118 protein-coding genes, 1 tRNA gene and 2 pseudogenes (2 of these 121 cut by a window edge) are annotated in these 111481 nt (G+C 53.7%); 59 read left to right on the top strand and 62 right to left on the bottom strand.

Translation table 11 applies throughout. The annotated features are described in order from the left end of the window. The 4 genes from actS to ACMYSN_RS19180 all read left to right on the top strand — a co-directional run. Nucleotides 1–169: the end of an amidase activator ActS gene (actS, locus tag ACMYSN_RS19165; protein ID WP_462495807.1), read on the top strand. Its footprint begins 554 nt before the window's first position; the window shows 169 of its 723 coding nt (coding positions 555–723); the start codon falls outside the window, past its left edge; its stop codon occupies nt 167–169. 80 nt (nt 170–249) lie between these two features. Then, nucleotides 250–323, top strand: a tRNA-Gly gene (locus ACMYSN_RS19170). A 508-nt stretch (nt 324–831) separates the two neighbouring features. Continuing rightward, on the top strand, nt 832–1158 hold the full coding sequence (locus tag ACMYSN_RS19175; protein WP_462495808.1) for a hypothetical protein: 327 nt from the start codon (nt 832–834) through the stop codon (nt 1156–1158). A 13-nt stretch (nt 1159–1171) separates the two neighbouring features. Then, nucleotides 1172–1432, top strand: coding sequence for a hypothetical protein (locus ACMYSN_RS19180; protein ID WP_462495809.1), 261 nt, complete (start codon nt 1172–1174; stop codon nt 1430–1432). 255 nt (nt 1433–1687) lie between these two features. Here ACMYSN_RS19180 and ACMYSN_RS19185 read toward each other — a convergent pair whose 3' ends face one another. Beyond that, nucleotides 1688–2476 (bottom strand): hypothetical protein, encoded by a 789-nt coding sequence (locus tag ACMYSN_RS19185; protein ID WP_462495810.1) that lies wholly within the window; start codon nt 2474–2476, stop codon nt 1688–1690. A 163-nt stretch (nt 2477–2639) separates the two neighbouring features. Between ACMYSN_RS19185 and ACMYSN_RS19190 the strand changes: the two genes are divergently transcribed. Both ACMYSN_RS19190 and ACMYSN_RS19195 read left to right on the top strand, forming a co-directional pair. After that, a complete protein-coding gene (locus tag ACMYSN_RS19190) occupies nt 2640–2867 on the top strand; it encodes a hypothetical protein (protein WP_462495811.1) in 228 nt (75 codons plus the stop codon). Continuing rightward, nucleotides 2864–3322 (top strand): hypothetical protein, encoded by a 459-nt coding sequence (locus ACMYSN_RS19195; protein ID WP_313851282.1) that lies wholly within the window; start codon nt 2864–2866, stop codon nt 3320–3322. The genes ACMYSN_RS19190 and ACMYSN_RS19195 overlap by 4 nt, the downstream gene beginning before the upstream one ends. A gap of 58 nt (nt 3323–3380) precedes the next feature. On the opposite strand, the gene ACMYSN_RS19200 is transcribed toward ACMYSN_RS19195, so the two are convergent. Continuing rightward, nucleotides 3381–3572 carry a hypothetical protein gene (locus tag ACMYSN_RS19200; RefSeq protein ID WP_313851283.1) on the bottom strand — a complete coding sequence of 64 codons (192 nt, stop codon included), beginning with the start codon at nt 3570–3572 and terminating at the stop codon, nt 3381–3383. 10 nt (nt 3573–3582) lie between these two features. Beyond that, nucleotides 3583–4143 carry a site-specific integrase gene (locus tag ACMYSN_RS19205; RefSeq protein ID WP_462495812.1) on the bottom strand — a complete coding sequence of 187 codons (561 nt, stop codon included), beginning with the start codon at nt 4141–4143 and terminating at the stop codon, nt 3583–3585. A gap of 2127 nt (nt 4144–6270) precedes the next feature. Here ACMYSN_RS19205 and ACMYSN_RS19210 point away from each other — a divergent pair. The 11 genes from ACMYSN_RS19210 (at nt 6271) to ACMYSN_RS19260 (ending at nt 12731) form a co-directional block, all read left to right on the top strand. Then, nucleotides 6271–6435, top strand: coding sequence for a hypothetical protein (locus ACMYSN_RS19210; protein WP_193568708.1), 165 nt, complete (start codon nt 6271–6273; stop codon nt 6433–6435). Continuing rightward, entirely contained in the window at nt 6395–7042 is a 648-nt protein-coding gene (locus tag ACMYSN_RS19215) for a helix-turn-helix domain-containing protein (RefSeq protein WP_462495813.1), read from the top strand. The genes ACMYSN_RS19210 and ACMYSN_RS19215 overlap by 41 nt, the downstream gene beginning before the upstream one ends. Nucleotides 7043–7165: 123 nt before the next feature. Beyond that, nucleotides 7166–7339, top strand: coding sequence for a hypothetical protein (locus tag ACMYSN_RS19220; protein WP_462495814.1), 174 nt, complete (start codon nt 7166–7168; stop codon nt 7337–7339). 11 nt (nt 7340–7350) lie between these two features. Further along, complete coding sequence (locus ACMYSN_RS19225) at nt 7351–7749, top strand: hypothetical protein (protein WP_162381666.1); 399 nt, start codon at nt 7351–7353, stop codon at nt 7747–7749. After that, the gene (locus tag ACMYSN_RS19230; protein ID WP_462495815.1) at nt 7746–7952 is read left to right on the top strand and encodes a hypothetical protein; all 207 of its coding nucleotides are present in this window, start codon (nt 7746–7748) and stop codon (nt 7950–7952) included. Before ACMYSN_RS19225 ends, ACMYSN_RS19230 begins: the two co-directional genes overlap by 4 nt. Further along, nucleotides 7945–8247, top strand: a complete 303-nt coding sequence (locus tag ACMYSN_RS19235; RefSeq protein WP_462495816.1) for a hypothetical protein — start codon at nt 7945–7947, stop codon at nt 8245–8247. Before ACMYSN_RS19230 ends, ACMYSN_RS19235 begins: the two co-directional genes overlap by 8 nt. Before the next feature lie 659 nt (nt 8248–8906). Further along, the gene (locus tag ACMYSN_RS19240; RefSeq protein WP_462495817.1) at nt 8907–9125 is read left to right on the top strand and encodes a hypothetical protein; all 219 of its coding nucleotides are present in this window, start codon (nt 8907–8909) and stop codon (nt 9123–9125) included. After that, entirely contained in the window at nt 9122–9490 is a 369-nt protein-coding gene (locus tag ACMYSN_RS19245; protein WP_462495818.1) for a hypothetical protein, read from the top strand. Before ACMYSN_RS19240 ends, ACMYSN_RS19245 begins: the two co-directional genes overlap by 4 nt. A 21-nt stretch (nt 9491–9511) precedes the next feature. Next, entirely contained in the window at nt 9512–10543 is a 1032-nt protein-coding gene (locus tag ACMYSN_RS19250) for a major capsid protein (protein WP_462495819.1), read from the top strand. A gap of 132 nt (nt 10544–10675) precedes the next feature. Next, nucleotides 10676–10876 (top strand): hypothetical protein, encoded by a 201-nt coding sequence (locus ACMYSN_RS19255; protein ID WP_313851289.1) that lies wholly within the window; start codon nt 10676–10678, stop codon nt 10874–10876. Then, nucleotides 10869–12731 (top strand): hypothetical protein, encoded by a 1863-nt coding sequence (locus ACMYSN_RS19260; protein WP_462495820.1) that lies wholly within the window; start codon nt 10869–10871, stop codon nt 12729–12731. The genes ACMYSN_RS19255 and ACMYSN_RS19260 overlap by 8 nt, the downstream gene beginning before the upstream one ends. 28 nt (nt 12732–12759) lie before the next feature. Here ACMYSN_RS19260 and ACMYSN_RS19265 read toward each other — a convergent pair whose 3' ends face one another. Together ACMYSN_RS19265 and ACMYSN_RS19270 are read right to left on the bottom strand one after the other, a co-directional pair. Next, on the bottom strand, nt 12760–13011 hold the full coding sequence (locus ACMYSN_RS19265) for a hypothetical protein (protein WP_071603011.1): 252 nt from the start codon (nt 13009–13011) through the stop codon (nt 12760–12762). A 193-nt stretch (nt 13012–13204) separates the two neighbouring features. Then, entirely contained in the window at nt 13205–14437 is a 1233-nt protein-coding gene (locus ACMYSN_RS19270; RefSeq protein ID WP_462495821.1) for a tyrosine-type recombinase/integrase, read from the bottom strand. Nucleotides 14438–14662: 225 nt separating this feature from the next. On the opposite strand from ACMYSN_RS19270, the gene ACMYSN_RS19275 reads away from it, so the two are divergent. From ACMYSN_RS19275 to ACMYSN_RS19285, 3 genes are all read left to right on the top strand, one after another. Next, the gene (locus ACMYSN_RS19275) at nt 14663–16222 is read left to right on the top strand and encodes a tyrosine-type recombinase/integrase (RefSeq protein ID WP_462495822.1); all 1560 of its coding nucleotides are present in this window, start codon (nt 14663–14665) and stop codon (nt 16220–16222) included. A 13-nt stretch (nt 16223–16235) separates the two neighbouring features. Next, nucleotides 16236–16442 carry a hypothetical protein gene (locus tag ACMYSN_RS19280; protein ID WP_462495823.1) on the top strand — a complete coding sequence of 69 codons (207 nt, stop codon included), beginning with the start codon at nt 16236–16238 and terminating at the stop codon, nt 16440–16442. 646 nt (nt 16443–17088) lie between these two features. Continuing rightward, the gene (locus tag ACMYSN_RS19285) at nt 17089–17379 is read left to right on the top strand and encodes a helix-turn-helix domain-containing protein (protein WP_462495824.1); all 291 of its coding nucleotides are present in this window, start codon (nt 17089–17091) and stop codon (nt 17377–17379) included. 21 nt (nt 17380–17400) lie between these two features. Here the strand turns inward: ACMYSN_RS19285 and ACMYSN_RS19290 are convergent, their stop codons facing one another. After that, entirely contained in the window at nt 17401–18600 is a 1200-nt protein-coding gene (locus ACMYSN_RS19290; protein ID WP_462495825.1) for a DUF4236 domain-containing protein, read from the bottom strand. A gap of 526 nt (nt 18601–19126) precedes the next feature. On the opposite strand from ACMYSN_RS19290, the gene ACMYSN_RS19295 reads away from it, so the two are divergent. Next, complete coding sequence (locus ACMYSN_RS19295) at nt 19127–19693, top strand: recombinase family protein (RefSeq protein ID WP_462495826.1); 567 nt, start codon at nt 19127–19129, stop codon at nt 19691–19693. A 639-nt stretch (nt 19694–20332) separates the two neighbouring features. On the opposite strand, the gene ACMYSN_RS19300 is transcribed toward ACMYSN_RS19295, so the two are convergent. The 8 genes and pseudogenes from ACMYSN_RS19300 to ACMYSN_RS19335 all read right to left on the bottom strand — a co-directional run bounded on the left by ACMYSN_RS19300 (nt 20333) and on the right by ACMYSN_RS19335 (nt 23398). Then, nucleotides 20333–20758: a hypothetical protein gene (locus ACMYSN_RS19300; RefSeq protein WP_462495827.1), complete on the bottom strand. Its 426-nt coding sequence runs from the start codon at nt 20756–20758 to the stop codon at nt 20333–20335. Next, a complete protein-coding gene (locus tag ACMYSN_RS19305; RefSeq protein ID WP_462495828.1) occupies nt 20736–21149 on the bottom strand; it encodes a polymorphic toxin type 44 domain-containing protein in 414 nt (137 codons plus the stop codon). Before ACMYSN_RS19305 ends, ACMYSN_RS19300 begins: the two co-directional genes overlap by 23 nt. After that, a pseudogene (locus ACMYSN_RS19310) lies at nt 21146–21253 on the bottom strand (type VI secretion system tube protein Hcp); the annotation flags it as partial. The pseudogene ACMYSN_RS19310 and the gene ACMYSN_RS19305, both read right to left, overlap by 4 nt. Before the next feature lie 383 nt (nt 21254–21636). After that, nucleotides 21637–22032: a hypothetical protein gene (locus ACMYSN_RS19315; protein ID WP_462495829.1), complete on the bottom strand. Its 396-nt coding sequence runs from the start codon at nt 22030–22032 to the stop codon at nt 21637–21639. Continuing rightward, nucleotides 22010–22237 (bottom strand): polymorphic toxin type 44 domain-containing protein, encoded by a 228-nt coding sequence (locus tag ACMYSN_RS19320; protein ID WP_462495830.1) that lies wholly within the window; start codon nt 22235–22237, stop codon nt 22010–22012. Before ACMYSN_RS19320 ends, ACMYSN_RS19315 begins: the two co-directional genes overlap by 23 nt. A gap of 10 nt (nt 22238–22247) precedes the next feature. Beyond that, nucleotides 22248–22391, bottom strand: a pseudogene (locus ACMYSN_RS19325) (type VI secretion system tube protein Hcp); the annotation flags it as partial. Nucleotides 22392–22560: 169 nt separating this feature from the next. Then, nucleotides 22561–22833, bottom strand: coding sequence for a hypothetical protein (locus ACMYSN_RS19330; RefSeq protein WP_462495831.1), 273 nt, complete (start codon nt 22831–22833; stop codon nt 22561–22563). A gap of 28 nt (nt 22834–22861) precedes the next feature. Next, nucleotides 22862–23398, bottom strand: coding sequence for an HNH endonuclease (locus ACMYSN_RS19335; RefSeq protein ID WP_462495832.1), 537 nt, complete (start codon nt 23396–23398; stop codon nt 22862–22864). Nucleotides 23399–23620: 222 nt separating this feature from the next. Here ACMYSN_RS19335 and ACMYSN_RS19340 point away from each other — a divergent pair, with 222 nt between their 5' ends. The 3 genes from ACMYSN_RS19340 to ACMYSN_RS19350 all read left to right on the top strand — a co-directional run bounded on the left by ACMYSN_RS19340 (nt 23621) and on the right by ACMYSN_RS19350 (nt 26474). Continuing rightward, the gene (locus tag ACMYSN_RS19340; protein WP_462495833.1) at nt 23621–23929 is read left to right on the top strand and encodes a hypothetical protein; all 309 of its coding nucleotides are present in this window, start codon (nt 23621–23623) and stop codon (nt 23927–23929) included. Nucleotides 23930–24046: 117 nt separating this feature from the next. Next, nucleotides 24047–24436 carry a VOC family protein gene (locus ACMYSN_RS19345; protein WP_462495834.1) on the top strand — a complete coding sequence of 130 codons (390 nt, stop codon included), beginning with the start codon at nt 24047–24049 and terminating at the stop codon, nt 24434–24436. 484 nt (nt 24437–24920) lie between these two features. Further along, the gene (locus tag ACMYSN_RS19350) at nt 24921–26474 is read left to right on the top strand and encodes a peptide MFS transporter (protein ID WP_462495835.1); all 1554 of its coding nucleotides are present in this window, start codon (nt 24921–24923) and stop codon (nt 26472–26474) included. Nucleotides 26475–26532: 58 nt separating this feature from the next. On the opposite strand, the gene ACMYSN_RS19355 is transcribed toward ACMYSN_RS19350, so the two are convergent. Beyond that, complete coding sequence (locus tag ACMYSN_RS19355; protein WP_462495836.1) at nt 26533–27312, bottom strand: acetoin reductase; 780 nt, start codon at nt 27310–27312, stop codon at nt 26533–26535. A gap of 195 nt (nt 27313–27507) precedes the next feature. Between ACMYSN_RS19355 and ACMYSN_RS19360 the strand changes: the two genes are divergently transcribed. The 3 genes from ACMYSN_RS19360 (at nt 27508) to ACMYSN_RS19370 (ending at nt 31209) form a co-directional block, all read left to right on the top strand. After that, nucleotides 27508–30243, top strand: coding sequence for a MalT transcriptional regulator family protein (locus ACMYSN_RS19360; RefSeq protein ID WP_462495837.1), 2736 nt, complete (start codon nt 27508–27510; stop codon nt 30241–30243). 451 nt (nt 30244–30694) lie between these two features. Then, nucleotides 30695–30925: a (4Fe-4S)-binding protein gene (gene yjdI / locus ACMYSN_RS19365; protein WP_462495838.1), complete on the top strand. Its 231-nt coding sequence runs from the start codon at nt 30695–30697 to the stop codon at nt 30923–30925. A gap of 11 nt (nt 30926–30936) precedes the next feature. After that, nucleotides 30937–31209 carry a GNAT family N-acetyltransferase gene (locus ACMYSN_RS19370; protein WP_004867312.1) on the top strand — a complete coding sequence of 91 codons (273 nt, stop codon included), beginning with the start codon at nt 30937–30939 and terminating at the stop codon, nt 31207–31209. 63 nt (nt 31210–31272) lie between these two features. On the opposite strand, the gene ACMYSN_RS19375 is transcribed toward ACMYSN_RS19370, so the two are convergent. Beyond that, the gene (locus ACMYSN_RS19375; protein WP_462495839.1) at nt 31273–32511 is read right to left on the bottom strand and encodes an MFS transporter; all 1239 of its coding nucleotides are present in this window, start codon (nt 32509–32511) and stop codon (nt 31273–31275) included. Between the two features lie 181 nt (nt 32512–32692). On the opposite strand from ACMYSN_RS19375, the gene alaE reads away from it, so the two are divergent. Continuing rightward, nucleotides 32693–33154: an L-alanine exporter AlaE gene (gene alaE, locus ACMYSN_RS19380; RefSeq protein ID WP_462495840.1), complete on the top strand. Its 462-nt coding sequence runs from the start codon at nt 32693–32695 to the stop codon at nt 33152–33154. Nucleotides 33155–33259: 105 nt separating this feature from the next. Here alaE and ACMYSN_RS19385 read toward each other — a convergent pair whose 3' ends face one another. From ACMYSN_RS19385 to ACMYSN_RS19490, 22 genes are all read right to left on the bottom strand, one after another. Continuing rightward, nucleotides 33260–34708 (bottom strand): EAL domain-containing protein, encoded by a 1449-nt coding sequence (locus ACMYSN_RS19385; protein ID WP_462498290.1) that lies wholly within the window; start codon nt 34706–34708, stop codon nt 33260–33262. Nucleotides 34709–34736: 28 nt separating this feature from the next. Beyond that, complete coding sequence (locus ACMYSN_RS19390) at nt 34737–35642, bottom strand: fimbrial protein (protein WP_462495841.1); 906 nt, start codon at nt 35640–35642, stop codon at nt 34737–34739. A 17-nt stretch (nt 35643–35659) separates the two neighbouring features. Continuing rightward, nucleotides 35660–36163, bottom strand: coding sequence for a fimbrial protein (gene fimG / locus ACMYSN_RS19395; protein ID WP_462495842.1), 504 nt, complete (start codon nt 36161–36163; stop codon nt 35660–35662). A 12-nt stretch (nt 36164–36175) separates the two neighbouring features. Further along, on the bottom strand, nt 36176–36706 hold the full coding sequence (gene fimF / locus ACMYSN_RS19400) for a type 1 fimbrial adaptor subunit FimF (RefSeq protein WP_462498291.1): 531 nt from the start codon (nt 36704–36706) through the stop codon (nt 36176–36178). A gap of 9 nt (nt 36707–36715) precedes the next feature. Then, on the bottom strand, nt 36716–39352 hold the full coding sequence (locus tag ACMYSN_RS19405) for a fimbrial biogenesis usher protein (protein WP_462495843.1): 2637 nt from the start codon (nt 39350–39352) through the stop codon (nt 36716–36718). A 74-nt stretch (nt 39353–39426) separates the two neighbouring features. Beyond that, a complete protein-coding gene (locus ACMYSN_RS19410) occupies nt 39427–40131 on the bottom strand; it encodes a fimbria/pilus periplasmic chaperone (protein ID WP_462495844.1) in 705 nt (234 codons plus the stop codon). 55 nt (nt 40132–40186) lie between these two features. Further along, complete coding sequence (gene fimI / locus ACMYSN_RS19415) at nt 40187–40726, bottom strand: type 1 fimbrial minor subunit FimI (protein WP_123756603.1); 540 nt, start codon at nt 40724–40726, stop codon at nt 40187–40189. Nucleotides 40727–40798: 72 nt separating this feature from the next. Continuing rightward, nucleotides 40799–41347 (bottom strand): fimbrial protein, encoded by a 549-nt coding sequence (gene fimA / locus ACMYSN_RS19420; protein ID WP_462495845.1) that lies wholly within the window; start codon nt 41345–41347, stop codon nt 40799–40801. Nucleotides 41348–41841: 494 nt separating this feature from the next. After that, nucleotides 41842–42438, bottom strand: coding sequence for a site-specific integrase (gene fimE, locus ACMYSN_RS19425; protein ID WP_462495846.1), 597 nt, complete (start codon nt 42436–42438; stop codon nt 41842–41844). A 482-nt stretch (nt 42439–42920) separates the two neighbouring features. After that, a complete protein-coding gene (locus ACMYSN_RS19430; RefSeq protein ID WP_462498292.1) occupies nt 42921–43526 on the bottom strand; it encodes a site-specific integrase in 606 nt (201 codons plus the stop codon). A 989-nt stretch (nt 43527–44515) separates the two neighbouring features. Then, the gene (locus ACMYSN_RS19435; RefSeq protein ID WP_123756607.1) at nt 44516–44761 is read right to left on the bottom strand and encodes a hypothetical protein; all 246 of its coding nucleotides are present in this window, start codon (nt 44759–44761) and stop codon (nt 44516–44518) included. 192 nt (nt 44762–44953) lie between these two features. After that, nucleotides 44954–46225, bottom strand: coding sequence for an MFS transporter (locus ACMYSN_RS19440; protein WP_462498293.1), 1272 nt, complete (start codon nt 46223–46225; stop codon nt 44954–44956). Between the two features lie 187 nt (nt 46226–46412). Next, the gene (locus tag ACMYSN_RS19445) at nt 46413–46907 is read right to left on the bottom strand and encodes a flavin reductase (protein ID WP_135717221.1); all 495 of its coding nucleotides are present in this window, start codon (nt 46905–46907) and stop codon (nt 46413–46415) included. 11 nt (nt 46908–46918) lie between these two features. Further along, nucleotides 46919–47887, bottom strand: coding sequence for a PDR/VanB family oxidoreductase (locus ACMYSN_RS19450; RefSeq protein WP_462495847.1), 969 nt, complete (start codon nt 47885–47887; stop codon nt 46919–46921). A gap of 24 nt (nt 47888–47911) precedes the next feature. After that, nucleotides 47912–48652 carry an SDR family NAD(P)-dependent oxidoreductase gene (locus ACMYSN_RS19455; protein ID WP_462495848.1) on the bottom strand — a complete coding sequence of 247 codons (741 nt, stop codon included), beginning with the start codon at nt 48650–48652 and terminating at the stop codon, nt 47912–47914. A 7-nt stretch (nt 48653–48659) separates the two neighbouring features. Continuing rightward, a complete protein-coding gene (locus ACMYSN_RS19460) occupies nt 48660–49139 on the bottom strand; it encodes an aromatic-ring-hydroxylating dioxygenase subunit beta (protein ID WP_462495849.1) in 480 nt (159 codons plus the stop codon). Beyond that, a complete protein-coding gene (locus tag ACMYSN_RS19465) occupies nt 49136–50443 on the bottom strand; it encodes an aromatic ring-hydroxylating oxygenase subunit alpha (RefSeq protein WP_462495850.1) in 1308 nt (435 codons plus the stop codon). Before ACMYSN_RS19465 ends, ACMYSN_RS19460 begins: the two co-directional genes overlap by 4 nt. A 53-nt stretch (nt 50444–50496) precedes the next feature. Next, nucleotides 50497–51024 carry a nuclear transport factor 2 family protein gene (locus ACMYSN_RS19470; protein ID WP_462495851.1) on the bottom strand — a complete coding sequence of 176 codons (528 nt, stop codon included), beginning with the start codon at nt 51022–51024 and terminating at the stop codon, nt 50497–50499. Between the two features lie 3 nt (nt 51025–51027). Continuing rightward, nucleotides 51028–51372, bottom strand: coding sequence for an IacB protein (locus ACMYSN_RS19475; protein ID WP_123756615.1), 345 nt, complete (start codon nt 51370–51372; stop codon nt 51028–51030). A gap of 19 nt (nt 51373–51391) precedes the next feature. Beyond that, complete coding sequence (locus ACMYSN_RS19480; protein WP_462495852.1) at nt 51392–52558, bottom strand: acyl-CoA dehydrogenase family protein; 1167 nt, start codon at nt 52556–52558, stop codon at nt 51392–51394. A 65-nt stretch (nt 52559–52623) separates the two neighbouring features. Continuing rightward, nucleotides 52624–53766, bottom strand: a complete 1143-nt coding sequence (locus ACMYSN_RS19485; protein ID WP_462495853.1) for an amidase — start codon at nt 53764–53766, stop codon at nt 52624–52626. Nucleotides 53767–54124: 358 nt separating this feature from the next. Beyond that, a complete protein-coding gene (locus ACMYSN_RS19490; protein WP_123756941.1) occupies nt 54125–54595 on the bottom strand; it encodes a MarR family winged helix-turn-helix transcriptional regulator in 471 nt (156 codons plus the stop codon). Between the two features lie 110 nt (nt 54596–54705). Between ACMYSN_RS19490 and ACMYSN_RS19495 the strand changes: the two genes are divergently transcribed. Then, nucleotides 54706–55665, top strand: a complete 960-nt coding sequence (locus ACMYSN_RS19495) for a nickel/cobalt transporter (RefSeq protein ID WP_123756618.1) — start codon at nt 54706–54708, stop codon at nt 55663–55665. On the opposite strand, the gene ACMYSN_RS19500 is transcribed toward ACMYSN_RS19495, so the two are convergent. After that, nucleotides 55662–56168, bottom strand: a complete 507-nt coding sequence (locus ACMYSN_RS19500; protein WP_462495854.1) for a MarR family winged helix-turn-helix transcriptional regulator — start codon at nt 56166–56168, stop codon at nt 55662–55664. The genes ACMYSN_RS19495 and ACMYSN_RS19500 overlap by 4 nt on opposite strands. Nucleotides 56169–56249: 81 nt before the next feature. On the opposite strand from ACMYSN_RS19500, the gene ACMYSN_RS19505 reads away from it, so the two are divergent. Further along, nucleotides 56250–57122, top strand: a complete 873-nt coding sequence (locus ACMYSN_RS19505) for an EamA/DMT transporter family protein (RefSeq protein WP_462495855.1) — start codon at nt 56250–56252, stop codon at nt 57120–57122. 95 nt (nt 57123–57217) lie between these two features. Here the strand turns inward: ACMYSN_RS19505 and ACMYSN_RS19510 are convergent, their stop codons facing one another. Then, nucleotides 57218–57430: a YdgH/BhsA/McbA-like domain containing protein gene (locus ACMYSN_RS19510; RefSeq protein WP_015585822.1), complete on the bottom strand. Its 213-nt coding sequence runs from the start codon at nt 57428–57430 to the stop codon at nt 57218–57220. A gap of 365 nt (nt 57431–57795) precedes the next feature. Between ACMYSN_RS19510 and ACMYSN_RS19515 the strand changes: the two genes are divergently transcribed. The 8 genes from ACMYSN_RS19515 to ACMYSN_RS19550 all read left to right on the top strand — a co-directional run bounded on the left by ACMYSN_RS19515 (nt 57796) and on the right by ACMYSN_RS19550 (nt 65204). Then, nucleotides 57796–58122, top strand: a complete 327-nt coding sequence (locus tag ACMYSN_RS19515) for an antibiotic biosynthesis monooxygenase family protein (protein ID WP_462495856.1) — start codon at nt 57796–57798, stop codon at nt 58120–58122. Beyond that, nucleotides 58115–58501 carry an amino acid-binding protein gene (locus tag ACMYSN_RS19520; protein ID WP_462495857.1) on the top strand — a complete coding sequence of 129 codons (387 nt, stop codon included), beginning with the start codon at nt 58115–58117 and terminating at the stop codon, nt 58499–58501. Before ACMYSN_RS19515 ends, ACMYSN_RS19520 begins: the two co-directional genes overlap by 8 nt. A 9-nt stretch (nt 58502–58510) precedes the next feature. After that, a complete protein-coding gene (locus ACMYSN_RS19525; protein ID WP_462495858.1) occupies nt 58511–59209 on the top strand; it encodes an ArsR/SmtB family transcription factor in 699 nt (232 codons plus the stop codon). A gap of 442 nt (nt 59210–59651) precedes the next feature. Beyond that, nucleotides 59652–60260 carry a fimbrial protein gene (locus ACMYSN_RS19530; RefSeq protein ID WP_462495859.1) on the top strand — a complete coding sequence of 203 codons (609 nt, stop codon included), beginning with the start codon at nt 59652–59654 and terminating at the stop codon, nt 60258–60260. Between the two features lie 96 nt (nt 60261–60356). Further along, nucleotides 60357–61058, top strand: coding sequence for a fimbrial biogenesis chaperone (locus ACMYSN_RS19535; RefSeq protein WP_123756625.1), 702 nt, complete (start codon nt 60357–60359; stop codon nt 61056–61058). Between the two features lie 11 nt (nt 61059–61069). Next, nucleotides 61070–63556, top strand: a complete 2487-nt coding sequence (locus tag ACMYSN_RS19540; protein WP_462495860.1) for a fimbria/pilus outer membrane usher protein — start codon at nt 61070–61072, stop codon at nt 63554–63556. After that, nucleotides 63547–64539: a fimbrial protein gene (locus tag ACMYSN_RS19545; protein ID WP_462495861.1), complete on the top strand. Its 993-nt coding sequence runs from the start codon at nt 63547–63549 to the stop codon at nt 64537–64539. The genes ACMYSN_RS19540 and ACMYSN_RS19545 overlap by 10 nt, the downstream gene beginning before the upstream one ends. A 77-nt stretch (nt 64540–64616) precedes the next feature. Then, a complete protein-coding gene (locus ACMYSN_RS19550; RefSeq protein ID WP_462498294.1) occupies nt 64617–65204 on the top strand; it encodes a fimbrial protein in 588 nt (195 codons plus the stop codon). A gap of 47 nt (nt 65205–65251) precedes the next feature. On the opposite strand, the gene mrkJ is transcribed toward ACMYSN_RS19550, so the two are convergent. From mrkJ to ACMYSN_RS19580, 6 genes are all read right to left on the bottom strand, one after another. Beyond that, nucleotides 65252–65968 carry an EAL domain-containing protein gene (gene mrkJ / locus ACMYSN_RS19555; RefSeq protein ID WP_462495862.1) on the bottom strand — a complete coding sequence of 239 codons (717 nt, stop codon included), beginning with the start codon at nt 65966–65968 and terminating at the stop codon, nt 65252–65254. A 160-nt stretch (nt 65969–66128) separates the two neighbouring features. Continuing rightward, nucleotides 66129–66518: a helix-turn-helix domain-containing protein gene (locus ACMYSN_RS19560; RefSeq protein ID WP_462495863.1), complete on the bottom strand. Its 390-nt coding sequence runs from the start codon at nt 66516–66518 to the stop codon at nt 66129–66131. 190 nt (nt 66519–66708) lie between these two features. Continuing rightward, on the bottom strand, nt 66709–67413 hold the full coding sequence (locus ACMYSN_RS19565; protein WP_462495864.1) for a flagellar brake protein: 705 nt from the start codon (nt 67411–67413) through the stop codon (nt 66709–66711). A gap of 521 nt (nt 67414–67934) precedes the next feature. Then, nucleotides 67935–68801: an aldo/keto reductase family oxidoreductase gene (locus ACMYSN_RS19570; RefSeq protein ID WP_462495865.1), complete on the bottom strand. Its 867-nt coding sequence runs from the start codon at nt 68799–68801 to the stop codon at nt 67935–67937. Between the two features lie 150 nt (nt 68802–68951). Further along, nucleotides 68952–70181: an amino acid permease gene (locus tag ACMYSN_RS19575; RefSeq protein ID WP_462495866.1), complete on the bottom strand. Its 1230-nt coding sequence runs from the start codon at nt 70179–70181 to the stop codon at nt 68952–68954. A gap of 134 nt (nt 70182–70315) precedes the next feature. Beyond that, on the bottom strand, nt 70316–70777 hold the full coding sequence (locus ACMYSN_RS19580) for a PACE efflux transporter (protein WP_462495867.1): 462 nt from the start codon (nt 70775–70777) through the stop codon (nt 70316–70318). A gap of 137 nt (nt 70778–70914) precedes the next feature. On the opposite strand from ACMYSN_RS19580, the gene ACMYSN_RS19585 reads away from it, so the two are divergent. The 3 genes from ACMYSN_RS19585 (at nt 70915) to ACMYSN_RS19595 (ending at nt 74019) form a co-directional block, all read left to right on the top strand. Next, entirely contained in the window at nt 70915–71784 is an 870-nt protein-coding gene (locus tag ACMYSN_RS19585) for a LysR family transcriptional regulator (RefSeq protein ID WP_462495868.1), read from the top strand. Nucleotides 71785–71901: 117 nt separating this feature from the next. Next, complete coding sequence (locus tag ACMYSN_RS19590; RefSeq protein ID WP_123756636.1) at nt 71902–73080, top strand: acetyl-CoA C-acetyltransferase; 1179 nt, start codon at nt 71902–71904, stop codon at nt 73078–73080. Between the two features lie 243 nt (nt 73081–73323). Continuing rightward, nucleotides 73324–74019, top strand: a complete 696-nt coding sequence (locus ACMYSN_RS19595) for an oligogalacturonate-specific porin KdgM family protein (RefSeq protein ID WP_434583222.1) — start codon at nt 73324–73326, stop codon at nt 74017–74019. 220 nt (nt 74020–74239) lie between these two features. Here ACMYSN_RS19595 and ACMYSN_RS19600 read toward each other — a convergent pair whose 3' ends face one another. Then, nucleotides 74240–75415, bottom strand: coding sequence for an oligogalacturonate lyase family protein (locus tag ACMYSN_RS19600; protein ID WP_154144004.1), 1176 nt, complete (start codon nt 75413–75415; stop codon nt 74240–74242). Nucleotides 75416–75968: 553 nt separating this feature from the next. Here ACMYSN_RS19600 and kduD point away from each other — a divergent pair. Both kduD and araE read left to right on the top strand, forming a co-directional pair. Next, complete coding sequence (gene kduD, locus ACMYSN_RS19605; protein WP_123756640.1) at nt 75969–76730, top strand: 2-dehydro-3-deoxy-D-gluconate 5-dehydrogenase KduD; 762 nt, start codon at nt 75969–75971, stop codon at nt 76728–76730. A 309-nt stretch (nt 76731–77039) separates the two neighbouring features. Beyond that, complete coding sequence (gene araE / locus ACMYSN_RS19610) at nt 77040–78458, top strand: sugar porter family MFS transporter (RefSeq protein WP_462495869.1); 1419 nt, start codon at nt 77040–77042, stop codon at nt 78456–78458. Here the strand turns inward: araE and ACMYSN_RS19615 are convergent, their stop codons facing one another. Beyond that, a complete protein-coding gene (locus ACMYSN_RS19615) occupies nt 78459–79454 on the bottom strand; it encodes a LacI family DNA-binding transcriptional regulator (protein ID WP_462495870.1) in 996 nt (331 codons plus the stop codon). 245 nt (nt 79455–79699) lie between these two features. Between ACMYSN_RS19615 and ACMYSN_RS19620 the strand changes: the two genes are divergently transcribed. Both ACMYSN_RS19620 and ACMYSN_RS19625 read left to right on the top strand, forming a co-directional pair. Beyond that, nucleotides 79700–80941, top strand: a complete 1242-nt coding sequence (locus tag ACMYSN_RS19620) for an MFS transporter (RefSeq protein WP_462495871.1) — start codon at nt 79700–79702, stop codon at nt 80939–80941. A gap of 18 nt (nt 80942–80959) precedes the next feature. Beyond that, a complete protein-coding gene (locus tag ACMYSN_RS19625) occupies nt 80960–82393 on the top strand; it encodes a glycoside hydrolase family 32 protein (protein ID WP_462495872.1) in 1434 nt (477 codons plus the stop codon). Between the two features lie 55 nt (nt 82394–82448). Here the strand turns inward: ACMYSN_RS19625 and ACMYSN_RS19630 are convergent, their stop codons facing one another. From ACMYSN_RS19630 to ACMYSN_RS19655, 6 genes are all read right to left on the bottom strand, one after another. Next, nucleotides 82449–83576, bottom strand: a complete 1128-nt coding sequence (locus tag ACMYSN_RS19630; protein ID WP_462495873.1) for an oligogalacturonate lyase family protein — start codon at nt 83574–83576, stop codon at nt 82449–82451. A gap of 64 nt (nt 83577–83640) precedes the next feature. Further along, nucleotides 83641–84927, bottom strand: a complete 1287-nt coding sequence (locus ACMYSN_RS19635) for an ABC transporter substrate-binding protein (protein WP_462495874.1) — start codon at nt 84925–84927, stop codon at nt 83641–83643. A gap of 16 nt (nt 84928–84943) precedes the next feature. After that, on the bottom strand, nt 84944–86071 hold the full coding sequence (locus ACMYSN_RS19640; protein ID WP_462495875.1) for an ABC transporter ATP-binding protein: 1128 nt from the start codon (nt 86069–86071) through the stop codon (nt 84944–84946). A 12-nt stretch (nt 86072–86083) separates the two neighbouring features. Then, on the bottom strand, nt 86084–86986 hold the full coding sequence (locus ACMYSN_RS19645; RefSeq protein ID WP_434670279.1) for a carbohydrate ABC transporter permease: 903 nt from the start codon (nt 86984–86986) through the stop codon (nt 86084–86086). Further along, the gene (locus ACMYSN_RS19650; protein WP_123756649.1) at nt 86979–87869 is read right to left on the bottom strand and encodes a carbohydrate ABC transporter permease; all 891 of its coding nucleotides are present in this window, start codon (nt 87867–87869) and stop codon (nt 86979–86981) included. Before ACMYSN_RS19650 ends, ACMYSN_RS19645 begins: the two co-directional genes overlap by 8 nt. A 498-nt stretch (nt 87870–88367) precedes the next feature. Further along, nucleotides 88368–88694: a cupin domain-containing protein gene (locus ACMYSN_RS19655; protein WP_154144001.1), complete on the bottom strand. Its 327-nt coding sequence runs from the start codon at nt 88692–88694 to the stop codon at nt 88368–88370. Between the two features lie 139 nt (nt 88695–88833). Here ACMYSN_RS19655 and ACMYSN_RS19660 point away from each other — a divergent pair, with 139 nt between their 5' ends. Further along, a complete protein-coding gene (locus ACMYSN_RS19660; RefSeq protein ID WP_462498295.1) occupies nt 88834–89526 on the top strand; it encodes an aspartate/glutamate racemase family protein in 693 nt (230 codons plus the stop codon). Here the strand turns inward: ACMYSN_RS19660 and ACMYSN_RS19665 are convergent. After that, nucleotides 89513–90439, bottom strand: coding sequence for a LysR family transcriptional regulator (locus tag ACMYSN_RS19665; RefSeq protein ID WP_462495876.1), 927 nt, complete (start codon nt 90437–90439; stop codon nt 89513–89515). The genes ACMYSN_RS19660 and ACMYSN_RS19665 overlap by 14 nt on opposite strands. Nucleotides 90440–90574: 135 nt before the next feature. Here ACMYSN_RS19665 and lysA point away from each other — a divergent pair, with 135 nt between their 5' ends. Further along, nucleotides 90575–91837, top strand: coding sequence for a type III PLP-dependent enzyme domain-containing protein (gene lysA, locus ACMYSN_RS19670; protein ID WP_462495877.1), 1263 nt, complete (start codon nt 90575–90577; stop codon nt 91835–91837). Here lysA and ACMYSN_RS19675 read toward each other — a convergent pair. After that, complete coding sequence (locus ACMYSN_RS19675; RefSeq protein ID WP_174509813.1) at nt 91834–92832, bottom strand: LacI family DNA-binding transcriptional regulator; 999 nt, start codon at nt 92830–92832, stop codon at nt 91834–91836. The genes lysA and ACMYSN_RS19675 overlap by 4 nt on opposite strands. Before the next feature lie 313 nt (nt 92833–93145). Here ACMYSN_RS19675 and ACMYSN_RS19680 point away from each other — a divergent pair, with 313 nt between their 5' ends. The 4 genes from ACMYSN_RS19680 (at nt 93146) to ACMYSN_RS19695 (ending at nt 97235) form a co-directional block, all read left to right on the top strand. Next, on the top strand, nt 93146–94483 hold the full coding sequence (locus tag ACMYSN_RS19680; RefSeq protein ID WP_154144000.1) for a PTS sugar transporter subunit IIC: 1338 nt from the start codon (nt 93146–93148) through the stop codon (nt 94481–94483). A gap of 7 nt (nt 94484–94490) precedes the next feature. Further along, a complete protein-coding gene (locus ACMYSN_RS19685) occupies nt 94491–95918 on the top strand; it encodes a glycoside hydrolase family 1 protein (protein ID WP_462495878.1) in 1428 nt (475 codons plus the stop codon). Between the two features lie 67 nt (nt 95919–95985). Beyond that, complete coding sequence (locus ACMYSN_RS19690; protein ID WP_123756657.1) at nt 95986–96759, top strand: GntR family transcriptional regulator; 774 nt, start codon at nt 95986–95988, stop codon at nt 96757–96759. Continuing rightward, nucleotides 96756–97235, top strand: a complete 480-nt coding sequence (locus ACMYSN_RS19695; RefSeq protein WP_462495879.1) for a GNAT family N-acetyltransferase — start codon at nt 96756–96758, stop codon at nt 97233–97235. Before ACMYSN_RS19690 ends, ACMYSN_RS19695 begins: the two co-directional genes overlap by 4 nt. On the opposite strand, the gene galR is transcribed toward ACMYSN_RS19695, so the two are convergent. Then, entirely contained in the window at nt 97196–98212 is a 1017-nt protein-coding gene (gene galR / locus ACMYSN_RS19700) for an HTH-type transcriptional regulator GalR (RefSeq protein WP_174509725.1), read from the bottom strand. The genes ACMYSN_RS19695 and galR overlap by 40 nt on opposite strands. A 632-nt stretch (nt 98213–98844) precedes the next feature. On the opposite strand from galR, the gene aas reads away from it, so the two are divergent. Further along, complete coding sequence (aas, locus tag ACMYSN_RS19705) at nt 98845–101004, top strand: bifunctional acyl-ACP--phospholipid O-acyltransferase/long-chain-fatty-acid--ACP ligase (RefSeq protein ID WP_462495880.1); 2160 nt, start codon at nt 98845–98847, stop codon at nt 101002–101004. Next, nucleotides 100997–102190: an MFS transporter gene (lplT, locus tag ACMYSN_RS19710; RefSeq protein ID WP_462495881.1), complete on the top strand. Its 1194-nt coding sequence runs from the start codon at nt 100997–100999 to the stop codon at nt 102188–102190. Before aas ends, lplT begins: the two co-directional genes overlap by 8 nt. A gap of 95 nt (nt 102191–102285) precedes the next feature. Here the strand turns inward: lplT and ACMYSN_RS19715 are convergent, their stop codons facing one another. The 5 genes from ACMYSN_RS19715 to ACMYSN_RS19735 form a co-directional block, all read right to left on the bottom strand. Continuing rightward, complete coding sequence (locus tag ACMYSN_RS19715) at nt 102286–103326, bottom strand: NADP(H)-dependent aldo-keto reductase (RefSeq protein ID WP_462495882.1); 1041 nt, start codon at nt 103324–103326, stop codon at nt 102286–102288. A gap of 235 nt (nt 103327–103561) precedes the next feature. Beyond that, complete coding sequence (locus ACMYSN_RS19720; RefSeq protein WP_004867116.1) at nt 103562–103780, bottom strand: YgdI/YgdR family lipoprotein; 219 nt, start codon at nt 103778–103780, stop codon at nt 103562–103564. A 188-nt stretch (nt 103781–103968) separates the two neighbouring features. Then, nucleotides 103969–104682: a TerC family protein gene (locus ACMYSN_RS19725; protein WP_462495883.1), complete on the bottom strand. Its 714-nt coding sequence runs from the start codon at nt 104680–104682 to the stop codon at nt 103969–103971. A gap of 63 nt (nt 104683–104745) precedes the next feature. Continuing rightward, nucleotides 104746–105441 carry a DNA mismatch repair protein MutH gene (mutH, locus tag ACMYSN_RS19730; protein ID WP_462495884.1) on the bottom strand — a complete coding sequence of 232 codons (696 nt, stop codon included), beginning with the start codon at nt 105439–105441 and terminating at the stop codon, nt 104746–104748. A gap of 91 nt (nt 105442–105532) precedes the next feature. Then, nucleotides 105533–105670 (bottom strand): hypothetical protein, encoded by a 138-nt coding sequence (locus ACMYSN_RS19735; protein WP_462498296.1) that lies wholly within the window; start codon nt 105668–105670, stop codon nt 105533–105535. A 453-nt stretch (nt 105671–106123) separates the two neighbouring features. Here ACMYSN_RS19735 and rppH point away from each other — a divergent pair, with 453 nt between their 5' ends. From rppH to ACMYSN_RS19765, 6 genes are all read left to right on the top strand, one after another. After that, on the top strand, nt 106124–106654 hold the full coding sequence (gene rppH / locus ACMYSN_RS19740; RefSeq protein ID WP_123756667.1) for an RNA pyrophosphohydrolase: 531 nt from the start codon (nt 106124–106126) through the stop codon (nt 106652–106654). Nucleotides 106655–106666: 12 nt separating this feature from the next. After that, nucleotides 106667–108913, top strand: a complete 2247-nt coding sequence (gene ptsP / locus ACMYSN_RS19745; RefSeq protein ID WP_462495885.1) for a phosphoenolpyruvate--protein phosphotransferase — start codon at nt 106667–106669, stop codon at nt 108911–108913. 229 nt (nt 108914–109142) lie between these two features. Beyond that, nucleotides 109143–110018 (top strand): prolipoprotein diacylglyceryl transferase, encoded by an 876-nt coding sequence (gene lgt, locus ACMYSN_RS19750; protein ID WP_123756669.1) that lies wholly within the window; start codon nt 109143–109145, stop codon nt 110016–110018. 6 nt (nt 110019–110024) lie between these two features. After that, complete coding sequence (thyA, locus tag ACMYSN_RS19755; protein WP_462495886.1) at nt 110025–110819, top strand: thymidylate synthase; 795 nt, start codon at nt 110025–110027, stop codon at nt 110817–110819. A gap of 185 nt (nt 110820–111004) precedes the next feature. After that, nucleotides 111005–111472, top strand: coding sequence for a prepilin peptidase-dependent protein (locus tag ACMYSN_RS19760; RefSeq protein WP_462495887.1), 468 nt, complete (start codon nt 111005–111007; stop codon nt 111470–111472). Beyond that, nucleotides 111463–111481 carry the 5' portion of a prepilin peptidase-dependent protein gene (locus tag ACMYSN_RS19765; RefSeq protein WP_462495888.1) on the top strand. It continues 545 nt past the right edge of the window, so 19 of the gene's 564 nt are visible here — the first part of the coding sequence; its start codon is at nt 111463–111465; the stop codon falls past the right edge of the window. Before ACMYSN_RS19760 ends, ACMYSN_RS19765 begins: the two co-directional genes overlap by 10 nt.

Genomic DNA, 111481 nt, shown 5'->3' on the forward strand with positions numbered 1-111481 from the left:
TAAGCTGATGGTCAATAACGGTCAGAGCGTGAAGATAGGACAGCAGATTGCCACCATGGGCAGCACCGATGCGGATTCCGTGCGCCTGCATTTCCAGATTCGCTATCGGGCGACGGCCATCGATCCGCTGCGCTATTTGCCGCCGCAGGGCAGCAAGCCTAAGTGCTAACCGGTTATTTTATCAGCAGTTAGTGTGGTTAAGTCTTGTAAGACGGTGCGTAAGGTCTATAATGGCCTACGCACCTCAAAGCGGGCGTAGTTCAATGGTAGAACGAGAGCTTCCCAAGCTCTATACGAGGGTTCGATTCCCTTCGCCCGCTCCAGATTTCTCCCCTTGTGGAGAAGCCTTAAAAGCCTTCTCTATCAGCAACTTAAATAGTTACCTATTTTAGTCGCCTATGGGTTCTACCATTGTGATCCGCCCTTGGTAACTGTCACGCTAAGTTACATGGTGAGATGACAGTATAACTCAGCGTTGGCGGCAGTTGCATCCTCACACCGCGACAGTAAAACGTGAAGAAAAAGCCCACCCTGGCATCGTTATGTCATCGACAGATTGATCACACGCATTTAAGCCCGATGTGCGGCCTTGTGGCTGCGTAAACAGGTGAATAGTGGTAATGCCCCGGTAGCTAAAGATCCGGCTCTGCCAGCGCTTCGCTCACGCTCCTAACGGTACACGAGCACCCTGATAAGGTGTGATTCTTCTGACAATCTGATGAAGTCGCTACGTTCCGCTTGTCTCCTTACCACTAACGGGGCTTTATGGCTTGTATTGTGCAAAATCTGCGCTACGCTACCTTTGACTACCCACAGCAAAGGATAAAAATTATGACAAAAGAACATTTTAAAGCGGCTGCACAGTATGACGATTGGGAAGGAAGCGTTGCAGCAGATGAGCTTGAGAAGAATAATTTCAGCGACTTCTTAAGAACGAAAGGAGTACTCAAACAAGGTGAAGTCGTCAAAGGCATCTCCCTTTATTCGGGTGTAAATCGCTTTGATGTGGAAGCGTACATCGCTGATGATAAAAACGTACTACGGAAAGAAGACATTCAGATTACCCTTGAAGAATTTTTCAAAACTTTCAAAAGGTTCTCTATCAAAATTTCTCGTAAAGGGGAGTTTGACGATCAAGAAATCGAGTTCAAAGAGTAAGGATAATAACTTCATGAGCATCTACTTCACTGAACATGGCATCGCTATCGAGTACCAAGTAGAAGGACGTTGGTCAGTCAAGGGAGATTATTTGCAGGTCAATCATGGCCCTAACATTCCAGGCGGCTTATACAAAATCAACGATGATAAAGTGAAATTCCCATTCGACTACAAAGAGGTTGAAGGAGTGATCGATACTGAAAAATTCACCTTCACCGTGAATGGTCAAGAGTACCCAATGAAGAGAATAAGAACTAATCCGTGGGATGTATAGCTGTATAGGGGGTATTGCGCCCCCTTGTATCATCCTCTCAAAGCCTGTAGCCACATCAGTCCTTTAACCCGCCTTCTTGCTTCTAGTTGCACAGCGCTTGCTGTAGTGTCGTTCCTGCCAACTTTATCCAGCCCGTGAAAGGGGCTGGCTCTCTCGTGGTGTTCACCGTGCCATAAACGAACGGTACTCGATAAGAGAATGGTTAACTGACAAACACCCCTGATGATGCGCCTACAGCGCTTTTATGGTGTCCCATCACGGCGCTTTATGGTTGCTATTACCTTTTTTATTTTTTCGCTCGATGTTTGCTAAAACTTTTTCTATCCATTTAGGCTCATCTTCGAGATCTGCATAGTGGCAATACTCTGGAACAGCTTTCCAGAATGCAGTTATTGCATCAGCAAATTCAACAAACTGCTCTTCTGAAACGTGTAAATCATCATGATTAGGTACGATCTGCGTCCCTCGAACATCGGTAGGGTGTGGGTAGTACTGAGGATAGTTGGATGATAGTGTTTGATGTGCAGCGCCGTCTCCATGCTTGTATACGTTTACTACCAAGTTACAGGCATTGATCCTTTCTCCGTATTCTGTTCCATTGATTTTGAGGCCAATCCATTCGAGAAAATCAGTAAGCTGATGGAATGTGAAATTCCAGATCATGGGAGTAATCAACTCTCGTTTGCACCAGTGGCTTAGCTCTTTGATAGTATGTTCTCGTAGTTTCTTATCGAACTGGTGATACATACCTGCTGTTAATGCCAACAACACGGTATTTTGCATCTCCAGAAGCGACCATACATAGTTAATTCCCTCATGATAGGCTTGCTCGTAAGCCGCCATTGGGTCATCGTTATCTGGATCAAAATACTCAGCAGTAGCCTCCAAAAACTGTTGTTCTCTCTTCTCTGCTTCTTGTTCTAAATCACCAAACTGAGAGAGAAGTCGTCGCCTTGCCTCAGAAACGTAAAATTCATGAGGTTCAAGAAAGTATGGAAGATCGCCTCTGGCGAGAAAGAAGGTGACAAAATTTTCTGTAGACATACATTTCCTCAATGAAGCGATAGACATTTTGAAGTTATGTTATCTTCGGTGAGGGTTAAAATCCTCCACTGATTCAATGGAATTGTCATTTGGTTTGAAATGCGGTAAAAGGATAAAATTCGTACTGTACGCTTTGCAGAAACAATCTGAAAATGAGGTGGTTATGAGTGAACGTTACGAATTTTTACCCAATTGTTTCCTGAAAGTCTCTATCTCCTCGGGTTACTTTACTGCCATCCTTGATGGTTCGCTTCCTCCTGATGCCCCTGGTTCTGTTCATGCTGATAATGCCACGCAAGTTATAGGGGTACTCGATTCTTATTTCCAATTGACTGACTCACAGCATCAAGGAATTGCTAATTATCTATGCTCTCAAGGGATGGAACTTTGATAGATTGGTTGCTTAATGTTGATAATCTGACCATGCTTGCCGCATGGGCTGGGTTTGCACTTGCTGTATTTCAGTTATTAAAATCTAGAACAGCGCTACGCCTTTTCTTGGGATGTGATCAGTATGAAGATCGAATTTACGTTTCCAATAAAAGCGCCCACGATGTGACGCTAAGTTCAGCGGGTGTTATAACCCCAAGTGGACGCCTTAGCGATTGTTCTAACGAACATTGCGACGAATACATGATCAGCCCGATGTTACCGCGTCGATTGAAAGCCCGTGATGAAATGATTCTGGAAGTACCATTCATCAACAAGGCTTATCATAATAAGGTGCATCATCGTGGAGGGGTGTATGTGACTACATCTGATGGAAAATTGTTCAGTGATGTTAGTTGGCTGCGTCGCCGTTGGTGGTGGTTATTGTCTATGATCCTGCGTGATACCAAACGGTGATTCCTGATACCACTCACCAGATAAAACTGGTGAACGGTTCTTTCTCCTTCTTCAATCGTTACTCCTCCTCAAATGTCCGGGTGTATTTGCATTGCTGCGACGGTTTGATCGTCACTGTCTCTGTATAATTTGCGTTGCTGTATACGCAGATCTTCGCGTTATCTGTCTCCTGTTCATCCGTTAAAATTAATGTGATCCCTGCATGGGCGAGGGATGGCAGTAGCGCCAGCGTCAGCACAAGGTGTTTCATGTGTACCTTCTTATAAGTCCATCTCATTGATCACCCTGCTAACGGCTTGCTTGTCTAAGTCCAGATACCGCCTGGTGTCGGTGATGTTGCTGTGATTAAGTACGGTCATAGCTAACGCGATGTTGTTTGCTGAACGCTTGTAGATGGCATTCCCGCCAGCTTTGCGGAAGCTGTGCGCCGATACAGTGCCATGAATCCCGATAGCTTTAGCGGCTTCTGCGATCTGCTTGCTCACTTCCTCGCGTCGTACAGGCGCTTGCTTCTTCATCGAGCGGTTACGCTGACTCCTGAACACATGTACATCATTTGGAAACTCAGCACGGCGACGTGCGATCATCTGCATCACTGGAGCAGGAAGGGTGAGGGCTTTACGCTTACCTGTCTTCTGTTCTTCTATGTCTATCTCACCGTTGATCACTTCGTCGAAGCGTAACGCGACGGCATCCCCCACACGCAGTACGGCGGCTTGCATCATTAACGTAACGTCAGCTATCAGGCTCTTGTTATGAGCGTTTAGCCACTCTCTGATCGCTTTAGCTTGCTGTTCGTCTAACACTACTGCTCTGTTCAATTTATCCTCCTTTAAGGTCACACATCTAAACTGATTTAATAAACATTATGATCAATTTCAGTAAGTTGCAAGATAGATGATCAAGAATTAATCTGCGATGTGTGTGGTGAATGGCGCGATTGTGTCCAGTGCTGAACGCGAAGATCAGGCGCATCCAGATCGAAATCTGCACAATTTTGAAATATCTTAAATAAAATCAACGATTTGGAGTTTATAGACATGTGTTTGGACGTTGCCAAATCCCCAGAACGGCACGAAGAACAGCGGCAACAGCGGAACATCACACTACCAATGCTTGTGTGTGGTTGTTGGCTATCTCATTGTTTTTGCATTGGTAAATGGGAGGCTGTTAGGCGAGGGCGGCGCTAACCTGCCAGTATGCACGGAGTATGCAGAGTTTATGCACTTAAATTTGATTGCATGATGAAATCATTTTAAAGCTAATCATTTGGGTGCTTTGGCATGGAAAAATCGAATTGTTACATTATAACAAAGAGTCGTTAAGCAGAACGGGCTTACATCAAAGTGATGAACGTTGTGGCAATCAGTGATAAGCCGCACGGGGCAAGGCTTCTACATAAGTGTAGCGATTCTACAATGAAAGTTTATTGTTAAGTTTGGCTACACTTTGCTTGTGTCAACGGTGCTTCTTTACATGCTGATTACCAGCGCTTTTACCTCTATTAATCGCCGCTTTAGCCGGATTAATCTTAGGGTTGTTGTATGGACGGTACGCAGTGAGCAGGACGACGATTTACCGTTGGGTGAAGTGACATTTGGTCACACTCTGCGTGAGAACACACGGGAAAAACCCGACTATCGAAATTAGTAGGATGAAGGATACACGGGAAAAACCCCAGTATCAGGCACTCCAGATCCCAATGAAGACCCCTATCAAGATTGATACCCCTATCAGAACTGATACCCCCCACCCCTATCAACTTTGACAGGACTACCCCTATCAATCTTGATACCCGATAAGAATGACTTAATAACAATAACCTAATAAGAATGATCTTTATTCTTTTGCGCTGGCTGATGCCAGGCTACGCCGCGCAAGAATGATATTCTTCATTATCTCTTTTGCTGGCGGCTCTTCGCCGTCACTCAAGGGGAAATGTCCTGGTACGCCGTTTGATGGCTTCCCGGACACCCCCGTTCCGCTCACGACGCAGCAGCAACGCGTTTACATGTGTAAGGGTGTTTTCCATGACGACAGGCATGGAAGATGTGTTGTGCCAGGCTTTGGCCTTCGTGAAACGAGGCACAAGCATATTACGCCGTGGTGTAAATCACCTTGGCGCTGTGCGCGGAATTACCATCTGATAAGCAGACTAACCTCAACTCTTACCCTCCATTTCATTACGTGTAAGGTTTCAGAAAGTCAGTGGCTAAGGCTCCCTGTTCACCGTGTAAGGTTCCAGTTCACCAAGCCAACATGTCCAATCATCTACACCCGTCCGATCTCACTACCGTTCAATCTTCTGAGTGTAGATTCTTGGTGTTGGTGTGGGATAAGTGCCAGAGGGTGGCCCATGACGCACCGGAACGTACAGGAAGCCCGTAGAGCGATTTAAACAGGGTAGGGAATGCAATGGTAGCCTGAATGTGTCAGAACGCCGTAGAGAGCCTTACAGGAGGTTTTGTGCGTTGTTCATAGGTAAACTGCTCGGGAATGGATCATATCACAAAATTATCTTGACTGATATGGTAAAATTTTGATATAAAGAGCACTAATAGCGAAGTAAAAATATAACACATTGAAAATGATCAAAAATATTTCAATAAATCACCGTTGAGGGGTTGACAAAAGTTTAGAAAAATGTTAAAGTAGTCTTATAGCACAAAACTTTATCTAACCAATCAACGCACTTTGAGCCGTCAGGCTGCAAGGTGTTTTTTTTATACGCCTAACCAAGGAGACTGATATTGAGATACTTCGATGTTGAAGACACACTTCGACAATTAACCGACGGAACCACCACCCGTTACCACATCCGAGCATTACGCAATGCCTGCCGTGCTCGCGGCTACCACGAACGAGAAGCCTTTCTCACAGAAGTATTGAAGCGATGGGATGAAATCCGAGCTTCGACCACTGAATAATCTCACGAAGGAGAAGACACGATGAAAATCAATTTCACAACAGAAACTTACGAGGCGTTGATCAACCGTGCCAACAAAGAAGACAAACCCGCTGCCGCTCTGGTATCGGAACTCATAACAGCGATCCTTAGCAAAGAGGAAAATAATGAAGACAGCAAAACACGTAAAGCCATTCCTGGCGATTGACTATGATTTACTCGGAATCACTTCCGTAGAAGTTAACGGCGAAACTCACGAAGTAAAACTTCACCACAAGATCGTTTATTCCTATCTGCAAAGCCTGTCCGGTACGTTCAAACAAGTAACCCCTTCATTAACTGGTATCGGTGATCGGCTTGGACTCGGTACTGATCAAACTGTACGCCGCCATATTAAAGATCTCGTTTCTTTTGGATGGCTACATGTGAAAGAGCGTTCAGGGTGTACAAGCATCTTCACCGTTCTACCGTTTGCACCAGAAGCGAAGTCAGAAGCCCCGGAAGAAGTGCCAGCGCCAACAATGACCAAAGTCATAGAGGAAGCTGTGATCGTGGCTGAAAGCGTTGCAACAACAACGGAAAGCGATCAGGCGGTCATGGATGTGGACGCGGCTCTTGAGGTTGTTTGTGAGCGACTCTCACACCCTGATAGCCTTAGACAAAACCAAAGATACGACACATTTACAGCTTATGCGCGTCGTGTCCTGCGTAATGACGGCAAGCCCTTATCACGCAGATTCGAGAAGAGGTTAGAAGAACGTTTTGAACAACGTTACCCGCATCTTTATTCAAGATTCGATGACATAGGATTTTAACTAAGAGGAATAATGAGCAATAACATTTACTTACTGAACGAAAACACAAATTTCCGCCTTGGCTGCAATGACGTTTGCAGACGCATTTACAATCACCTTGCCAGCCTCCACCGTGAGAACGGAATGTTCCGTTCCAGCGTCAAAACCCTGGCATCTGCCCTGGGCTACTCGGAAAGCGGAATCCGTTACTGGCTGTTCCTGATGCGGGATGCCAAAGTGCTTACGCTAACGCGCCGTGGTGGCTATTACGACTTCGATGTTAACCATTCGGTTAGCTTCATCACCTCGAACCACTAAGACGAGGTGCAATGTCTAAGAAAGAACGGAACACCCTCACCCGTATAGAACGGGAAAATGTCAACAGGATCGGCAAAGCCTCGCAAGTACGAACAAAACGCCTCTACGTAAAATCCCTTGAGGAAATCCCTGGGGAGCTTATCGAAACAGTGACAGAAGTTCATTCAACACCGCCCTCTGTGGAAGAGTGGGCCGCGTTAAATGATCTCCTCGAATGTTCAAGCGGAGTTTATTACCGCCCCCGCAAGCGCAAAGTTTACACCTACGATGATAGCCAGCTTCACCGCTGGCAATGCCTGGGCTTCGATAGCCTAAACCACTACCTAACATACAACGCAATGAACAACACCGTGGCGGGAGCCAGGGACTTTGATGAATTATTCCACATTGGAGACAGCTATACAGAATGATCACAGAAATAACAGAACAAGAATACTTTCAACAGCGTATGCAATACATGCAGGATTTAGTTATACAAGCTGAATGGGCTGAACAGGCACAGGATGTTAATAAGGTGGAATACCTCCTTGATGTGCTGGCAACGGAAATAGCGCCGTTTCAAGTGGCGCTGAACATCGTCAAAGCAGCAAAGGGACGGCTAACAAATGACTAAGTATGAAATTGATGACGCACTGGACGAATTTCATGAACAGCTACACATGCCACTTCTTGACGCAGTGAACGCCGTATACAAAGCAAGCCCTGAGAAAGCATCTGAGAGCCTCTCTGAGGCCGTTAAAATGCTCTCCCTTGCAGCGGTGGCGCTGGAAGGTATCATCATCACTGTAGAGCGTACAGACAGCCTACGAGAGGATCAGGAACTGGCAGAGGAAGTTACACAGTTGGCGCTGTCTCTGGCTGCGTGTAAGGAAGAACTGAGCGACCTGGTACAAAACCAGATTGCATAAATATGCACTAAAAGCGAATAAATACCTTGACTTTGTAACGGAAATGCTGTAGAATAGGATTTATAGGGTAAGTATTCGAATCACGTTTCTCTCCCTCATATGTCAATACACTCCCGAGAATGCCGTTTCCCATAGGCGGCGCTCTCTCCCCCCTGAGTGTGTTCCCTGAAAGCGGTTGTTTTCCTTTGTTGTGTCGGTTCCAAAGGGGCGCGGGCGCTACTGTTTTTTGTCGGGCAATGGCGGCAATCCCCGCGCTATCCTCTTTCAGAGAGCACATTCCGTGTTCTATGCCTTATAACCATCCTTCATGGATTATAAGCAGTCAGACAAACATCAAAGTTACGTCTGGCATTCTCTTATTATTGTTTCCAGCGATGATAACGAGATTCCACTTTCCCACTTCTTGCCATGACAGAAGGGCTTCTGTTTTGAAGTGGGAGCAATGACGGGCGATCCTACTTTGTGTTTACACCTGTATTCACATTGCGCCCTTCATTTATTTAGAAGTCATTGTTTAACATCATAATTATCAGAAATGACCTTAACCAATGCTTTCTAACAAGAGCATTCCTCCAGGGGGCTACTTCGGTAGCCCCTCTCTTTACCCTGCATGTAACGCTTTCGTTATAAACATGCAGACATAACGCGAAGGAAACGACATGTTTCTACTTAATAACAAATCGCGTGTACTCAAGTATAAAAACGATGTTCTCACCGTCAATTCTCAGATGATTGAATTGGTGGCTCAGTATACAGGTTGTGAAGTGTCCGACGTGATCAAGGCAATGGAAACGTATTTCCCTGACGAATCACCAGAACAGAAGCCAACCATTGATGATTTGATTGCACGTAAAGTAAAGGACTCAACCAAACAATGATTATTGATCTTGATACGCTGTTCCCACAGCGACTGTCACCAACTGATATTGTCAGTTATGCCACAGACACTTTCGCCTCTGTGGAAAGCAAGATTTTTGCCTCTCTTCCTGCTGATGTTGAATGCGGCGATGTGGTGAACTCTTCCGGGGCCTTATACACCTCCGGCGCTGATGCCTTTGTGGTAGTAAGTGAATTTGTCACTGCTGGCTCTAACAAAGCCGTCAACGTCCTACGCTCTCCGGCGCGTGGCTCTCTTGTCTGCATCAAATCGGACAATCTCACCGCTGCTGATGGCGCACACGATGCCGCTGTAGCTGCTCTGGCTGCTCAAGGCTTCCAGATGCGTGAATTCTTCACCAGTTAATCAAGGAAGGAAAATAATAACATGGCTATTTTAGGTCAAAACTACGTGGATCTTTCTCCACTGTTCAATCTGAACCCAACACGTAACTATCTGCTTGCCTCGCTGGGGCTGTTCGACGGCGTGGGCGTTTCTTCTCATAAAGTGGCGGTGAGCCGTCTTGTTGAAGATAACCGTTCTCTTTATAACGAGCCTACTGCAAGGTTCTCAAGTGAGCATAACGTGACAGCACGGCAGAACGGGAAAGAATGGCTGATCGAGCTTCCGTATTTCCTGCGTGAAGACCAGATCACTCCGGCAGACATTCAGGGCAAGCGCAAGCCTGGCACTGACACACAAGAAACCCTCACCGATTTATTCACTGATTACACTCACAAGCACAGTGTAGCGTTTATGCGAACTCGTGAGAGCTATCTTGCACGTTCTCTGTTCTCCGGTACGGTGAACACGCCAAAAACTGATGATGTGCTGATCGACTTTGGCGACCTGTTCGGCGTAGCACCAATGACAGCCACGCTTGATCTCACTGCTACAGACAGTAGCACCCTACGTGCAATTGATGACATGGTGAGTCAGATCACTGAGGCGGCTCAAGGTATGGCGGCACAGGTAGAGAGAATTATCGTTTTCGCTAAGGGTGGATTTTATAGCGATTTACGTTTCAGCCCTGCAATGGAAGCGGCTTTCCGCTACGTGTCTCCGCTGGATGAAAGCAACGTGGTTTATCAACGTCGTGACCTCCTGCCTGGTGTGAGCACTTTCAGTATTCCAGGCTCTAACGTCGATGTGATTAAGGTTACTGATCCGCTGCTACTCGCACAGATGGGTGATGCTGATGCTATCGCTATCCCGCAATTTGCGGCTGGCTCGAATGTATACCAGAACATCTACGGTGCTCCGTCGAGCAACTTTGAACTTCTGGACGCTACCCCAGCAGAAACCTATAGCTGGAGCTATGAAAGCGAACGCGGCGACGTGGTGAACGTGATTTCAGAGAATAGTTCTCTGCCTGTGAATAACGGGTTGGGCTTCTCTGTTCACATCAAAGCGGCTTAACGAGCGATAGACGTTAGCTCTTCACGTCTGGAAATAACAGAAGAGCTTTAATCAGGGGCGTAGGGAACTGGAACACGCAAAGCAAATGCGCCAGCCCTTGCCCCTTTTTTGTTTCCAGAGTGAGGAAAAATTATGCAACTTATTTTAAAAAGCGCCCAGGGAATGCACATCAACATTCAGGGCAATGATGCAGCCGGATTACTCAAGGTGAGCCAGCTTTGCGAACTATTAGAAATTTCGTATACGGGCGTTAGAGCGCGTATTTTCCGTGGTGATACGGTGGAACAGGCTGTTCATCACTTCCTGGATCAGAAAGGCGGTGCTGATGCTTGAGATCAACACGTCTAAAATCGTCAACACAGTTACTTTTACCGTTGATAAAAGCAGTATTGCCGAAGCGAAAAAGGCGGCTACAGACCTTCAAAAACACTTTGAGAAACTCGCCAACCCTAAGATCCGTTTCAAGGCTCAGAAGCAACGCCGACAATCAGCGCGTGAAAAAGTGGCAGATGCTAAAGCGGCTTCTCCTAAGTCTACGAGTGACTTGAAGCAACAACGTCAGGCAGCACAGGCGGGGAAAGCGCAAGCCAGAGAAGCCGCGAAGATAGCTAAACGTAATGAAACGGCAGATCTGAAACGCCGCTCATCCATCCTCCAGATGAAAGGTATAGCTGGTAAATACGGTGTGGATGCCGCCACACAACACCAATTTGCAAAGTTTGCTCACGAGCAGACAGAGCTTTTCCGTAACGGGCAGATCAGCAGCCAGAAGATGAATTATGAACTTCGTGAGCGTATAGCGCTTATGCGTCGTGAGGCTGCATTGCAAAACCGTATCACTGCATCCACTCAGGCACAGGCGGCAGCGCTGAAACATGCCAAACGCACGGACTACCCTGGGGCGGCAAAGGGTATTAAAGAGAAGGGGCTGAATCTGAACGGTGGTGGTGCTGGCTTTATTGGCGCAACGGCGGCATTAGCTGGCGGCGCTGGCATCTTGTCTCGTGTCCGTGATAAGGGGAACGAGAATCTGGATCTGGTGAGAAAATCAGCATTGGTTAAGGCTAATCCAAACGCTGTAAAAGCGCTGGTAGCCTACGGACAGCAACATGGTATCGACAGCGCATCTGTAGACAAGATCACTGATAACTTCAAAGACGTGCGTGAGCGTTTGGGCGAGTCGGTGACAAACTCCACATTCGATCAGAAGTCTGGAAAATGGAAGGGCGGCAACGGTGCTATAGACAACGTTATGAACCAGTTCGGCTGGAACAAAGAGCAGATCGCTAAGTATCAGGATAATCCGTTAGATTTCATTCAAGCTACGGTGAATGAAGGTCAGCGTCGTGGAATGTCTCAGGCATCCATAGGGCATCTTATTGAGGACTACGGCGACGATCTTGCACACTATACCGATGCTTTCCTGAATAATGGCGCAGAGTTTATCAAGACGCTGAAAACCCTTGTGGACAGTGGTCAGACGCTGAACGACGAGCAAATTAAGCAAACCTACGCTTATGGCGATCTGTCTGTAGCAATGTCGTCCTTAATGAACGGTGTTGATAACAGTTTATTCACTGGATTCATGAAAGGCTTTGCTGATGGGGGCGACGATCTCGTGAAGAACACCAAAGTGATCACCGAATCTGCTGAAATGCTCGGAGAGGGGTTAGGCGACTTAGCTAAACAGGTGACGGGCTTTATTGGTGAGATTTCTGGTGTTGTGAGCGATATTAACGCAGGGCTTCGCGCTCGCTTCCCTCAGTGGTTCGCAGATTCCGATAAACCAGCGGCCCAGGCTCTCTACGATGGTGTTGTTAATGGTTCAGCCAATGCTAGTGCTGATTGGATTCAAGAGAAAACGGGCTTCGATACTCGAAGCGTTGGCCCCGCTATTATGGACTGGTTGGGGATCAGTGGTGAGTCTGCCGGAACAGCGGCGAATCAGTACGACCTTTCAGGGCAATCCCTGCGTGATAGTGCTATGTCTCTTGGTGGTGGTGCGCCAGCTTACACGCTGAATCCTACGTTTAATCTGCAAGTGAATCCAGAAGTAGGACTAACCCTGCAAAGTGATGTTAGTCGCTTGTCTGATTACATCGATTTCAACGCTAAAGCATCAGCAGCCAGTTTCGAACAGTCGTTAACGTTAGCAGTAAGCAGCGGTCAAAGCAGTACAGGCGGTTGATAAGAAAAAGGGGCTTACGCCCCTTTTTTCATTTACGCCCTTTGTTCGATTGAGCGAGAACAGAGGCGGCAAGTTCTTTGGTTAATTCACTTGAGCGTGGGTTGTTGAGGGCAGCAGATGCTTTATGTTCCATTGCACCGCTTGTTTGGTTTGAAGAACCCTTTTGAGACAGTGCTGAACCAGCAAGGCTCTTTTGGATTCCAGATGCGTTAGGGTTGTTTAATGTTTGTGCTGCGACAGATGCTACTTTGCTTGAGGTCTGCTTTGAGTTGTTAGCCATTCTCAACACCTATTCAGAAAGTGAATAATTGCACATGTTGTATCTGTTTGATGAATTAACACAACATGTGGTATTTATAATAAGCCTCACCGTTTCGCTGTGCAACGATGAATCAGCATTTAACTGGATAAATTCACAGTTAGCAAAACGTGCGATATTTTATGCTGAAATGACTGCTTATTTAACATCATGATTAGGTGATATCACTGGTTTTATTGATCGCTATTTGTTCATAATTCACCATCTCCACATACCCTGCTAACTCTTCCATGCTCGCCCCCTGAGAGTATGTGCGGAAGGCTTCCGTTTTGGCTTTCTGTTCGGTGTGTCCGGTGATCGCCCCTACACGCTGCTCGGGGCATCCAGCACGGTCAAGACAGGTGATGAACATCCCGCGCAAGCTGTGGAAGCATTGGCGATCTGTAGCTGTAGGCAAAACACGACGGCGTAACCTGGTGAACGCTTGAGAGTAGAAAGGGCCTTTCTTACCGTCAGCACGGTTAATCTTGTTAGCCTGTGGGAACAGGTATTCGCCGTAACTGTGGCTCATGTATTCATCGACTATCGCAGATAACAGGGAGTGAATCGGCACATGCCTGATCCCCGCTTTGGTCTTTGACTTCGAGATGTAGAAACAGCGCACACCTTCCACCGTCTGGATCTCCGACTTCTTGAGGCTTGCCAGTTCATCAAGGCGGCATCCTGAAAACAGCCCCATGATTACAATGTTCCTGATCTCCGGCTCTGCTGCATCAAGTAGCTTTTGCATCTGCTCAGGCTCGAATGGTTGATAGCTCTCGATTGTTCGTCGTGCTTCGAGGTTGTGACCGTGAAACGGGTTGCGATCTGGTATGCCATCATTGCGGCGCTTTGCAAACTCATAGAGTGAGCCTAAGCACGTCAGCCAGTTTTGACGAGATTGATCGGCGGCCCCCTTTTCCTTTTGCGTTTCGAGAAACTCAGTGACCAGGCGACGGCCTATCCTTTCTAATGCAATGTCGGGTTGTTTGGCACTTTCAAGGAATAACTCAACGGCTCGCGCCGATTTGCTCAACGTTGAATAAGAACGTCGGTCTTTATAGCTTTCGGCGTATTCGTCCCGTAATAGGCACAGAGTGGGAATCGAACAGGATCGCGCTACAGGTTGAGGGCGGTTCTTATTCTTCTTCCCCTCGGTATGTAATGCGGCTATTGACTGCTGTAACCACTGATCCGGGTTGCTTGGATTGTACTTCCGCTTTAGCTCTTCCCACTCTAACAACAGGTGGTTTCTGAACCGTCGAGCCTCGTTGAGATCGCGGGTTGAGGTGGTTTTACGCCACATCCGACACGGATATAAGAATCGAAGATACTTAGGCACGAAGATCTGAAACATCCAGATTCCGTCTTTTCGCTTATATAAATACGCCTGGCTCTTGATTGACACGATAATAATCCTCTATTATCACGCAATCAGTTACCTATGCTGATCGCAATATCGTTATCTGTCAGTAGGTTACAGAAGTGGAATGGATTTTTGTTCGATTCCCTTCGCCCGCTCCATGATCATTCTTTCAGTACCTATCTCATTGAATCCCTTGAGGACACGGCATAAAGCCTCCTTACAGTAGCTGACTGTAACCTACTGTGTAACCCAAATTGGGCTACGAGCATGATTCAAAGCAATACTATTCACCTGACAAATGTTTATCTTTATCAGCGCAATGGAATTTACTATTTCAGGTTGAAGAACCGTCATAAAATTACCTCTCTTTCCCTTCGTACCCGAGACAGAAGAACGGCTATGTCACATTCACGGCAAATCAAAGCGGCGCTCAAGGCTGTTCATGCGGATAATCCTGATATGGCCTACGAGGATATGAGGGAGCATCTCAAGGAAATTGCTGAGTGGGAAATCTCTGCGGGACGTTCTGATCTATTCCAGACAGATATGAGGGATACTTATCGGGACCAGTACAACGAGCTTGGACAGCATTTGACTGATGCTGTAGCCAGTGAACAGCTGACTATCGACCAGCACCGCTACATTGCGGAAGCACTGACTGTTCTGAAAGCGTGTATGGAAAGAATCGAAGGTAATAATAAGCCATTGCTGGATTATCTCGATGGTCATGGCAATGTAGCCGCTAATGTGCCTGTATCTGTTGGACTCGATGTAAGCGAGACTGTATGTCTCAGTGATCTCATTGAGCAGTATGAAAGTGAAAATATTCAGAACTGGAAACCAGCAACTTTATCTGAGAATCAGGCATCCCATTCGACCCTTGTAGAAATATTCAAGCACCTTGGAATCGATGATCTCACAAAGGCCACCCGAGCAGATATGATTGCTGTTCGTGATATTCTCCAGCAAATACCAAAGAATCGTAAACAACGTTTCAAGGATGCCCCATTAGTTGAACTATTGGCGCGCGCTGATAAATCGGATTGTATGGATGTAGTGACCATCAATAATAAATATTTGGTCAAAATGTCGGCTGTAATAAAATGGGCAGTCCGTAACGGTCTCATTGAAAGAAATCTTACTGAAGGGTTGGAACTCAAGGCACCTCCTCGCAAGGCTTCTGATGCGCGTAAGGCATTCACAGTGACACAGGTAGACCTGCTTATTAACGCTGCTGCTAAGTACGCTGACAAGCCTTCTGGTAAGCCATATCACTATTATGTGCCAGTCTTGGCAGCTATTACTGGGGCACGACTCAATGAGGTTGCTCAGTTGCAGGTGAGTGATATTAAGACCACTGAATGCGGGACTGTCTATATCCATATCAATGAATCAGGTTTGAAAGGTAAGTCTATCAAGAACCCACACAGCGAGCGCTCTGTACCGCTTGTTGATGGTGCTTATGGATTTGTATTAGCTGACTTCATGAACCTCGTAGAATCCCGTAGGGGCGCTTCTGAAGATGATTCAACAATGATCTTTGATGGGCTGCGTCTTATGAAGAATGGTTATGGTGAGCAGGTTAGTAAGTGGTTTAACAGGACACTACTGCCCAAAGTAATTATTGACCGTGATGGTTTAGCGTTCCACTCGCTCAGACATACCGTTGCCACACAGTTAAAACGAAAAGGTGTCGAGCTTGCTTATGCTCAGGCAATATTAGGCCATAGTTCAGGTTCGATAACATATGACCGATACGCTAAAGAAATCGAAGTAGATATATTAGCAGAGGTATTAGTATCTACGTTGATTCCTGCTATTCATTAAAAGAAGGTGAAAAATGTTCGGATTTAAAAAGCAGGTTATTTATCCAGAATCGTATGACAACAAAGATGTTGAGGCCGTATGTATTGAATTAATGAGGGTTGGAGTGGAATTTAAACACTTACGTAATTTGGGCGAGGGGTTTTATATCCAGCTTTTAAATGCGCGCGCGGCTGATGTAATTGGGCGTTTAAATATTCAATGTAAAGAAAGAGATTGGTAGTTAACAAAAATCAATACTCCTCGCTATATAGGATATAAGTCTGAATTAATGCCAGTGACTATTGGGGGAATGGATTCTCTAATACCCCACACTATTGGGAGAACAACATGCTTTCCCTAATCAGGACATCCGAGTCCGGCCTATAGCTACTAAGGCTTGTGCGTATATCTTTGCCAGTGCCCGAAGGGGTGATCAAAATGGTCGATCTGGTGACAGCGTGGGGTGGTGCTCATGTTAATCAATAGAAAGGTTAGTGCCAGACCAAAAGGCGCTCAGTGATTCCCCTTCTGAGCTTAGTCAGCCAGATATGAGGGATGGCAGCGATGCCCCGGACAGCCATGTCACTATTGAATTGTCGATATACGTTCAGGTATCGGATACGACTATAATTACACAAGTAATTAATTCATAAAGATATTCATTATTAGTCTTATTAGTGTCCCTAATGTCGTCGGTGACTCATGGTTTTGAGCTATTATGATTAACGACTCCCAATCGATGCCCGAAAGCATCACTTAAATCATCTTAATCCAGTCTTTATTAACGTGTCTCATTGTCTGTTGGCGAGGTCATAAATCCGCTGACTGGTTGGTCTTTGCCCTTTCGGAGCAGATGAAAAGACACCTTCATAGAAGGAGAATCAATTATGTCTATTCAAGCAATGACTTTTGTTCAGGTAGCCAAAGCTGTTGGCCTGACTCGAGAGCAACTTTATATCACCCTCCGTGCTAATGGCATCATTGAGTCTGTAGGGTTTGAACGTGTATATCAGCGCCGTGATGGTGCAATCCAAAGCTATATGAGTGAGCGCTATGATGGTGAGTTTATAATCAATAGCGCTTGTGGTAAGCGTGACCAGAAGAATAGAATTGTCCCAGACCAAATGTTAGATAGTCGGGTTGTTTTTGTTCTTAAGGCACTTCCGCAAATGGGTTAATGGAAAATGTAAGAGTTAAACTCATACCAAAGCCTCTGACTCAGTGAGCGAAATCTGATAGCGTTTGACTGCCTCTGCAAAGGCTTGGGCTGCATCGGCATTTGACACCATGTATTCTTCAGTCACCCCAGTTTGAGACTGAAAAGTAATATTCCCATAAATACAAATTGGGATTTGATAGTTGTCTTTAAATCTACGGTCTGGTGAGCCATTCTTATTCGTTTTAGCCCATGTATGTCCTGCTATCTTGGAATCACTTGGAACACCATCTTCCTCATGGAATCCTCGATGTTCTGCACTAATTTGTAATTCCCGTAAGTCAATTAATGCGAATGCCCCATCGGCGCGTGGTATGACAGCAACACCCGGATAAAGCAATATATCGTCACCATTGACGTTTTCAAACCGCAATGCACGCCCTGTAAACTGAATGAGGTCAGTTGAACTGAAATCGAAAGTAACAGGGTGGCGATTAACAGACCGCGTGGCTAACGTCCTTTCGGCAAACTGGTCTGTAGCCTTATCCGCAGTAATATCCCATTTTTTTATGCTCGATCTTAATGCGTCGAATGTACGGACCATTGCGGCATAAGCCCGCTGTGAGGCATCACTGCTTTCGAAGGTGATAGCAATTTTAGTATTGTCCTCCCAAGATACGAGGCGAGAAATTTCTGCTTGGGTTTGGGGAAGTTCAGTTTCAAGTTCTGCAATTCGGCGCTTGTAAAACCAACGGAAGAGACTTGATTTACGTCGAACCAATTCGCTCTTTTGTTTTGATTCTTCAGCGAGTGCTTCGTGTAAATCTGCTTTTACCTCTGCCTTTTGCTCTCGGGCTTTGGCGATCAAATCCCGCAGCGGTAAAAGTGATGTACTTGTCAGAACTTCAACCGAGGCGCTGGAAATTTCATTCATCCCAGCTTGGGGCATATAAATCTTAGCGTTTGATGGAATGTTGCTTGGCACTGTCTCTGGTAAATCAAAATGAGGCTCTGAAGAAGACGGATTTAGTAGATTGGTAGCTGAGTGCTTGTCTTCGTAGGGTAAGGTCGGCGTTGTATATGACAAACCAGAACCAGGTAATCCTACTGTCGCTCTGATTCCTTTTTGACCAATATTGACAGTTGCACCCGGTACACCGATGCTCGCGCTTATTCCTCGCTTACCAATGTTGAGGCGAACGCCGGGGAAAAGAGTAAAGGTTTGTCTGAAGCGGAGAGACATAAAGTATTCCCTGTATAGTTATGCGCACCAAAGTTCGAAGTTTCTTTAACATCAATCAGATACAGAAGCCTAATCCTTAACCCGTCCCACGTACTGGCTTATCGTCATTGTTTCTTTCTTCAGATAAATACAGTGGCGAGCGCGCTTCTTCATAAGCGATTTTCACATTCAAGTGATTTAATTTCCATAGGAAATATGTTGATGATGAGCAAATCATACATGCAGTGAGTATTGCAATGTCAGTTGACGCTTATGAAAAACTGTCAAAAATTTCTGTGTGGTTACCATGAAAGTCGCTCTCTTCCTGCATTCCCCGTATGCCCCTAAGGTGGTCTCAATGGCTACCTTTATTTCCTGATAATAGGTTTTATTAAGGTTTTCTGCCTATTCCTTTTGGTGCCAACAAACATCCGTTAGATGTCACTAAGGCTAAGGGTCATTCTATGGTGTCATAAAGTAGTGGTTGATATTAATTGTCACCATTACTATGATGTCCCCACTTTAAATGTCACCTTAAGAGTTCATCATGACCCGACAGTTTATCTATTGCCGTGTATCCACCAGCGAACAGACGACAGAGAACCAACTCAGTGCTATCCGCCAGCGTGGCTACGATGTACCAGCCAGTCGTGTAGTTAGCGAGACCATTTCAGGGGGGATTCCTACAGCCAGCCGTAAGGAGTTCAGTAAGCTGGTGGACAAACTGGAAGCGGGGGATGAACTGATTGTTCTTAAGATTGACCGCTTAGGTCGTGATGCTATCGATGTGTTATCTACCGTAGAACGCTTAGGGTCTATGGGCGTGAAAGTTATTAGCCTCGATTTACCAGTCCCTGATCTCAGCAAGCCTGAAGGCAAAATGATGTTGGGGATGTTCTCCGTCTTTGCTGAGTTTGAGAAGAACAGAATCAGGGAGCGTACTCAGGAATCTCTTGATCGCCTGAAAGCTGAGGGCGTTAAGCTGGGGCGACCTGAAGCCACTGAGACAACCGAGAGCGTTCAACAGTGTAAGACTATGGGACTATCTCAGGCTCAGGCTGCTGATCATCTGGGCATCTCTGTTCGCACTGTGAAGCGTCATTGGCATAAATGAGGAATAGAACACGTAGACAGATCATCAAGTAGACTGTAACCTACTATGTAACCCAAGGGATTCCTTGGTACTTAAGAATCAAATGGTTAGTGACCGATTGTCTTCGATACTTCGATTCCCTTCGCCCGCTCCAGATCTCCTGAATAATCAATAAGTTAGATTATTCAGTCAGTTACGTTGTCCTGCTTTACAGGTACAACTTAAACTACCCATTGTACTACGCCCGCACCTGTCGCGTGATTGGTCTGTGGTACAGAGGCGCATATCATCACACTGGCAGTCGTTCCATCGTGCATACTGCGACAGTCCAACATGAACACAAAGCCGTCTACCCGGCATAATTCCCCAAACTTTCAGTAAAGCGCATTTTTGCCGATGCTCCCACATGCTACACGTCGTGATGACGTTGCAGGGAATAAACAGGTTTATGGTGGTTTTGGTACTTGCAAACCACATGCAAGCTCTGCCAGCGGTTCGACCTCGCTCCTTCGGGTACATGGTCATCCTGATAAACTTCACTGTCTGATATACCCTGATGGAGTCGCTACGCTCCGCATGTTGTCTTACCACCAACGGGCATCAGGTTTGCTATTGTCTGAAATCAGAAGAAAAGAGCCAGCGTGAAAGCTGGCTATGCTCTTAGAATGGTGATGAGGTGAGGAAGACAGGCACGGAGTAGATCGAATCCCGCACTTTGTAAGCCGCCCGGTTGTGAAAGGCGTAGATGGTTCCCTTCACTGACAAGTAGATCGCGTCATTCTCGACCTTCTTCAATGCGTCTTTGTCCGTGGTGATCATGAAAGGCTCGTGATCGTCCTCCAGACTCGCCATAAACGCTTCATCGTCTTTGGTTGCATCATACAGGTAGAAACGGTAGGAAAAGCCCGTGGTGGCTCCTGCGCTCGCTTCCGTGATGTAGAGGTTAGCCAGGTTGTTTACTTTCACCTTCTTGATAATCTCTTGCTCAAGTGGTGAGAAGTGCAGCACCTTGTAAACCCCAAAGGCGACAACTGCCAGCAGGATTAAGAGTAGGTAACGCTTCTTAAAAGCCTGTGCGTTTTGCATAATCGATACCCGCCCTTATCCAATACTGGTCGTTAGGATCATCACCGTAAGGCGTTGAGCCATACCAATCACCAAAAGCCGGATCAGTTGTTCCTGCGCGACTTTGCGCCCATCCTGCGCCCCTGAGTAACACTTTGTCAGGAATCCCCGCAGCGTGACCAACAGCCCCGTAATGGAAGTTACCAAAACTCTCGAACTGCCTCCCGCGCTGTTTGTAATCCCACGGGCCATGCCATCTTACCTGCTGATAAAACCATGCATAGGTGAGGGCTGACGGGCCACGGTGAAAGCGAGCCATCATCATGTTACTGACGATATTCACACCCGGCGGGGCGAAAGAGGACACATCAAACGGCGGGTGAGGTGATGCCGCGAATGTTGGATATCTCACGCTTGCGCTCGCTCATTCCAGGCGTCGGTAAACTGAACATTACCATCGCAGTATTTCCAGGTGATACGCTCGTAGCGTAGCTCTACGCACTCAAGGTGGTTATGCTTTTCTTTGGTCGGATCTTTAGTGTCGTGCATCACTGGAGAACCCGTCATTCCGTCGGTTGGAATGCTCAGATTATGGGAAAATCCGTTGATCCCAATGCTGCCGTCACGGTCTTGAACATCTACAGATCCTTTAATGTCTGCGCCGCCGTCATCCTTGAGCCATAAATACGCTGGAATAGCCATTTTCTCTTTTTCCTCATGTTGTTATAAAAGTCCACAAGGAAAGTGTATGTAATCAAAGTTGGTGAGTAAACGATCAGATGTAACAAAATCATTAATGTAAGCATGGTTAAGTATGAGTTAAGTAACGCTAAATAAAGGGGGCATTGCTATTGTCTGAAATCAGAAGAAGAGAGCCAGCGTGAAAGCTGGCTATGCTCTTAGAATGGTGATGCATTCAGGTAGATTGTGGTTGAGTAGCTCGCGCCATTGGTGAAGTGGTACACATCGCCTTTCACGTCCAGATGAATAGCACTATCACTTATAGCGATCTTTGCACTGCCGTCAGACGTTGATAAAAAAGGCTGGTACTTATCCCCGATACCTTTCAGGAAAGCCGTTTCCGTGACTTCTGGAGGGACTAAATAAAACTGGTACACAAAGTCCGTGGTAACACCTGCACTTCCCTCTGTGATGTATAGCGACAACTTAGAGTTAACTTTTTCAACCTTGTAAACAGTCAGGTCTATTGGGGAGTTGAGCACCTTATACACACCGTAGCAAGCCACTATGACCAAAAGCACTACGGCCCACTTAAAAACCCGAACGTTTCGCATAGTCTATCCCTGCTCTAATCCAGGTCTGGTCTTGAGGATCATCACCATAAGAGTTAGGCCCTGGATAATCTGCAAACTCTGGACGGTTTGTACCTGCGAGAATTTGCGCCGCACCTGCACCGCGAAGAAGAATCTGATCCGGGATACCAGCAGCGTGACCAACATGGTTATGTTTCTCTTTGGTCGGATCTTTATTGTCGTGCATCACTGGAGAAACCCGTCATTCCGTCGGTTGGAATGCTCAGATTATGGGAAAATCCGTTGATCCCAATGCTGCCGTCACGGTCTTGAACATCTACAGATCCTTTAATGTCTGCGCCGCCGTCATCCTTGAGCCATAAATACGCTGGAATAGCCATTTTCTCTTTTTCCTCATGTTGTTATAAAAGTCCACAAGGAAAGTGTACGTAATCAAATTTGGTGAGTAAACGATCAGATGTTACAAAATCATTAATATAAGTGTGGTTAAAATTTAAGTTAAGTGACGCTAAAGGAAAGGGGCATTACACCCCCGTTTATGTTCAATAGTTAGAAGTAGTTTCTCCAGTCGTTCCCTGGGTTTACTTCCTCACCAAACCACCAAAGCGCGTCTAAAAGATATTTAGCTTCAACAATATTTAATTGCTTCCAATACGCGTTTTGAACTACGTCAAAGTAGGCTTTTAACTTGTCCGTTTTGCTACCTTCGGTTTGATCAATTGCCTCGAACTTTTCCAGAATCTCAGCCGGGCGTAACGAGATATTCCCGCTAACTTCGATAAGATAGGATGCAATAGGGTGGTTTTGATGGACTGACCCCACCCCGGAAGTTTCCTGTACTAGCGGGAGCCTATCTCCATTTAACCTCATCTTTGTTACTCTTACTTACGTTGCATTCATTACACATGATTTGCAGATTGGAGAGCTCCAGGGCTAAATGCGGGTAAAGGGAACGAGGTTTAATATGGTCAACATGCATCACCATCCCATCACTTGCACCACGACCACACACGCAGCATTTGTTTCCGTACTCTCTGAACGCCTGATAACGTAAACGCCGCCATTCCTTTGAGTTGTAGAACACTTCCGCATCATTTGCGGTTCGCTGTCTTTGTTGCTGCTCACGCTGGATCTGTTCGAATAACCCGACATGTGTCTCGGCATTGGGATAATTTCCCCATGAGTCTTTCATATTGCTGCTGTCATACTGTTCCCGTGCTTCCATCGTGTCAGGAGGATATAGCCTGGCGGCTACGACCTTGACGATTTTGAATAATATAAACACGACAACTGCCACAACCATTAACGTTTCCACTGCGCACCTATCCTGCACGTTAAAAAAATCTGTATGGTGCAACGCTTCTGTCAGCACCAAAGAGATGTGCATTATATACCTGACCGAGGGTCTCCGCGTAATCAAAAAGGGGCGCTGTATGCCCTGGAGTCTTAACTATTATCCTCTCCAGGCCCGTAGCCACATCACCAACAGATGTAGCCAGTATTTGGACGGTTCTGCCGCTGTCTTTACGTTCTACATATTTGGCAATAGCTGGGAACACTCCATGCCACAACCGGAGAACTGTCTTATATAAAGACAAGTGCTCTACTCATGCAAATATACATAGTCTTCGAACGCCTTGGTTGGTTAAATAACTGGATAAAACAGTCTGCGGGTCGTTATATATCAAAAAAGTTTGATGGTAACTATTTTGAACTGGTACTGCAAAATAAAACCCAATCAAAGAAAATGGATTTAACTCCGCAGGAAGTGATTTTATTGAATGCTCTGGCTAATGTTGCATCAGACCGGGAATCAGGAAACAGAGAAATATTCCCGGGATCTTTATTGTTTTACAGTAAAATAATGGCATGTTGTGCAGGTAAATTACCGAGTTGTTATACTTGTCCCGGACAATAACGTTGAGCATCATAAATATGATAAGGCTCTGACGGACAAATGCCGCGCGGAATCGCGGGTACAGTAAACATGCCGCTGCCCATGGTGGGCAGCACTTGTTAACCCACGGGAGCTTCTATGATCTTCAGCCACATGCGTATTGCCCGACCGGTCAGCGACCTTGAGCACGCCTGTGAGATGTACAGCCAGGGACTGGGACTGGAGCGCATTGCCGATTTCGCCGATCATGACGGTTTCAGTGGAATTATGCTGGGCCATGCGACGCTGCCCTGGCACCTTGAATTCACCGTCTGTCACCGGCACCCGGTGCAGCCTGGCCCGACGGATGAGGATTTACTGGTTCTCTATTACCCCGACAAGCCCGACTGGGAGCACGCTTGCGCCCGAATGGTGACGGCTGGCTTTCGCGGGGTATCAGCGTTTAACCCGTACTGGGACGTGAACGGGCAAACATTCGTCGACGCCGACGGTTACCGGGTGGTGCTGCAGAACCGGCGCTGGGCATAGCGTTCACGCGCGAAAATTCACACACGCTCTCTCAGGCATTGCAAAAATTCGGTGCTGTTGGTCCGGCTTCGACCCGCCTCCCTCAGCGCCGTCATCCTTCCGGCCAGCTAAGATCACAACTTATCGATGCTTCCCAACATCGCGGCGACCAACCTGGTATTTCCCCTACTTTTTATCGCGTTATCCTGCCTTTCTGCACGTGACATCAATGCGATAATCTATGCACATAACTAATTGTTTCTAATCGAATAATCCTTTCTTTTATTTTCATTTGAGATGTCAATCACATTTTGACTTTAGCCAACTTAAAATCTATAAAAGTAGACGTTTGTCGAGTTTTCATCTAAAAGATTGGGGTGAGGGGCTAGACAAAACCAGAATATGGTTATCAAATAGTTAAAAAATATTATACCTCATGTTAATTACTGGCCGGATGTATACATAGTCAACATGTTTTCTGCGGCGCACCTTATCTGGAGAAGTTATGCATTCCTCTGTGAATAAAAATGAAAGCCGGACCTTCTTTGGTCATCCTTATCCGCTGGGTTCGTTATTTTTTACTGAAATGTGGGAGCGCTTTTCGTTTTACGGGATTCGCCCACTATTAATTCTGTTTATGGCCGCCACCGTGTATGACGGCGGAATGGGGCTGGCGCGTGAGAACGCCTCAGCGATTGTCGGTATCTTTGCCGGCAGTATGTACCTCGCGGCGTTACCGGGCGGCTGGCTGGCGGATAACTGGCTGGGTCAGCAGAAGGCGGTCTGGTATGGATCGATTCTGATCGCGCTGGGTCACCTGTCGATCGCCCTGTCTGCCTTTATGGGCGACAACCTGTTCTTCATCGGGTTGATTTTCATCGTGCTGGGGTCGGGCCTGTTTAAGACCTGTATCTCGGTAATGGTGGGCACGCTGTACAAGAAAGGTGACGCCCGTCGTGACGGTGGATTCTCGCTGTTCTATATGGGCATCAATATGGGATCGTTTATCGCTCCGTTGATCTCCGGTTGGCTGATCAAATCGCACGGCTGGCACTGGGGCTTTGGCATCGGTGGCCTCGGGATGCTGGTCGCGTTGGTTATCTTCCGTGTCTTCGCGGTACCGGCGATGAAACGCTATGACAGCGAAGTGGGCCTCGATTCGACCTGGAACAGCCCGGTGGCGAAGAAAAACGGCGTCGGCGCCTGGCTGCTGGCGCTGGCGGTTGGCGCGGCGGTGATCATCACGCTGATTGCTCAGGGGGCGATCGTGGTGAACCCTGTCGCGGTCGCCAGCATGCTGGTATACGTGATTGCCGCTTCGGTGGTGCTGTACTTTATCTACCTGTTCATGTTTGCCGGACTGAGCCGTAAAGAGCGCGCCCGCCTGCTGGTGTGCTTTATTCTGCTGGTCTCTGCCGCCTTCTTCTGGTCGGCATTTGAACAGAAGCCAACCTCATTTAACCTGTTTGCCAATGACTACACCAACCGAATGATCGGCGACTTTGAAATCCCGGCGGTCTGGTTCCAGTCGGTCAACGCGCTGTTTATCATTCTGCTGGCGCCGGTCTTCAGCTGGGCATGGCCGGCCATGGCGCGTAAAGGCGTCCGTCCGAGCAGCATCACCAAGTTCGTTATCGGTATTCTCTGCGCGGCTGCAGGCTTTGGCCTGATGATGATGGCGGCACAGCATGTACTGAACAACGACGGGGCAGGTGTATCACCGTTCTGGCTGGTGGGCAGTATTCTGATGCTGACCCTCGGCGAGTTGTGCCTGAGCCCGATTGGTCTGGCGACCATGACGCTGCTGGCGCCTGAAAGAATGCGCGGCCAGATGATGGGTCTGTGGTTCTGCGCCAGTGCGCTGGGCAACCTTGCGGCAGGCCTGATTGGCGGTCACGTTAAAGCGGACCAACTGGATATGCTGCCGGATCTCTTCGCCCGCTGCTCGATTGCGCTGCTTATCTGCGCCGCCGTGCTCTGCGTGCTGATCGTCCCGGTGCGTCGTATGCTGGAAAACACCCGCAACAACAGCGCTCAGAAGTCAGTCTCCAACGCCTGACGGCAGCGGAAAAACGATGTACAGCGGGCCGTCTGATTAAGACGGCCCGCTTCGGACATTAACGGTAAACAATCCCGCCATCGATCAGGATCGACTGACCGGTAATATAGTCGGAATCCGGGCCAGCCAGATACGAGACCAGGCTTGCCACATCGTCCGGCGTTTCTGCGCGACCGAGTGCAATACCTTCAACATATTTTTTATAGGTCTCACCGACCGGCGCACCGGTAATGTCGGAGAAACGTTTATCGATTTCGGTCCACATGCCGGTACCGACAATCCCCGGGCAGTAGGCGTTCACGGTGATCCCACGGCTGGCGTACTCTTTCGCCGCCGCCTGAGTCAGGGCGCGAACGGCAAATTTGGTGGCGGAATAAATCCCCAGCATAGCGAAACCGTCATGTCCGGCAATCGAGCAGGCGTTGATAATTTTGCCGTTCTGCTTGCGGTCGATAAATTTTTTCGCCGCGGCCTGGATGCCCCATAAAGTTCCCTGAACGTTGATACGCATGATCTGATCGACCTCGTCAGGCGTCACGTCGGCGATCGCCTGCACCTGCGCAATGCCCGCGTTGTTGACGATAATATCAAAGCCGCCCAGCTCTTTTTCCGTCTGGTCAACGGCGGCATATACCTGGGCGCGATCGGCAATATTGGCTACGAACGTCGCGGCCTTACGACCCAGGGCCTCAATCTCTGCGGCTACTGCCGCAATCCCTTCCGGCTTCACGTCGACAAGCATCAACGACGCGCCTTCTTTAGCCAGACGTAAAGCAATACCGCGGCCAATGCCCTGACCTGCGCCGGTCACTAAAGCAACTTTATTTTCGATAGCCATTTCTGTACTCACCTTGTACTGATTAAGAGATGATGGATGCCGGATGGGAAAGGCTGGCCGCACGAACAAGCTGGCCTGACGTACCGCCCATCGGTGGCAGAGGATAAAACTACTTTATAGGTATGGATAAACATGGCCTACCCCCCGTTTGGGGGGGATAATGGCCGGTGTACGGGATGAAGAGGTCATAGCGCTATGGAATTGTTACCCTCGACGGAAGACGCATTGAGCGGGTTTGTTCACCAGGAACCGTTCCGCCTTGCGCGCACCTTACCGCTGATTGCGACGCGCTTTACGCCGCCGCGATCGCCGGGGACGCTGCAGCCACGCGAGCGTCTGCTCCAGCGTCTCGATGCCGCCCTCACCAGTACCCTCACGCTGGTATGCGCTCCCGCCGGGTTCGGTAAAACCACGCTACTGGCCCAGTGGTACCAGCATCGGCAGCAGCAGGGCGATGCGCTCGCCTGGCTGAGTATCGATGACGATGACAGCACGCCTTTGTTGTTGATGCGTTACCTGCAAGAGGCGCTGCGGCCGCTGTGGCAGGCAGAGCATACCCTGGCGGAGAATGCCCCAGGTGACGATTTCCGCCTGTTTCTCGCCGGGCTAGTCAACCAACTGCACCGCCGTCAGGCACCGCTGTTTCTGATTCTTGATGACTACCAGAATATTAGCGACCCGGACATTCATGAGGGGCTGAATTGGTTGCTGAACCATGCACCGCCGTCTCTGCATGTGATTATTGCCAGCCGCAGCCAACCCCCGCTGGCGTTGAGTCGCCTGCAGATGGAGGATCGGCTGGTGGAGATTGACGATCATGCGCTGCGGTTTAACGCCGCCGAGGCCAGAATCTATTTTTCAACGTCGATCTCACCGGCCCCCGAGCGGCAGGATATTCCGCGACTGATAGCCCGCACCGAGGGCTGGGTTGCCGGAATGAAAATGGCCGCCTTAGCGAACGGCAGCGCCCATTCCTGCCTCACCGACGGCAAACTGAACACCGCCTCCCGGGCCCTCTCTCGCTATCTGGACGAAGTTATTTTTGCGCCATTGCCCACGGAGGTGTTGGCCTTTCTTCTGCGAACCTCCATGCTCAACCGTCTGCACCCGTCGCTGTGCGATGCCGTGACCGGGAAACGCAACGGTGAAGCGATGCTGACGTGGATAGCGCAGCACAATCTGTTTCTCTCTGCCCTGGATGCGGACGGCTTCTGGTTCCGTTACCACCCGCTGATGCGCGAAGCGCTGCTGTACCGCCTGCGCCATAGCGCGGAGGTGGATATCCGCACGTTGCATGAACATGCCAGTAACTGGTTTGCTGGCCAGCAGTTGTGGGCGGAGGCGATTCGCCATGCACTGGCCGCCGGAAAGGCGGGGGCCGGGCATGCGGAAGCGGGCGCCCAGTCGCTGGCGGAAGAGGGCGATATCGAGACCATGGTGCGCTGGATCCGCTATCTGCCGGCCAATCTGGACCCTTCGCGCATCGAACTGCAAACGAACCTCGCGTGGGCGTTAGCGCACCGCTTTCGCTTTCACGATGCCCGCCAGCTGCTGGACGCCATTGAGTCACTGGCCGCCGCCAACCGCCGCGAGTTAGCCCACAGTTCATGGATCAAGATCCGCGTCGTGCGGGCTATCTGCGAAGCGTTTGCCGACAATATTGCGCAGAGCATTGCGATCGTCGAACCGCTGCTGCATGACGTACCCTGCGGTGATATCTGGGTGGATGGCCTGGTGTGCAATATTCTCAGCTACTGCCACCTGGCGAACGCCCGGCCGCAGCAGGCGCTGGATGTGCAGCAACGGGTATCGGGAGTGCGGGTGGCGAACCGCAACCTGTTCGTCGAGGTGTACCGGGCGTTTGTTATGGCCCAGGGATACCTGCGTCAGGGCAACCTGGCGGAAGCTCAGCACCAGGCGGCGCGGGCGCTGCAATATGCCGAACAACAGACCGGTCCCCATTCCAGCAGCGGCGCAACCCTGGCGCCAATCCTCGCAGAAATTGCCTGGGAACAAGGGGAAGTGCAGTCCATCGCGACGCTGCTGATGCTCCGCCTGGAGATGATCGATGACTTTTGCCCACCAGATGGCTTTAGCCGCTGTTACATCGTGTTGGCGAGGCTGGCGCGATTAAACGGGCAGACGGACGAGATGATCTCGCTGCTTTTGCATGCCGAAGGCCTGGCGGTGCAGCGCGGATGGCTGCGGGCGCAGGCGCCGCTGCTGGCCGAGCGTATTTGCAATGCGCTTCAGGCGGGCGATCGCGCGGCGGCCGACAGTCTGCTGCTGCGTCTGCAGCAACTGGCCCTCGGGGCCGCCGCGGAGAGCGCTGATTTTGTCACCGCCTGTTTGACCCTGAGTCAGAGCCGGGTGCTGATGGCCGATGGAAAACCCCTGGCGGCAGCCCGGCAGCTCGAGACGCTCGCCGATGAGCAGGAGCGTGTCGGCGAGTGGCTGTTTGCCGTACGTCTGCGGCTGATTCAGGCCGTCGCGCTGTGGCGTGCCGGGGAACAGGAGCGGGCAATTGCTGTGGGGATCCCCGCGTTGCGCCGGGCGTTTCAGCAGAAACTGTGGCGCAGCCTGCTGGACGGCGGGGAGGATATGGCTGCATTGCTGATGGCTATCCAGCAACGCGGAGGCCAGGGCGAGGCTTTCAGCGGTGAGCTGGCGCAGCGCCTTGCCAAATTTAGCGAGGCTGGGATCCTGACTGCTGTAGCCCGTCAGGCGCCGGCGAACCTTCGTCTGACCGAGCGGGAACTGCAAACGCTGGGGCTGATCGCCGAGGGCTACTCCAATAAAGAGATCGCCCGGGCCTTAGGGATTACGGCGGAAACCGTGAAATGGCATCTCAAGCAGCTGTACGAAAAGCTGGAGGTGAATGGCCGGATTCAGGCGGTCAATCAGGCGCGAGAATGGCAGCTATTTGCCTGACGCCTGTGGATCTAACGCGGGTCCGCGACGAAGTGGTCTGCTTCACCAGCGCTTTCGCGCGTCCAGCGTTGTCAGGCGGGCCCGGGCATCTTCCAGCATGGCCTGATACGCCCGCTGACCTCCGGCACCACAGGATCGTGGCGAACAGAAAAACCAGCCGGGGAAGGTCGCTCCGAATACCGGAATCGCTGGCAATAATGAACAGCCAGAGAGAAAAACAGGCTGGAATAATAGTACCTCAGTACTTCCCTCTGTTTATTGAGGGGGAATGTCGGGGCGATGCATGAAATAGATAGGTCAGGATAAGATGATAATTAAATCATTTATTTTGCATCAATACGCTAAGTCTTAACGATATATACATTAGGGATTCGCCATTTCCCCATAGCGGGGGCGGTTTGGCAGGGCTATGCTTAGCACCTGAACAATAAAAAAATAATGAGGCAATGTCATGGATAAGGAACTAGTGGAAGCCGGCTATCGGGCCTATACCGGAGAGAAGATAGATGTCTACTTCAACACGGACATCTGTCAGCACTCGGGAAACTGCGTGCGCGGTAGTGCAAAGCTCTTTAACCTCAAGCGTAAGCCGTGGATCATCCCGGACGAAGTGGATGTCGCCACCGTCGTACGGGTGATCGATACCTGCCCGAGCGGTGCCCTGAAATATTGCCAAAAATAAGTGAGGAAATAGTGGAGATACTGGAAGGTCATAACAAGTTTTACGTCAATGATGCGGCAGGGAATCAGGTCGCCGAAATTGTTTTTGTCCCCACCGGCGAGCATCTCAGCATTATTGAACATACCGACGTGGACGAGAGCCTGAAAGGCCAGGGGGTAGGCAAACAGCTGGTAGCGAAGGTCGTGGAAAAAATGCGCGGCGAGCAGCGAAAAATTATCCCGCTGTGCCCGTTTGCCAAACATGAGTTTGATAACACCCGCGAGTACGACGATATCCGCGCCTGAAATATAAGCACCGGCTTCAACCGGTGCTCTATTTTGCCTGACGTAGATCGCATCTACCGCAAATCAGGTCGTGCCTTCATTTTCCAGCTTCTGCCTTTTACGCAGGTGCGGGAAAATGGTCATCCAGATGGCCACTACCACCAGGGTTCCAATTCCGCCAAGTGCTGCTGCCGGTACGGCGCCCATCCATGCGGCTAACAGGCCAGATTCAAACTCGCCAAGCTGGTTTGAGGTATTGATGAAGATAGCGTTCACCGCGTTCACGCGACCGCGCATATCATCCGGCGTATCCAGCTGCACCAGCGCACCACGAATGACCATGCTCACCATATCGAATCCGCCGAGCGCGGCCAGCGCCAGCAGGGAAAGCCACAGCCGCTCAGAAAGCGCAAATACCAGCGTTGCCAGGCCAAAGCCCGCCACCGAGGCGAACATGATCAGGCCAACGTTTTTCTCCAGCTTGTGGCGGCTGAGCCAGACGCCAACCAGCAACGCGCCAACCGATGGCGCTCCGCGCAGCATCCCCAGGCCCCAGGGGCCAGTATGCAAAATATCCTGCGCGAAGATCGGTAACAGCGCGGTTGCCCCGCCGAGGAGGACGGCAAACAGATCGAGCGAGATCACACCCAGGACATCTTTTCGCTCGCGGATAAAATGCACGCCGGCAAACAGGTTGGTGAGGTTCATGGGCAGACGGGTTTGCGGTGGCCGCTCGTAGCGCAGTCGGCTAACCAGCACAATCGAGAACAAATAGAACAGCGCCGATACACCATACACCACCTCCGGGCCCGCCACGTACAGCAGGCCGCCAAGCGTTGGGCCGATAATCACTGCCGCCTGTCCGCCGACTGAGCTGGCCGCCATCGCCCGTGCAAGGATCGGCGGCGGCACCAGCGCCGGTAGCATCGAGGTGATTGCCGGCCACTCCAGCGCTTTTGCCACCGAGATTAAAAAGACCAGCCCCCAAATTTCAATCTTGTCCGCCCATTGCAGCAGCGTCAGCGCAACCAGCCCGAGTAATGCAACCCACTCAATGAACTGACCAAGCAGCACAATCCGCCGGCGATCGAACTGATCCGCAAGGTGCCCGGCAGGGAGAGCCAGCAGGACGGAAGGTAAGAATTGCATCAGGCCGATCATCCCGAGCGCCATCGCGCTGTGGGTGATGGCATAAATTTGCCAGCTAACGGCAACCGAAAACATTTGAAAACCAAACGATGAACAGGTGCGCGCCAGCCAAAAGGTGACGAACGGCCTGTGCCTCAGCAGTGAATCTTGTGCCGCGGATACCAGTGAACCCATAGTCTTATCCCATTAAAAGCCCATATTCCGGCCGGCATCGTGGTACCGGCCTGGTGGAAAGTCCGCCAGGAACTTTCGGTTTTTATCGTCTGACAAAGTGCGATATCTTGTACATTCCGGCAATGGCAAGGTGTGCGTTTCGCATTAATAAGTTGCCACCTCACCACGACAGGAAAACCATTTGCCTCAACGCCAGCAACAGAAGATGCGTCGGACTGCATTTTTGGCAGATACCGTTGCGCTGATCCTCTTTTTCACGACAACCGGCATTATTAATGAACGCCTGATCGCCGGCATGACGTGGGAGCAGGTTTTCCATGCCCGCCTGCTGGGGGCGGCTCTGATGGTTCCGGTGGCCAGACCTTACGGCATGTGGCGTGACTGGGTAATGAGGCGTGCCGGTGAGAGTCGAATATCTACACTGTTTTGGGATAGCGTGGCGCTTGTCAGTTTTCAGGTTCCCATCTATGCATTGATCATTGCTTTCAGCGGAGCCTCGGGAAGCGGATTGCTTCGCGGCACGCTTGGCGCCGCCCTGATGATGCTTTTGCTGGGACGCCCTTATGGCGCATTTCTTAACTGGGTTCGCAAGTTGTTCGGCTTACCTCCAGGAGGAAGTAAGCCGATGTCGTTGGACAGCTGACTGGTCAGGCGATCTTTTTCTTCTCAGAATTTACTCCCCCCGAGGGGATCGCAAATCGCGCCACATAGCCGCCTCACCATTAAGGCATTCGGCCTCTATGCCGAACTATCCGGCAATGCTGGTGGGAAATCGCCCTGCGGAAAAGCGCTGGATAAGATCCGGCAGATTATCGCCCGTCACCGGCGGTGAGATCAGGTAGCCCTGAAAACGATCGATGCCCTGGGCCTTCAGGATATTGAATTTCTCCAGGCTATCGACCCCTTCAGCAATGCAGCGGCTGCCGGAGAGCTGGCAGTAATAGATCAGGCTTTTGATCAACGCCAGGGCGTGCGGGTCGCGCGCCAGATCGTTGATAATGCTGATATCCAGCTTGTACTCATTAAAGCGCACGGTTCGAACCGGAAACATTACGCTGCTTTGTGAAAAGCAGTCGTCGAGCATGATACAAAAGCCCAGCTGCTGTAAGCGGGTAATATTCTCACCGGTTTTGCCGTGGCGGCTGAGATCGACGGTTTCAGCAAATTCCAGTACCAGCCGTTTGCCCCACTGCGGTTCATGTAACTGCTGACGCGCCGCCTCCATCATGCGGACAATATTGCTATTGTTGGCGATGACCGGCGGGATGTTCACCGCGAAGTAAAACTCCCCCGAGTGCTGATTGATGTTCTGCACCGCCTCCTGCAAGACAAAAGCGGTGAGCAACAGCCAGGCATATTCCGAACGGATCCGCGGCAGAAACTCGCCCGGCAGTAGCACTTCACCGTGGCGCCGCCAGCGTGACAGCACCTCGATGCCCTGCAGCATTAAACGCTCGTCGGTGATGGGCTGGAATACCGGAAAAATGTGCCGGCAGTGAATCGCATGAACAAACTCACGCTCGAACGCAGAAAGCGCGGCGACACCGCTGGCCTTTTGTCCTTTGGTCTGGCTGCCGGGAAAGCGGCTCGCCAGATGTGGATGATGTTCCACCATCTTCTTCAGTCCTGAACTTCGCTGGGTATAGAGGGTTTTATGACTCAGCCCCCGCCGTTGCGCCTGACTATTGATGCTGTCCCCCTGCAGCCAGTCCAGCGCGGTAGTCAGCTCCGGCTTACTGATGCCGCAGGTCGGCGTGCCGCCGGTCGCCATCTCCCGCACCGCCTGCTGTTCCAGAAGGGGGGAGCCCGCTGATGGGGAATAGCTGAGAAGCTCCGCCAGCTGCTGACAGGGTAAATCGGCGGCGGCGGCCTGTACCGCGGCCAGGTAACGCGCCTTGCCGACCTGATGCAACAGCGTGTGCCACAGCCAGTTTGCCGGACTGCGGCTGAGGATCAGCATCGGTAGCGCCACGGCGCGATGTTTCAGGAGCTGCGCCGCCTGGCGCAGAGTGAGCAGCAGCCAGAACGGATCGTCGGGCAAAAATACCACCACGCGACGGACGCTGACCCGCTCGGGAATGAGCCGCGCCTCATGGCGTTGGGGAAACAGCCGACGGGGCTGGCGCAGGCTGCCGTCGTCCATCAACGCGGACAGCCCCTCGGCGGCGATCGTGCAGGGCGAGAGAATATAGTCCACCGGCGGAGAGACCTGCGCCACGCTGCCGCTATTGATAGACAAATGTCACCCCAATAATGGACTGCACGTTGCCCGCCGTGACCTGGCCGGTGGTGCGCGCGTAGGTCGCGGTTAACCCCAGATTGACCGCTGACGTCCCGACGGTCCCCAGAGACACCGTACTGTTGGCCGGAACAACGCTGCCGTTACGGGTCATCTGCACGCCAATGCCCTGGGCGGGCGAGGCCGACGCGGTGTTGCTGAAGATAGAGTTCGCCGCATCGGCGGTGGTACCGGAGAGATAATAGCCGAGATTCTGATTCTGCGCGCAGTACACCGTGACCGGCACCGCCATCGATCCGGGGTATTCCGGGAGCGTCACTGTTACGTCGCGGGCAGAGACATCGCAGCCGCCGGTGGGGACCACCACATCGTTGTTGGCGTAGATATTCCACACGAACTGATATGAGTCGCCGTTGTAGTTGTTGGTCTGGTGCAGAATCAACACCGCAATCAGCGAACCGGTGGTGATCGCCACGCCGCCGGCGGTGCTGATTGGCGTCAGATAGAGCACGGTTGGCCAGGGTTTATCGGTGGTGGAATCATAGATAACCCGGGCGGTTTCCGTGGTGGTCGGGAACGGATAGGTGGTGCCGTTATATCTTACCGTACCGGAAAAACTCGACAGTACGCCGCCGTAAGCGGAGCCGCGCTGCAGGGTCACGTAGTCGGTAATGGTCTGCGGATAGTCGTTGTGGCAGAAAATTTGTGATGACAGGTCGACCACCAGGTTTTGCCCGACGTTGACCGCCGGTGCCAGGTTGACGTAGACGTTGGCGCTGCCGCCGCCGATGGGGATCGTCGCCCCGGTCGCGGTTTTGCAGGCGAAGGACCAGGCATTGACTGACCAGCCCAACAGCAGCAGCGTGGTGAACAGGGTTAAGACTTTTTTCATCAACTTACTCTCCTGACTCAGGCGTAGGTGTAGGTGACACTGATCACCGCCTGAATGGTTCCCTGGGTGGCGCCGCCGTTGACCGTCAAGGCTCTGACCTGCAGCGGGAAACGGGCGGACTGGGTGGTGTCATCAACCTGCACCGATTTGGTGGCGCCGTTGTTGAGGGTGGTGCCGCCGTCATCCTGCAATTCCAGCTGGATATTGCCCGCGGTCCCCTGGTTCTTGTAATACCCGGTAGCGTCCGCGGTGCCGCTAAAGCTGGCGGTGACTCTGGAGGTGCCCACCGGGCAGTTGCTCAGGTCGAGCGCCACGCTGTGCCAGGCCGAAGCGGCACCGGCAGACACCAGGCTGAAGGTATACAGATCGCCAAGCTCCACGGTGGCCTGGGTGGTCGATACCGTACAGGGTTTGGCAACCACTTTGCCGTTCACGGTGATCGTGATGTCGGCCGCCTGCAATGGGGAGACGGCCAGTGCCAGCACGCTGGCCAGCAGCCATCCTCGGGGAGTCCCGTTCATCTCAACCTCCGGTTACTGAAATTCCAGCGTAAATGTCGCTGTGGCGTTGACGTGCCCGGCGGTGACCGGGACCTGGGTTGCCATCAGACGCGCGTAAAAGTTCAGGGTATTGGTCTGCCCTGGCGTCAGGGTGGTCCAGGCGATCGCCGTCGAGGCGGCGTTGAGCGGCAGCATCGTCTGGTTGGTGTCGAGGATCTGGATCCCCATTCCCGCCGCCGCAGACGCGCCGCTGTCCAGCTTTAACAAACTGGTGTTGCTGGTATCCGCCACGCCGGTGAATCCCACCTTGACGGCGGTCACCGAGCTGCCGCACGGCGACAGCACGATGCGAAACGGCACCACCGGCGTGGTCGCGCCGATGGCGTTGAACTGCTTCGCGGCGTTATCCATCAGGTCGACGGTAAAATCTTTCGATTCTCCCGCCACCGCGCAGGCGTTATCCCGGACGTAGCCGTTGATGGTAATGGTGCTGTCGGCAGCGAACACGTGGGGGAGGGTAAACGACAGCATGGCCCCCAGCAGATACAGTGATTTAGTCATCATCATTCTTCCTTAGCGGCAGACCGCGGAGAGCTGGCTCAGCGCCTGCAGCTGGCTCTCTGGCGGCAGGCGGTACTCGGCCACGCAGCTGGCGGCGGCGCCTTCACCCCATTTCACCTGTACTTTTCCGGCCAGCGGCATGCCGCTCATATAGACCTGACCGTTATCGGCGACGATGCTGCCGCTCTGGTTATCCACCGAGGTCACCATGGCGCCGAAAGGCACCGGCTTGCCATTGCGGGTCAGGGTCATCAGCAGCTTCATCCCGACGTGGGCTTTAAATTCGGCGCGCACGATGGCGCCATGGGTCGGCACCACGCTGACCACCGCGTCATCGAGGTCGACATTGTCGGCCAGGGTGTTGGTGTTCAGCGCTACCCTGTTCTCACGGTATTCGGTGGCATAAGGCAGCACCGCATAGCCGCGCCAGTCGGTGCGCACCCCGGTCTGGTTTTCGACTTTCACGTTGTCCGCTCCCGGCGCCTTAATCAGCACTATCGTGTCGTTCAGCGGCTGGCTTAAGGTGACGCCGTTGCGATGGGCAAGCACGCCGCCACTCACGCCGTAATACAGTTGTTTCAGGCCATCGCTGTGGCTGTACCCGACGTTGGCGTTGCCGTAGCCGCCGCGGTAGTTCAGCGCGGCATAGCCGGTGGCGCCGCTGTCGCCGTTGCCGCCTCCGGCATACCCGGTCTGCATGCTGTAGCTGAGGTTGTTGTCCTCCAGCAGCGTGCCGTACAGGCCGGCCAGGTTGGTCATCCGGCCATCGAGGTCATGCGACATGCTGTAGCTGGCGCTGGCATGGCGCCACACGGAGGTGCTGTCGGAGCGCATCCAGTGGCTGAACGGAATGTTGACGTTGACCGCCAGCATCTGATCGCGACCGTCCTGCCAGGCGTTTTTGGTGACGCTGTAGCTCAGGGTCCAGTTGATATCGTTGACCGCCGCATTGAGCCCAGCCTGCAACTGCTCGTCGGCTTTGCCGGTGCCCCAGTAGCTCTGGTGGCTGCCGCTCAGATACAGCGTGGCGGTGCGTCCTAGCTGCTGCGTCAGGCTGACCTGCACTTTGCCGCGCTTACTGTAGGCAAGGTTGTAGTAATCGGTGTACTTAGGCTTCACCTGGATAACGCCATCCTGCGTTTCCACGTCATAGCCGCTCATCCGGTTGTAGGTGGTATCGGCAAAGCTAAAATAGCCGCGCGTGGAGTAGCGGTAGCCGACCAGTTGAATGTTGGTGCCCACGTCGGTGAGCGATTTGTTATAGAGGAAGCGCAGCGATTGTCCCTGGTGTTCGCTGTCGTCGGGCAGTTTGGCATTGGCCTGGGTGACGTCCAGCGACACGGCGCCGAGATCGCCCATATTTTTCCCCACCCCAAGGTTAAATGCCCGGTAGCGGTCCGCCAGCTGGGTCCCGCCGTACAGCGTCCATCCTGCCGGCAAGCCGTGGAGCAGCGTGCCCTGGAAGAATTTGGGTTTATCCTGCTGGTCGTTGCCGCTGCGGTATTCCCCGGCGGTCAGAGCGAAGCGCGTATGGCCCTCACGTTGCAGCACCGGCACCGTTGACCAGGGAACGGAGAACACCTGAAGGCTGCCGTCGGCCTCTTTCACCGTGACCTGCAGATCGCCCCCGTTGCCGGCGGCATAGAGATCGTTAATGGTGAACGGCCCAGGTGGCACGGTGCTCTGGTAGATCTCATAGCCGTTCTGGCGAATGGAGACCTGGGCGGTGCCGCGGGCAATACCGTGGATCACCGGGGCAAAGCCCTTCTGGCTGTCCGGCAGCATATTGTCGTCCGAGGCCAGCTGCGCCCCGCGAAAGTTAATCCCGTCAAAAACGTCGCCGTTGGTGTAGCTGTCGCCCATCGTCAGGCGCGAGCGCAGAGGCACAATGTCCCGCTCCAGCCAGCTGTTCACGTGCTGCCATTTATTCTCATTGCTCGCGGAACTGCCGCCGGTGCTGTAGCTCCAGGTGGTGTTGTCCCGCAGACGCCAGGCACCGAGGTTGAGGCCGCTTTGCAGGTTCAGATAGGCGTACTGGCTGCTACCGCCGATGGAGTTGCGCACGTTGTTGCCGGTGAAGTTGTAATTCAGCAGCCCGGCATTGATCCCGTCATCCCATAGTTCCGGTGGGATATAGCCGCGCGCGCGGTTGCCCATAAACGCCTGCGGAACGGTCAGGTACAGGCGCTGGGAGCCGACGTCAAAACGGCTGGTGGCATCCTTGATTAACTCCGCCATCGGCACGCAGGCATCGGCGGCCAGGGTGTTCATCCCGGTAACGGCGGCGGTGTTGACCCCCATGCTGGCGAGCTGTCCGCGGGTCAGGCAGGGGGCGAGGCCATGCTGGTTCTCTGCGCGATTAAAGGTGACATCGCGGGTGGTCATAAACCCATTATTCAGATAGATATCGACGCGATAGGTGCCCGGCGGCACTTCCTGTCCTTGTTCGAATCCCGATAGGTCCGCCACGGCGGCAGGATCGTCGGCGAGAAAACGCGGGTTAAAGTAGAGTTCCGCCTGCGCGGAAAAAGCTGGCAGGGCCAGCAAAAGGGCAATGGGGAACCGGGCAAATACGCGAACCGACCCAGGGGCACCCTGCCGCGTACGCTGGATGCCCAAACGGTCCAGTCCATATTTCAGATGTGACATAGTCCCTCCGGTCCGTAGTCGCCCGGCTGTCAGTTCTTATTATCATTCAGGGGAGAACGCTGGTTTCCCCGGAGTTATTGCAGTGCGCCCTTCATCCGTGGGGTCAGTGCGCCATAGTCGTTGATGGTCCGGTAGGTGATATCGCGACCCGCATCGGCCGGGATTTTTACCGAGGTTTCACCCATCGGCGGGACCAGCGCGTTTTCCAGTACCCGCGTACCGGCATTGAGCTCGGTGACCGTCAGGTAGTAAGGCGTCGGGTTAATTAGCGTGAGGGCCGTGGCGCTGCGGCGAAACGTCAGTTTCTCCGGGGCCTGATCCGGTGACAGCGTCAGTTTTGCCGGGCGATAGTAGAGCTTGATGCGGCTAATAATCGCCAGCTGCAGCGTATTATCGCTGAGCTTTGATTTATCCATCGAAGGGATGGCTTTGACGTTCATCCAGAACAGGCTTTCCCGATCTTTCGGCAGCTTGTCGTTGGTGGCATCAATAATGCGTAAGGTGTTCTCTTTTTTACCCTGCATGGCGAACAGCGGCGGGGTTATTACAAACTGCCCGTCTTTTTGCCCCTCGGCATTTTCGACCCATGACTGAATCAGATAGGTGCTGCTGTCATCATTATTCGTCACCGCCAGCTGGACCTGTTTCTGTCCGGCCGGATAGATCACCCGGGTTGCCCCCAGCGCTACGCCAGCTTCGGTTTGTGCAGTGAAACCTGCCGTGGCGACCATCAATAAGCTCGCCAGCAGATAGCGCGTCATCCCCAGTGTTTTTCTCACGTTTTCCCCTTTTATACTCACCGTTGTGTCCTGCATCCGGTATGCCCGCCGTTATTTACTGATAGGTCAGAGAGAACCAGGCCTGAGCATTGGCGGCTCCGCCGGTCACCTGATGGCCGGTCGCGCGATATTTCGCGACAAAATGCAGCGTTGTTGGCCCGACATACAGTCGTGACCAGGCGCTGGCCGGTGCGTTAAGCGGAATCAGGCGATCTTCTCTATCAAACAGCGCAATACCGATTCCGGTGGCGATGCCGGGGCCTTCACCCACCGAAAGCACGTCTGGATTTTTACCGTCCGCCACGCCGTGAAAAGCGACGCCGACGCGTTGGCTGACGGCGGTGCTGCAGTCCTGAAGATGGATATCGAAAGGCACGGGGTCGGTATCTTCCCCGGCAGAATGAAGGCGATTGCTGCTGATCTGCCCCATATTGACCGTCAACTGCTGGTCTCCTGCTTCAACCCGGCAGGATTCCGCAATAATGACTCCCTGAAAGCGCATGTTTCCGCCAGGGAGCGTGACGTTCCAGTGGTTCCCTGCCACGGCGAGTGGCGGCAGCAGCAGTAGCAACAGTGCTGATTTCATTCCTGGCATCGCTATCACTCCAGTCCTGTCGTAGATAACGGGCCATCCTGGCCCGAACCGCATCCTTGCCTGATGAGTGAATTACTCGTATTGCACTTTGAAGGTGGCGTCTGCGTTAGCAGTACCGGCAGTTGCTGCACCGGTTGCGTAGTAGCGTGCCTGGAAAGGAATAATGTTGGTACCGTCGTTCAGGGTGGTCGCTGCACCGAAGGTAGCGCCATCCAGAGCCAGCGGAGTACCAGTGCTGTCGAGGATCTGTACACCCACGTTAGTGGCGCCGCCAGCTGCGGAGTTCTGCAGTGCCAGTACGGTGGTGTTGGTGCTGTCTATAGCCGTCCCGGAGAAGGCAACGGAAGCTTTGGTCGCTACGGTGGTGTCGCAATCATCCAGCTGGATGTTGAAACCTACCGCTGAGCTGGTGCTCCCTGCTGTAGCGAGTCTGGCTGAACGGACCTGGCCCAGTTGAACGGTCTGATCGATAGAGCCGGCATCTACGGCACAGGCAGCGTTAACCACTTCCCCTTTGAAATGCACTGTACCGCCGTTAACCGTAGTGGTATCAGCCAGAGCCGCTGCAGAGCTCAGGGACAGGGCTGACAGAACAACGATTGCCAGTGTTTTGATTTTCATGGTGTTTTCCTTTAAACAAAGTCGATATTACGAACCGAAATTGGCAGTCGTAGTGCCTTCCAGGCATTCCATATATCAGCCGAATGGTTCGACTGCCGGCTCTGCACAGTTTTTCCCCAACTAATGAGTCAATTGGGGCCATTTTGACTCATTGAAACAAAATGCTTATTTATGTCTTTTATGTTTTTGTGATTGGTTATTAATGTTGTCTTTTGTATCTTTGTGGCTTTATCAGCTGAATTTTTTCGTGGGGGAGAGCCAGGTAATCGGCGGAGTCAGAAAAGATGATATGGCAGAACGGCGGAATGGATTAGCGAATAAGTAAAATCTATTAGAGGTAAAATATGATAATAATCAGTTAGATAATATTAATTTCTTAGAATTGACGTACTTGTTAGTTGCAAAAGTTTGCAAAATATTTTTATGATGTAAACAGTTTGGCCCCAATTGACTTGTTCATTTCTAAAAATATCCTTTTTTATCAGTTGGTTGAATTACTTCTTCTGTTCATAAGATTTTTCTTCCAGCAGGTTATTTCTTTCCCATAATCCGGCAAATCTCGCCGCATTACTGGCGGTGTAGCGCACCGTGTGTCGAATATTGCGATGACCCAGATAATCCTGAATCAAACGCGTGTCTGTGCCCCTTTCTGCAAGTTCATAGCCACAGGCGTGGCGCAACATATGCGGATGGGTTTGGGTCGCGGTGCCTGCGTGCTCGCCAGCGCTGCGAATAATCCGATAGGCCTGCTGACGGGAAAGCTGGGTTCCTCGGCGTGAAATAAAGATCGCACTGGTTTTTTGCGCAGCTTTCCAGCCGACACGTACCTGACTCCAGCGTTCAATCGCTTCCAGTTCGTCAAATCGCAGGGGGTGAATGGTCGAAAATCCATTTTTCAGCCGGCGGACATTGATCCGTCCCTCAGTAAGATCCAGATCCCGATAGTGCAGGTCGAGAAGCTCACTGATACGCATACCATGGCGGAACGCCAGCAGTATCAGACAATAGTCCCGCTCTCCGGTGGGACCCTGCTGGGCAGCCAGCATCATCGCCTGAACTTCTTTGGCGGTAAGAAAACGACGTCGATTCACAATACATTGCTCCTGAAATTGATGAACGAAGGCGCCGCCCTGAAAGAAATCAGGGCGGCTAAAAAATAATCCGCAATGTTAAAGGTGTATTCAAAAAAACAAATGCTCACATTACATTTACACATAGTTCAAATATCGCCAGGCGATAAATCTTATTTTTATGGATTTCAGGTCATATCACAATAGCGTTAAGCGCAGCGAATGCCAGGTTCATAAAATTACAGGAGAAAAAGTTATAGGTGGCGAGGATTTAAACGGAAAATATAATGCTGAATGGTTTAATTCGACAATAAATAACGAATTAAAATCCTGATTATTTACAAGGATATCACCCGTTTAGCTATTATGAATGAAGTCAGAACTTGCGGGAACAATAATCTTAGTTAACGCATGGTTAATATTTGCTAATGTTTTCAGTAACAGTTGCTCATTTTAACGCCATCCATGGCATCAGACTCTGAACCCCGTTGCTGAGACGGGGTTCAACGCAAGAGGTTGTTGCGCTGCTTCTCTTTTTTATTGTCCCAGATGCCGTAAAAACGCCCGGCGTTACTGGCGGTATACCAGACGGTATGACGGATATTACGATGACCGAGATAATCCTGAATAAGGCGGGTATCGATACCCATATTCGCCAGCGCAAATCCACATGAATGACGGAGCATGTGGGGATGAATTTCAATGGTCAATCCGGCGTTATCTCCGGCAGCCGAAATAATCTGGTAAAACTGCTGGCGGGAAAGTGGATTGCCTTTGCGAGATAAAAACAGCCATTCGCTGTCAGCATCCGGATACGAACTGCGAATATCCAGCCAGACTTTTAATGCCTGAATTTCTTTATTTAATAACGGGTGGGTTGTTGAAAACCCTTTTTTAAGTCGACGAATGTAAATACATTTGGAGCATAAATCAATATCCGAGATTTGCAGACGGCAAATTTCACTGGCGCGAAAACCATGAATAAAGCAGAGTAATGTCAGACAATAGTTACGTGCAGCGTGGACTCCACTATTTGCTGCTTTGAGGAGCGACTCGATCTCGTTTTGAGTCAGGAAGTTCCTCTTCTTGATTTCAGAAGTACTCTTCATGTTATTCCCTTTTAATTGAAGGCATTCATTCCGTGTGGTCTTCGTTGCCAGGCCAGCGCGTTGATCAGTAGGTGTTGTTGAACATTTATTTTTCGTCATAGCGCGATATGCTTTTATAACGGATAAAAGTTCCTCAGCATATATCATGCTGAAACGGGGACTCCAAATGCAGGCTGGTTTTAAACATGAAGCCTCTCCCTTCGTCGTAGGGGAATAACCTCATGTAATTTGGTGACATACCATTTTTTGTTAATAAATATTAATATTCGGGGAGGGTTCCATATTCTGCTCATCCTACATTCCTTCTGGTTATGCACTCCTGGAATACGGAGGCGCAGGGGTGGGTGGCCCACTGAATATTGCATAACGTGCGTCGCAGTATGGCAAAAATGATATGCCAGACCGGGTAGCATTCACTGCATGACGATAACCGTGATTAAACCATACTGCAAAATTATGCCGGAGAATAGCAATAATAAACCTGAGGTATGTATTCCTGAGTGATATATGACTTAATTGTTGAGGTGTGTCACGCCGGAATCCGGTACTTTTGCGAATCAGGATTGCCGGCTTCTCTCGTTTTACTGGAGTGTTTAGAATGATGGGGGTGGTGGCGATGGAAATATAATGTTGTTTAGTATCAGATTGTTGATGATAGGATGTAAATGATTTCAGGAATTATCAAGACTGTTTTTATTGTATTTTTGGCATGCGGGGTTGACGGGCGAAACAGGGGGGTAAGAGGTGGATTAAATATCTCCCGTCTTTCGTCGGACGGCATCAAATAGCATACTTATGGCGTGAATAGTTGCTCGCGCAATTATCCCGATCAGCCATCGCACGGAAATAAAAAGTCACTGAACGTAACCTATGGTAACGTATTTGTTGGTGGCTATCGCGTGCTCAGTGGGGATTCTGTTTGAAGAATGTAAATCTTGACCTGCGTAATAGCAGGCGTGTTTACCACACCTGCTGTTTTTGTCAGTGGATCACCACTTCTCGTCGCGGGCATCCTGACGACCGTCGCGGCGATTCTCACGTTTGTCCTGGCGGCAACCGGCATTGCTCTTGTTGTTGTCCCGGACGCATTGCTGCTTGGTATCACGTCCTTCCTCGCGAGAGTCCTGGCGGATATTTCGTGCGTCCTGGCGGTTATCGCTGCGGTAAGTTGCATGGGCTGACAGCGCTGGCAGCAACAGGGCTGCGGTGATCAGAGGAATAATAAACTTTTTCATATAAATTGCCTTTCTGATAAATCCAACATTCCAATATATAAAATAGAAGACGGTGTCATTGTGGCGTGGAATTATTTATCAGGTTCAGCAAAAAATGCCGGCTTAACCATTGTTTTGTTTAAATTTAAATTTGAAGGCTGGGGTTCAGAACGGGCAACATCCTTGTTGCACAGACCATCATGCCGATGAGTATTACAGGGCCGGTTGCCGCTGTGGGCGTGCGGTGGTGGGCTGGCGAATACTGATCAGCGCGACCAGAGCCAGTAATGCAAAGGCCAGTAGCATCAAGGCGACCGGGACGTAGCTGTCCCACTTGATTAAAAACGCCACCGCTAGCATCGGGCTAATCCCGCCGGAGATAACGGCGCCAATTTCATGGCCGAGCGCCAGACCGGTATAGCGCACTTCCACCGGGAACAGCTCCACCATCATGCACGGCTGGGCGGCGATCATCGCCCCGTGGCACACCGGCAGGGCCAGCAGCATCGCCAGCAGAATCGCCGGGAAGCTGTGCATTTGCAGGAGCCAGAAGAACGGAAACGCCACCAGGGCCATGCCAATCACGCCGATATAATAGAGCGCTTTCCGGCCGATCCGATCCGACAACCAGCCCCAGGCGAGAATGGTGACGATCTCCACCGCCATAGCGATGGTCACTGCGGCAATCACCAGCCGGGTTTCAATGCCGATATGTTTGCAATAGACCACTGAGAAGGTGAAAAAGATATACACCGCGCCGTTTTCCGCCAGCCGCAAACCGATGGCCTGCAAAATGGCTTTCGGGTGATGTTTGAAGGCGCTCAGTACCGGTAACTGCGCGTCCTCGGGTTGCTCTTTGCGCGCGACGAACTCGGCATTCTCCTCGATATTGCGCCGGATATAGACCCCCACCAGGAAGATAAACAGGCTCAGCAGGAACGGGATGCGCCATGCCCAGGCCAGTACATCTTCCTGGGGCAGCAACTGGACCAGATAGAACGCCAGCGACGAAAGGACAAAGCCGCCGGAAACGCCGACCTGACTCCAGGCGGTGTAGTAGCCCTTTTGATGTTCCGGGGCATTCTCGCTCAGCATCAGTACGCCGCCGCCCCATTCGCCGCCGGAGGCCACGCCCTGCACGAAACGCAGGGTAATCAGGGCGATGGGTGCCAGCACACCGATGTGCTCGTAGGTTGGTAACAGACCTATCAAAAAGGTGCTGGCCCCCATCAGCGTCAGGGTGATGATCAGGGTCATTTTACGACTGTATTTATCTCCGAGGTGGCCGAAGGCGATACCGCCCAGCGGCCTGGCGATAAAGCCAATGGCAAACCCCGAAAAGGCCAGGAAGGCGCCGAGCAGCGGGTCATCGGTGGTCGGGAAGAACAGCGGCCCGAACACCAGCGCTGCCGCCGTGCCGTAGAGAAAAAAGTCGTACCACTCAAGAGAGTTACCCAGAAAAGAACCGATAATCAATTTGCGCATTGATTGGGGCTTGCTTACCGGCGTATCGCTCGCAGTTCCAGACATCACATGTACTCCAGTGCAGGTGAAAAGAGGGCGCCGACGAGTCAGCACCTTGACGCCACCCAAAGGCGATGGGGAGGCGTAATGCGATAGGGTATTTTTTTGAGCCTGATGGACAGGCTCTTATGGGTTGTTATGCAAACACTTAGCGGTACGGTTGCGCGCTGAGGGTATGGAACTGACGGTTGAACCACACTAGTCCGTCGCCGGCCTGGTTGTGACGGATCTGCCGGACCTCACAATAAAACACGCTGTGGCTGCCCACTTCATGGCTGGTGGCGATCGTGCAGTCGACGTTAGCAACGGCAGACGCCAGCACCGGTGAACCGGTTTCCAGCGCCAGCCACTGGTCATGCAAAAAACGCTCCTCCGATCGCAGCTGGCTATTGGCGAAGACGCCGGAAAGGTCCTGATGCTGAGCGGAGAGCACGTTCACGCACAGCACGCCGTTCTCTTTAAACTTGCTATGAGCGAACGAGGAGCGATTCATACAGACCAACAGCGTGGGCGGCGAATCGGTGACGCTGCACACGGCCGAGGCGGTAAAGCCAAAGCGGCCCGCCGGACCATCGGTGGTGATGATGGTGATGGCGCTGCCCAACTGCGCCATGGCATTACGGAAATCTGATGTCAGGTTCATAGCGGTATCCGTTATTTCAGTTTGACGTATTCGAAGCTTTCGATAACCAGCCGGGGAGTTCGGGCACGCGAACAGCACAGCAGAATTTGATCGTTATCTTCGCGTTCTTCATCGGTTAAGTATTCGTCGCGGTGGTCCGGGACACCGCTACACACGTTGGCAAGGCAGGTTCCGCAAACCCCCTGTTCGCAGGAGACTTTGACCTTGATCCCTGCTTTTTGCAGCGCGGCGACGATGGTTTCGTTCTCCTCGACGGTGACGGTTAAGCCCAGCTCCGGGACATCGACTTCAAAGCGGTCGCCGCCGGTTTCGACTTCACGATTGAAGTACTCCTGATGCAGGCGTTCCGGGGAATAGCCGTAGCCGCGTGCGGCATCGGATACCCAGTCCATAAACCCTTCCGGGCCGCAGACATAAACATGCGCATCAGCATGGTGCGGCGCCAGCACGTCTTCGGGGCGGATCTTGTGCCCTTCGTCACTGATATGCAGATGAACATGTTGGCTAAAGTGGCAGTCCGCCAGCTCGTGCAAAAAGGCCATTCCCTCGCGGCTGTGCCCGCAATAATGCATCTCGAAGGGCTTGCCGGCGCGGAACAAGGCATCCGCCATGGCCAGCATCGGCGTAATGCCGATCCCGCCACCTATCAGCAGGCTGCGGCTGGCGTCCATCTCCAGCGGGAACAGATTACGCGGTGGGCTAATCGCCACCGTCGCGCCGACCTGCAGCAGGTGCGCCGCCAGCGATCCGCCGCGTGAAGCCGGATCTTTAAGGATGCCCAGACGATACTGTTCCGGGTGATGCGGGCTGCTACACAGCGAATACTGGCGGACGATCTCCTCGCCGAGGTGGAGATCGATATGCGCCCCGGCGCTAAAGGCGGGCAGGGCGGTTCCGTCCAGCGAGGCCAGCGTCAGGACGACGACTTCGGTTCCCTGAATTTCGCGTTCTACGACGCGCACGGTCAGCGTTTCAACCATCTTTCTTCTCCACCCTGCAAGGGCTTAACGCATATAGATGCCGCCGTTGATATCCCAGGTCGCCCCGGTGATATAGGTGGCGGAAGGGGCGGCCAGCAGCTCTACCGCGCGGGCGACCAGCAGCGGATCGCCCAGGCGTTTCATCGGGATCATCTCCAGCAGCGCCGGCATTTTTTCTTGCGGTACCGCGGCCCGCACCGACGGGAGATCCAGTGGGCCTGGGGCGATGGCGTTGACGCTGACGCCGGCGGCGCTCAGCGCGCGGGCGAACACTTTGGTCAGGGTCAGAATGCCGCCTTTCGACGCCGCATAGTGGGCGCCGGAAGCGGTGCCGCCGTTTTGCCCCGCCAGCGAGGCGAGGTTGATAATGCTGCCCTGCTGACGCTCGCTAAAATAGCGGCCGACGGTCTGGCAGCCGAGAAACGTGCCCCGCAGGTTGGTGCTGGTGACGCGATCGAATTCTTCGACGCTGATCTCCATGATCGGCGTGGTCAGGGTGAGCGCGGCGTTATTCACCAGCACATCCAGCGCGCCAAAGTGGCGGCACACCTGATCCAGTGCGGCCTGGAATTGCTCGGCTTCACGGATATCCAGCGCCAGCGGCAGCAGCCGCTGCTGGTCGGCGTCGATCTGCCGGGCGCTCTGGCGCGCGGCGTCGAGAGAGATATCGGCCATCGCAACCTGATAGCCCTGCTCCCAGAGATGGCGGCTGATGACCAGCCCAAGGCCGTTAGCCGCGCCGGTCACTAATACGGTTCTGTTCATTGCGGCCTCACAGGATGTAGCCAATGCTATGCAGATAGTCATCGCCGTTAATCAGCCGGACGACCTTCTGCGCGATAAGGAAGCTCTCTCCCTGCGGCACCAGGGTGTAGCTCAGGTCGGCAACGTAGTGCTGCTCGTTGCCTTTACGGTATTCATAGAGAAACTGGGCGCAGCGGATTTCGACCTGCTCGCTGTCCTGCGTCACCAGACGATGGCGCCCGGTCATGCGAATGGTGCGCGCCCGTGGTGTCGTGGAGATCGACTCTCCGCTGTACAGACGATGGACGCGCTTTTCGCGCATCGCGTGGTTGTCATAGGCGTAGTTCAGCGCATTGGCGAAATCGGTGGTCTGCTGGTCGACGGGGATGATGTACATCCCCTGCGGCTGCCACAACGTCAGCCATTCGCGAAATTCACCCTGGTCGAGCAGGTCCGCTTCCAGGTTAATAAAGTGGATGGCGGCGGTTAAGGTGGACTGTGCGCTCATTTTTGCCCCCGGCTTTCGGCAGTCATGTACTTTTTCCATTGCTGATAGGCGGCACGCATGCCGGTTTCGGCGCTGACGTCGCTGCGCAGACCGTCGGCGGTGCGGGTTTCTCCCGGCAGGCCGCGGTTGAGCATGATCCACAGATCGTTGCCCGCGCCGCCGCCGCGCTGGACGCGCTCCCAGGCTTCCGAATCATCCGGCGTGCCAAAGCCCATCGGCCCCTGGAAGTGTTCGTGCATCCGCAGGCGCGCCTGGTTGGCGATCGCCGGGCCATCTTTCATGGTCAGCACCACGTGGTGGATTTCGGTTTCCTGTACCGACACGGGCTGCAGTACGCGGAAGAACGCCATCGAGCAGGCTACGTTAGGGAACAGGTTCAGGTTAAAGCCGCTGCCGCCGACCGCGCGGACGATGCGACGCACCTGCAGCTCTTCATGACCTTCTTCGCGTAGCGCCTGCGCCAGTTCGAGGAAACGGTCCGGCACCGGCGCATCGAGGTTCTCTTCGAGATCAATCAGCTCCGGGATCATCACCATCACGCTGTGCCCGTTGCCGAGGTCTTCGACAAAGCCTTTTCCGTCGACGAAATTGAGCATCTCCTCCGTCTGCTTATCGACCGAGCTGAGGAACGATTTATGCACGATGGGGAAGTGATAGCCGTCGGTGGTATTTTCCAGCTGGATCTTCCAGTTGCCAGGGAAGCGGAAGCGGTGGGCGGTGGTGGCCTGCAGCGCATAGCCCGCCCCCTGTTTCATAAACAGATCCATCCACTTCATGGCCGGGCCGAGGAAATCCGTCAGCGGTTCGATCTCATGGTCGAAGGTGGCGAAGATCATCCCGGCGTAGCTTTCGGTACGCAGACGCACCATCCCGAGCTGGTCTTTTTCCAGGGTATCGCCGTAGCTTTCTGGATGCGGCACGCCGCGCAGGGCGCCGTCGAGGCCGTAGCCCCAGCCGTGATACGGGCAGACGAAGCTGTTGGTTTTTCCGCTGCGGTGTTCGCAGACGGTGGCGGCGCGGTGGCGGCAGCGGTTCAGCAGGACGTTGATATTGCCCTTGCGGTCGCGTACCACGATGACCGGCTGGGTGCCAACCATCGACGACTTAAAGCTGCCGGTGTCCGGGACTTCGCTTTCGTGCGCCACCCACACCCAGGTGTGGTTAAAAATCTTATCGATCTCGAGGGCGAAGATATCGCCGGAGGTGTACAGCGAAGTATGCACCCGGTCTGACTGCACCAGGGAGGCTAACGTGGCGGCGCAGTAGCCGCTCTCTATATTTTTAACCGGAATACATTCAGACATTGCTCAATCTCCTGAGGCCCCGTGATGGTTCTGCGGGCGGGCTGCCCGCGGAATCATTCCGGAGACTGCGTTGCATTAGGTACGGGTAAATCCGCCTGCGAGTGCCAGTAATCCACCGGGCGACTCAATAAATTACGGGTGGTGAAATGGTCGATCAGCCAGCGGTCGCCGGCTTTTTTAAAGCGGATGACCAGTTCAGCGCTGTTGAGATGCGACCCGCCGGCGCGGAAGGTGGAAACCTGCAACATTTTCCAGCGCCCGATGGCCTCTTTTTCCGCACAAATATCAATATATTCTGACGTTAAATAATGAACGTTAATGGCAAAGTGAGAAGGCTCGCTAATATAGCTGGCCATCATTCTGGCAATATTTTCGCGTCCACAATAACGCCCTAGTTTTATTTGATATAAACTGCCGATACCTTCCCAGATAGCTGCCTCACTAAATAATTCAGCAATTTCATTGGCGATATCCGGATGGGATAAATCGTCGCATAAATGCATATACTGGCTCATCAGATTACGGATCTGGTTGGCGGCTTCGAGTTTATCCAGGCGCTGTAGCAGTTTATCGCTATTCATTTATCAGGCCTGAATAATTAATTCACGCCCGGTACGGGCTTCGACTTTGCAATATTTCCACAGCCGGTCCGGACCGCCGCCAACCTGCACGCTGCGGAACAGATTGCAGGCGGCGGTAACAGCGTCAAAATCACGGGCGTCGGCGAGGACGTAGGTGGTCCATGGCCAGCCAGTAGATGGCCCGACCATTACCCGGTCGTCATCCATATTGCCGATCACCTGAATACCGTCGGTGTTTTCAATCCCTATCATCATTTCGCCAAACGCGGCCCAGACCTGCTTGCCGACCTCCGGGGTGGCATCGAAAAAGTTCTGATTTACGCCGATACAAAATAGAACACGGATCATCGTCATACTCCTTAAAAGGTTATAAATAGCCGGGCAGCGGCGAGTGGCCGAAGAACATGTTCCCGGCATTGATGTAAGTCAGTTCGCCCATAAAGGCATGCTGAGTGATCACCATCGAATCGCGGGCATAGCGCTGCAGCGGGCTACGCATGGCGACGCCGGGCATACCGGCCAGCTTCAGCGCGCGGGTGGTCACGGAGGAAGAGACGCGGGTGATGTGCGTCGAGGACAGGCGCAGGGCGTTGATCATCTCTTCGCCTGGGGTATCACCACGTAAAATGGTCTGCCAGACGTCGTCGATGGCGTCGTAGAACCAGCAGCGGGCCGAGCGCAGCTCTGCTTCGCAGTGGGCGATTTCCATCTGTGCGAACTGGCGGTCGGCGAGACACGGAGCGCCGGTGACTGAACTCTGGCGCTCGGCGATGGCGTAGATCTCGCTGAGCGCGGCGCGGGCGATACCCAGCGCTACCACCGAGAGTACCTGGGTTGCCAGCGACAGTACCGGGTAGCGATAAAGCGCGCCGTCCAGATTGAGTTCGCCGCCGCGAATAAAGGTCCACTCTTCGGGGACAAACGCCTCTTTGAGCACTACGTCATGGCTGCCGGTGCCGGCCAGCCCGACGGTATTCCATACCGGGTCGATGGTGAAGCGATCGGCGGGAAGCACCGCGATACGCGGCAGCGGACGGGCAGAGCCGTCATCCGGCAGGATGCCCACGCCGATAAGCTCTGCGCCGGTGCAGCCGCTGGCGAAACTCCAGCGCCCGCTGACCTGGAATCCGCCGTCCTGGGCGATGGCTTTTTGCGGAGGGAAAATCCCGCCGGCAAAGACCACATCAGGGCCATGGCGATAAATTTCATCCAGCGTGCTTAAGGGCAGACCGCCGAGATAGAAAGGGTTCATGCCAAAGCTGGCGACCCATCCGGCGGAGCCGTCGGCGCTGGCGATGGTTTCAATCAGCTGGCAAAATTCGGCGGGTGAAATTTCATCCCCGCCATATTGCGCCGGGACTAATGCACGATAAACGCCAATCTTTTTAAAGCGCGCAATAATATCGCCAGATATATATCGCTGCTGTTCAAATTCCTCACTGCGTGATTTTAATTCGCCGAGTAATTCGTTTAATTCACTATTTGTTGCGTGCAGGGTCTTTTCCGCACGCAGTGATGCCGATGGGTTTAACATGTGACATAGCCTCTTCCAGTTAAAGAGAGTGAATTGTTTTTGTTATTATTAGTTTGTGAGTCTGATTATTTTAATTTTGCCATTAATGCTTCAGCAAAATAGAGTAAATCGAATTCTTTATTTTTCTGCCCGACGATTTGTAAAGCCACCGGGCGTTGATTGATCTCCCCGATGGGAAGCGTCAGCGCCGGATGGCCGCTGAGATTAAACGGCCGCACCAGCCGGGTCAGGTTCACCACGTTTAGCGGGTCGGCGGCTTCGGCCAGCGTCGGCGGGAAGGCCGGCAGGGTCGGCAGTAAAATCACCGGCGTGCGGGCCAACTGGGCATCAACGGCCTGGCTGAAGGTCTGGCGTACATCTTCGGCAGCCCGGCGCTGGGCCGGGCTAATGTCCGCACCCGCGCGGATGCGCACGGCCACATCCCTGGCCAGCAGCGGAGAGTCGACGATGGTGTGAAATGCCTGCCAGTTTTCCTGGCTGATGATCGTCAGACCGGCCTGGTGGGCGTCGGCAAAACCTGGCAGCGAGGTCTGCACCGCATGGATCCCCGCCTGCGCCAGGCGGGCGAGGATCAACTGTTCAATGTCGGCCGTAGCCAGCCCGCAGAGAAAGACCGTGGCCGGCTGGGCCGGGACGGCAGGGGCGTGCTCGGCCAGTACGGTTTCCAGCACCGGTCGCAGGGTTGCCACGTCGCGACTGAAGAAACCAACGCAGTCCAGCGAGCTGTCGGCGGGCATCACTCCCTGGCGACTCACGCGGCCCCAGGTTGGTTTCAGACCCACGATGCCGCAACAGGCCGCCGGCATACGCACCGAACCGCCGGTGTCGGTGCCAATCGCAAAATCGACCTCGCCCGCGGCGACCACGGTGGCTGAACCGCTCGACGATCCGCCGGGGATCAGCGCCGGAAAGTGCGGGTTGACCGGGGTTCCGCTCCAGCTATTGATGCCGGTGACGCCAAAGGCCAGCTCATGCAGGGTCGTTTTCCCGCGCAGCTGATAGCCGTTATCCAGCAGTTGCTGAACCACCCGGGCGTGGGCTTCAGCCGCCGGCACATTCTGCCGCACCGGGCTGCCGGCCTGGGTGGCATGGTCGGCGATATCAATGGTGTCTTTGACCGCAAACGTCACTTTTCCGGCGCCCAGCGTAAAACGCGAGATAAATCCTGAAGGCGCGGATGTCATGTCTGAGCAATGTTCATTAGCCATGGTTCATTTATCCGTTTAACGATACTGAGCGAAGTGACATGGGCATAAAACGTACAGCGTCGAACTTGAGATAATCTTGTCATTAAAACTTGAAACTTCAAGTGATTTGTAACGTATTTTTCACATCGAATTTGATGATGTGAATTTTTTATAAATAAAAAATAATTTTTAATTTGTTGTTTTTTATGGTTATTATTTGGTGTTTATATTTTAATCTCTTGAGGGGGCTCACAAAAAACAGCGCAAAAATATAAGTTAATAAAATGATAAAAACTGTGCGAAAAACGTAGGGGGAACGGGAAGAACGACAATACCCTTTTTACTATAAAGGTTATTGTCGCGTCGTCAGAAGGGGGAACTAATCGTTGAGGTTGTGGAGCAGCAGGGACAGCACATGATTCATTTTCTTTTCCTGGGCGGGGGTAATACCTTTAAACGCCCTGGCGAACACTTTTTTGCTCAGCACCTGGGCCTCGGCGACCTTCGCCTGACCGGCGGGCGTCAGCTCGGCTTCCGTGACGCGGCCATCGCTGGCGCTGATATGGGTGGTCAGCAGCCCGTCATCGCGCAGGCGCCCCACGATTTTGGTGACGGTGGGCATTTTACTGACGGCATACTCCGTAATACGGGAAATACTGGCCCGGTGATATTGATGAACCAGCATCAGCACCCGGAAACGGGAGAGGTCGATGTCGATTTTTTTTAATTCTATTTCCATCAACTGCGTATACTTTGCATACACGTTAACCACCCAGAAGAAGGGGAACTCCTCTTTATGGAAGCGGCTCTCGTGGCTGTCGGGGTGTTCAGAGGTGTTATTTTGATCCACAAGCATCTCCTTGCCTGACGACGGTAGAATGGCTGATGGTATGCGTAATTGACGGGTATTGTAAAATGCAATCTACGCCTGCTGAGGTAGGCTCTTAATGGCTAAAAATGATGACAACTCGCATTCTGACGCGTGACTGGCGTCTTCTCTCACTGGGGCTGCCGGTGCTGGCGCTACTGTGGGCCGGGGTGGCGCTCCATGCGCACTGGGGCGCTTTCCTGCAATGGTGCCTGGCCACCCAAATCACGCTGCACCGCTATCTGGTGATGTATCTTTTGCAGCTCAACAACCATGAGTACAGCGGCGGGTTGTGGTTGCTGGGCGGGGCGTTTCTGTATGGCGCGCTCCACGCGGTAGGCCCCGGGCACGGTAAATTTATCGTCACCACCTATCTCAGCACCAACCAGGAAAGCCTGCTGGCGGCGCGGGTGGTACCGTTTCTCGGCAGCCTGATGCAGGGAGTCAGCGCTATTCTGTTTGTCTTTATTCTGGCGGTGGGGCTGAATCTGGCCTCCGGCGATCTCAGTACCAGCCGCTGGTATGTGGAGAAAATCAGCGCCCTGATGATCGGGGCGTTCGGCGCCTTTGTGATTTATCAAACCCTCAGGGGTCTGCGACCGCGGAAGATGACCATCCGCGCGGCGACCCCGCTGCACCAGCACGACGACCATTGCGGCTGCGGCCATCATGGCGTCGGGCATGACCTGACTCAGGTTGACTGGAAAACCCGGCTTGGGGTGGTGCTGGCGATTGGCGCCAGGCCCTGCAGTGGGGCGATCATGATCCTGCTGTTTTCCAACGCCCTGGGGATCGTCAGCTGGGGTATTGCCGCGGTGATGACCATGTCGCTGGGGACCGCGTTATCGATCCTCGGCCTCTCGCTGGCAGTCCGCTACGCGCGTGAACGGGCGGTTAGCCTGTTTGCCGGAGACGATGAGCGCCGCCTGACGTGGCTGGTCCCGACGGTAAAAATTATCGGCGGAGTGATCCTGATGTTATTCGCCTGCGTGCTGTTTTTAACGGTGATCCCGATGAGCGCGAACGGTGACTATATCGCCGCCGGTTGCTAGCGGTCTTCCAGCAAACGCATCAACAGCGCCAACGACTGATCCAGCTGCTGGCGCTGGGCGGCGGTCAGCCCGGCCAGCAGCTGGCGTTCGTTTTCCACATGGGTTTCTACCGCCTCATCGATCCGCTCGCGCCCTTCAGGCGTCAGGACGACCAGCATGCTTCGCGCATCGTTCGGGTCAGCTAACCGGCTGATAAAGCCTCTTTTCTCCAGCGCTTTCAGACGATGGGTCATGGTGCCGGAGGTGATCATCAGCGTCGAAAAAAGCTGGGTGGGAGAGAGGATAAACGGCGCGCCGGCCCGGCGCAGCGTTGCCAGCATGTCAAACTCCCAGCGCACCAGATCGTGGCGAATAAACGCGACTTCTATTTGCGGCTCCAGCAGCATGGCGCAGCGCTTCAGGCGCCCGATCGGCCCCATCGGGCTACAATCGAGATCCGGGCGCTCCCGTTTCCACTGTTCAAGAATGCGATCTACGGCATCAGCCGGGCGGGACTTGTCCAATTGTGCTCACTTATCTTGATATCAAGACATTTATCGATACATACTTAAGCCATCAATTTACCTTGAAGTGAAGATAAAATCATGCGCTTTCTCTCGCGATCGCCCGTTGTAGATTTACTGTTGACCGCCCTGGCTCCGGCTATCTGGGGAACGACCTATATTGTGACTTCGCAGTTTTTGCCGCCGGACCGGCCCCTTATCGCGGCGCTGCTGCGGGTGCTGCCGGCAGGCGTGGCGCTGCTGATCTGGTGTCGGCGTTTTCCGCGCCACGGAGAGTGGTGGAAGCTGATCGTCACCGGAATCCTCAATATTGGCGCGTTTCAGGCACTGTTGTTTATTGCCGCCTACCGCCTGCCCGGCGGGCTGGCCGCAGTGATTGGCGCGATACAGCCGCTGTTGGTGATGCTGCTGGCCTGGTGTGTCGACCGGCAGCGTTCGCCGTGGCTGGCGGTGGTCTCGGCGTGTAGTGGCATTATCGGCATGGCGCTGTTGCTGCTGTCGCCGGACGTTGTGCTGGATCCGCTGGGGATCCTTGCGGCATTCACCGGGGCGGTGAGTATGGCGCTGGGCACCTGGCTGTCGCGGCGTTGGGCGATATCGCTGCCGGTGGTGGCATTGACGGGCTGGCAACTGCTGATTGGCGGCGTGGTGCTGGCGCCGGTGGCGTGGTGGGTGGATCCGCCTTTGCAACCGCTGACAATGACCCAGCTCGCAGGCTATCTGTGGCTGTGCGTGGCCGGGGCCATGCTGGCTTACGGGCTGTGGTTCCGGGGGATTAGCCGTCTGCCTTCGGTTGCAGTATCGGCATTAAGTTTGCTGAGCCCGGTGACGGCGGTCTTGTTAGGTTGGATTTTTCTTGGACAGAAAATTGAGGGGCTGGCGCTGGTGGGGCTGATCGTGGTGCTGGTGAGCGTGCTGACTATCCAGCGCGCGCTAACAAAAAAAGCCCCATAAAGGGGCCCGACATTGCTGCATGATGCTTGTGCGGCGGGAACCAAACGGGCCGCCTTTCAGCGGCCAGTCTGGCAGTTCCCTCTGCAACCATTCTGTTATTTAGACAGCTCGGCGGTCATATGAACCTGATTACCGGTATACGCTTCGGTAATGTGGTAAGACGCGCCCTGATCTTTAGCGATAGTGGCAATTTTTGCTTCTGCGCTGTCGAGGGTATCTGCAGTGACGCTGACCGGGTGCTGAGCAAAGCTAGCGAAAGAAACCAGGGAGAGCATACCGGCAGCGGCAAGTAATTTTACGTTTTTCATGGTGTGTATCCTTTTAACTTTTTAGGTGGAAAGCGTTGTGCTTTCGATGGGTTTATAATAAGCCTGCTAACTATAACTGGCGTGGCAAAAAGTGCGATTTAGATCACACTTTTGTGCCGGAAGGATGACGGTCGGATGACGTTTTGGATCTTGTCTCCATCAAAAACAATGGCTTATTTGCATTTTTGTGAGCCCGGAAAATTAAAAAAAAGTATTGCTGATACCATGATTTTTTGAAGAGTGCGGCCAGGACATGCCTGCCAGCCGGGTTAAAAGAGGGCAAATGATACTTCGCTGGCCGACGAAGCATCGGCTGAACCGGAGTATTACAGTGGCGTTATCACTGACAGCAGAAGGACGACACGATGATCGCGGTACTCTTTGAAGCCGATGTCACACCGGCAAAACAGGCGCGTTACCTGGCCCTGGCGGCGGAGCTGAAACCGTTGCTCAGCACCATCGATGGCTTTATCAGCATCGAGCGCTTTCAAAGCCTGACGACGCAGGGGAAAATTCTCTCCCTCTCGTGGTGGCGTGATGAACAGGCGGTGCTGGCCTGGAAACAGAACCTCTGCCACCAGGCGGCCCAGCAGGAGGGCAAGGCAGATATCTTCGCCGCCTGGCAGATTCGAATTGCGCAGGTTATCCGCGCCTACGGCTCGGCCAGCCGGGAGGAACACGGTAATGTATGATATTCATGTGATCCTGCCCAATACTCCTGGCCAGCTGGCGAAACTCGGGCAAACGCTGGGGGAACAGGGCGTGGGGCTGGAAGGGGGCGGCGTGTTCACCTGCGGCAATCAATGCCATGCGCATTTTCTGGTGGTTGAAGGCGAACGGGCCAGAGCGGTGCTGGAACAGGCGGGGATCCCGGTAGCGGGTGTTTGCCAGCCGCTCATCCGCAGGTTAAAACAGGAACAACCCGGTGAACTGGGGGCGATAGCGCAGGCGCTGGCTGAGCAGGGAGTCAATATTCTGACCCAGTACAGCGATCACGCCAATCGCTTGATTCTGGTCACCGATAACTTTTCACTGGCGCAGGACGTGACGCGTGCCTGGGCTACCACCTGACGAGGCGCTATGTTAAAACCGGCCAACATTATTGCTGATGATGAGTCACTGGCGGGATCTATCACCGCGCTGGCTGCCGCCATGGCCGACGCCTCGCGGATGAAAATGCTCTGTGCCTTAATGGATGGCCGGGCATGGACCGCCACGGAGCTGTCGACGGTTGCTGAGGTTTCCGCCTCAACCGCCAGCGCCCACCTTAACCGGCTGGTCACCAGCCAGCTGCTGGTGTGCCTGGCGCAGGGGCGCCACCGTTATTACCGGCTGGCGAGCGCCGACGTGGCCGGGCTGCTGGAAAACATGATGGTCATGGCCGGCAAACACGCGACGGCGCTCACCACCCGCACCCCGGTGAATTTGCGCACGGCGCGCACCTGCTACGATCACCTGGCGGGCGAAGTGGCGGTCGGGCTCTATGATTTCTTATTGCGCGAAGCGTGGATCACGCCGGATGGCGAGGCGCTGACGGCGACCGGAGAGGCGCAGTTTGCTCGTTTAGGAGTGATCCTGCCGACCGGGCGGCGCCGGGTGTGCTGCGCCTGTCTGGATTGGAGCGAGCGGCGTTTTCACCCCGGAGGCGCCGTGGGGGCCGCATTATTGCGCCATGGTCAGCTCAACGGCTGGTTTGTTGTCACCCCGGGATTTCGCCAGGTGACGATCGCCCCGAAAGGCAAGCAGGCGCTACGCCAGCACTTTCAGTTGCAGCTGTAGGGCGTTATTTGGCAATATTGATGGCTCCCTCCGTTTATTATTCAGAATATTCGCGATAGCCAGCAAATAGCATTATTTGTCATGATGTTCCCTCCTCGATATATATCTATTGCGCCTTTTTCTTTTCAATGTAAATAACTTGCTGTTTGTTTTTAGCTATTGTTAGGTTTTTATCAATAGTCAAAACTTATCACTCGTGGGGTGTAACAAGTTATAAGCAAATGTATATTTGTTGCCGATAAATAGCATTCTTTGACGCCGATAGCATTACCGAACACCATCAATCGCGTTCGTGTCCTGACGCCTTAAATATTGCGGCTTCCGGTCAGTCGAAGTTTCTATTCACAGTTGCACAAGTGAGCATCGCATAACGCTTCTGACTTTTGTGCAGATTTACTGCTGGTTTTATTGATATAAAACTCACTCTGACAAGGAAATGGCAATGAAAAAGGTTCTTCTCTCTGCAGCAATGGCGACTGCTTTTTTTGGTATGACTGCGGCAAATGCGGCTGATACCAATGTTGGTGGTGGCCAGGTTAATTTCTTCGGTAAAGTGACCGATGTATCCTGCACCGTTTCCGTTAACGGCCAGGGCAGCGATGCTAACGTTTACCTTTCTCCGGTTACCCTGACTGAAGTCAAAGCGGCTGCCGCAGATACCTACCTGAAACCAAAATCTTTCACCATCGACGTCAGCAACTGCCAGTCTGCAAGCGCCGAGAAGCAGGATGATGTCAGCAAACTGGGCGTGAACTGGACCGGCGGTAACCTGCTGGCTGGCGCGGCAGGCAAACAAGTCGGCTACCTGGCGAACACCGAAGCTGCAGGTGCGAAAAACATCCAGCTGGTTCTGTCCACCGATGACAGCAGCACCCTGGCTAAAAAAATCATCCCGGGTGACACTACTCAGCCGAAAGCTACCGCTGATGACTCCGCAGTCCAGGACGGCGCGCGCTTCACTTATTTCGTCGGTTACGCGACTAATACCCCGGATACCGTAACTACCGGTGTGGTTAACAGCTACGCGACCTACGAAATTACTTACCAGTAATTTTCGCCAGAAAATAAAACCGTCGGTTGCTCCGACGGTTTAAAATAATAATAAAGCGGCCCTTGCTGCCGCTTGTTTTTTTCTTCTGAGGTCAGCATGAAGCATATTGTCCTTTTTTTCTGTTTCATTTTTAGTTTCGCGGCTCATGCCAACAATATTATCGTCAACGGCACCCGCTTTATTTATCCAGGAAATGAAAAAGAAATAACGGTGCAGCTTTCTAATACCGCCGACCGTCCGGCCCTGGCGCAAGCCTGGCTGGATAACGGTAATGCCGACGCTACGCCGGATACCATTACCACGCCATTTATTATTACCCCGCCGATTTCTCGCGTTGACGCGAAAAGCGGCCAGACCTTACGCATTAAGCTGGGTAGCGCTGCCGGGTTGGCACAGAATAAAGAGACGCTGTGGTGGCTGAATCTGCTCGAGATACCGCCGGTGGTTGCCAATCAGAAAAATGAAGGCGAGAACATCCTCCAGCTGGCGATCCGTTCGCGCTTTAAGTTTATCTATCGTCCTGTCGGACTGGGCAACCGCGACGCCGCGCCGGAGCAACTGACGCTGACCGCCAATGGCAGCAGCCTGGCAGTTAACAACCCGACGCCGTTTTATCTCACCATCAGCCGTATTTCCCGTGAGGGCGGCAAAGCCCTGAACAGCAAAACGGTGATGCTGGCGCCGCAGTCAAGCCAGACCGTAGCACTCTCTGGCGCCGTGAACCGCGGCGAGACCCTGACGCTCAACAATATCAATGACTATGGCGCAGATGTGGCGGTGAAAGTCGCGGTTAAATAAGGGATTCGATCATGACGCAGAGGTCTATCTGCCCGGGAAGATTAAGCACGGCGATCGCGATGGCGCTGTTCTGCTTCCCGCCATTTTCCAGCGGACAGGAAAACCCGGGAACGGTATACCAGTTTAATGATGGTTTTATCGTTGGCAGCCGGGAAAAGGTCGATCTGTCTCGCTTCTCCGCCAGTGCCATCACGGAAGGGACCTATTCCCTCGATGTTTACACCAATAACGAGTGGAAGGGGCGCTACGATCTCAACGTCACCCGTGACAAAGAGGGCAACCTCGGGATCTGCTACACCCGCGAGATGCTCGAGCGTTACGGCATTTCGGCAGAAAAACTCAACCCGCAGTTGAGCAAGCAGGCAGGCTTCTGTGGCCGTCTGCAGGCGTGGTATGACGACGCTTCCGTTAAAGACAATCTGATTCAGTCCGCTTTGCGACTGGAGATTACCATTCCGCAGATCTTTCAGGATCAGCGTCTGAAAAACTTTGTCAGCCCGGAATTCTGGGATAAGGGCATTGCCGCGCTGAATCTCGGCTGGATGGCGAATACCTGGACCAGCCACACCTCGGCGGCTAACGGCTCGGATAACAGCAGCGCCTATCTCGGCATCAATGCCGGTCTGTCCTGGGACGGCTGGTTGTTCAAGCATATCGGTAACCTCAACTGGCAGCAGCAGCAGGGGAAAGCGCACTGGAACAGTAACCAGACCTACCTTCAGCGGCCGATCCCGCAGATTAATTCAATCGTCAGCGGCGGGCAGATTTTCACTAACGGGGAATTCTTCGACACCATTGGCCTGCGTGGGGTAAACCTGGCGACCGATGACAATATGTTCCCGGACGGCATGCGCTCCTACGCCCCGGAAATCCGCGGCGTGGCGCAAAGCAACGCGCTGGTGACGGTGCGCCAGGGCAACAACATTATTTATCAGACCTCGGTACCGCCGGGGCCGTTTACGTTGCAGGATGTCTACCCTTCTGGCTACGGCAGCGATCTTGACGTCACCGTCAAAGAGGCTGATGGTTCGGTGCAGGTCTTCAGCGTCCCTTACGCCTCGGTTGCGCAGCTGCTGCGCCCGGGCATGACCCGCTATGCGCTGTCGGCCGGTAAGGTCGATGATAATTCGCTGCGAAACAAACCGATGCTGTATCAGGCCACCTGGCAGCATGGTCTGAGCAACCTGTTCACCGGCTATACCGGCGTGACCGGCTTTGATGATTATCAGGCGTTTCTGCTGGGGGCCGGGATGAATACCGGTATCGGTGCATTGTCGCTGGATGTCACCCAGTCGCGGTTGAAGAGCGACACTCTCGATGAGAAAGGGCAGAGCTATCGCGCCACCTTTAACCGGATGTTCACCGAAACTCAGACCAGTATCGTGCTGGCGGCCTATCGCTATTCCACCAAAGGCTATTACAACCTCAGCGACGCACTGTACACCATCGATCAAGAGAAGAATCGTAACCGCAACTACACCCTGTGGCGGCAGAAAAACGGCATGACCTTTACCGTTAACCAGAACCTGCCAGATGGCTGGGGCGGTTTTTATCTCAGCGGTAGCGTCTCTGATTACTGGAACCGCTCGGGAACCGAGAAGCAGTATCAGCTCAACTACAACAATACGTACGGGCGTCTTTCGTGGTCCGTTGGGGCGCAGCGCGTCTATACGCCGGATAACAACGGGCATCGTCGCGACGACCGCGTCTCGCTTAACTTCAGCTACCCGTTATGGTTCGGTGAGAACCGTACCGCCAACCTGACCTCGAATACCTCGTTCAACAATTCGCGCTTTGGCAGCTCGCAGATTGGTATTAACGGCGCGCTGGATCGCGAAAATAACCTCAACTACGGCATCTCCACCACCACCGTGACCGGGGGGCAGCATGATGTGGCCCTGAACGGCAGCTACCGCACGCCGTGGACCACCCTCAACGGCAGCTACAGCCAGGGCGAAGGCTACCGGCAGAGCGGGCTCGGGGCCAGCGGGACATTGATTGCCCATCGCCATGGCGTGGTGTTCTCGCCGGAAAGTGGCAACACCATGGCGCTGATTGAAGCCAAAGATGCCGCCGGCGCCATGCTGCCGGGATCGCCAGGTACCCGCGTCGACAGCAATGGTTACGCCATTTTGCCGTATCTGCGTCCGTACCGGATTAACTCAGTCGAGATCGACCCGAAAGGCAGCCAGGATGATATCGCCTTTGAGCGTACCGTGGCGCAGGTTGTTCCGTGGGAAGGCAGCGTGGTGAAGGTGTCGTTCGCGACCTCGGTGCAGAACAGCATCACCCTGCAGGCGCGACAGGCGAATCATCAACCGCTGCCGTTTGCCGCCACCATTCTTGATCCGTCAGGGAAGGACATTGGCGTGGTAGGTCAGGGCAGCATGATGTTTATCAACGATGCCAGCGTACAGCGCGTCACGGTGAAGTGGAACGACGGGCAATGTTCGGTCGATCTGGGTCAGGCAAAAACAAAGGAAACGGTATGTCGCTGAGTAAACGACTGATCATGGCGGCTGGCCTGCTGGCCCTGGGAACATCCACGGTGTGGGCGGACTGCTCGCGGCGTACGGCCAGCACGGTAAAGTTTGATATGACCCTGGGACGGGTGGTGGTGTCGCCGGACCTGCCGGTCGGGGCGGTTATCGTTAAACAGGACTGGACCATGCCGGGCGGCAATGGCGTCAGCTACTACTGCACCAATAACAACACCTTCAGGGCCGACATTGTGGCTGCTGGCGTGCACGATCTGGGAAACAAGATCTACTCCACCAACGTGCCGGGGATTGGTATGCGCTTTAGCCGTGGCGGCTCGACGGTGAATATTGTTTATCCCGGCAGCTATACGTCCAACGGGGGACGGGGGACGAACTATACGCTGGAAGGCTCGCGTTTCACCCTTGAGCTTATCAAGACCGCCGCAGTCACCGGCAGCGGAACCCTGGCCGCGGGGAAATATACCTCGTATGACTGGGAAAGAGGCAACAATCCGATCCTGGAAACCTACCTGAGCGCCAACGCGATCACCATCGTCTCCCCTTCCTGTACGGTGGTGGGCGGTAAGAATATGAACGTTCCGGTAGGCACCATTAAACGTAGCGACCTCAAAGGGGTCGGCACCACCGCCGGTGGGCGGGATTTCAATATTGAACTGCAGTGCAGCGGTGGGTTAAGCGACACAGGATTTGCCAATATTCAGACTTCGTTCTCCGGCACGCTGGCGACCAGCACCACCCTCAAGCAAGGGGCACTGCTCAATGAAAAAAGCGGTAGCTCAGCTGCGACAGGGGTCGGCATTCAGGTGCTGCGGGACGGGGTTCCGTTGGAATTTAACAAAAAGTACAGCATCGGCTCTCTACGTAATCAGGAGACGCGTTACTTTACGCAAGCCTATCATGCGCGCTTTTACCAGTATCTGCCGACAACCAGTACCGGCGAGGTGGAGTCGCATATGATCTTTAACCTGACATACGATTAATTCGGGAGGCCGGCATGAAGGATTATGGATGGGGTACCCGCAGCAAACGACGTCTGAGACTAGCGGTGGCAGGCAGCATGATTGTCACCTCGTCGGTCTACGGTTTTATGCCGGAATACGATAACGGGCGGGTCGATTTTGCCGGGAAGGTGACGGATATCTCCTGCAGCGTGGCGCTCAACGGCGGCCATAATGCCGGCAGCGGCAACGTCTGGCTGGCGCCGGTAAGTCTGGCGGAAGTCCACGCGCGTGGTGCCGGAGCATTGATGAAACCGCAGCCTTTCACTCTTGAGCTATCGAACTGTCAGCTACGCCATGACGGTGGTGCGGCGGACAGCCATGAGATCCGCTCGGTGAATGTGCGCTGGGTCGATGGATTTATGCTGACGGCGGTCGCGAACGAAAACGCCGGCTATCTGGCTAATACGTTGCCGGACGGGGCGCGGAATATCTATCTGGCGCTGTCGACCAATGACAATAATACCCTCGATAAGAGCAATAAAATTGTGCCCGCTGACCCGCAGCAAAACCGGGTATCGATGGTAGAAAAATCGGTCAATGGTGGGGTATTTACTTATTATATTGGCTACGTGTCGCCGACGCCGTTGCAGGCAACCAGCGGCCCGCTTACCAGTTGGGCCACCTGGGAATTAGTGTATAACTGAGGGTGTGCGCTTTTCGCCAGTAAAAATACCGGATGGTTCCGGTATTTTTACTGGGTGATATTTTCCTGAACCAACTGTTCAATACTGACTTCTTTCCAGTAATGCCCCTGAACGGCAAACCATTCCATTCCCTGCAGCCAGTTTTTATGCGCTTCACTTTCCACGCCTTCAATAATGACGTTATGGTTATTGCGTGAAAGGAAGGTTACCAGCGCATCCATTAGCGGGCGCCCGGATTCTTTTTTCATTAAATGCCAGAAGAAGTCTTTATCAATTTTGACATAATCAAAATGATATCCTCGAATAGCATTAATACCGGCGTAGCCAGAGCCAAAGTCATCGAGCCATAAGGTGGACGCGGGGGAGGATTGCCAGTTGGCAAGTGCATCGTTAAGCAAACTATTGGCGTTTTCAGTCACCTCAAAATGCACACAGCCCAGACGTTTTATATAGGCGTCTATTTCGGGGTGATGGAGAATGCTGAGGATGTGGTCGTCGACATTGATTGTCGCCGAAATGCCATTATCAATAAACCATGCTTTGTGCTTTTCAATTAATGCTAATTGCTCCATAAAAATACTTTCACGCAGCGCGGCATTGGCGTGGCGAAAGAAAAATTCCGGCGCGACCGGCATGGTATCGAAACGACTTAAGCACTCTACGGCAACCAGGGTATCTTGTGGCGAGAACATTTTTTGAAAGACATAACGTACGGCAATATCACTACGAGACAAATTGTTATCTGAAAATAGGGTGGCTTTCATTTTTTCGCGCCAGGAAGTTACACATGGTTGTTGCAGGGTGTAATGATTATAAGTGACCTTGTTGTAGTTGGGAATAATTATTAAATGTAACTTCTCAATTAATTATTTGGTTTTGATTGGTATCTACTTGTTTTTATGCTGAAGGAGGGGAATACCTTTTTTAGCATTGATACAGATTGACTATTTTTTGGTTCATCATCCGCGAATTATCCATACCCAGCTTTTTCATGATATGCATTTTATGGCTGTGTACCGTTTTATGGTCGATGTCCAGCAGGGTGGCGATGCGTTTATTGTTATGACAGCTCATCGTCAACTCAAGAACCTGTAGCTCTCTGGCGGAGAGTTTCTTCTGCGCCGGGGCCTGGCGCCCGTTGCGCGGCGTGCTGGTGGCAAGGTAAAAATCACCCAGCGATGATTTTTCAGTGAGTATCAATACATTATCTATACCGATCAGCTCCAGACACAGGCCGGCAATGTCACTTTTTACCACCAAAATCAGCCGGGAGCAGTTCAGGAGATACCCGCGCAGCATATTGAGTCGCGACATTGTCTCGCCAGCCGATATGTCCTGATGGATGACATTAATGATGACGATGCCGGCGAAAGGCATCCCTGCCTTTTGCGCAATATCCTGATAACGAAATAATGAAATATTTTTATTGTTATCAATCATATAGCGATGTATCGATTGCCCGATGAGATTATCATCAGTGTACAGCGATATCCTGTCCAAAAGATCAGACTCTCTTTTTACGCTTGGCTTCCAGAATCAAATCCAGCAGCATTTTCTCTATTTTGGTTTTGTCATCATGATGGCGGAATTTAAACTGGCAGGAAACCTGATGGTAGCTCTCCTGGTCTACGCAGCCATCGTCGAGGGTGACCTCAATGACATTTTTGATGACTAAATCGATAGTGATTTCGCCGTATTCTGCTAATGACAGAATTGAATTTTTCAACACCGAGTGATGGCCCAGGAATTTTAAGTTGGGGTTTTTCGCCATCAACGCGCAGCCGCCATCTGATATGTCTTTAATTTCGAAAGTATAGTTCTCACCATTTTTATGTCGGCCACGACAAAAGAAATCATAGTGGTGATGCAGGCGAAAGCGCGGGTCGCGTCGGCGTTGAATCACCTGAAGACAGTCAGGGAGGCTAAATGAGAACTTATTACCCTGTTGGTGCTCGCTGCCATAATTTTCCAGCAGCGTTGAGTTGAATTCAATTTTGCCTGAATCGCTATGCAGAATGAATCTATATCTATTCCCCGGAGGGATTTTGCTATGCGTGACGATATGGAACTCGGCAAAATCAACCCGCGTGAGTTGAGTCATGATGCTTTTGTTATTGAGGACGATTTCTATCTCGGACTGTTTTCTGAGTTCTTCCCTGAAAATAGCAATGATCTCATACCTGCTGGTTTTTATCGTTCCCTCAGTCATTTAGATTCCTTGTCGATTTTTGTTGTGTGTAGTTAATTTTTTGTATAGCAATGCCAACATTCTGATTGTATTAACCAGATGTTTTTCTGAGCATTTGATGTTATTAGCTATCTTTATAGCTGGATTGATTTGTATAAACGTCGAATCAGATATTGTTTTTCCTGTAATCAAGAGTTCAAAAAAATCTGGAAGGCAAAAACGACAGAAGTCCCCATAAAGGAGACTCGTCTAAAAAAGTGTATTTCACTGCTATGTATGAGGTTATTGGTTACTGAATAGTGCAAACAACTACCTGCTTATTCTATACCCTAAATAATTCGAGTTACAGCAAGGCGACGACGCAGGGAATCCCCGGGAGCTTACTGAAGTAAGTGACTGGGGTGAGCGAGAAAAGCCAACGTACATGTAACTTGAAGTATGAAGGGTATATATAGTGCCAGCACTGTTGGGCTTATTCCAGGCAAATAATGGCAGGGCGAGGCAACCGGTGCGAAAAGCCTCCCACCGGTTGCCAACTATCGTCAGGCCTGCAAGTTATCTAACGTTGCGATGGCCTCAGGCGGTAGGATCAGAGCGCCAGCGGCGAGGTTTTCCTGCAAATGCTGAAGCGAGGAGGTGCCTGGGATCAGCAGAATATTGGGCGAGCGCTGCAGCAGCCAGGCGAGAGCGACCTGCATCGGCGTCGCCTCCAGCGCGGCGGCCACATCGTTCAGCTCCTGCGCCTGCAGGGGGCTGAATCCGCCCAGCGGGAAGAACGGGACGTAGGCAATATTCTGTGCGGCAAGCAGGTCGATCAACGCATCATCACCGCGGTTGGCGACGTTGTACTGATTCTGCACGCAGACGATGGGCGTCAGCTTTTGCGCGTCGGCCACCTGCTGTGCGGTAACGTTGCTGAGACCAATGTGGCGGATAAGCCCGCGTTCTTTAAGCTCAAGCAGGGTGGTCAGCGGCCCTTCGAGCGACCCTTCAACCGGCCCGTGGGCGCTGAGCATGCTGCGCAGGTTCACGACCTCCAGCACCTCGAGACCCAGGTTACGCAGGTTATCTTCCACCGCTTGCGTCAGCTCTTCCGGGGATGTTGCCGGGAGCCAGTTCCCTTGTTCATCGCGACGGGCGCTGACTTTGGTCACGATGCAGAGATCGTCGGTGTAAGGGTGCAGGGCCTGTCGAATCAGCTGGTTGGTCACGTGCGGACCGTAGAAATCGGAGGTGTCAATATGGTTGACCCCGGCCTCCACCGCCGCCTGAAGCACCCGGATGGCGCCTTCCGGGTCGGCCGGCGGGCCAAAGACGCCAGGGCCGGCCAGTTGCATGGCGCCATACCCCAGACGATAAACCTGACGATGACCTAATGTGCCGCTTCCGGATTGTTTTACGCTGGACATGGATTTTCCCCGATGATGAGCAAAGCCTAAGAGGCTGTCCCATTAGACTATTTGGCATAGGCTCTAAGTGTAAGTCAGAGGGGAAACTTGTTGCGACAGGAATGTTGACAGAACGTGCGGTGGCGGTGGGAACCGCCGCCGCAGAGGAGCTTAGCTGAAGAACATCACGGAAACGCACATCAGTCCGACCACCAGGGTAATGAAGTTACCCACAGAGCGGTACGGCTTCAGAGCCGGGATAATATAGGTCGACAGCGTTGGCATGATGAACAGAATCATGGCGATCAACGGGCCGCTGATGGCGTAGATCATCGAGATGGCATTCGGGTTGATAAAGCAGACCACGAAGGTCAGCGCCGAGACCAGCAGAATCGAGATCGCACGGTTAAACGCACGGCTTTTGCGCACGCCCACCTGACCAAGCGTCGTTTTCACGATTTCGCTGGCGCCTTCAATCACCCCAAAGTAGGTGCCCAGGAACGATTTGGACATGGCGACCACGGCGACCACAATTCCGGTCACCGCCAGCCATGCCGGAGAACCTGGCATCATCGAGAGGGCCGAGAGGATCGTCACCCCTTCATTTCGCGCATTCTCAATATAGGAGGCCGGAATGGCCAGCAGGCAGCTAAAGACAAAAAACAGTACGCTGGCGCAGATGATCGTGTAGGCCACCTTCATGATTTTTTTGCATTTACCCATGGCCTGCTCGCCGTATTTCTCCTGCTGATCGATAGCAAAAGTCGAAATGATAGGCGTATGGCTAAAAGCGAAAACCATCACGGGAATCGAGATCCAGATCTGGTGGAACGTGTGCGAGGTCAGCTGCATCTGGCTGGTGAGATGGTCTGGCTGCCAGTCGCGGATCAGATAGATGGACAAGAACAGGAAGCAGGCAATCAGCGGGAACACCAGAAAACCCATCACTTTAATGGTGATGTGGCGACCCATCAAAAAGATCAGATTCAGCACCATCACCACGCCGAGACTCAACAGCGCGCGAACGCCTGGGGTGATCGGCATATGCCGGCCCAGCTGCTCCGCCAGCGAGTTGGTAATGGCGACCGCGTAAATCAACACCACCACAAAGAAGGCGAGAAAATAGAGCGCGGTAATCAGGTTCCCCACTTTCTTGCCGTAGTAGTGATTGACCGCACCGGTGATCCCGAGGCCGGGGGCGGCTTTCGCGGAGAGGATGAACTGACTCAGGGCTTTATGCGGCCAGTAGGTTAACGGCCAGGCGACGAGGGCAGTAATGAACAGGACAATGGCGCCCGCGGATCCTAGCTGGATCGGCAAAAACAGGGTACCAGCGCCTACGGCAGTGCCATATAAGGCAAAACTCCAAAGAGTTTCTTCTTTTGACCAAATTTTAGACATCGTGTGAATTTATCAACCGTAAAACCAAAAAAAAGGAGTGTAATTTACCACAACAATGGATGAGCCGTGGCGATAGTTTAGGATGACAAATAAGCGCGGCGATCGCCGGGTGGCCTCCCGGCGTCGCGCATCGACTAGCTGCGGGCCAGCATTCGCTGCTGGCGATATTTCAGGACCCGCTCGCGCAAGGTATCCCACAGCCAGTTAAACAGCATGGTGTAGGGCAGGAAGAACAACATAAAGCCAATTTCCAGCATAAATGCCTGGACCAACGAGACGCCGAGGATCAATGCCACGGCGGTGACCCCAATAATAATGAAGCCGCTCTCAAAGCCGATGGCGTGCAGCGCGCGAACTCTCAGGGTGCGCACCACCCGGGAAACTGGCCACAGGCGATCGAACACGGCGTTATAAATCAGGTTCCAGATCATCGCCAGGGTGGCGAGCAGGATGCTCAGCCCGCCCATCTCGACGACCGAGCGCTGCATCAGCCAGGCGGCGGTTGGCGCGAGGATCAGCGTGGCGAGCCCTTCAAAGCTGACCGCATGGATAACGCGTTCTGTCAGCGTTTTACGCTGAAACGTATTCTGTTGCATGGTGTATGGCCTCCGATAAAACCGTTATTCCGATCGATCCCCTCAGGGATAGGAAATCTGTTGTCAGAATTTATGCCGTATTTTATGGATAATTGTGATAAACAAAAGATAGGTTCCATCGATAAAGTAGATAGTTCATGCGCTACTCACCTGAAGCTCTGACCGCCTTTGTGGAAGCGGTCGCCTGCGGTTCGTTTTCTGCCGCCGCCCGCCGCTTGCGGAAAAGCCAGTCCACCATCAGTACCGCGATTGCGAATCTTGAAACCGACCTCGGGGTGGAGCTGTTTGACCGTTCCACCCGGCAGCCCATGCTCACTCCGCAGGGCGAGCAGGTGCTGAGCTACGTCAAAGCGATTCTGGCGGCCAGCGAACGCCTGGATGAGCTGGCTGTTTCGCTCTCGGATGAGACCGAGGCGCGGCTTACCTTCGTGCTTTCCGACACCCTGCATCCGGACGTACTGGAAGACCTGTTGCAACAGTTCGACCGGCATTTCCCCCATACCGAGTTTGAGTGCCTGATTGGGGAAGATGAGGACGTGATTGACCTGCTGCAAAAGGAGCGCGCGCAGGTCGGGTTAATCGAGGCCAGAGATCGCTATCCGACGGAGATCGGCAGCACCCGCCTGCCGTTGCAAACCGCGATGGCTATCTACGTCGCACCAACGCATCCGCTGGCCCGCCAGGAACGGGTGATTTGGGACGAACTGCACAGCTGGCGCGAGCTCCGTCTCAGTACTTTCCTCGGTAACCCGGCGGAACCGGCAAAAGGGCAGGTGTGGTCCGCTCCTAACTATTTATTGCTGCTCAGTATGACGGTGCAGGGGCTGGGATGGTGCATTTTACCCTGCGCGCTGGTAGAGGAGTTTGCCGGTTCAGATGGGCTGGTGGCGCTGAACATTCCCGGCTGGCCGCGGGCTATCTCCGTGGATTTATTATGGAATAAGCGAGCGCCGCCGGGAAAAGCCGGGAGCTGGCTGCGACAGCATTTACAGCACCAGGAGCGCTAAGGCAGTCGCAATTCTTTGTGATTTACCTCACTTTTTTTAAACAATTGCGAAATTTTTTGATAACAACTCTCTACTATATTGCTGTTTCTTTGCGCAGAGCCAGGGCAGAGGTAGAGGATGAAAGATGTCGTTATCGTCGGTGCGTTGCGGACCCCCATCGGTTGTTTTCAGGGGACCTTAGCACGTCACTCGGCGGTGGAGCTGGGGAGTCTGGTGGTGAAAGCGCTGGTGGAGCGGGCCGGTATCGACCCCCACAGTGTGGATGAGGTGATCCTCGGACAAGTATTAACGGCTGGCACCGGGCAAAACCCGGCGCGGCAGTCGGCCATTCGCGGCGGGCTTCCGAATACCGTTTCCGCCATTACGATTAACGATGTCTGCGGATCCGGGCTGAAGGCGCTGCATCTGGCGACCCAGGCGATCCAGTGCGGCGAAGCCGATGTGGTGATTGCCGGTGGTCAGGAAAATATGAGCCGGGCGCCGCATGTCCTTACCGATAGCCGTACCGGTGCGCAACTGGGTAACAGTCAGCTGATTGACAGCCTGGTGCATGACGGCCTGTGGGATGCCTTCAACGATTACCATATGGGCGTAACCGCGGAAAACCTGGCGCGGGAATATGGCATCAGCCGCGAGCTTCAGGATGCCTGGGCGCTCAGCTCCCAGCATAAAGCCCGGCGGGCGATCGATTCGGGGCGTTTTCGCGATGAGATCGTGCCGGTGAGCACCGAACTGAATGGCGCCCCGCGCATGGTCGATACCGACGAGCAGCCGCGGGTGGATGCCAGCGCAGAGGGGCTGGCGAGCCTGTTGCCGACCTTCGACCGTCTGGGATCGGTGACCGCCGGTAACGCCTCGAGCATCAATGATGGGGCGGCGGCGGTGATGATGATGAGCGAGAGCAAAGCGCAGGAGCTTGGCCTGCCGATCCTCGCGCGGATCCGTGCATTTGCCAGCGTCGGGGTCGATCCGGCGCTGATGGGCATTGCGCCGGTGCATGCGACGCGCCGCTGTCTGGAAAGAGCCGGATGGCGCCTGGATGAGGTTGATCTCATCGAAGCGAACGAAGCCTTTGCGGCGCAGGCGATTTCGGTGGGAAGGGTACTGGAGTGGGATGAGCGTCGGGTCAATGTCAACGGCGGTGCAATTGCGCTGGGTCATCCGATTGGCGCTTCTGGCTGTCGTATCCTGGTGTCGCTGGTGCACGAGATGATTAAGCGCGATGCCCGTAAAGGTCTGGCGACGCTGTGTATCGGCGGCGGGCAGGGCGTGGCGCTGGCGGTGGAACGCGAATAAATTCTTTCTTTAACGATTATTTATCAAGCCTCCGGTCGGAGGCTTTTTTTATTCCTGTTTTTTGCAAAATACCACCGTGAAAACGTCCCGCCGGGGCGTTTTTTGGTGAGCTTTGTCACGTCTTCTTGTGCCATGTTTTTTGAAACAAATAATTACGATCTCGATCACTAAAACACGAGTGTATAAAAAATAAAATCAAGTTTCATAAAATAGAAACATAATTTTAATTTTGAGGGGTACCCCATGTTTGCAAGAACTCTGGCTCTGGCTGCGCTCTGTGCTGCAACTTTCTCTGCATCTGCTGTAACCGTCGATCTGCGTCATGAATTTATTGATGGTGGTAAAACTGATAAAACTAACGCCGACCGTGTTGCGGTCTCACATCGTTTTGCTAATGGCTTCGGCTTCTCCGTCGAGGCGAAGTGGAAATCAGGTGGCGATAATACCGACCAGCCGTATTCAGACTTCGTTGGTAACGGTCACGAGGAGACTATTAGCTGGCAGTGGAAGGCCAATAAGAATTTCTCCGTCACCCCAGGGTTTAATATTGAGAGCAACGATAGCCGCTCAATCTACAAACCAAACCTGCGCGTGCAGTACAGCTTCGATAATGGCTTCTATGTAGCCGCCCGTTACCGTTATGACTACACCCGCTATCCGGCCAGCGCGGGTAAAGAAGATGACAAAGTGAACCGTGGCGATGCGTGGGCCGGTTATGTCCTCGGCGACTGGCGTGCTGAGCTGAACTATGTGTACGCGCGTAGTTCTGAAGGCGTGAATCGTAACGACAACAAACCGTACTCGCAGGAATACAACCTGAAAGTGGCGTATAAGCTGGATAAAAACTGGGCACCGTATGGTGAACTGGGTAACGTTGGGGTGAATGACCGCAGCGATCGCCAGACGCGTTTCCGTGTCGGTGTGGCTTACACGTTCTAAGAAAACCGATTCCGATGAGAACCCTGGCGTAGTTGGCCGGGGTTTTCTGTTTCTGGTGAGGCGGAAAGACGGGGGAAATCGTTATTGAGACAGGGAAACATGCCACCCAGTTTAATCAACTTATCTCCCCACCCAATTCCCCTACATCACCAGCCAAAAAAAAGCCCTCCGCGGGGGAGGGCAAGGCCAGTTACAGAAACACTCAATCAAAAAGTCTACTTTATGCTTTTAACATCTCTGGGTTTTCAGGCAATTTGGCGATATAAAGCGCCGGCTTACCGTCTTTATCAGAGCTGTACAGAATGGCACTGTCGTCCGGCGTGAACGACGGGTGCGGGTGGGTAACCTGGCGGCTGTTCGCCACCGTCGCCCAGGAGGTATCGTGACGTGCGACGCGATAGTAAGCCTGCTTCGCGACATCGAAAACATACAGATACGGATCGTTATCGATGGTGTAGCCGCTGGTATCTTTCACATCCACCGGCGTACCGGAACCGTCGCCAACCAACAACGTGCCGTCGAAATTACTCATCAGATGGGAACAGGCCGGCATCTGCATCAGCGCCGTGTTGACGCCGGTATCCGGGTTAAAGCTGTAAATGGTGCGTCCCTGCTGACCTTTCAGATAGGAGACGTACACCAGCGCTGAACCGTTCGGTACCCAGAATTCATGGGTGCAGCTTTCGCCTTCCGCATGCTCTTTGACCTTGCGAACATTGCTACCGTCTTCATTGACCATCCACATGCGCGCATCCACCAGATCGTGCGGACCTTCGTGGCAGAAGGCGACGGTGTTGTCGTCGAATGGGCGATAGATCGGGTGGCCCAGCCAGTTTTTCTCTTCATGAATCACGCTGCTGGCCCCGGTTTTTAAATCGACGCGCAGCAGGCGACAGTGTGGACCTTTATGGAAGAAATCGTGGAAAATCTGCCAGTCGTTGAGCGGCGTCCAGTCGCTTTTGGCAATCTCGATGCCGACCAGTTTGGTGCAGTCGCTGTTGGCAACCCAGGTGCCGTAGCCGACCCACTCGTCGGAAACGCGATACACTTCGCGCTCTTTAAGGGTGGTGAGGTTCACTTCTAACAGCGTGCGGTCGTTCTTCACGTAATACAGTGAGGCGTCATCCGGGGAAAGGAAGCCGCCGAAGGTGTTATCGCCAGCCCCTTCAGTTAACTGGATGGCTTCGGCTTTCGCGATATCTAACAGATAGTAGTTCCAGTTACCGTCGAACTCGCCGGCAAACAGCAGATGGCTGCCATCATTGAAAAAACACTTCTGATAGAAATAGTTACGATGACAGGTCACTTCCGGTGGGGTTAAGCGGGTAATTTCCGCGCCGGTATCCGGATCGTGACTGACTTCGTAGTTTAGTTTTACCCGCATGCCTTTAGCCATGATGTACTCCTTTTCTTTCCTGCAGTATCGCCAGCCGCGAAGGGGCGCGTCGCCAGGTGAAGTTGATTTAAAAGATGGGTGTCAATTTATCAAAACATTGTTTCATTATTTGTGATGGCTAACGCAAATCACCATAAAATCTTGCACTGGATCGCAGTTTCTTCCCGCCGCTGGCCGCACGACGACGGCCAACTTTGATTTCATACCCACTTATTGTTTTGTTTTGTCTTTTTTTAAAGTTTGATTAATTGACTGTATTTTAATGTTTTTTTAATGATATTGCTTCTCGGCCAGGGACGCGCTTCGTGATCCGTTTTGCATTTTTGATAATTATACCGTGAAAATATGAAACATCGTTTTAATAAAAATTGAAAACAATTTTCTCAAGGGGTAAGATGACCTCAATAGCAAAGCAAAACTGTGTTTTATTTTTCTATTGCGGATAACGCTCCAGGCGTTTCCCCAGGCGTCAGGAGCCGTGCGGGTTGCGGGCCGGACTACAAATAGAACCTTGCCTGTGTTGTACGGGCTCTGAAAGATTAAGGAATAAATTATGATTCTCGATGCATTCTCTCTACAGGGTAAAGTGGCAGTAGTGACTGGCTGCGACACCGGACTGGGCCAGGGTATGGCGGTAGGTCTGGCGGAAGCGGGCTGCGATATTGTGGGCATCAACATTGTTGAACCGACAGAAACCATCGAGCGCGTTACCGCGCTGGGGCGTCGTTTTCTGAGCCTGACCGCCGATCTGCGCCAGATTGATGGCATCCCGCAGCTGCTGGAGCGTGCTGTAGCCGAATTCGGTCATATCGACATTCTGGTGAACAACGCCGGTCTGATTCGTCGTGAAGATGCCATTGAGTTCAGCGAGAAGAACTGGGATGACGTCATGAACCTGAACATTAAGAGCGTGTTCTTTATGTCTCAGGCGGCGGCAAAACACTTTATCGCCCAGGGCAATGGCGGCAAGATCATTAACATCGCTTCGATGCTCTCCTTCCAGGGTGGCATCCGCGTTCCGTCTTACACCGCATCGAAAAGCGCCGTGATGGGCGTGACCCGTCTGCTGGCGAACGAGTGGGCGAAGCACGGCATCAACGTGAACGCCATCGCGCCGGGCTATATGGCCACCAACAATACCCAACAGCTGCGCGCTGACGAACAGCGTAGCACCGAGATCCTTGACCGTATCCCGGCGGGTCGTTGGGGTCTGCCGTCTGACCTGATGGGTCCGGTGGTGTTCCTGGCATCCGGCGCATCGGATTACATCAACGGCTATACCGTTGCGGTCGATGGCGGCTGGCTGGCGCGCTAATTCATTGCCTCTTAGCGTCCGATAAAAAAAACCTGCTGCGGCAGGTTTTTTTATATCGCAATAATAATTGTCCATACTCAAAAGCAGGAATAATCCATATTTATTTGTTATGAATTTCATGAATCCCTTTATTTAAGCGGCTTTATAGGTGGTCATATATTATTCATTGTTGTATTGAAAGTTGAATGTCCATCACAAAACAGACTTTGCCAGCCAATTAGTCCATATCTTTGACCTGTCCTCCCTGACACATTGTCGCGTCAATCACGTACTTTCAGTGCACGTCTTACTTTGCTCAGGCAGGAAAAAATGACTTCAATCAGTGATGGCGTGACGGCAATACCGCGTAGTCAGCGCGATACCCGACGCATGAACCAGTTCGTTTCGATTGCCGCCGCGGTGGCAGGTTTACTTTTTGGCCTCGATATTGGGGTCATTGCCGGGGCATTGCCCTTCATTACCGACCATTTTGTCTTATCCAGCCGACTTCAGGAGTGGGTGGTGAGCAGCATGATGCTGGGAGCGGCGCTTGGCGCCTTGTTCAATGGCTGGCTCTCTTTTCGCCTTGGCCGCAAATACAGCCTGATGGTCGGAGCGATCCTGTTTGTTGCCGGTTCTCTCGGTTCGGCATTTGCGACCAGCGTGGAAATGCTGCTGGCAGCGAGGATCGTGCTTGGCGTTGCCGTCGGGATCGCCTCCTATACCGCGCCGCTGTATCTTTCTGAAATGGCGAGTGAAAACGTGCGCGGCAAGATGATCAGCATGTATCAGCTGATGGTGACGCTGGGCATCGTGATGGCGTTCCTGTCCGATACCGCCTTCAGCTACAGCGGCAACTGGCGGGCGATGCTGGGGGTACTGGCTCTGCCGGCCGTGCTGCTGATTATTCTGGTGATTTTCCTGCCGAACAGCCCGCGCTGGCTGGCGGAAAAAGGGCGCCATGTCGAAGCGGAAGAAGTCCTGCGCATGTTGCGTGATACCTCAGAAAAAGCCCGCGACGAGCTCAATGAAATCCGCGAAAGCCTGAAGCTGAAGCAGGGCGGTTGGGCGCTATTTAAAATCAACCGTAACGTCCGTCGTGCGGTGTTCCTCGGCATGCTGTTGCAGGCGATGCAGCAATTTACCGGGATGAACATCATCATGTACTACGCGCCGCGTATTTTTAAAATGGCCGGTTTCACCACCACCGAACAGCAAATGATGGCGACCCTGGTGGTTGGCCTGACCTTTATGTTCGCCACCTTTATCGCCGTCTTTACCGTCGACAAGGCCGGGCGCAAACCGGCGCTGAAAATCGGTTTTAGCGTGATGGCGCTGGGAACCCTGGTGCTAGGCTACTGCCTGATGCAGTTCGATAATGGCACCGCCTCCAGCGGCCTTTCCTGGCTGTCGGTCGGCATGACCATGATGTGTATTGCTGGCTATGCGATGAGCGCCGCGCCGGTGGTGTGGATCCTGTGCTCCGAGATTCAGCCGCTGAAATGCCGCGACTTCGGGATCACCTGTTCCACCACCACCAACTGGGTGTCGAACATGATTATCGGCGCGACGTTCCTGACGCTGCTTGATTCGATTGGCGCCGCCGGGACCTTCTGGCTGTACACCGTTCTGAACGTCGCGTTCATCGGCGTGACCTTCTGGCTGATCCCGGAAACCAAAAACGTCACCCTCGAGCACATCGAACGTAAGCTGATGGCGGGCGAAAAGCTGCGCGATATCGGGATTTAATTACAGTGATGAGCGGGGTAGCCACGGGCTGGCGACGCGTACCGTCTCCCGATGGCTTTCCCCGTTAATGATATGCAGGGCGCTGAGGCGCCCGATATCGTAATGCGGCAACTGCACCGTCGACAGCGGCGGTAAAAACAGATCGCCAATCCCCACCATATTGTCATAGCCCACCACCGCCACGTCCTGCGGGATCCGCAACCCCAGCCCTAGCAACGTTTGATAGACCATAAAGGCGATTCGGTCGTTACCGCAGATCACCGCGTCGAACTGCGCTTTCCCTGCGTGGATGCCGGCCAGCACCATGGCGGGAATATCATGATAGTGGCGATCGCCCAGGGCCATATAGTGATGGGTGAGCGTTTCCGGCGCGATACCGGCCTCCAGGCAGGCGCGTTCCAGCCCCCGACGGCGGCGCACGGTTGCCAGATGGTTTTGCGGAAGATGCAGACACAGCGGGTTACGATAGCCGGCGGCCAGCAGCGCCTGTACCGCGGCGTACTGACCCTGCTCATCATCCGGAATATAGCTGGCGACCGGATCGTTCAGGCTTTCGCAGTTGGCGAGGACGCAGGGCAGCGTCAGCAGTTTGGCCGGTACCGGCACCTGGCGCAGCCCCATGGTGGTGTAGATGATGCCGTCAGGGCGGTGGGAGAGCAGCAGGTCGACGATGCTGTCCGGGCTGTCGTCGGAGAACATATTCACCACGAAGCTGTTCCAGCCGTGCGCCCGGGCGGTCTCTTCGATAGACAGCGTGATATCGACCGAAAACGGGGTGGTGACGGTATCCAGCGCCAGCACGCCGATGGTATTCGGCGTGGCGTGGGCGCCGCGGATTTTCTTGGCGGAAAGGTCAGGGACGTAGTTGGTCTGCTCGATGGCGGACTGCACGCGGGCCAGGGTCTCGGGCTTGAGACGCTCCGGGTTATTCAGCGCCCGCGAAACGGTCATCAGAGATACGTTTGCCAGTTTTGCCACATCTTTCAAGGATGCCATCTTTCATACTCCACCGTTGCTGCCCTGCCACAGGCTATACAACTAACTCACTGATGTAAAAGGATCATGCGATATTCTATCGCACGCGGTGCCGATGCTATGGTGGCGAATCTTTGATCGCGATCTCATCCCTGTTATGTTAACGTTAACTTTTGTGATTAACATCATGTATCGCGGCAAAACGGCATGATTTATGTTTTTTGTTAACGTTACCATTGCATTCGTCACCCCTACACGAGCATGTCATGATGAAAGCACATCACTCTCACAGCTATCCGTTACTCAGCGCCTTACTGTTTTTCTTTTTTGTGACCTGGTCTTCCTCCGGCTCTTTGCTCTCTATCTGGCTGCACCAGGAGGTGGGGCTGAAGGCGGGAGATACCGGAATTATCTATGCCGTTCTGTCCGTGTCGGCGCTGTTTGCGCAGGTCTGCTACGGCTTTATTCAGGACAAGCTCGGACTGCGTAAAAACCTGCTCTGGTATCTCACCGTGCTGCTGATCCTCTCGGGGCCGGCCTTTTTACTGTTTGGCTATCTGCTGAAAATTAACGTGCTGCTTGGCAGCATCTTCGGCGGGATCTATATCGGCTTAACCTTTAACGGCGGTATAGGCGTGCTTGAGTCCTACACCGAGCGCGTGGCGCGCCAGAGCCAGTTTGAGTTTGGCCGGGCGCGGATGTGGGGATCGCTGGGCTGGGCGGTGGCGACCTTTTTTGCCGGGCTGCTGTTTAACATCAACCCAAAACTCAACTTTGCGGTCGCCAGCTGCTCCGGCCTGGTGTTCTTTATTCTGCTGGCGCGGCTGCGGGTCTCTTCCGCGCCGCAGGCCATGCAGGAAGCGATCGCGGGCGGCAAAGTGACGCTGGAAGATGCGTTGCGCTTGCTGACGCTGCCGCGCTTTTGGGCGCTGGTGTTTTTCGTCGTCGGCACCTGCATTTACGGCGTCTACGACCAGCAGTTCCCGGTCTATTTTTCTTCGCAGTTCGTGACCCTGCAGGAAGGGAACGCGATGTACGGCTACCTCAACTCATTCCAGGTGTTCCTGGAAGCCGCCGGCATGTTCTGTGCGCCGTGGCTGGTTAACCGTATCGGGGCGAAAAACGGGCTGATTTTTGCCGGGATGGTCATGGCGCTGCGGATGATCGCTTCTGGCCTGGTGGAAGGGCCGCTGCTGATTTCCATCACCAAGCTGCTGCACGCGGTGGAGCTGCCGGTGCTGCTGGTGGCGATTTTTAAATACAACAGCATCAACTTCGATAAACGCCTCTCTTCGACGCTGTATCTGGTCGGCTTCGCCTGCACCAGCTCGGTGATTGCCACGGTGCTGTCGCCGCTGGCGGGCTACAGCTACGAGATTTATGGCTTCGCCCGGTCCTATCTGATCATGGGCCTGCTGGTGTTCTGCACCACCTTTATCTCCATTTTCTTGTTGCGCTCCAGCCGGCCATCTTCGGATCCGCTGATGTCGCAACCCTCCGCTATCTGAATGAAAAGAGTGACGAATATGACTTACACCATTGCCAAAGCCGAACAGGAACTGCAGCAGAAAAGCGACGCGTTGAATCTGCGCTGGTATCCCCGCTATCACCTCGCCGCACGGGCGGGCTGGATCAATGACCCGAATGGCCTGGTCTGGTTTAACGGCTGGTATCACGCTTTTTATCAGCATCATCCGTACTCCACGCAGTGGGGACCGATGCACTGGGGCCACGCCCGTAGCAAGGATTTGGTCCACTGGGAACATCTGCCGGTAGCGCTGGCGCCGGAAGGGCCGGAGGACAAAGACGGTTGTTTCTCCGGTTCCGCCGTGGTGGATGGCGATACCCTGGCGCTGATTTATACCGGGCATAAATTCCACGGCGAGGCCGGTAACGACGATCATCTTTATCAGGTTCAGTGCCTGGCCACCAGCCGCGATGGCGTGCACTTCGACCGTCAGGGGACGGTGCTGGATACGCCGCCGGGGCTGCATCATTTTCGCGATCCGAAGGTGTGGCGTGAAGGGGAAAACTGGTACATGGTGGTCGGCGCCCGCGTCGGCGATACCGGGCAGGTGCGGCTGTACCGCTCGGCTGACCTGCGCCAGTGGCACGACGAAGGGATCCTTGATGAAGCCGAAGCCGGGATGGGCTATATGTGGGAGTGCCCCGACTTCTTTACCCTTGGTGAGACGCGGGTGCTGATGTTCTCGCCCCAGGGCATCGCGGCGGATGGCTATCGCAACCGGAATCTGTTCCAGAGCGGCTACCTGACCGGCGAGTGGCAGCCCGGGCAGCCGTTTGTCCGCGACGGCGAGTTTGTCGAGCTGGATCTCGGCCATGATTTTTATGCGCCGCAAAGTTTCCTGACGCCCGACGGCCGTCGCCTGATTATTGGCTGGCTGGATATGTGGGAGTCACCGCTGCCGGAGCAGGAGGATGGCTGGTCGGGGATGCTCTCGCTGCCGCGGGAGCTGACGCTGGGGGAGGACAATCGTCTGCTGATGCGCCCGGCGCAAGAGGTGGAGTGCCTGCGCGGCGCCTGGTTCCCCTGGCCGGTGAGCGCCCTGAACAACCAGCAGTCACTGATGGTGGAAAATGCTGAAGCGATGGAGGTGATTCTGCACTGGGATTGCGCCGGCAGCACTGCGGAACAGTATGGGCTGAGCTATGGTGACGGCCTGCGCATTTACGTTGATGCCCAGATGCAGCGGCTGGTTGTGGAACGCCACTATCCGCAGCACGGGCTGTGCGGCGTTCGCAGCGCCGCGATCTCCCTGACGTCGCCGCTCACGCTGCGCCTGTTTTTCGATCGGTCTTCGGTGGAAGTGTTTGTCAATGAAGGTGAGGCCTGCCTGAGCAGCCGTATTTACCCGGATGCTGAGCGCCGGGCGCTGTCATTATTCGCCTGCAACGGTAGCGCGCTGCTCTCGGAAGCCGGCGCCTGGCAGCTAGAGTAATCGGCCAGATTGTGGATAAGCCCCGTCCGTGATGCCGGACGGGGTGTCACTACCTTCAGACTTCGGCCAGATACAGCGCCGGCATACCTTCTTTGTCAGAGGTAAACAGCACCCAGCGGTTATCCGGTGAAAACGAAGGGTGGGGGTGGCTGACCTGACGTTCGCCGTTGATCACCGTCCAGGTGGAGTCATGGCGGCACAGCGCTTTCTGCTCGCCAGAGCGTAGATCGAACAGCCAGATGTAGGGATCGTTAAGCTGAATATCGCCGGTATGATGAGGCGAGCCGTCGCCGACCACCAGCGATCCATCATGGTTGCTCATCAGGTGAGAGCAGGGCGGGATCGTCATTAGCTGGTGGTTCTCCAGGGTCGCCGGATCGGCGCGCCAGAGATAGCGGTGCGGATCGTTCTCCTGATGGGCGACGTAGTACAGCGCCGAACCGTCGGGAACCCAGAACTCATGGGTAAAGCTTTCGCCGGGCTGGTGCTGACGTACTTTACGCATTTTGCTGCCATCGGCATCGATAAGCCACATTCTGGCGTCGATCGCATCGCGCGGACCTTCATGGCAGAAGGCAACCGTGCGGTCATCAAACGGCCGGTAGATCGGATGGCCCAGCCAGCGTTTTTCCTGCAACACCACGCGCTGTTCGCCACTATGCAGATCGATGTTGATCAGCCGACACTCGGGTTCGGTAAAGTAAAACGCGCGGAATTTACCCCAGTCGGTCAGCGGCTGCCAGTCGCTTTTTTTGATCTCAATCCCCACCAGTTTGCTGCCATCGCTGTTCGCTACCCAGGTGCCGTACGCCACCCATTCATCATCCACTTCGTAGACAACCTGTTCTTCCAGCGTGGCCAGATCCACCCGACGCAGCTGATGGTTATTTTTGACGTACCACAGCGAGCGGTCATCGGCGGATAAGAAGCCGCCAAAGGTGTTGTCGCCGGGGCCGTCGGTCAGCTGCGTCGCCTGCTGCGCGGCGATGTCTAACAGATAGTAGTTCCAGTGGCCTTCAAATCCGCCACCAAACAGCAGTTTACCGCCGTCGCGGGTGAAGCATTTTTGATAGAAGTAGTTGCGGTGGCAGATGACGTGCGGGGGCGTCATCCGGATCACCCGATGACCGGTTTCGCTGTCTTCCGTGGTGCGAAAATTCAGCGGGATGATTTTGCCTTTCATGGCTTACTCCTGATAAAAAAATACCCCGCAGCTGGCGCGGCGGGGTAGGGACAGTGATATCGGATTAACGCATTGCGCGGCGCAGAATACGGTCAGACTGACGCTGGAAGTCTTCTGCCGTCTCTTCGACGGTTTTTTTGCCGTAGTCGATGTACTGCAGCGAAGTACCAAACTGAGCCACGATCTGCGGGTCATCAAAGTATGGCGAAACCGGCAGCTTGGTTGGCAGCGATTGCGCCAGCTTCAGACCGGCAACCGCCGGGTCATCGGCTTTAATGGTGCCGTCTTCGGTCAGGTACTGCACCGCCACTTTGCTCAGCGGCACGCCGCGCTCCAGGCCGAGGGTGTCGACCCCTTCTTTGCTGTTCAGTAGGAAGTTAATCACTTTTGCTGCCGCTTCCGGATTTTTCGTCGATTTACCGATCGACAGCATCTGTGCTGGTTTAAAGAACAGACCGGCATCGGTAGCGCCCGGCAGCATCGGGTAGGCGCCCAGATCCAGTTTTGCTGGTGGCTTCAGGTTATCGGAGTATTTGTTGATGGTGGAGTTCCACATATAGGTTCCCCCCCATTCGCCCTGGATCCACGGCTTCATTTCGTACATGTTGCTCTTACCGAAAGAGGCATAGTACTTGGTGTCCGGCATCACGTGGCTGTCGACCAGCTTTTTGTACATCTGGAAGAATTCCACCCACTGTTCTTTGCTGTAGGAGAATTTCTTCGTTTTTTCATCGACAGCCGGCTGGTTATATTTTTGAATCATATAGGAATTCAGCAGAGCCAGCGTATCCTGGTGCTCCAGCACTACCGGGTAATACTGTTTACCCAGTTTGCTCTCAAAGGTTTTCCCGGCTGCCATCAGCTCGTCCCAGGTTTTTGGGTATTCGACGCCAGCTTTCTTCCAGGTTTCATCGTTGAAGTAGAACACGCGAGCGGTGACGGAGATCGGGATCCCGTTGAGCTTGCCGTTCACGGTGGTGGATTGCAGTTCTTTCGGATCGAACTGGCTCAGGTCGATCACGTCCTTCATCTTGTTCAGATCGTAGAAGCCCTCACCGTTTTTCGAGAAGATCGGCAGCCAGTTCCAGTTGGTCTGCATCACATCCGGCTCGGTTCCCCCGGCGATCTGGGTGGTCAGACGCGACAGGTGACCATCCCAACCGGTGTATTCGGCTTTAACGTTAATGTCCGGATTTTGTTTATGAAACTCTTCCAGCGCCTTCAGTGTGACCTGGTGACGGCCGTTGCCGCCCCACCAGGACATACGTAAATCAACATCCTTCGCCATAGAAGGCAATGCGGTCAGGCCCAGAGTTGCGGAGATTGCGGCGCTTAAAAGCACTTTTTTCATTTTAATACTCCAGTAGTTACAGAGAGATATTCTGTTCTGTGGTGGCATCAAAGAGATGGCACTTGTTCATATCGAATTTGAACCAAACCTTACGGTGAAGCCCTTTTTCAATCATCGGTTTTGCTTCATCTGAAGGAACGCGAGCGGTCAGTTCATAGTCGGCGACCTTCAGGTAGACGAAGAACTCGTGACCCATATTCTCGACGCGGACCATTTCGCCGGAGCAACCGCCTTCGGCAAAAGGCTCATCGGAAATGGAGACGAACTCCGGACGCACGCCGTAGAACAGTGACTGATCGGTGTGGTTGCTGGCTTTCTCCTGCAGCGCCGCGCTTAACGGCAGCAGTTCATCACCAATGGTCAGGTGCAGACGACCGGCGCGATCCACCAGTTTGCTCTGGCGGATGTTCATCTCTGGTGCGCCGATAAAGCCGGCCACGAACATGTTTTTCGGTTTGTGGTACAGGTTGTCCGGCGTATCGACCTGCATGATATGACCCAGCTTCATCACGCAGATACGGTCACCCATGGTCATCGCTTCGGTCTGATCGTGGGTCACGTAGACGGTAGTGGCTGGCTTGCCGGATTTCTTCAGCTGCTTGTGCAGGTCGGAAATACGGATACGCATCGAGGCACGCAGTTTCGCATCGAGGTTAGACAGCGGTTCATCGAACAGGAACACGTCCGGCTTTTTGACGATGGCGCGACCGACCGCGACACGCTGTGCCTGGCCGCCGGAAAGCTGGCGCGGCAGACGGTCAAGCAGCTCTTCCAGCTCCAGAATTTTGGCCGCTTCATTAACCTGGCTTTCAATCTGCTCTTTAGGCAGTTTGCTGAGCTTGAGGCCAAAGGCCAGGTTCTCACGCACGGTCATGTGCGGGTAGAGTGCATAGTTCTGGAACACCATCGCGATACCGCGCGATTTTGGCGCGAGGTTGTTGACGATTTTCTCACCGATGCGCACTTCACCACCGCTGATGGTTTCCAGTCCTGCCAGCATGCGCAGGGTGGTGGATTTGGCACAGCCGGATGGCCCGACGATAACCATAAATTCGCCATCCGCAATTTTCAGGTCGATAGCATGTACCGCTTTGAAGCCGTTGGAGTAAACTTTTTCCAGTTTTTTGAAAATAACTTCAGCCATGATATTTCCCTCTTAACCTTTAATTCCGCTGCTGGTAACGCCCTGTACGAAGTAGCGTTGTGCCAGGAAGAACACGATGATGGACGGCAGAATGGAGATACTCGCCATTGCCAGAATTTCGTTCCACGGAGCGCCTTCCGTGACGTCGATGGACATTTTCAGTGCCAGCGCGATTGGGTATTTATCAACGCTGTAGACATAGATCAGTGGGCCGATAAAGTCGTTCATTGACCACATGAACTGGAACAGCGCCACGGAGATGATCGCCGGTTTAAGAATCGGTACCACCACATACCACAGCACCTGGAAAGAGTTACAGCCGTCAATCTGCGCCGCTTCTTCCATATCACGCGGTACACCGCGCAGGAACTGAATCAGCATGAAGACGAAGAACCCTTGGGTCGCGAATGCCAGCGGCAGATACAGCGGCAGATAGCTGTTCAGCATGCCCATTTCACGGAACATCAGGTACTGCGGGATCAGCAGGACGGTGCTTGGCAGCAGCATGGTGGTGATCAGGGTCGCGAACCAGAATTTCTTCCACGGGATCTCGAAGCGGGCAAAGCCGTACGCCACGATGGTGGAGGAGATAATGGTCAGCAGTACTTTCGGGATCACATACTTGAAGGTGTTCAGCATGTAGTGACCGAAGTTGTACTCGGTGCCGGTTTTCCAGCCGTTAATAAAGCCATCCCAGGTGGCATGAGCCGGCCACAGGCTCAGAGTGGTGAAGATCTCATGGTTCGGTTTGAACGACGCAGAGAACATCCACACCAGCGGATAGAGCATCAGCAGGCCAACGAACAGCAGGATTACGTAGCGGATCATCCGGCTAATTTTTTCGCGACGCAGAGTACGGGCAACCTCACGTTCTGCAATTTCCATCGCCGGGGTCATTTGTTGGATATCAGCCATTTTTGCCTCCCTTATCGGCGGAGTAGAACACCCAGTATTTCGATGACTTGAATGCGATGGCGGCAAAGACCGCGACGACGAGGAACAGCACCCACGCGAGCGCGGCGCCATAGCCCATATCAAAGTACTTAAAGGCCGTATCGTAGATGTAGAGCGAGAACAGATAGGTGGAGTAGGTTGGGCCGCCGCCGGTGATAACGTACGGTCCGGTAAACTCCTGGAATGCCTGAGTCGTCTGCATGATGAAGTTGAAGAAGATAACCGGCGTAATCAGCGGCACGGTCACTTTCATAAACATCTGCCACTTCGAAGCACCGTCGATCATCGCCGCTTCATACTGTGACTGCGGGACGTTCTGCAGCGCTGCGAGGAAGATAACCATCGCAGAACCGAACTGCCAGACGCGCAGCAGCGTCACGGACATCAGCGCCAGAGACGGTTCGCCAAGCCAGTTCACCGGGTCAAAGCCCAGCACGCCGATAAAGCTGTTCAGCAGGCCATCGATCGCAAACAGCGCACGCCACAGAACGGCAATGGCCACCGAGCTGCCGAGAATCGAAGGGATGTAGTAAGCGGTACGGAAAAAGCCGATGCCGCGCAGTTTAAAGTTGAGAACAAAGGCAATGCCTAACGCAAAAGCCAGTTTTAACGGGATCGTTAAAAAGACGTAAGCAAAGGTCACGCCCATGGATTTCCAGAAGAGCGAATCTTCGGTCAACATGTAGCGATAGTTTTCAATGCCGTTAAAGACCGGCGGACTCATCAAATCGTACTCAGTGAAACTGAGGAAGAAAGATGAAACAAAGGGAAAAGCGGTAAAGAGTATCAGCCCGATGATATAGGGCGATATCCATGCCAATCCCAACATCTTGTTTTCATTCATACATACCTACCTGGCTTACGAGTTTGTAAAACGGATTCGGTGTAATGGCTTTTTCCGTGCCGACGTTCGGCAGGAAAGTTAATCTGGTGCTGGTGTCTTCGCTGGCGCTAGCTTCCTTTTTAACCTTGTGTTTATTATTGAGGGTTACTCGCAGCTTCCCTGCTGAACCTGTTCGTTTCGTTTTTTACCTACCCGACGTCTCAGTTTTATAAAACGCCGTTTTATTTTTATTTTATTGCTATTTATTACAGAGTCATTCGATTCATAACGGAAATGTGATCGAAGTCGAAACGATGTTTCAAAAAATGCGGGTCATGAACGATTTCTGTGGGGCATGGGACGGAGAAAAAGGGCGAGGCGGGGATTTGAACCATACGAAGTGATAATAAATAGTGAGCTAATGATTTGTTCGTAGAGGGTTTTTTTGGTTAACGGAGCTGATGAGATCAAGGGCGCCGTTGCGCGAAGGGGGCATGTCAGGAATGCCCCCTGATGGGACTAGTTTTGCAGGAAATCTTCACGGATTGGGGTGAAGGTGTCCAGCAGGGTGCCAGGCTTCAGGCAGATGCAGCCGTGCATGATATGCGGTTTCTTATAGAGGGTATCGCCGGCGCGGACTACGTGCTTCTCTTCGCCGATGGTGAACTCAAATTCACCGGAAAGCACATAGGTCAGCTGCTCGTGCGGGTGGTTGTGCATCGGCCCGATGGCACCGACGTCGAAATTGACCTCGACGGCCATCATGTGACCGTCGTGCGCCAGGATACGACGGGTGACGCCATTGCCCAGATCTTCAAGGGTGGTCTCTTTGTGAAAAATAAACATCCGGCAGTCCTGTTGTTAAGTGAAACAATGTTTCATTTAATTTATATCAGATTGCATTGAAAAGAAACGATCGACAAGAGAAGTGGAAAGTTGATCACAAGTTTGTTTCACTGGAACAAACCCTGTTAAGGAGCAAATGATGAAAACGATTGGCCTTTTGGGCGGCATGAGCTGGGAATCCACCATCCCCTATTACCGCCTGATTAATGAAGGCGTCAAGGCGCGCCTGGGCGGGCTGCACTCGGCCAGCCTGCTGCTGCATAGCGTTGATTTCCATGAAATCGAAGCCTGCCAGTCTTCAGGGCAATGGGATCGTGCCGGGGAGATCCTGGCGCAGGCGGCGTATGGCCTGCAACAGGCCGGCGCGGAAGGGATCGTGCTGTGTACCAATACGATGCACAAGGTGGCGGAGGCTATCGAAAGCCGCTGTGAGGTGCCGTTCCTGCATATTGCCGATGGCACCGGGCGGGCGATTAGCGCCCAGGGGCAACGTCGCGTGGCGCTGCTCGGCACCCGCTATACCATGGAGCAGGATTTTTATCGTGGCCGCCTGCAGCAGCAGTTCTCCATCGAGACCCTGATCCCCTCCGCCGACGATCGTCAGCGTATTAACGAGATCATTTTTGACGAGCTGTGCCTCGGGACATTTAGCGAGGCGTCACGCGATATCTACCTGCAGATCATCGCGGAGCTGGCGGATCAAGGGGCTGAAGCGGTGATCTTTGGCTGCACCGAGATCGGCCTGCTGGTTCCCCCGGCGTTCAGCCCGCTGCCGGTGTTTGATACCACGGCGATTCACGCCAGCGATGCGGTGAATTTCATGCTCTCTTAAGCACCGCCTCGAGCGGTGTCTGAATGCGCGTCAGGCTGCTTTGCAGATGCTGAATTAACGCCTCGACCAGCGCCGAACCGGGGCGATGCAGCGGGCGGATCAGGCTGACGGTAAACGGGACATCGACGCTAAAGCGGCGCACCACCACGCCGCTCTCGGCGTAGTCGAGGGCGGTCAGCGGGTTGACGACGGAGATGCCGACGCCTGCCCGCACCATCGCACAAATGGAGGCCGCGCTGTGGGTCTCCACCACCATCCGGCGTTTGATCTGATGCTCCTGGAACAGGGCGTCAAGCAACTGGCGATAGCTGTCGGTACGCGACAGGCTAATATAGTTTTCACCGTGGAAATCCGCCGGCGTCAGCACCGGTTTGCTGGCAAGCGGATGGTCCTGTGGCAGCACGCAGACTTCGTTGAGGGTCAGCAGCGGCGTGCGCTCGGTACCGGCGGGGGTGTGCAAGGTTTCCGTCAGGCCGAGATCGTGGCGCTGAGCGGAGAGCCACTCCTCCAGCAGCGGTGACTCCTGGGGAACGATGTGCAGGCTGACTTCCGGATAGCGCGCCAGAAACGGCTGCAGCAGCAGCGGCAGAAACGACTGGGAAAACACCGGCAGACAGACCACCGACAGTTCCCCCTGGCGGAACTCGCGCAGGCTTTCCGCGGCGCTGACGATGCGATCCAGCCCGTACCACGAGCGCTGCACCTCTTCGAACAGCCGTAGCCCCTGTACCGTCGGCTGCAAACGTCCGCGGGCGCGGGTAAACAGCGTCAGCCCGATCACCTTTTCAAAACGCGCCAGCTCCCGGCTGACGGTCGGCTGGGAAGTATGCAGCATCTGCGCCGCTTCGGTCAGGTTGCCGGTGGTCATCACCGCGTGGAAGATTTCAATATGACGCAAATTGACGGCTGGCATAGCGACTCGCAGAAAGTGTCCGGTATCCATATCATTTTTGCATAGAGTCACGATAAAACGATATTTTTTATTCTCTTTACCCTATGGCGTAATCATAAAAAAACATGCACAGCACAGACAACACCGGAGTTCACCATGCCACGCTCGCTTTATGCCACCGATACCGACCTGACCGCCGAGCATCTGCTCCGCCTGCCTGCCGAATTTGGCTGCCCGGTGTGGGTCTATGACGCGCAGATTATCCGCCGCCAGATTGCCCAGCTCAGTCAATTCGATGTGGTGCGTTTCGCCCAGAAAGCCTGCTCCAACATCCATATTTTGCGCCTGATGCGCGAGCTGGGAGTGAAGGTGGATTCGGTCTCGCTGGGGGAAATCGAGCGTGCGCTGGCGGCAGGGTACGATCCGCAGCAGCATCCGGAAGACATCGTGTTTACCGCCGACCTGATCGACGACGCGACGCTGGAACGCGTCAAAGCGTTACAGATCCCGGTCAACGCCGGTTCGGTCGATATGCTGAGCCAGCTCGGGGAAGTCTCGCCGGGCCATCGCGTGTGGCTGCGCGTTAACCCGGGCTTCGGCCACGGTCACAGCCAGAAAACCAATACCGGCGGCGAAAACAGCAAACACGGGATCTGGTACAGCCATCTGCCGGCGGCGCTGGAAGTGATCCGCCGCTATCAGCTGCAGCTGGTGGGGATCCACATGCATATTGGGTCCGGGGTCGATTATGGCCACCTCGAACAGGTGTGCGGCGCGATGGTGCGCCAGGTGATTGAATTTGGTCAGGATCTGCAGGCGATCTCCGCCGGCGGCGGCCTGTCGATCCCCTATCGCGAAGGCGAAGAGACGATCGATACCGATCACTACTACGGTCTGTGGAACGCCGCGCGGGAACAGATCGCAAAACACCTGGGTCATCCGGTGAAGCTCGAAATCGAGCCAGGCCGTTTCCTGGTGGCGGAATCCGGGGTGCTGGTCTCCCAGGTGCGCAGCGTCAAAGAGATGGGCAGCCGCCACTTTGTGCTGATTGACGCCGGGTTTAACGATCTGATGCGTCCGTCGATGTACGGCAGCTATCACCATATTTCAGCGCTGTCGGCAGATGGCCGCGACCTGCGCGATGCGCCGCTGGTCGAGACCGTGGTGGGCGGGCCGCTGTGCGAATCCGGCGACGTCTTTACCCAGCAGGAAGGGGGCAAAGTGGAAACGCGTCTGCTGCCGGACGTGGCGCCGGGTGACTATCTGGTCCTGCATGATACCGGCGCGTACGGGGCGTCAATGTCCTCAAACTACAACAGCCGTCCGCTGCTGCCGGAAGTGTTGTTCGACAACGGCCACGCGCGGCTGATCCGTCGTCGCCAGACTATTCAGGAGCTGCTTGTCTTAGAGCAGTGCTAAAAAAAAGGTCCCGTCGATACCGAGTCGCGCAACACCAGCGTGCCGGTAAACGGCGGGATCGTTTCGATCGGCTGGTCATTGGCGAGCTTGATGGCCTGATCGATTGCGGTAGTGATCATGTTATCGATCGGCAGATAGACCGTCGACAGGCCTGGCTCCAGCCATTTCGCGCTAGGGGCATCATCAAAACCGAACAACGAAATATCCTGCGGGATCCGCAGCCCTGCCTGGTGCAGCGCCTTTGAAGCACCTAACGCCATATCATCGTTACAGGAAAACAGCGCGCTGAACGTGGTTTTCTCTGCCAGCAGCTCGCAGCACAGCTCGTAGCCGCGGGTCATCGTCGAATCGCCGTATTTCACTTTTTCCGGATCCCACGCAATCCCGTTCTTTTTTAGCGCCTTGCGGTAACCCTGCAGGCGGGCTTTACCGGTCGGCGTGTGCATCGGTACGGTGATACAGGCGATGTCACGGTGGCCCTGGTGAATCAGATAATCCACCGCCTGGAAAGCCGCATCTTCTTGCTCGAAGAAAACGCAGCGCTCCCGCGCCAGGCTGACGTCACGGTTAATCACCACCAGCGGCATATCGATGGATTCGATCAGCGACATGATCTTTTTTTCGCTCATGTGGCGGGTATAGAGAATGATGGCATCGCACTGGCGATCGGCGAGCATCTGCACCGCCTCTTCTTCACGCTCCGGCGCATCGTGACCGTCGGTGACGATCAGCTGTTTTCCCCAGGCTTCCGTCTGCCGTGAGGCCTGCTGTAACAGGCGACCAAAGTAGAAGCCATCGAAGGTGGAGACCACCAGACCGATGCTGTTGCTTGTGCGGTTCGCCAGTGAACGCGCGAGAAAGTTTGGCCGATATCCCAGCTCTTCCATCGCCTTGAAAACCTGTTGGCGGGTGCTCTCTTTTACCTGACCTGTGCCGTTCAACACGCGGGATACCGTCGCTTTAGAGACGCCTGCGCGAATTGAGACATCCAGCATTGTTGCCATTGATCGTTTCCTGATATCACGTGATAGGCCGCAGTTTATCACAGACATTCAGGGGGATATGCGCTCAACGGAGAGCAAACAACCATCGCGATCACGCTTTTTACAGGAACTGTGCGTCGCGAAAAGTGAACCCACTTATGCGGTATACCAATATTAAATATTCTAATAATTTGGAATACCACATCGCGCGTTGAGAGTTGAGTCACAGAACTTTTTACCACCAGTGACTATTTTTTGGTATGCCAAAAGGTGTTTAGCAGTACACCTTGTGTGCTAAAAAGCCCTTAAACCAGAGGTATCCTTTATGGCATTGCAGGAAAAACTGATCGACTCGCTGGGAAGTTTCGCCACGACATTCAACAGCTACCGCTACATCATGGCGATAAAATCCGCTTTTATTACCCTGATGCCGGTGATCATCGTTGGCGCCTTCTCGGTGCTGATTTCAAACATGGTGCTGGATCCGAAGAACGGGCTCGCCAGCTTTCAGTCGCTGTCATTCCTCGCCGCCCTGAAGCCCATTACTGGGGCGATTAACTACGCCACCCTGAACTTCCTGAATATCGGTGCGGTGTTCCTGATCGGGATCGAACTGGGGCGTATCAACGGTATTAAAAGCCTGTTTCCCGGCCTGCTGGCGGTTATCTGCTTTATCTGCGTGACGCCGACCACCGTCGAAATGATGGTCGACGGGCAGATGCGTGAGGTGAAAGATGTCCTGATGCGTCAGTTCTCCGATACCCGCAGCCTGTTCCTCGGCATGTTTATCGCCATTCTGTCGGTGGAGATTTACTGCTGGCTGGAGGGGCGCAAGGGGCTGAAGATCAAGATGCCGGATACCGTGCCGCCAAACGTCTCGGCCTCATTTTCGGCGCTGATCCCGGCGATCATTACCACCACGGCGATCGCCACCTTTGGCTTTATTTTCCATCAGGTCACCGGCATGTATCTGTATGACGCCATCTACCAGGTGGTGCAGCAACCGCTGGAGCGCGTGATGCAAAGCCTGCCGGGGATCCTGCTGCTGATGTTTGTTGCTCAGCTGTTCTGGGTTATCGGCATTCACGGCAATCAGATGATTAAACCAATCCGCGAACCGCTGCTGCTGGGGGCCATTACCGTCAACATGAGCGCCTTTGAGCAGGGCAAAGAGGTGCCTAACATCATCACCATGCCGTTCTGGGATGTGTATATGAGCATCGGCGGCTCGGGGCTGACCATCGGGCTGCTGATTGCGGTGATGATCGCCACCAAACGCAAAGAGATGAAAGAGATCGCCAAGCTGTCGATAGGGCCTGGGCTGTTTAATATCAACGAGCCGGTGATTTTCGGCATGCCGATTATGCTCAATCCGATCCTCGCCATCCCGTTTATTATCACGCCGCTGGTGACCGGCAGCATCGGCTACTTTGCGACGGTGACTGGGTTTGCCGGTAAAGCAGTGGTGATGGTGCCGTGGACCACGCCGCCATTGATTAACGCCTGGCTTTCCACCGCCGGTTCGATGGGTGCGGTGGTGACCCAGCTTATCTGCATCGTCACCGCGGTGATTATCTATCTGCCCTTTGTGAAGATTGCCTCGCGCCGGGCGGAGATTGCCCAGCGTGAAGCAGAAAATGCACAGATCGCCAACAACGCATGAGGATGTCATGAGCACGAAAAGGATTGCGATTCCCCACGATTTTATCCTGGGAGCGGCCGCTTCCGCCTGGCAGACCGAAGGCTGGAGCGGCAAAAAAGAGGGTCAGGATTCCTGGCCCGATCTGTGGTACAAGAATGACCGCCATGTCTGGCATAACGGCTATGGCCCGGCGGTAGCGACCGATTTTATCAACCGCTTTCGCGAAGATGTTCAGCTGATGAAGCTGGCGGGGCTGACCCACTACCGGACCTCGATTAACTGGTCGCGCTTTCTGATCGACTATGAAAACGTCACCATCGATGAAAGCTACGCTGCCTATTACGACCAGTTGTTCGATGAACTGCTGGCCAATGGTATCGAGCCGATGATCTGCCTTGAGCACTATGAGCTGCCGGGGTATCTGCTGGAGCACTACGGCGGCTGGGGTTCGAAAAAGGTGGTGGAGCTGTTTGTGCGTTACGCGGAGAAGGTGTTTGCCCGCTACCACCATAAAGTGACGCGCTGGTTTACCTTCAACGAACCGATTGTGGTGCAGACCCGGGTTTACCTTGATGCGCTGCGCTGGCCCTACGAGCAGAACACCGCAAAATGGATGCAGTGGAACCACCATAAGGTGCTGGCGACGGCGAAGGTGGTGGCATTGTTCCGCGAGAAGGGCTATCGCGGTACGGTGGGCTGTATCCTGAACCCGGAAGTGACCTATCCGCGCTCGCAGGCGCCGCACGATCTTCATGCCGCCGAGATGTACGATCTGTTCTATAACCGTGTCTTCCTCGATCCGCTGGTGCATGGCGCCTATCCGCCGGCGTTGTTCGCGCTGCTCGAACAGCACCATGTGCGCTGGGACTACAACGATCGCGAGCTGGCGATTATTCGCGACAACACCGTCGATGAGCTGGGGATTAACCTCTATTACCCGCATCGGGTGAAGGCGCCGTCGCGGGCCTGGCATCCGCAGACGCCGTTTCATCCGGCCTACTACTATGAACCCTTCGAGCTGCCGGGGCGGCGGATGAATAACTCCCGCGGCTGGGAAATATATCCGCGCATTGTTTTCGATATGGCGATGCGCATCAAAGACGACTACCGCAACATCCCGTGGTTTGTGGCGGAAAGCGGTATGGGCGTGGAAAACGAAGGGCAGTTTCGTAACCACGAAGGTACCATCGCGGACGACTACCGGATCCGTTTTATCAGCGAACATCTCTGGCAAACGCTGCGCGCGCGGGAAGAGGGGGCCAACTGCCACGGCTATATGCTGTGGGCCTTTACCGACAATGTGTCGCCGATGAACGCCTTTAAAAACCGCTACGGGCTGATTGAAATCGATCTGCAAAACCAGCGTGCACGGCGGCCTAAGGCTTCCGCCAGCTGGTTCCGTACGTTAGGAGAAAGACGCGAACTGACGCTGGATATCGACGATGAGTGGCGCTAGCCCGGCGTAAACTTTGCTAAGATAGCGCCGATATGGATTCCCTCGCAGACAACGCACAGGTGATATTGTGGAGAAGGCTATCATTCCGCCGGAAAAGAAACCCTACCAGGAAATTGGTGATGATTTACGCGCACAGATTGCGCAGGGGCGCTATCCCGTTGGCTCGCGCCTGCCGCCGGAACGCAATATCGCCGAAACCTATGGCGTCAGCCGGACTATCGTCCGGGAAGCGCTGCTGATGCTGGAGCTTCAGGGAACCGTCGATATTCGCCAGGGCTCCGGGGTCTATGTCATGCGCATTCCGCACGAGGACGACAGCGAGGAAGAGCAGATGCTGAGCAGCGACGTCGGGCCGTTTGAAATTCTCCAGGCGCGCCAGCTGCTGGAGAGCAACATCGCCGCCTTCGCCGCCAAAATGGCCACCCGCGCCGATATTGATAATCTCAAACGTATTATCGAACAGGAGCAGCGGGCGATTGCGACCAATGACACGGCCCAGGATAACGCCCGGCTGTTTCACCTGGTGCTGGCCGGGGCGACGCAAAACCAGATGCTGCTCGCCACCGTGGAGCGGATCTGGCTGCAGATGGACAGCAGCCCGCTGTGGCAGCAGTTTAATGCGCATATCGCCAGCCGCGCCTACCGCCTGAAGTGGTTGGGGGACCGGCAAACGATTCTCGCCGCGCTACGTCGGCGCGATGTGATGGGGGCCTGGCAGGCGATGTGGCAGCACCTCGAAAACGTCAAAAACAGTCTGCTGGAGCTGTCCGATGAAGACGCGCCGGATTTTGACGGCTATCTGTTTGAATCCGTGCCTATTTTTCAGGGAAAGCTGGTGTGACAATCCTGCCGCTGTATGCCGCACCGCAGCACGCGGAGCAGGTGACGGAATGGTTGTGGCAGGCCTTCGGCGGGGAGACGCTGCCGCGGACCTTTTTTGCCAGCATCATTGCGCATAGTCAGGAACCGGAGGCGCTGCCGATCACCTTTATCGCCGTCGAGGGCGACCGGCTGTTGGGAACGGTGGGGCTATGGCGCTGTGATTTAATCAGCCGCCAGGATCTGTTTCCGTGGATGGCGGCGCTGTACGTTGCCGAGGACGCGCGAGGCCAGGGGCTCGCCGGAGCACTGCAGCAGCAGGTGATCGCCTATGCTCGCCAGCGTGGGTATCCGCAGCTTTATCTTTACTCCGGCTGCCGCGATTTTTATGAGCGCTTTGGCTGGCACTATATCGGCGAAGGCCTGGATTACCCGGCCACCGCCGTGAGCCTCTATCGCTACGATTTATCGCTTTCCGACGGTGCGCTGACCGAGTGACGGCGAACCAGCGTCGGGCTGAAGAGATGGGTGATTTCCGGTGCTGGACGCTGATCTGCAAGCGCCAGCGCCAGTTCAGCGGCCTGAGTTGCCATGGTTACGATAGGGTAACGCACGGTGGTCAGTCGTGGGCGAACATAGCGCGAGATCAGCACATCATCGAAGCCAATCAGTGAAATTTCCCGCGGCACATCAATACCATTGTCATTAAGCACGCCCATGGCACCCGCCGCCATCGAGTCGTTATAGCAGGCCACGGCGGTAAAATTACGCCCGCGCCCCAGCAGTTCCGTCATCGCCAGTTCACCCCCGCTTTCGTCAGGCTCCGCAAAGGTCACCAGCCGATCGTGGCAAGGTAAACCGCTCTCTTTTAAGGCGTCGTAATAGCCCTGCAGGCGGTCTTCGGCATCGGAAATCGCGTGGTTGGAGCACAGATAGCCGATACGGGTGTGTCCCTGTTGGATCAGGTGACGGGTCGCCAGCCAGGCGCCGTAGCGGTCATCCAGCGCTACGCAACGCTGTTCAAAGCCCGCAAGAATACGGTTGATAAGCACCATGCCGGGGATCTGTTTCATCAACCCGGCGAGTTCGTCATCAGGGATCATTTTGGCGTGTACTACCAGCGCGGCACACCGGTGGCGGATGAGCTGTTCAATGGCCTGGCGCTCTTTCTTCACGCTGTGGTAGCCGTTGCCGATCAGCAAAAAGTTACCGGTGTGGTAGGCCACCTGCTCGACGGCTTTGACCATCGCACCGAAAAAAGGGTCGGACACGTCGCCAACCACCAGACCGACGGTTTCTGTCGACTGCTGGGCCAGCGCGCGAGCATTGGCGTTGGGATGATAATTCAGCGTTTCCATCGCCGCGGTAACAGACTGGCGCGAAGTTTCACTGGCTTTGGGGGAGTTATTGATAACGCGGGATACGGTAGCGACGGACACTCCAGCGAGTCGGGCTACATCCTTTATTGTCGCCATACCTGACCTTTTATAGGGTAAGCGTTTACATAAGGGTTATGTTACGGGAAAGCGCGGCAGATTCAAGGCTGGTGGCATCTGGTATCACGCAAATGTGATACAGATTTGCCTTAACGGTGACAAAGTTACACAGCGATTGCGCGCGGGAACGGCGAATGAAACCGGGAAGGGAAGATTCACACCTTTGGTTACACTTTGCGATTAGCTGTTGCGAATGTTCGCTGGTTTATCCATTCAATGCATTGATATTCTGGCTATCCCAGAGGTATTGATAGGTGGAGTCAACGGTTACGTTGGCCACTCTAATTACACCAGCCTGCGCAGATGCGCAGGTTTTTTTTTGCCCGCCGTTCAGCCTTGTTACAGTTACCGAAAATGGCAATAACTGGTTGCACTTAGCGTTATTCCCTTGCGTTTTATCGCTGGTGCGTCAGGGGCAAAAAACAGGACAATCAGGGTCCCAGAGGTATTGATAGGTGAGTTTTTAAGTACGCATTTCGTACTAATTATCTTGCACCAGCCTGCGCAGATGCGCAGGTTTTTTTTATTCTGAATTCCGCGCCCTACACTGCATTTCCCGTCTCTTCTCGTGTAACCTGCTTTGACTTACTCACCGGTCAAATGGAGTTGTTATGCTGTTGGCATTTTTCAGGTTGCTGTTCAAAGGGTTGTATCGGGTCAGATTGACCGGTGACACGCAGTCCTTGCAACAACAAAAGGTCTTGATCACCCCGAATCACGTCTCTTTTATCGATGGGATCTTGTTAGCCTTGTTCCTGCCCGTCAAACCGGTCTTTGCAGTATACAGTTCTATCAGCGAACGCTGGTTTATGCGGGCGCTTAAGCCAATTATTGATTTTGTCCCGCTGGATCCGACCAAGCCGATGTCGATTAAACATCTGGTGCGCCTGATTGAGCAGGGGCGTCCGGTGGTGATTTTCCCGGAAGGCCGTATTTCAGTCAGCGGCTCGCTGATGAAAATCTATGACGGCGCGGCTTTCGTGGCGGCGAAATCACAGGCGACGATCGTTCCGCTGCGTATCGAAGGCGCAGAGCTGACCCCGTTCAGCCGCCTGAAAGGGCTGGTGAAGCGCCGCCTGTTCCCACGGATCCAGCTCCATCTGCTGCCGCCAACCCGCATTGAGATGCCGCAGGCGCCTCGCGCCCGCGACCGCCGTAAAATCGCCGGTGAAATGCTGCATCAGATCATGATGGAAGCGCGCATGGCGGTTCGCCCGCGGGAAACCCTGTATGAATCGCTGCTGGCGGCGCAGGACCGGTTCGGCGCCCGTAAAAACTGCGTGGAAGACATTAACTTCACGCCGGATACCTACCGCAAACTGCTGACCAAAACCCTGTTTGTGGCGCGTATTCTGGAAAAATACAGCGCTCAGGGTGAGAAAATTGGCCTGATGTTGCCCAACGCCGGCATCAGCGCGGCGGTGATCTTCGGCGCCATTGCTCGCGGGCGTATCCCGGCGATGATGAACTATACCGCGGGCGTAAAAGGTCTGAGCAGCGCCATTACCGCCGCCGGGATCAACACCATTTTCACCTCCCGCACCTTCCTTGATAAAGGCAAACTCTGGCATCTGCCAGAGCAGCTGACCCAGGTACGCTGGGTCTTTCTGGAAGACCTGAAAGGCGACGTCACGACCGGCGATAAACTGTGGATCTTCGGCCATTTGCTGGCGCCAAAGCTGGCGCAGGTGAAACAGCAGCCGGAAGATGCGGCGATCATCCTCTTTACCTCCGGCTCGGAAGGCCACCCGAAAGGGGTGGTGCACAGCCACAAGAGCATTCTTGCCAACGTCGAGCAGATTAAAACCATCGCCGACTTCACCGCCAGCGACCGCTTTATGTCGGCGTTGCCGCTGTTTCACTCCTTCGGTCTGACCGTTGGCCTGTTGACCCCGCTGTTTACCGGCGCCGAAGTGTTCCTCTATCCCAGCCCGTTGCATTACCGCGTGGTGCCGGAGCTGGTTTACGATCGCAACTGTACGGTGCTGTTCGGCACCTCAACCTTCCTTGGGAACTATGCGCGCTTTGCCAACCCGTATGATTTTTATCGTCTACGCTACGTGGTAGCCGGAGCGGAAAAGCTTCAGGAGAGTACTAAGCAGTTGTGGCAGGACAAATTTGGTCTGCGCATCCTCGAAGGCTACGGCGTCACCGAGTGTGCGCCGGTGGTGTCAATTAACGTGCCGATGGCCGCGAAGGTCGGAACCGTCGGGCGCATTCTGCCGGGGATGGATGCCCGCCTGCTGGCGATGCCGGGGATTGAAGAGGGCGGTCGTCTGCAGTTAAAAGGGCCGAACATCATGAACGGCTATCTGCGGGTTGAGCAGCCTGGCGTGCTGGAAGCGCCAACCGCCGAGAATCAGCACGGTGAAATGGAAACCGGCTGGTACGACACCGGAGATATCGTCACCTTTGACGAGCAGGGCTATGTCCGGATTCAGGGGCGTGCCAAACGCTTTGCGAAAATCGCCGGCGAGATGGTGTCGCTGGAGATGGTCGAGCAGCTGGCGTTGGCGCTCTCCCCCGACAAGATGCACGCGACGGCGATTAAGCAGGATGTCAGCAAGGGCGAGGCGCTGGTGCTCTTTACCACCGACGATGAGCTGAACCGTGAAAAACTGCTGCGTTACGCCCGCGAACATGGCGTACCGGAGCTGGCAGTACCGCGCGACATTCGCTGGCTGAAGCAGCTTCCGGTTCTCGGCAGCGGTAAGCCGGACTTTGTCACTCTGAAAGGCATGGTTGATCAGACGGAACATTCGCATGAGTGAGTCAGTACACACTAACACTTCGCTGTACTCGAAAGGCATGATGGCGGTCATCTGCGCCCAGTTTTTCTCAGCCTTTGGCGACAACGCTCTGCTGTTCGCCACCCTGGCGCTGATGAAGCAACAGTTCTATCCGGACTGGAGCCAGCCGGTGATGCAGATGTTGTTTGTAGGTGCTTACATACTCTTTGCGCCGTTTGTCGGACAGTTCGCCGACAGCTTTGCTAAGGGACGGGTGATGATGGTCGCCAACGGCATGAAGCTGATTGGTGCCGGCTGTATCTGCTTCGGTCTCAACCCGTTTATCGGCTATACCCTGGTGGGGATTGGCGCAGCCGCCTACTCACCGGCCAAATACGGCATCCTCGGCGAACTGACCACCGGCGATAAGCTGGTCAAAGCCAACGGCCTGATGGAATCCTCCACGATTGCGGCGATTTTGCTGGGGTCTATGGCCGGCGGGATCCTTGCCGACTGGCACGTGCTGGCGGCCCTGGCTATCTGTGCGCTGGTGTACGGTGCGGCGGTGATCGCCAACCTGTGGATCCCGAAACTACCGGCGGCGCGACCGGGCCAGTCATGGCGTTTCACGCCGATGACCCACAACTTCTTCAGCGCCTGCCGCACGCTATGGCGCAATGGCGAAACGCGGTTTTCCCTGATGGGGACCAGCCTGTTCTGGGGCGCTGGCGTGACCTTGCGTTTCCTGCTGGTGCTGTGGGTCCCGGCGGCGCTGGGCATCACCAGCAACGCCATGCCGACCTACCTTAACGCGATGGTGGCGGTAGGGATTGTGCTGGGGGCCGGGGCGGCGGCGAAGCTGGTTACGCTGCAAACGGTCTCTCGTTGCATGCCTGCCGGGATTCTGATTGGTGTGGCGGTGATCTTTTTCGCCGTGCAGCACGCGCTGCTGCCGGCGTTTGGGCTGCTGCTGTTGCTGGGTATCTTTGGCGGTTTCTTTATCGTGCCGCTCAACGCGCTGCTGCAGGAGCGCGGTAAGCATACGGTTGGCGCCGGTAATGCCATCGCGGTGCAGAACCTCGGTGAAAACGTGGCGATGTTGCTGATGCTGGGGCTCTATTCGCTGGCGGTAAGCATCGGTATTCCGGTGGTTGGCGTCGGGATTGGTTTTGGCGCGGTGTTTGCGCTGGCGATCGCTACCCTATGGATTTGGGGACGGCGCAAATAATCTCTCGGTGGTGCTGAACTGGTATTTTCCCGGAGGCGGCGCATTGCGCCGCCTCCGGGTAAGGCGTTTACGTCGCGACCCGGGGCTTTCCAGTCTTACGGTGCCGGGTAGGTATAAACCTGATGCACCGCTTCAATCTCTGCCAATACCTCAGCGCTTAACTCAAGATGCAGGCTCTCGACGTTGGTCTTAAGCTGATCCATGGTGGTTGCGCCCAGCAGGGTGCTGGCGACAAATGGCTGACGGCGTACGAAAGCCAGCGCCATCTGAGCCGGGTCGAGGTTATGACGTTTGGCGATATCGACATAGGCCGCGACCGCTTTCTGCGTTTGCTCGCCGCTGTAGCGCGTGAAACGGCTGAACAGCGTATTGCGCGCCCCGGCCGGTTTCGCACCATTCAGGTATTTCCCGGTCAGCGTACCGAAGCCGAGGCATGAGTATGCCAGCAGCTCTACGCCCTCATACTGACTGACTTCCGCCAGACCCACTTCGTAGCTACGATTGAGCAGGCTGTAGGGGTTTTGAATGGTCACGATGCGCGGCAGATCGTGTTTGTCCGCCAGATGCAGGTAGCGCATGACGCCAAAGGCCGTTTCGTTGGAGACACCGATATAGCGGATTTTACCGGCCCGCTGGAATTCGGTGAGTGCTTCGAGGGTATCGAGCAGCGTCACCACCGGCGCGGAGTCGCTCCAGCTGTAGCCCAGTTTGCCGAAACAGTTGGTCGGGCGCTGCGGCCAGTGAACCTGATAGAGATCGAGATAATCGGTTTGCAGACGCTTCAGGCTGTCGTGCAGGGCATCGCGGATATTTTTACGGTCGAGCACATGGTTGGGGCGAATGCTGCTGTCGCTGTTGCGCGCCGGGCCGCTGACTTTGGAGGCGAGGACTAACTTTTCGCGATTTCCGCGTTTCGCCAGCCAGTTACCGACGTAGGTTTCCGTCAGCCCCTGGGTTTCCGGGCGCGGTGGGACAGGGTACATCTCAGCAACATCAATCAGGTTAATGCCCTGACTGACCGCGTAGTCGAGCTGTTCGTGCGCGTCGGCCTCGCTATTTTGCTCACCAAACGTCATGGTGCCCAGTCCAAGCGTACTGATTTCAAGAGAACTGTGTGGGATACGGTGATACTGCATAGCCGGCTTCCTTTTTTATTAACAAGGTCAGGAGTTCCCCGACAAAGGAGTATCAAAATGGCAGAGGGGGAGAAAAAGAGGAAGTAAAAAGATCAAAAAAGCCGGGCTTTCAGAATCCGCAGGCGTAACGCGGCGGATGTATCAGAACGTCCCGACTCTTTTATTAAGACGATATGGCGATGTTACAAGCGACGTCAGCAATCTGTTTCGGTTCAGTGCTGGTCGCTGACGCGTATTAACGTTTAATAATCTGTGAAACGTCATCGCGATTGATCTGCATTTTGTTGCCTTGCTGATCTTCGTAACTGATAAGACCGGTGTCATCATCGACGGCCGGCTTGCCATCGGTCAGAATCATGCGTCCATCTTTCGTTGCCATTACGTAATCGCTGCTGCAACCGGAAACCGAGAACGCCAGTCCTACGGCGGAAATCAATACTGCCCATTTTTTCATCGTTATTACCTCTTTAATACCCAAAATTATTCGCGTTGCTTGCAGCCAACACCCAGGCAACTTGAAGGATGAAAGGTATAGATGGTCGCACCTCACACCAGTGTATTAATAGCCTGATTTGTGAGACATAAAAAGCAGTTAAGTCTTAAAAAAGATTACAGCCCAGGTTTGGGCTGTAATTTTGTGGGTTACAGCGGATTTTTTTTGTTGCGCAGCAGGTTGAGACTTTCGACGGTAATCGAGAAGAACATCGCGAAGTAGATGTAGCCTTTCGGGATATGGATCTCGAAGCTTTCCAGCATCAGGGTAAAGCCGACCAGAATCAAAAATGACAGGGCCAGCATTTTTACCGACGGGTGTCGGTCGACGAAATCGCCGATTGGACGCGCGGCGAACATCATAACGCCGACGGCAATCACCACCGCAGCCATCATGATAAACAGGTGATCCGACAGGCCCACGGCGGTAATGACAGAATCGAGGCTGAAAATAATATCCAGCAGCATGATCTGCACGATCGCCCCCATAAAGGAGTGGACGTTGGTTTTGAGCCCTTCTTCCTCGCCTTCTATTGATTCATGGATCTCCTTACTGGCTTTCCAGATAAGGAACAGTCCGCCGAGCAGTAAAATCAAATCGCGAAACGAGACTTCATGACCGAGCACGCTAAACAGCGGGTTGGTGAGCTTAATAACCCAGGCAATAGAGGCCAGCAGCGCCAGGCGCATTATCATCGCGCCCATCAGGCCGATTCGTCGTGCGTGAGCGCGCTGAGCGGTCGGAAGTTTGGCGACAACCAGAGAGAGGAAAATAATATTATCAATCCCGAGCACGATTTCCAGCAGCGTCAGTGTACCGAGCGCCAGCCAGGCGTTAGGGTCGGTTATCCATGCAAATAACATTGTTCAAAGTCCAGCAAAAAAGAAAGTCGTAATTATATGCAACCCGGCTGGCAGAACAAAAATTTAATCGTGCCGCAGAAGAAAATGTCGGGCCAGCAGGGCGGCGGTAAAATTCTTCTTCAGATAAAAGCCCCGGGGCAGCGTGAGAATGGGTTCGCCGTGGGCGCCAATCGCCTCGGTTAGTGCTTTGCTGTTGGCGGCTTTTGGGCGCAGCTGCAGGACTTCGCCGTGACGGGCGGTGATACGTTCAACCTGGCCGAGGACGATCAGATCCATCAGCTCCTCCCAGTCCATGCGCAACTGGCGATCCTCTTCCTCATTCGGGGTCCACAGCAGCGGCGCGCCGACACGGCGTTGTGCCAGGGGGATCGCCCGATCGCCCTCCACCGGTACCCACAATACCTGTTGGAGCTTATGACGCACGTGGCTGCTTTCCCAGGTCACGCCGCTGTTACCGGTCAAGGGGGCGACACAGACAAAGGTAGTTTCCAGCGGGCGACCCTGGCTATCGACAGGAATGGTTTTGAGCTCGACGCCCAGCGCTGCGAAATCCTGCTCGGGCTTGCTGCCAGCGCTGGCGCCAAGCCACATCTCCAGCAGAATGCCGATCCACCCCTTATCGCGTTTTAAATCACGTGGAATGGGAATGCCTGCCAGTGCCGCCAGTTCACCCAGCGAGTAGCCCGCCAGCTGCTGGGCCTGGGCCAGAAGTTGCTGCCGGGATTGCGGTGGTGACGTTAACGGCGCGATGGCGGTCATAGGGTGAATTTCCTGGTTAAAAAATGAACGCTAAAATGGTGCGTTGTGGACAGAGTTTACCTTTTCTTGGGTAACTATGACAATGTGATGATTAATATGGCTTTTTTTTGATATTTTTGTCGTTATGAAAATGATGAAAACAGGTTTTCCAGAACTGGTCACTGGCAATGAACAGGATCTTACACCATGTTATCCACAGAAAAATGGGATAACTGGGGAAAAGCCCCACTACTGTTTCCATTTACAGCCTTGACGTGCGACGAAAATCGAATTTTTAGACAAAATGTGCCCAGTGGGCAGGCATAATCTGTGGATAAAATCGACATTGTTCGATCTTTCATCAGTTCCAGGATCGCATGTGTGATGATCATCACGTTATGCTGCAATTATTGAAAGATATATGTGCTAACATGATGAATACAATGCCATTATTAAATAATGGTATCCGTAAGCGGTTCAGACTACTCCGGGTTTTCCCTGGGTAATTCCATACTTCTTCACAACTCTATCCACAGAAAAAGTGAATAAAATGGGGCTGCGATCGCTTTCACTGTTTATAACTCTGCTGATTACTGTGAGTTATTCAAATGTTATTCGATCGCACAGTGGCAACAGAGTGGTTTACCGTTTACAGCGAGTGTGAAACAATCGTTCACATTGAAGATTATTTTGAGGTAGTCCGGTGATTGATGACGATGGCTACCGCCCAAATGTCGGTATTGTAATCTGTAATCGTCAGGGCCAGGTCATGTGGGCCAGACGCTATGGTCAGCACTCGTGGCAGTTCCCGCAAGGGGGCATTAATCCAGGGGAATCAGCCGAGCAGGCGATGTACCGGGAGTTGTTTGAAGAGGTTGGGCTAAGTCGTAAAGATGTACGAATCCTGGCTTCTACCCGGAACTGGTTGCGTTACAAATTGCCTAAACGTTTGGTGCGTTGGGACACAAAGCCGGTTTGTATCGGCCAGAAACAGAAGTGGTTTCTTCTGCAGTTGATAGGCAGTGATGCAGAAATCAATATGCAAACCAGTAGTACACCTGAGTTTGATGGTTGGCGATGGGTAAGTTATTGGTACCCGGTTCGTCAGGTGGTGTCGTTTAAGCGCGACGTGTACCGCCGGGTGATGAAAGAGTTTGCCAGCGTCACCATGTCGCTGGCAGAAACGGCACCTAAACCGCAAAGCGCGCCTGCTTATCGACGTAAAAGAGGTTAAGCCACGCACATTATGCTCACTCGGTTACGAGAAATCGTCGAGAAAGTCGCGAGTGCGCCACGTTTAAACGAGGCGCTGGATATTCTGGTCACAGATATCTGCCAGGCGATGGAAACGGAAGTCTGTTCGGTCTACCTGGCCGATAACGATCGGCGATGCTACTACCTTATGGCCACTCGCGGGCTGAAAAAACCTCGCGGGCGTACCGTTGCGCTCGCCTTTGATGAAGGCCTGGTTGGCCTGGTCGGCCGCCTGGCTGAACCTATCAACCTTGCCGATGCGCAAAAGCACCCCAGCTTTAAATATATTCCGGCCGTTAAAGAGGATCGCTTCCGCGCGTTTCTTGGCGTACCGATTATCCAGCGGCGCCAGCTGCTGGGCGTGCTGGTGGTGCAGCAGCGCGAGCTGCGCCAGTTTGACGAAAGCGAAGAGTCGTTCCTCGTCACGCTGGCGACGCAGATGGCTGCCATTCTCTCCCAGTCACAACTGACGGCACTGTTTGGCCAGTATCGCCAAACCCGTATTCGTGCACTGCCGGCATCTTCCGGGGTGGCGATTGCCGAAGGCTGGATGGACATTAGTCTGCCGCTGATGGAGCAGGTCTATGAAGCCTCGACGCTGGATACCGCTTCCGAACGCGAACGTCTGACCGGCGCGCTGGAAGAGGCGGCTAACGAATTCCGTCGCTACAGCAAGCGCTATGCCGCCGGGGCGCAAAAAGAGACCTCGGCAATCTTTGACCTCTATTCACACCTGCTGTCTGATGCCCGACTGCGCCGCGAGCTTTTTGCCGAAGTCGATCAGGGCGCGGTGGCCGAATGGGCGGTGAAAAAGATCATCGAGAAGTTCGCCGAGCAGTTTGCCGCGCTGAGCGATGGCTATCTGAAAGAACGTGCTGGCGACCTGCGTACCCTCGGACAGCGCCTGCTGTTCCACCTCGATGACACCATCCAGGGGCCCAATACCTGGCCGGCTCGCATCGTTCTGGTGGCGGACGAACTTTCCGCGACAACGCTGGCAGAGGTTCCTCAGGACCGGCTGGCGGGTGTCGTTGTACGCGACGGGGCGGCGAACTCCCACGCGGCGATCATGGTTCGTGCCTTAGGGATCCCGACGGTGATGGGCGCCGACATTCAGCCCTCGTTGCTTCACGGCCGCATGCTGGTGGTGGATGGCTACCGTGGCGAGCTGCTGGTGGATCCTGAACCAGCGCTGTTGCAAGAGTATCAGCGGCTGGTCAGCGAAGAGAACGAGCTCAGCCGCCTGGCGGAAGACGATCTTGAACGGATCTCCGAGCTAAAAAGTGGGGAGCGGGTCAAGGTCATGCTGAATGCCGGCCTGAGCCTTGAGCATGAAGAGAAGCTCGGTAACTTTATCGACGGCATCGGCCTGTATCGCACCGAAATACCGTTTATGTTGCAAAGCGGCTTTCCGTCGGAAGAGGAGCAGGTTGCCCAGTATCAGGGCATGCTGCAGATGTTTAATGAAAAACCGGTAACCCTGCGTACGCTGGATATCGGTGCCGATAAACAGCTGCCGTATATGCCGATCAGTGAAGAGAACCCGTGCCTTGGCTGGCGTGGGATCCGCATCACCCTCGATCAGCCGGAGATTTTTCTGATTCAGGTACGCGCCATGCTGCGTGCCAACGCCGCCACCGGTAACCTCAGTATTCTGCTGCCGATGGTGACCAGCCTGGATGAAGTCGATGAGGCACGACGCCTGATCGATCGCGCCAGCCGCGAGGTGGAAGAGATGATTGGCTACGCCATTCCGCGTCCGCGTCTTGGGGTGATGCTGGAGGTGCCGTCGATGGTCTTTATGCTGCCGCACCTGGCCAGCCGCGTCGATTTTATCTCTGTCGGAACGAATGACCTGACCCAGTACATTCTCGCGGTCGATCGCAACAATACCCGGGTTGCCAGTCTGTACGACAGCCTGCATCCGGCGGTACTGCGGGCGCTGTCGATGATTGCACATGATACCGAACGTTTCGGTATCGACCTGCGGTTGTGCGGCGAAATGGCCGGTGACCCGATGTGCGTGACTATTCTGATTGGCCTCGGCTATCGCCATCTCTCGATGAACGGTCGTTCGGTGGCAAGGGTAAAATATCTGCTGCGCCGCATTGATCTCGAGGAGGCGCAAGAGCTGTCGCGTCGTAGCCTTGAAGCGCAGATGACAACGGAAGTGCGTCATCAGGTAGCGGCCTTTATGGAGCGTCGTGGCCTGGGCGGTCTGATCCGCGGCGGCCGGTAGCCTCTCTTCCGGGTAAGGCATTGATGCCGCAGCCCGGGAGAACTTCACCGAGTGGATCACCGGCAGCACGATGGCCGTTAGCATCCGTATACATATCTTTTACAACAACGGCACGGCCAGTGAATTAACCTTATGTTATTATTCGCCCCCTTGGAGCACCCGCATAGCTCGGGCGTGTATGATGACCGCTGTCCACTTTCGGCGGAATAACAAGTCTTTATGGTGACAGATGAATAGTGGCTACCTGCATTTTCCGGAGTTTGATCCGGTAATATTTTCCGTTGGGCCGGTTGCCCTCCATTGGTACGGCATGATGTATCTCGTCGGGTTTGTTTTTGCGATGTGGCTGGCCACCCGTCGGGCCAATCGTCCGGGCAGCGGCTGGACCAAAAACGAAGTCGAAAACCTGCTGTATGCCGGCTTCCTTGGCGTCTTCCTCGGCGGTCGTATTGGTTACGTTCTGTTCTATAACTTGCCGGTCTTCCTGCAGGATCCTCTGTATCTGTTCCGTGTCTGGGACGGCGGGATGTCGTTCCACGGTGGCCTGATTGGCGTCATCCTGGTGATGATTATCTTTGCCAAACGCACCAAACGTACCTTCTTCCAGGTATCCGATTTTATCGCGCCGCTGATCCCGTTTGGTCTCGGCGCTGGACGACTGGGCAACTTTATCAACGGCGAATTGTGGGGCCGCGTTGACCCGAGCTTCCACTACACGATGATTTTCCCCGGCTCACGGGCGGAAGATCTGGCTCTGCTGCCGTCACATCCGGAATGGCAATCGCTGTTTGATACCTATGGCGCACTGCCGCGTCACGCTTCACAGCTGTACGAGCTGGCGCTGGAAGGGATTGTGCTGTTCCTGATCCTGAACCTGTTTATCCGCAAACCGCGCCCAATCGGCTCGGTCTCGGGTCTGTTCCTGATTGGCTACGGCCTGTTCCGCATTATCGTGGAATTCTTCCGTCAGCCGGATCAGCAGTTCACCGGTGAGTGGGTGCAGTACATCAGCATGGGCCAGATTCTTTCCATTCCAATGGTGCTTGCGGGCATCATTATGATGGTCTGGGCTTACCGCCGCCGTCCGCAGCAACAAACTTCTTGAGGAACCATGAAACAGTATCTTGATTTGATGCAGAAAGTGCTTACAGAAGGCACGCAAAAAAATGACCGCACCGGTACCGGCACGATCTCTATTTTCGGCCATCAGATGCGTTTTAACCTGCAGGAAGGCTTCCCGCTGGTGACGACCAAACGCTGTCATTTACGCTCCATCATCCATGAACTGCTGTGGTTCCTCCAGGGTGACACCAACGTCGCGTATCTGCATGAGAACAACGTCAGCATCTGGGATGAATGGGCAGATGAAAATGGCGATCTGGGGCCGGTTTACGGCAAACAGTGGCGCTCCTGGCCGGCGCCAGATGGCCGCCATATTGACCAGATCAGCACCGTGATGGAACAGCTGAAAAACGACCCGGATTCGCGTCGTATCATCGTTTCCGCCTGGAACGTTGGCGAACTGGACAAGATGGCGTTGGCGCCGTGCCATGCGTTCTTCCAGTTCTATGTTGCGGACGGAAAACTCTCCTGTCAGCTCTATCAGCGCTCCTGTGACGTGTTCCTCGGCCTACCGTTTAACATCGCCAGCTATGCGTTGCTGGTTCATATGGTGGCCCAGCAGTGCGATCTGGAAGTGGGTGATTTTGTCTGGACCGGCGGGGATACCCACCTGTACAGCAACCACCTTGAGCAGACGGATCTGCAGCTGAGCCGCGAGCCTCGTTCACTGCCGAAGCTGGTTATCAAGCGTAAACCGGCGTCGATTTTCGACTACCGCTTTGAAGACTTTGAGATCGAAGGCTACGACCCGCATCCGGGAATTAAAGCGCCGGTGGCGATTTAATTTAACCAGAACAGGACGTGACAGATACAACAACCGGTGCCAGTGGCGCCGGTTTTTTTTGTGCCATGAATAACCCTTCCAGATTTTCCGCAACGTGCTGCAAATGTTGATTCTTGCTTCGGCGCGCCACGCGAATTGCTCTTTTGCCTGTCGTTCCGGTGTCGCAACTTCCCCATACTTGCGCCATGAACAGACAACGCGGCTATACCCTCATTGAAACGCTGATAACGCTGGCACTGATGTTAATCCTCAGCGCCGGCGCGCTGTACGGCTGGCAGCGCTGGCAGCAGCAACAGCGGTTATGGCAAACCGCCAGCCAGGTGCGCGATTACCTCGTGCTGCTGCGCGATGATGCCAACTGGCATATCCGCAACCGCGTGCTGAGCGTGGGCCAGCACGCTGATGGCTGGTGCCTGAGCGCCCTGGAGGCTCCCGTGAATTGTGCGCCTGCAATGCCGTTTACATTTCTGCCGCGCTGGCCTGAGGTATCGCTCAGCCATATCACGCCGGGCCTGGGATTTTACGGGCTGCGCAATAGCGCCTGGGCCGGACATATCCGGTTGCATAGCGCGGGTGACAGCTGGAACATAATTGTCTCCAACTGGGGGCGCATTCGTCTGTGCCGCAATGAGGAGACCGCATCATGCCTGTGATCTCCCGTG

The sequence above is a fragment of the Klebsiella sp. R445 genome (genome assembly GCF_051131755.1).
Classification (GTDB): domain Bacteria; phylum Pseudomonadota; class Gammaproteobacteria; order Enterobacterales; family Enterobacteriaceae; genus Klebsiella; species Klebsiella lignicola.

Bases quoted from the DNA above. Each gene is read 5' to 3' on its own strand.
- ACMYSN_RS19175 (WP_462495808.1), top strand. From the start codon at position 832: ATGACAAAAGAACATTTTAAAGCGGCTGCACAGTATGACGATTGGGAA.
- ACMYSN_RS19180 (WP_462495809.1), top strand. From the start codon at position 1,172: ATGAGCATCTACTTCACTGAACATGGCATCGCTATCGAGTACCAAGTA.
- ACMYSN_RS19185 (WP_462495810.1), bottom strand. From the start codon at position 2,476: ATGTCTACAGAAAATTTTGTCACCTTCTTTCTCGCCAGAGGCGATCTT.
- ACMYSN_RS19190 (WP_462495811.1), top strand. From the start codon at position 2,640: ATGAGTGAACGTTACGAATTTTTACCCAATTGTTTCCTGAAAGTCTCT.
- ACMYSN_RS19200 (WP_313851283.1), bottom strand. From the start codon at position 3,572: ATGAAACACCTTGTGCTGACGCTGGCGCTACTGCCATCCCTCGCCCAT.
- ACMYSN_RS19210 (WP_193568708.1), top strand. From the start codon at position 6,271: ATGAAAATCAATTTCACAACAGAAACTTACGAGGCGTTGATCAACCGT.
- ACMYSN_RS19215 (WP_462495813.1), top strand. From the start codon at position 6,395: ATGAAGACAGCAAAACACGTAAAGCCATTCCTGGCGATTGACTATGAT.
- ACMYSN_RS19220 (WP_462495814.1), top strand. From the start codon at position 7,166: ATGTTCCGTTCCAGCGTCAAAACCCTGGCATCTGCCCTGGGCTACTCG.
- ACMYSN_RS19225 (WP_162381666.1), top strand. From the start codon at position 7,351: ATGTCTAAGAAAGAACGGAACACCCTCACCCGTATAGAACGGGAAAAT.
- ACMYSN_RS19230 (WP_462495815.1), top strand. From the start codon at position 7,746: ATGATCACAGAAATAACAGAACAAGAATACTTTCAACAGCGTATGCAA.
- ACMYSN_RS19235 (WP_462495816.1), top strand. From the start codon at position 7,945: ATGACTAAGTATGAAATTGATGACGCACTGGACGAATTTCATGAACAG.
- ACMYSN_RS19240 (WP_462495817.1), top strand. From the start codon at position 8,907: ATGTTTCTACTTAATAACAAATCGCGTGTACTCAAGTATAAAAACGAT.
- ACMYSN_RS19245 (WP_462495818.1), top strand. From the start codon at position 9,122: ATGATTATTGATCTTGATACGCTGTTCCCACAGCGACTGTCACCAACT.
- ACMYSN_RS19250 (WP_462495819.1), top strand. From the start codon at position 9,512: ATGGCTATTTTAGGTCAAAACTACGTGGATCTTTCTCCACTGTTCAAT.
- ACMYSN_RS19255 (WP_313851289.1), top strand. From the start codon at position 10,676: ATGCAACTTATTTTAAAAAGCGCCCAGGGAATGCACATCAACATTCAG.
- ACMYSN_RS19260 (WP_462495820.1), top strand. From the start codon at position 10,869: ATGCTTGAGATCAACACGTCTAAAATCGTCAACACAGTTACTTTTACC.
- ACMYSN_RS19265 (WP_071603011.1), bottom strand. From the start codon at position 13,011: ATGGCTAACAACTCAAAGCAGACCTCAAGCAAAGTAGCATCTGTCGCA.
- ACMYSN_RS19275 (WP_462495822.1), top strand. From the start codon at position 14,663: ATGATTCAAAGCAATACTATTCACCTGACAAATGTTTATCTTTATCAG.
- ACMYSN_RS19280 (WP_462495823.1), top strand. From the start codon at position 16,236: ATGTTCGGATTTAAAAAGCAGGTTATTTATCCAGAATCGTATGACAAC.
- ACMYSN_RS19285 (WP_462495824.1), top strand. From the start codon at position 17,089: ATGTCTATTCAAGCAATGACTTTTGTTCAGGTAGCCAAAGCTGTTGGC.
- ACMYSN_RS19290 (WP_462495825.1), bottom strand. From the start codon at position 18,600: ATGTCTCTCCGCTTCAGACAAACCTTTACTCTTTTCCCCGGCGTTCGC.
- ACMYSN_RS19295 (WP_462495826.1), top strand. From the start codon at position 19,127: ATGACCCGACAGTTTATCTATTGCCGTGTATCCACCAGCGAACAGACG.
- ACMYSN_RS19300 (WP_462495827.1), bottom strand. From the start codon at position 20,758: ATGCAAAACGCACAGGCTTTTAAGAAGCGTTACCTACTCTTAATCCTG.
- ACMYSN_RS19315 (WP_462495829.1), bottom strand. From the start codon at position 22,032: ATGCGAAACGTTCGGGTTTTTAAGTGGGCCGTAGTGCTTTTGGTCATA.
- ACMYSN_RS19320 (WP_462495830.1), bottom strand. From the start codon at position 22,237: ATGCACGACAATAAAGATCCGACCAAAGAGAAACATAACCATGTTGGT.
- ACMYSN_RS19335 (WP_462495832.1), bottom strand. From the start codon at position 23,398: ATGCACATCTCTTTGGTGCTGACAGAAGCGTTGCACCATACAGATTTT.
- ACMYSN_RS19340 (WP_462495833.1), top strand. From the start codon at position 23,621: ATGCAAATATACATAGTCTTCGAACGCCTTGGTTGGTTAAATAACTGG.
- ACMYSN_RS19345 (WP_462495834.1), top strand. From the start codon at position 24,047: ATGATCTTCAGCCACATGCGTATTGCCCGACCGGTCAGCGACCTTGAG.
- ACMYSN_RS19350 (WP_462495835.1), top strand. From the start codon at position 24,921: ATGCATTCCTCTGTGAATAAAAATGAAAGCCGGACCTTCTTTGGTCAT.
- ACMYSN_RS19355 (WP_462495836.1), bottom strand. From the start codon at position 27,312: ATGGCTATCGAAAATAAAGTTGCTTTAGTGACCGGCGCAGGTCAGGGC.
- ACMYSN_RS19360 (WP_462495837.1), top strand. From the start codon at position 27,508: ATGGAATTGTTACCCTCGACGGAAGACGCATTGAGCGGGTTTGTTCAC.
- yjdI (WP_462495838.1), top strand. From the start codon at position 30,695: ATGGATAAGGAACTAGTGGAAGCCGGCTATCGGGCCTATACCGGAGAG.
- ACMYSN_RS19375 (WP_462495839.1), bottom strand. From the start codon at position 32,511: ATGGGTTCACTGGTATCCGCGGCACAAGATTCACTGCTGAGGCACAGG.
- ACMYSN_RS19390 (WP_462495841.1), bottom strand. From the start codon at position 35,642: ATGAAAAAAGTCTTAACCCTGTTCACCACGCTGCTGCTGTTGGGCTGG.
- fimG (WP_462495842.1), bottom strand. From the start codon at position 36,163: ATGAACGGGACTCCCCGAGGATGGCTGCTGGCCAGCGTGCTGGCACTG.
- fimF (WP_462498291.1), bottom strand. From the start codon at position 36,706: ATGATGACTAAATCACTGTATCTGCTGGGGGCCATGCTGTCGTTTACC.
- ACMYSN_RS19405 (WP_462495843.1), bottom strand. From the start codon at position 39,352: ATGTCACATCTGAAATATGGACTGGACCGTTTGGGCATCCAGCGTACG.
- fimI (WP_123756603.1), bottom strand. From the start codon at position 40,726: ATGCCAGGAATGAAATCAGCACTGTTGCTACTGCTGCTGCCGCCACTC.
- fimA (WP_462495845.1), bottom strand. From the start codon at position 41,347: ATGAAAATCAAAACACTGGCAATCGTTGTTCTGTCAGCCCTGTCCCTG.
- ACMYSN_RS19430 (WP_462498292.1), bottom strand. From the start codon at position 43,526: ATGAAGAGTACTTCTGAAATCAAGAAGAGGAACTTCCTGACTCAAAAC.
- ACMYSN_RS19435 (WP_123756607.1), bottom strand. From the start codon at position 44,761: ATGAAAAAGTTTATTATTCCTCTGATCACCGCAGCCCTGTTGCTGCCA.
- ACMYSN_RS19440 (WP_462498293.1), bottom strand. From the start codon at position 46,225: ATGCGCAAATTGATTATCGGTTCTTTTCTGGGTAACTCTCTTGAGTGG.
- ACMYSN_RS19445 (WP_135717221.1), bottom strand. From the start codon at position 46,907: ATGAACCTGACATCAGATTTCCGTAATGCCATGGCGCAGTTGGGCAGC.
- ACMYSN_RS19450 (WP_462495847.1), bottom strand. From the start codon at position 47,887: ATGGTTGAAACGCTGACCGTGCGCGTCGTAGAACGCGAAATTCAGGGA.
- ACMYSN_RS19455 (WP_462495848.1), bottom strand. From the start codon at position 48,652: ATGAACAGAACCGTATTAGTGACCGGCGCGGCTAACGGCCTTGGGCTG.
- ACMYSN_RS19460 (WP_462495849.1), bottom strand. From the start codon at position 49,139: ATGAGCGCACAGTCCACCTTAACCGCCGCCATCCACTTTATTAACCTG.
- ACMYSN_RS19465 (WP_462495850.1), bottom strand. From the start codon at position 50,443: ATGTCTGAATGTATTCCGGTTAAAAATATAGAGAGCGGCTACTGCGCC.
- ACMYSN_RS19470 (WP_462495851.1), bottom strand. From the start codon at position 51,024: ATGAATAGCGATAAACTGCTACAGCGCCTGGATAAACTCGAAGCCGCC.
- ACMYSN_RS19475 (WP_123756615.1), bottom strand. From the start codon at position 51,372: ATGATCCGTGTTCTATTTTGTATCGGCGTAAATCAGAACTTTTTCGAT.
- ACMYSN_RS19480 (WP_462495852.1), bottom strand. From the start codon at position 52,558: ATGTTAAACCCATCGGCATCACTGCGTGCGGAAAAGACCCTGCACGCA.
- ACMYSN_RS19485 (WP_462495853.1), bottom strand. From the start codon at position 53,766: ATGGCTAATGAACATTGCTCAGACATGACATCCGCGCCTTCAGGATTT.
- ACMYSN_RS19495 (WP_123756618.1), top strand. From the start codon at position 54,706: ATGACAACTCGCATTCTGACGCGTGACTGGCGTCTTCTCTCACTGGGG.
- ACMYSN_RS19505 (WP_462495855.1), top strand. From the start codon at position 56,250: ATGCGCTTTCTCTCGCGATCGCCCGTTGTAGATTTACTGTTGACCGCC.
- ACMYSN_RS19510 (WP_015585822.1), bottom strand. From the start codon at position 57,430: ATGAAAAACGTAAAATTACTTGCCGCTGCCGGTATGCTCTCCCTGGTT.
- ACMYSN_RS19515 (WP_462495856.1), top strand. From the start codon at position 57,796: ATGATCGCGGTACTCTTTGAAGCCGATGTCACACCGGCAAAACAGGCG.
- ACMYSN_RS19520 (WP_462495857.1), top strand. From the start codon at position 58,115: ATGTATGATATTCATGTGATCCTGCCCAATACTCCTGGCCAGCTGGCG.
- ACMYSN_RS19525 (WP_462495858.1), top strand. From the start codon at position 58,511: ATGTTAAAACCGGCCAACATTATTGCTGATGATGAGTCACTGGCGGGA.
- ACMYSN_RS19530 (WP_462495859.1), top strand. From the start codon at position 59,652: ATGAAAAAGGTTCTTCTCTCTGCAGCAATGGCGACTGCTTTTTTTGGT.
- ACMYSN_RS19535 (WP_123756625.1), top strand. From the start codon at position 60,357: ATGAAGCATATTGTCCTTTTTTTCTGTTTCATTTTTAGTTTCGCGGCT.
- ACMYSN_RS19540 (WP_462495860.1), top strand. From the start codon at position 61,070: ATGACGCAGAGGTCTATCTGCCCGGGAAGATTAAGCACGGCGATCGCG.
- ACMYSN_RS19545 (WP_462495861.1), top strand. From the start codon at position 63,547: ATGTCGCTGAGTAAACGACTGATCATGGCGGCTGGCCTGCTGGCCCTG.
- ACMYSN_RS19550 (WP_462498294.1), top strand. From the start codon at position 64,617: ATGATTGTCACCTCGTCGGTCTACGGTTTTATGCCGGAATACGATAAC.
- mrkJ (WP_462495862.1), bottom strand. From the start codon at position 65,968: ATGAAAGCCACCCTATTTTCAGATAACAATTTGTCTCGTAGTGATATT.
- ACMYSN_RS19560 (WP_462495863.1), bottom strand. From the start codon at position 66,518: ATGTCGCGACTCAATATGCTGCGCGGGTATCTCCTGAACTGCTCCCGG.
- ACMYSN_RS19565 (WP_462495864.1), bottom strand. From the start codon at position 67,413: ATGACTGAGGGAACGATAAAAACCAGCAGGTATGAGATCATTGCTATT.
- ACMYSN_RS19570 (WP_462495865.1), bottom strand. From the start codon at position 68,801: ATGTCCAGCGTAAAACAATCCGGAAGCGGCACATTAGGTCATCGTCAG.
- ACMYSN_RS19575 (WP_462495866.1), bottom strand. From the start codon at position 70,181: ATGTCTAAAATTTGGTCAAAAGAAGAAACTCTTTGGAGTTTTGCCTTA.
- ACMYSN_RS19580 (WP_462495867.1), bottom strand. From the start codon at position 70,777: ATGCAACAGAATACGTTTCAGCGTAAAACGCTGACAGAACGCGTTATC.
- ACMYSN_RS19585 (WP_462495868.1), top strand. From the start codon at position 70,915: ATGCGCTACTCACCTGAAGCTCTGACCGCCTTTGTGGAAGCGGTCGCC.
- ACMYSN_RS19590 (WP_123756636.1), top strand. From the start codon at position 71,902: ATGAAAGATGTCGTTATCGTCGGTGCGTTGCGGACCCCCATCGGTTGT.
- ACMYSN_RS19595 (WP_434583222.1), top strand. From the start codon at position 73,324: ATGTTTGCAAGAACTCTGGCTCTGGCTGCGCTCTGTGCTGCAACTTTC.
- ACMYSN_RS19600 (WP_154144004.1), bottom strand. From the start codon at position 75,415: ATGGCTAAAGGCATGCGGGTAAAACTAAACTACGAAGTCAGTCACGAT.
- kduD (WP_123756640.1), top strand. From the start codon at position 75,969: ATGATTCTCGATGCATTCTCTCTACAGGGTAAAGTGGCAGTAGTGACT.
- araE (WP_462495869.1), top strand. From the start codon at position 77,040: ATGACTTCAATCAGTGATGGCGTGACGGCAATACCGCGTAGTCAGCGC.
- ACMYSN_RS19615 (WP_462495870.1), bottom strand. From the start codon at position 79,454: ATGGCATCCTTGAAAGATGTGGCAAAACTGGCAAACGTATCTCTGATG.
- ACMYSN_RS19620 (WP_462495871.1), top strand. From the start codon at position 79,700: ATGATGAAAGCACATCACTCTCACAGCTATCCGTTACTCAGCGCCTTA.
- ACMYSN_RS19625 (WP_462495872.1), top strand. From the start codon at position 80,960: ATGACTTACACCATTGCCAAAGCCGAACAGGAACTGCAGCAGAAAAGC.
- ACMYSN_RS19630 (WP_462495873.1), bottom strand. From the start codon at position 83,576: ATGAAAGGCAAAATCATCCCGCTGAATTTTCGCACCACGGAAGACAGC.
- ACMYSN_RS19635 (WP_462495874.1), bottom strand. From the start codon at position 84,927: ATGAAAAAAGTGCTTTTAAGCGCCGCAATCTCCGCAACTCTGGGCCTG.
- ACMYSN_RS19640 (WP_462495875.1), bottom strand. From the start codon at position 86,071: ATGGCTGAAGTTATTTTCAAAAAACTGGAAAAAGTTTACTCCAACGGC.
- ACMYSN_RS19645 (WP_434670279.1), bottom strand. From the start codon at position 86,986: ATGGCTGATATCCAACAAATGACCCCGGCGATGGAAATTGCAGAACGT.
- ACMYSN_RS19650 (WP_123756649.1), bottom strand. From the start codon at position 87,869: ATGAATGAAAACAAGATGTTGGGATTGGCATGGATATCGCCCTATATC.
- ACMYSN_RS19655 (WP_154144001.1), bottom strand. From the start codon at position 88,694: ATGTTTATTTTTCACAAAGAGACCACCCTTGAAGATCTGGGCAATGGC.
- ACMYSN_RS19660 (WP_462498295.1), top strand. From the start codon at position 88,834: ATGAAAACGATTGGCCTTTTGGGCGGCATGAGCTGGGAATCCACCATC.
- ACMYSN_RS19665 (WP_462495876.1), bottom strand. From the start codon at position 90,439: ATGCCAGCCGTCAATTTGCGTCATATTGAAATCTTCCACGCGGTGATG.
- lysA (WP_462495877.1), top strand. From the start codon at position 90,575: ATGCCACGCTCGCTTTATGCCACCGATACCGACCTGACCGCCGAGCAT.
- ACMYSN_RS19675 (WP_174509813.1), bottom strand. From the start codon at position 92,832: ATGCTGGATGTCTCAATTCGCGCAGGCGTCTCTAAAGCGACGGTATCC.
- ACMYSN_RS19680 (WP_154144000.1), top strand. From the start codon at position 93,146: ATGGCATTGCAGGAAAAACTGATCGACTCGCTGGGAAGTTTCGCCACG.
- ACMYSN_RS19685 (WP_462495878.1), top strand. From the start codon at position 94,491: ATGAGCACGAAAAGGATTGCGATTCCCCACGATTTTATCCTGGGAGCG.
- galR (WP_174509725.1), bottom strand. From the start codon at position 98,212: ATGGCGACAATAAAGGATGTAGCCCGACTCGCTGGAGTGTCCGTCGCT.
- aas (WP_462495880.1), top strand. From the start codon at position 98,845: ATGCTGTTGGCATTTTTCAGGTTGCTGTTCAAAGGGTTGTATCGGGTC.
- lplT (WP_462495881.1), top strand. From the start codon at position 100,997: ATGAGTGAGTCAGTACACACTAACACTTCGCTGTACTCGAAAGGCATG.
- ACMYSN_RS19715 (WP_462495882.1), bottom strand. From the start codon at position 103,326: ATGCAGTATCACCGTATCCCACACAGTTCTCTTGAAATCAGTACGCTT.
- ACMYSN_RS19720 (WP_004867116.1), bottom strand. From the start codon at position 103,780: ATGAAAAAATGGGCAGTATTGATTTCCGCCGTAGGACTGGCGTTCTCG.
- ACMYSN_RS19725 (WP_462495883.1), bottom strand. From the start codon at position 104,682: ATGTTATTTGCATGGATAACCGACCCTAACGCCTGGCTGGCGCTCGGT.
- mutH (WP_462495884.1), bottom strand. From the start codon at position 105,441: ATGACCGCCATCGCGCCGTTAACGTCACCACCGCAATCCCGGCAGCAA.
- ptsP (WP_462495885.1), top strand. From the start codon at position 106,667: ATGCTCACTCGGTTACGAGAAATCGTCGAGAAAGTCGCGAGTGCGCCA.
- lgt (WP_123756669.1), top strand. From the start codon at position 109,143: ATGAATAGTGGCTACCTGCATTTTCCGGAGTTTGATCCGGTAATATTT.
- thyA (WP_462495886.1), top strand. From the start codon at position 110,025: ATGAAACAGTATCTTGATTTGATGCAGAAAGTGCTTACAGAAGGCACG.
- ACMYSN_RS19760 (WP_462495887.1), top strand. From the start codon at position 111,005: ATGAACAGACAACGCGGCTATACCCTCATTGAAACGCTGATAACGCTG.